Origin of the sequence: Xanthomonas sp. NCPPB 3569 (assembly GCF_041475645.2) — a bacterium.
Lineage (GTDB): Bacteria > Pseudomonadota > Gammaproteobacteria > Xanthomonadales > Xanthomonadaceae > Xanthomonas > Xanthomonas phaseoli.
Map to the genome: position 1 here is coordinate 918,799 of NZ_CM192969.1, position 113,313 is coordinate 1,032,111.

100 protein-coding genes, 1 other RNA gene, 1 pseudogene and 1 riboswitch (2 of these 103 cut by a window edge) are annotated in these 113,313 nt (G+C 65.7%); of the genes and pseudogenes, 75 read left to right on the forward strand and 27 right to left on the reverse strand.

Annotated elements, in window-relative coordinates:
* Positions 1–159: the 3' portion of a D-alanyl-D-alanine carboxypeptidase family protein gene (locus tag ACCQ03_RS03815; protein WP_017155354.1), read on the forward strand. 1,047 nt of this gene lie to the left of the window's left edge; only the last 159 of its 1,206 coding nucleotides appear in the window; the start codon falls outside the window, past its left edge; the stop codon is at positions 157–159.
* Positions 160–303: 144 nt separating this feature from the next.
* Here ACCQ03_RS03815 and ACCQ03_RS03820 read toward each other — a convergent pair whose 3' ends face one another.
* Positions 304–1,365, reverse strand: a complete 1,062-nt coding sequence (locus ACCQ03_RS03820; protein WP_008577896.1) for a lipid A deacylase LpxR family protein — start codon at positions 1,363–1,365, stop codon at positions 304–306.
* Between the two features lie 308 nt (positions 1,366–1,673).
* On the opposite strand from ACCQ03_RS03820, the gene ACCQ03_RS03825 reads away from it, so the two are divergent.
* The 5 genes from ACCQ03_RS03825 (at position 1,674) to ACCQ03_RS03845 (ending at position 7,337) form a co-directional block, all read left to right on the forward strand.
* Positions 1,674–2,657: a CsgG/HfaB family protein gene (locus tag ACCQ03_RS03825; RefSeq protein ID WP_209225750.1), complete on the forward strand. Its 984-nt coding sequence runs from the start codon at positions 1,674–1,676 to the stop codon at positions 2,655–2,657.
* Between the two features lie 127 nt (positions 2,658–2,784).
* Complete coding sequence (locus ACCQ03_RS03830) at positions 2,785–3,063, forward strand: YbeD family protein (protein WP_008577897.1); 279 nt, start codon at positions 2,785–2,787, stop codon at positions 3,061–3,063.
* A complete protein-coding gene (lipB, locus tag ACCQ03_RS03835; RefSeq protein WP_057678336.1) occupies positions 3,051–3,749 on the forward strand; it encodes a lipoyl(octanoyl) transferase LipB in 699 nt (232 codons plus the stop codon). The genes ACCQ03_RS03830 and lipB overlap by 13 nt, the downstream gene beginning before the upstream one ends.
* 15 nt (positions 3,750–3,764) lie before the next feature.
* The gene (lipA, locus tag ACCQ03_RS03840; RefSeq protein ID WP_209225748.1) at positions 3,765–4,778 is read left to right on the forward strand and encodes a lipoyl synthase; all 1,014 of its coding nucleotides are present in this window, start codon (positions 3,765–3,767) and stop codon (positions 4,776–4,778) included.
* Positions 4,779–5,177: 399 nt separating this feature from the next.
* Positions 5,178–7,337 (forward strand): carboxy terminal-processing peptidase, encoded by a 2,160-nt coding sequence (locus ACCQ03_RS03845; RefSeq protein ID WP_170922312.1) that lies wholly within the window; start codon positions 5,178–5,180, stop codon positions 7,335–7,337.
* 84 nt (positions 7,338–7,421) lie between these two features.
* Here the strand turns inward: ACCQ03_RS03845 and ACCQ03_RS03850 are convergent, their stop codons facing one another.
* Positions 7,422–8,165, reverse strand: coding sequence for a sulfite exporter TauE/SafE family protein (locus ACCQ03_RS03850; protein ID WP_057678338.1), 744 nt, complete (start codon positions 8,163–8,165; stop codon positions 7,422–7,424).
* Between the two features lie 87 nt (positions 8,166–8,252).
* Between ACCQ03_RS03850 and ACCQ03_RS03855 the strand changes: the two genes are divergently transcribed.
* On the forward strand, positions 8,253–9,158 hold the full coding sequence (locus ACCQ03_RS03855) for a LysR substrate-binding domain-containing protein (protein WP_150145514.1): 906 nt from the start codon (positions 8,253–8,255) through the stop codon (positions 9,156–9,158).
* Positions 9,159–9,244: 86 nt separating this feature from the next.
* Here the strand turns inward: ACCQ03_RS03855 and ACCQ03_RS03860 are convergent, their stop codons facing one another.
* Positions 9,245–10,108 carry an endonuclease/exonuclease/phosphatase family protein gene (locus ACCQ03_RS03860; protein ID WP_057678340.1) on the reverse strand — a complete coding sequence of 288 codons (864 nt, stop codon included), beginning with the start codon at positions 10,106–10,108 and terminating at the stop codon, positions 9,245–9,247.
* Between the two features lie 183 nt (positions 10,109–10,291).
* Here ACCQ03_RS03860 and ACCQ03_RS03865 point away from each other — a divergent pair, with 183 nt between their 5' ends.
* From ACCQ03_RS03865 to gnd, 8 genes are all read left to right on the forward strand, one after another.
* Positions 10,292–11,347, forward strand: coding sequence for a bifunctional nicotinamide-nucleotide adenylyltransferase/Nudix hydroxylase (locus ACCQ03_RS03865; protein ID WP_057678341.1), 1,056 nt, complete (start codon positions 10,292–10,294; stop codon positions 11,345–11,347).
* Positions 11,348–11,467: 120 nt separating this feature from the next.
* Entirely contained in the window at positions 11,468–12,871 is a 1,404-nt protein-coding gene (locus ACCQ03_RS03870) for a nicotinate phosphoribosyltransferase (protein WP_209225745.1), read from the forward strand.
* A gap of 22 nt (positions 12,872–12,893) precedes the next feature.
* Positions 12,894–13,994, forward strand: a complete 1,101-nt coding sequence (locus tag ACCQ03_RS03875) for a hypothetical protein (protein ID WP_209225743.1) — start codon at positions 12,894–12,896, stop codon at positions 13,992–13,994.
* The gene (locus tag ACCQ03_RS03880; protein WP_057678343.1) at positions 13,987–15,051 is read left to right on the forward strand and encodes a DNA methyltransferase; all 1,065 of its coding nucleotides are present in this window, start codon (positions 13,987–13,989) and stop codon (positions 15,049–15,051) included. Before ACCQ03_RS03875 ends, ACCQ03_RS03880 begins: the two co-directional genes overlap by 8 nt.
* Positions 15,052–15,125: 74 nt before the next feature.
* Positions 15,126–15,896: a DUF2242 domain-containing protein gene (locus tag ACCQ03_RS03885; protein ID WP_209225741.1), complete on the forward strand. Its 771-nt coding sequence runs from the start codon at positions 15,126–15,128 to the stop codon at positions 15,894–15,896.
* Between the two features lie 125 nt (positions 15,897–16,021).
* Positions 16,022–16,402 (forward strand): glycine zipper 2TM domain-containing protein, encoded by a 381-nt coding sequence (locus ACCQ03_RS03890; RefSeq protein ID WP_057678345.1) that lies wholly within the window; start codon positions 16,022–16,024, stop codon positions 16,400–16,402.
* Positions 16,403–16,562: 160 nt separating this feature from the next.
* Complete coding sequence (locus ACCQ03_RS03895; RefSeq protein WP_209225739.1) at positions 16,563–17,915, forward strand: hypothetical protein; 1,353 nt, start codon at positions 16,563–16,565, stop codon at positions 17,913–17,915.
* Positions 17,916–17,935: 20 nt separating this feature from the next.
* Positions 17,936–18,877: a phosphogluconate dehydrogenase (NAD(+)-dependent, decarboxylating) gene (gnd, locus tag ACCQ03_RS03900; RefSeq protein WP_209225737.1), complete on the forward strand. Its 942-nt coding sequence runs from the start codon at positions 17,936–17,938 to the stop codon at positions 18,875–18,877.
* Positions 18,878–18,952: 75 nt separating this feature from the next.
* On the opposite strand, the gene ACCQ03_RS03905 is transcribed toward gnd, so the two are convergent.
* Positions 18,953–20,008, reverse strand: a complete 1,056-nt coding sequence (locus ACCQ03_RS03905) for an oxidoreductase (RefSeq protein WP_209225735.1) — start codon at positions 20,006–20,008, stop codon at positions 18,953–18,955.
* A 152-nt stretch (positions 20,009–20,160) separates the two neighbouring features.
* On the opposite strand from ACCQ03_RS03905, the gene ACCQ03_RS03910 reads away from it, so the two are divergent.
* The 5 genes from ACCQ03_RS03910 (at position 20,161) to folK (ending at position 25,177) form a co-directional block, all read left to right on the forward strand.
* The gene (locus ACCQ03_RS03910) at positions 20,161–20,532 is read left to right on the forward strand and encodes a BON domain-containing protein (protein ID WP_008572114.1); all 372 of its coding nucleotides are present in this window, start codon (positions 20,161–20,163) and stop codon (positions 20,530–20,532) included.
* 283 nt (positions 20,533–20,815) lie between these two features.
* Positions 20,816–22,627 carry a sensor histidine kinase gene (locus ACCQ03_RS03915; protein WP_209225733.1) on the forward strand — a complete coding sequence of 604 codons (1,812 nt, stop codon included), beginning with the start codon at positions 20,816–20,818 and terminating at the stop codon, positions 22,625–22,627.
* Positions 22,624–23,064 carry a response regulator gene (locus tag ACCQ03_RS03920; RefSeq protein ID WP_017158470.1) on the forward strand — a complete coding sequence of 147 codons (441 nt, stop codon included), beginning with the start codon at positions 22,624–22,626 and terminating at the stop codon, positions 23,062–23,064. Before ACCQ03_RS03915 ends, ACCQ03_RS03920 begins: the two co-directional genes overlap by 4 nt.
* Before the next feature lie 3 nt (positions 23,065–23,067).
* Positions 23,068–24,570: an ATP-binding response regulator gene (locus ACCQ03_RS03925; protein ID WP_057678350.1), complete on the forward strand. Its 1,503-nt coding sequence runs from the start codon at positions 23,068–23,070 to the stop codon at positions 24,568–24,570.
* Between the two features lie 91 nt (positions 24,571–24,661).
* Positions 24,662–25,177 carry a 2-amino-4-hydroxy-6-hydroxymethyldihydropteridine diphosphokinase gene (gene folK / locus ACCQ03_RS03930; RefSeq protein WP_057678351.1) on the forward strand — a complete coding sequence of 172 codons (516 nt, stop codon included), beginning with the start codon at positions 24,662–24,664 and terminating at the stop codon, positions 25,175–25,177.
* Between the two features lie 168 nt (positions 25,178–25,345).
* On the opposite strand, the gene ACCQ03_RS03935 is transcribed toward folK, so the two are convergent.
* Positions 25,346–26,083 carry a pteridine reductase gene (locus ACCQ03_RS03935; RefSeq protein WP_209225731.1) on the reverse strand — a complete coding sequence of 246 codons (738 nt, stop codon included), beginning with the start codon at positions 26,081–26,083 and terminating at the stop codon, positions 25,346–25,348.
* On the opposite strand from ACCQ03_RS03935, the gene ACCQ03_RS03940 reads away from it, so the two are divergent.
* Positions 26,082–27,335, forward strand: coding sequence for a class I SAM-dependent methyltransferase (locus tag ACCQ03_RS03940; protein WP_209225729.1), 1,254 nt, complete (start codon positions 26,082–26,084; stop codon positions 27,333–27,335). The two genes, ACCQ03_RS03935 and ACCQ03_RS03940, sit on opposite strands and share 2 nt — an antisense overlap.
* Positions 27,323–27,736, forward strand: coding sequence for a VanZ family protein (locus ACCQ03_RS03945; protein WP_057678353.1), 414 nt, complete (start codon positions 27,323–27,325; stop codon positions 27,734–27,736). Before ACCQ03_RS03940 ends, ACCQ03_RS03945 begins: the two co-directional genes overlap by 13 nt.
* 256 nt (positions 27,737–27,992) lie before the next feature.
* On the opposite strand, the gene ACCQ03_RS03950 is transcribed toward ACCQ03_RS03945, so the two are convergent.
* Positions 27,993–30,038: a TonB-dependent receptor gene (locus ACCQ03_RS03950; protein WP_209225727.1), complete on the reverse strand. Its 2,046-nt coding sequence runs from the start codon at positions 30,036–30,038 to the stop codon at positions 27,993–27,995.
* Positions 30,039–30,310: 272 nt separating this feature from the next.
* The gene (locus tag ACCQ03_RS03955; RefSeq protein ID WP_057678355.1) at positions 30,311–31,171 is read right to left on the reverse strand and encodes a 2OG-Fe(II) oxygenase; all 861 of its coding nucleotides are present in this window, start codon (positions 31,169–31,171) and stop codon (positions 30,311–30,313) included.
* 187 nt (positions 31,172–31,358) lie between these two features.
* Between ACCQ03_RS03955 and ACCQ03_RS03960 the strand changes: the two genes are divergently transcribed.
* The 20 genes from ACCQ03_RS03960 to ACCQ03_RS04055 all read left to right on the forward strand — a co-directional run bounded on the left by ACCQ03_RS03960 (position 31,359) and on the right by ACCQ03_RS04055 (position 55,775).
* Positions 31,359–32,831 carry a beta-helix domain-containing protein gene (locus tag ACCQ03_RS03960; RefSeq protein WP_209225725.1) on the forward strand — a complete coding sequence of 491 codons (1,473 nt, stop codon included), beginning with the start codon at positions 31,359–31,361 and terminating at the stop codon, positions 32,829–32,831.
* A gap of 77 nt (positions 32,832–32,908) precedes the next feature.
* On the forward strand, positions 32,909–35,566 hold the full coding sequence (locus ACCQ03_RS03965) for a TonB-dependent receptor domain-containing protein (RefSeq protein WP_150145521.1): 2,658 nt from the start codon (positions 32,909–32,911) through the stop codon (positions 35,564–35,566).
* Positions 35,567–35,725: 159 nt separating this feature from the next.
* The gene (locus ACCQ03_RS03970) at positions 35,726–36,544 is read left to right on the forward strand and encodes a type II secretion system protein N (RefSeq protein ID WP_150145523.1); all 819 of its coding nucleotides are present in this window, start codon (positions 35,726–35,728) and stop codon (positions 36,542–36,544) included.
* A complete protein-coding gene (gene gspD, locus ACCQ03_RS03975; RefSeq protein ID WP_209225723.1) occupies positions 36,541–38,619 on the forward strand; it encodes a type II secretion system secretin GspD in 2,079 nt (692 codons plus the stop codon). Before ACCQ03_RS03970 ends, gspD begins: the two co-directional genes overlap by 4 nt.
* A 4-nt stretch (positions 38,620–38,623) precedes the next feature.
* A complete protein-coding gene (gspE, locus tag ACCQ03_RS03980; protein ID WP_057679664.1) occupies positions 38,624–40,111 on the forward strand; it encodes a type II secretion system ATPase GspE in 1,488 nt (495 codons plus the stop codon).
* Entirely contained in the window at positions 40,098–41,300 is a 1,203-nt protein-coding gene (gene gspF / locus ACCQ03_RS03985; RefSeq protein WP_057687023.1) for a type II secretion system inner membrane protein GspF, read from the forward strand. Before gspE ends, gspF begins: the two co-directional genes overlap by 14 nt.
* Before the next feature lie 27 nt (positions 41,301–41,327).
* Entirely contained in the window at positions 41,328–41,792 is a 465-nt protein-coding gene (gspG, locus tag ACCQ03_RS03990; protein WP_209225721.1) for a type II secretion system major pseudopilin GspG, read from the forward strand.
* Positions 41,793–41,849: 57 nt separating this feature from the next.
* Entirely contained in the window at positions 41,850–42,314 is a 465-nt protein-coding gene (locus ACCQ03_RS03995; protein WP_209225719.1) for a GspH/FimT family pseudopilin, read from the forward strand.
* Positions 42,298–42,678, forward strand: a complete 381-nt coding sequence (gene gspI, locus ACCQ03_RS04000) for a type II secretion system minor pseudopilin GspI (RefSeq protein ID WP_057677777.1) — start codon at positions 42,298–42,300, stop codon at positions 42,676–42,678. Before ACCQ03_RS03995 ends, gspI begins: the two co-directional genes overlap by 17 nt.
* A complete protein-coding gene (gene gspJ, locus ACCQ03_RS04005; protein WP_057677749.1) occupies positions 42,675–43,277 on the forward strand; it encodes a type II secretion system minor pseudopilin GspJ in 603 nt (200 codons plus the stop codon). Before gspI ends, gspJ begins: the two co-directional genes overlap by 4 nt.
* On the forward strand, positions 43,277–44,266 hold the full coding sequence (gene gspK, locus ACCQ03_RS04010) for a type II secretion system minor pseudopilin GspK (RefSeq protein ID WP_209225792.1): 990 nt from the start codon (positions 43,277–43,279) through the stop codon (positions 44,264–44,266). Before gspJ ends, gspK begins: the two co-directional genes overlap by 1 nt.
* Positions 44,263–45,351 carry a type II secretion system protein GspL gene (gspL, locus tag ACCQ03_RS04015; RefSeq protein ID WP_057677751.1) on the forward strand — a complete coding sequence of 363 codons (1,089 nt, stop codon included), beginning with the start codon at positions 44,263–44,265 and terminating at the stop codon, positions 45,349–45,351. Before gspK ends, gspL begins: the two co-directional genes overlap by 4 nt.
* Entirely contained in the window at positions 45,348–45,824 is a 477-nt protein-coding gene (locus ACCQ03_RS04020) for a type II secretion system protein M (RefSeq protein ID WP_057677752.1), read from the forward strand. The genes gspL and ACCQ03_RS04020 overlap by 4 nt, the downstream gene beginning before the upstream one ends.
* 5 nt (positions 45,825–45,829) lie before the next feature.
* Positions 45,830–46,543: a type II secretion system protein N gene (gene gspN / locus ACCQ03_RS04025; RefSeq protein WP_057677753.1), complete on the forward strand. Its 714-nt coding sequence runs from the start codon at positions 45,830–45,832 to the stop codon at positions 46,541–46,543.
* Between the two features lie 398 nt (positions 46,544–46,941).
* Positions 46,942–47,664: a GntR family transcriptional regulator gene (locus ACCQ03_RS04030; RefSeq protein ID WP_039573304.1), complete on the forward strand. Its 723-nt coding sequence runs from the start codon at positions 46,942–46,944 to the stop codon at positions 47,662–47,664.
* Positions 47,665–47,707: 43 nt separating this feature from the next.
* Positions 47,708–48,985, forward strand: coding sequence for a sugar MFS transporter (locus tag ACCQ03_RS04035; protein WP_017159079.1), 1,278 nt, complete (start codon positions 47,708–47,710; stop codon positions 48,983–48,985).
* 40 nt (positions 48,986–49,025) lie between these two features.
* Entirely contained in the window at positions 49,026–50,093 is a 1,068-nt protein-coding gene (locus tag ACCQ03_RS04040; protein ID WP_003482633.1) for a LacI family DNA-binding transcriptional regulator, read from the forward strand.
* 6 nt (positions 50,094–50,099) lie between these two features.
* Positions 50,100–51,128, forward strand: a complete 1,029-nt coding sequence (locus tag ACCQ03_RS04045; RefSeq protein ID WP_209225717.1) for an SIS domain-containing protein — start codon at positions 50,100–50,102, stop codon at positions 51,126–51,128.
* 2 nt (positions 51,129–51,130) lie between these two features.
* On the forward strand, positions 51,131–52,285 hold the full coding sequence (gene nagA, locus ACCQ03_RS04050) for an N-acetylglucosamine-6-phosphate deacetylase (RefSeq protein WP_057677756.1): 1,155 nt from the start codon (positions 51,131–51,133) through the stop codon (positions 52,283–52,285).
* Positions 52,286–53,105: 820 nt separating this feature from the next.
* On the forward strand, positions 53,106–55,775 hold the full coding sequence (locus tag ACCQ03_RS04055; RefSeq protein ID WP_057677757.1) for a TonB-dependent receptor: 2,670 nt from the start codon (positions 53,106–53,108) through the stop codon (positions 55,773–55,775).
* 178 nt (positions 55,776–55,953) lie between these two features.
* Here ACCQ03_RS04055 and ACCQ03_RS04060 read toward each other — a convergent pair whose 3' ends face one another.
* The 8 genes from ACCQ03_RS04060 to ACCQ03_RS04095 all read right to left on the reverse strand — a co-directional run bounded on the left by ACCQ03_RS04060 (position 55,954) and on the right by ACCQ03_RS04095 (position 66,005).
* The gene (locus tag ACCQ03_RS04060) at positions 55,954–57,186 is read right to left on the reverse strand and encodes a multifunctional CCA addition/repair protein (RefSeq protein ID WP_057677758.1); all 1,233 of its coding nucleotides are present in this window, start codon (positions 57,184–57,186) and stop codon (positions 55,954–55,956) included.
* A gap of 156 nt (positions 57,187–57,342) precedes the next feature.
* Positions 57,343–59,013, reverse strand: a complete 1,671-nt coding sequence (gene betA / locus ACCQ03_RS04065) for a choline dehydrogenase (RefSeq protein WP_057677778.1) — start codon at positions 59,011–59,013, stop codon at positions 57,343–57,345.
* A 126-nt stretch (positions 59,014–59,139) separates the two neighbouring features.
* Entirely contained in the window at positions 59,140–60,612 is a 1,473-nt protein-coding gene (gene betB / locus ACCQ03_RS04070) for a betaine-aldehyde dehydrogenase (RefSeq protein WP_057677759.1), read from the reverse strand.
* 40 nt (positions 60,613–60,652) lie between these two features.
* Positions 60,653–62,632, reverse strand: a complete 1,980-nt coding sequence (gene betT, locus ACCQ03_RS04075; protein ID WP_057677760.1) for a choline BCCT transporter BetT — start codon at positions 62,630–62,632, stop codon at positions 60,653–60,655.
* Between the two features lie 136 nt (positions 62,633–62,768).
* Entirely contained in the window at positions 62,769–63,506 is a 738-nt protein-coding gene (locus ACCQ03_RS04080) for an endonuclease/exonuclease/phosphatase family protein (RefSeq protein WP_010377815.1), read from the reverse strand.
* A 49-nt stretch (positions 63,507–63,555) separates the two neighbouring features.
* Positions 63,556–64,371: a thiol:disulfide interchange protein DsbA/DsbL gene (locus ACCQ03_RS04085; protein ID WP_209225715.1), complete on the reverse strand. Its 816-nt coding sequence runs from the start codon at positions 64,369–64,371 to the stop codon at positions 63,556–63,558.
* 91 nt (positions 64,372–64,462) lie between these two features.
* Entirely contained in the window at positions 64,463–65,113 is a 651-nt protein-coding gene (locus tag ACCQ03_RS04090) for a thiol:disulfide interchange protein DsbA/DsbL (protein ID WP_057677762.1), read from the reverse strand.
* A gap of 94 nt (positions 65,114–65,207) precedes the next feature.
* Positions 65,208–66,005, reverse strand: a complete 798-nt coding sequence (locus ACCQ03_RS04095; protein WP_057677763.1) for a c-type cytochrome — start codon at positions 66,003–66,005, stop codon at positions 65,208–65,210.
* Positions 66,006–66,148: 143 nt separating this feature from the next.
* Here ACCQ03_RS04095 and yihA point away from each other — a divergent pair, with 143 nt between their 5' ends.
* A complete protein-coding gene (gene yihA, locus ACCQ03_RS04100) occupies positions 66,149–66,772 on the forward strand; it encodes a ribosome biogenesis GTP-binding protein YihA/YsxC (protein WP_039573162.1) in 624 nt (207 codons plus the stop codon).
* A gap of 91 nt (positions 66,773–66,863) precedes the next feature.
* Here yihA and ACCQ03_RS04105 read toward each other — a convergent pair whose 3' ends face one another.
* Positions 66,864–67,559 carry a VIT1/CCC1 transporter family protein gene (locus ACCQ03_RS04105; RefSeq protein ID WP_209225713.1) on the reverse strand — a complete coding sequence of 232 codons (696 nt, stop codon included), beginning with the start codon at positions 67,557–67,559 and terminating at the stop codon, positions 66,864–66,866.
* 200 nt (positions 67,560–67,759) lie between these two features.
* On the opposite strand from ACCQ03_RS04105, the gene ACCQ03_RS04110 reads away from it, so the two are divergent.
* Complete coding sequence (locus tag ACCQ03_RS04110) at positions 67,760–69,142, forward strand: glutamate--cysteine ligase (RefSeq protein ID WP_057677765.1); 1,383 nt, start codon at positions 67,760–67,762, stop codon at positions 69,140–69,142.
* 201 nt (positions 69,143–69,343) lie between these two features.
* Here the strand turns inward: ACCQ03_RS04110 and ACCQ03_RS04115 are convergent, their stop codons facing one another.
* Together ACCQ03_RS04115 and ACCQ03_RS04120 are read right to left on the reverse strand one after the other, a co-directional pair.
* Entirely contained in the window at positions 69,344–70,846 is a 1,503-nt protein-coding gene (locus ACCQ03_RS04115; RefSeq protein ID WP_209225711.1) for an ATP-binding protein, read from the reverse strand.
* Positions 70,843–71,562, reverse strand: coding sequence for a response regulator (locus ACCQ03_RS04120; protein ID WP_011050505.1), 720 nt, complete (start codon positions 71,560–71,562; stop codon positions 70,843–70,845). The genes ACCQ03_RS04115 and ACCQ03_RS04120 overlap by 4 nt, the downstream gene beginning before the upstream one ends.
* Positions 71,563–71,699: 137 nt before the next feature.
* Between ACCQ03_RS04120 and ACCQ03_RS04125 the strand changes: the two genes are divergently transcribed.
* From ACCQ03_RS04125 to fghA, 6 genes are all read left to right on the forward strand, one after another.
* Positions 71,700–72,809: a glycosyltransferase gene (locus ACCQ03_RS04125; protein WP_150145537.1), complete on the forward strand. Its 1,110-nt coding sequence runs from the start codon at positions 71,700–71,702 to the stop codon at positions 72,807–72,809.
* Positions 72,810–73,262: 453 nt separating this feature from the next.
* The gene (locus ACCQ03_RS04130) at positions 73,263–73,604 is read left to right on the forward strand and encodes a hypothetical protein (RefSeq protein WP_209225709.1); all 342 of its coding nucleotides are present in this window, start codon (positions 73,263–73,265) and stop codon (positions 73,602–73,604) included.
* A 329-nt stretch (positions 73,605–73,933) separates the two neighbouring features.
* Positions 73,934–74,209: a metal/formaldehyde-sensitive transcriptional repressor gene (locus ACCQ03_RS04135; protein WP_005911021.1), complete on the forward strand. Its 276-nt coding sequence runs from the start codon at positions 73,934–73,936 to the stop codon at positions 74,207–74,209.
* 66 nt (positions 74,210–74,275) lie between these two features.
* Positions 74,276–75,385 (forward strand): S-(hydroxymethyl)glutathione dehydrogenase/class III alcohol dehydrogenase, encoded by a 1,110-nt coding sequence (locus ACCQ03_RS04140; protein WP_057677769.1) that lies wholly within the window; start codon positions 74,276–74,278, stop codon positions 75,383–75,385.
* Positions 75,386–75,453: 68 nt separating this feature from the next.
* Positions 75,454–76,029, forward strand: a complete 576-nt coding sequence (gene gfa / locus ACCQ03_RS04145) for an S-(hydroxymethyl)glutathione synthase (protein ID WP_039573181.1) — start codon at positions 75,454–75,456, stop codon at positions 76,027–76,029.
* A gap of 58 nt (positions 76,030–76,087) precedes the next feature.
* On the forward strand, positions 76,088–76,918 hold the full coding sequence (gene fghA / locus ACCQ03_RS04150; RefSeq protein ID WP_057677770.1) for an S-formylglutathione hydrolase: 831 nt from the start codon (positions 76,088–76,090) through the stop codon (positions 76,916–76,918).
* 168 nt (positions 76,919–77,086) lie between these two features.
* On the opposite strand, the gene ACCQ03_RS04155 is transcribed toward fghA, so the two are convergent.
* Together ACCQ03_RS04155 and ettA are read right to left on the reverse strand one after the other, a co-directional pair.
* Entirely contained in the window at positions 77,087–77,425 is a 339-nt protein-coding gene (locus ACCQ03_RS04155; protein ID WP_008576771.1) for a hypothetical protein, read from the reverse strand.
* Between the two features lie 184 nt (positions 77,426–77,609).
* Complete coding sequence (ettA, locus tag ACCQ03_RS04160; RefSeq protein WP_005910999.1) at positions 77,610–79,271, reverse strand: energy-dependent translational throttle protein EttA; 1,662 nt, start codon at positions 79,269–79,271, stop codon at positions 77,610–77,612.
* Between the two features lie 224 nt (positions 79,272–79,495).
* On the opposite strand from ettA, the gene ACCQ03_RS04165 reads away from it, so the two are divergent.
* The 5 genes from ACCQ03_RS04165 (at position 79,496) to ribD (ending at position 83,661) form a co-directional block, all read left to right on the forward strand.
* Positions 79,496–79,990, forward strand: coding sequence for an RcnB family protein (locus tag ACCQ03_RS04165; RefSeq protein ID WP_057677771.1), 495 nt, complete (start codon positions 79,496–79,498; stop codon positions 79,988–79,990).
* Positions 79,991–80,187: 197 nt separating this feature from the next.
* Entirely contained in the window at positions 80,188–81,441 is a 1,254-nt protein-coding gene (glyA, locus tag ACCQ03_RS04170) for a serine hydroxymethyltransferase (RefSeq protein ID WP_057677772.1), read from the forward strand.
* A 102-nt stretch (positions 81,442–81,543) separates the two neighbouring features.
* On the forward strand, positions 81,544–82,068 hold the full coding sequence (gene nrdR, locus ACCQ03_RS04175) for a transcriptional regulator NrdR (RefSeq protein ID WP_003490311.1): 525 nt from the start codon (positions 81,544–81,546) through the stop codon (positions 82,066–82,068).
* Positions 82,065–82,553, forward strand: coding sequence for a GNAT family N-acetyltransferase (locus tag ACCQ03_RS04180; RefSeq protein ID WP_039574625.1), 489 nt, complete (start codon positions 82,065–82,067; stop codon positions 82,551–82,553). Before nrdR ends, ACCQ03_RS04180 begins: the two co-directional genes overlap by 4 nt.
* A complete protein-coding gene (gene ribD / locus ACCQ03_RS04185) occupies positions 82,546–83,661 on the forward strand; it encodes a bifunctional diaminohydroxyphosphoribosylaminopyrimidine deaminase/5-amino-6-(5-phosphoribosylamino)uracil reductase RibD (RefSeq protein WP_057677773.1) in 1,116 nt (371 codons plus the stop codon). The genes ACCQ03_RS04180 and ribD overlap by 8 nt, the downstream gene beginning before the upstream one ends.
* A gap of 209 nt (positions 83,662–83,870) precedes the next feature.
* On the opposite strand, the gene ACCQ03_RS04190 is transcribed toward ribD, so the two are convergent.
* Positions 83,871–84,509, reverse strand: coding sequence for an outer membrane beta-barrel protein (locus ACCQ03_RS04190; protein ID WP_057677774.1), 639 nt, complete (start codon positions 84,507–84,509; stop codon positions 83,871–83,873).
* A gap of 219 nt (positions 84,510–84,728) precedes the next feature.
* Positions 84,729–84,906: riboswitch (FMN riboswitch) on the forward strand.
* Between the two features lie 168 nt (positions 84,907–85,074).
* Between ACCQ03_RS04190 and ACCQ03_RS04195 the strand changes: the two genes are divergently transcribed.
* From ACCQ03_RS04195 to ACCQ03_RS04250, 12 genes are all read left to right on the forward strand, one after another.
* On the forward strand, positions 85,075–85,677 hold the full coding sequence (locus ACCQ03_RS04195; RefSeq protein WP_005920959.1) for a riboflavin synthase: 603 nt from the start codon (positions 85,075–85,077) through the stop codon (positions 85,675–85,677).
* A complete protein-coding gene (ribB, locus tag ACCQ03_RS04200; protein WP_057677775.1) occupies positions 85,674–86,813 on the forward strand; it encodes a 3,4-dihydroxy-2-butanone-4-phosphate synthase in 1,140 nt (379 codons plus the stop codon). Before ACCQ03_RS04195 ends, ribB begins: the two co-directional genes overlap by 4 nt.
* 334 nt (positions 86,814–87,147) lie before the next feature.
* Complete coding sequence (gene ribH / locus ACCQ03_RS04205) at positions 87,148–87,612, forward strand: 6,7-dimethyl-8-ribityllumazine synthase (protein WP_003490334.1); 465 nt, start codon at positions 87,148–87,150, stop codon at positions 87,610–87,612.
* Entirely contained in the window at positions 87,609–88,079 is a 471-nt protein-coding gene (gene nusB / locus ACCQ03_RS04210; RefSeq protein WP_007968663.1) for a transcription antitermination factor NusB, read from the forward strand. The genes ribH and nusB overlap by 4 nt, the downstream gene beginning before the upstream one ends.
* A gap of 222 nt (positions 88,080–88,301) precedes the next feature.
* Positions 88,302–89,276 (forward strand): thiamine-phosphate kinase, encoded by a 975-nt coding sequence (thiL, locus tag ACCQ03_RS04215; protein WP_057687022.1) that lies wholly within the window; start codon positions 88,302–88,304, stop codon positions 89,274–89,276.
* A gap of 458 nt (positions 89,277–89,734) precedes the next feature.
* Positions 89,735–91,315: a CocE/NonD family hydrolase gene (locus ACCQ03_RS04220; RefSeq protein WP_209225707.1), complete on the forward strand. Its 1,581-nt coding sequence runs from the start codon at positions 89,735–89,737 to the stop codon at positions 91,313–91,315.
* Between the two features lie 788 nt (positions 91,316–92,103).
* Positions 92,104–92,196 carry a potassium-transporting ATPase subunit F gene (locus ACCQ03_RS04225; RefSeq protein WP_005910961.1) on the forward strand — a complete coding sequence of 31 codons (93 nt, stop codon included), beginning with the start codon at positions 92,104–92,106 and terminating at the stop codon, positions 92,194–92,196.
* 15 nt (positions 92,197–92,211) lie between these two features.
* The gene (kdpA, locus tag ACCQ03_RS04230; protein ID WP_057677502.1) at positions 92,212–94,005 is read left to right on the forward strand and encodes a potassium-transporting ATPase subunit KdpA; all 1,794 of its coding nucleotides are present in this window, start codon (positions 92,212–92,214) and stop codon (positions 94,003–94,005) included.
* 12 nt (positions 94,006–94,017) lie between these two features.
* Positions 94,018–96,066, forward strand: a complete 2,049-nt coding sequence (gene kdpB / locus ACCQ03_RS04235; protein WP_150145541.1) for a potassium-transporting ATPase subunit KdpB — start codon at positions 94,018–94,020, stop codon at positions 96,064–96,066.
* A gap of 40 nt (positions 96,067–96,106) precedes the next feature.
* The gene (gene kdpC / locus ACCQ03_RS04240; protein WP_057679708.1) at positions 96,107–96,736 is read left to right on the forward strand and encodes a potassium-transporting ATPase subunit KdpC; all 630 of its coding nucleotides are present in this window, start codon (positions 96,107–96,109) and stop codon (positions 96,734–96,736) included.
* A 48-nt stretch (positions 96,737–96,784) separates the two neighbouring features.
* Positions 96,785–99,445: a DUF4118 domain-containing protein gene (locus ACCQ03_RS04245; RefSeq protein ID WP_057679709.1), complete on the forward strand. Its 2,661-nt coding sequence runs from the start codon at positions 96,785–96,787 to the stop codon at positions 99,443–99,445.
* Positions 99,435–100,151 (forward strand): response regulator, encoded by a 717-nt coding sequence (locus ACCQ03_RS04250; RefSeq protein ID WP_017156726.1) that lies wholly within the window; start codon positions 99,435–99,437, stop codon positions 100,149–100,151. Before ACCQ03_RS04245 ends, ACCQ03_RS04250 begins: the two co-directional genes overlap by 11 nt.
* A gap of 13 nt (positions 100,152–100,164) precedes the next feature.
* Here ACCQ03_RS04250 and ACCQ03_RS04255 read toward each other — a convergent pair whose 3' ends face one another.
* From ACCQ03_RS04255 to ACCQ03_RS04270, 4 genes are read right to left on the reverse strand one after another with little or no spacing between them, the layout of a single operon-like run.
* A complete protein-coding gene (locus tag ACCQ03_RS04255) occupies positions 100,165–101,550 on the reverse strand; it encodes an FAD-binding oxidoreductase (protein WP_209225704.1) in 1,386 nt (461 codons plus the stop codon).
* Complete coding sequence (locus tag ACCQ03_RS04260) at positions 101,547–102,086, reverse strand: metal-dependent hydrolase (protein ID WP_057680142.1); 540 nt, start codon at positions 102,084–102,086, stop codon at positions 101,547–101,549. Before ACCQ03_RS04260 ends, ACCQ03_RS04255 begins: the two co-directional genes overlap by 4 nt.
* 30 nt (positions 102,087–102,116) lie before the next feature.
* Positions 102,117–102,485, reverse strand: a complete 369-nt coding sequence (locus ACCQ03_RS04265; RefSeq protein WP_057680143.1) for a YraN family protein — start codon at positions 102,483–102,485, stop codon at positions 102,117–102,119.
* Positions 102,486–102,488: 3 nt separating this feature from the next.
* Complete coding sequence (locus ACCQ03_RS04270) at positions 102,489–104,180, reverse strand: penicillin-binding protein activator (protein ID WP_209225790.1); 1,692 nt, start codon at positions 104,178–104,180, stop codon at positions 102,489–102,491.
* 120 nt (positions 104,181–104,300) lie between these two features.
* Here ACCQ03_RS04270 and rsmI point away from each other — a divergent pair, with 120 nt between their 5' ends.
* A complete protein-coding gene (rsmI, locus tag ACCQ03_RS04275) occupies positions 104,301–105,122 on the forward strand; it encodes a 16S rRNA (cytidine(1402)-2'-O)-methyltransferase (protein ID WP_007968687.1) in 822 nt (273 codons plus the stop codon).
* Positions 105,123–105,266: 144 nt separating this feature from the next.
* Positions 105,267–105,616: RNase P RNA component class A (rnpB, locus tag ACCQ03_RS04280), an RNA gene on the forward strand.
* 408 nt (positions 105,617–106,024) lie between these two features.
* Here rnpB and ACCQ03_RS04285 read toward each other — a convergent pair.
* Positions 106,025–106,314 (reverse strand): annotated as a pseudogene (locus ACCQ03_RS04285) (type II toxin-antitoxin system CcdA family antitoxin); the annotation flags it as partial.
* Positions 106,301–107,068: an NRDE family protein gene (locus tag ACCQ03_RS04290; protein WP_209225702.1), complete on the reverse strand. Its 768-nt coding sequence runs from the start codon at positions 107,066–107,068 to the stop codon at positions 106,301–106,303. The gene ACCQ03_RS04290 and the pseudogene ACCQ03_RS04285, both read right to left, overlap by 14 nt.
* Before the next feature lie 324 nt (positions 107,069–107,392).
* Between ACCQ03_RS04290 and mraZ the strand changes: the two genes are divergently transcribed.
* The 6 genes from mraZ to ACCQ03_RS04320 all read left to right on the forward strand — a co-directional run.
* Positions 107,393–107,839 (forward strand): division/cell wall cluster transcriptional repressor MraZ, encoded by a 447-nt coding sequence (gene mraZ / locus ACCQ03_RS04295; protein WP_003485296.1) that lies wholly within the window; start codon positions 107,393–107,395, stop codon positions 107,837–107,839.
* Between the two features lie 14 nt (positions 107,840–107,853).
* A complete protein-coding gene (gene rsmH / locus ACCQ03_RS04300) occupies positions 107,854–108,897 on the forward strand; it encodes a 16S rRNA (cytosine(1402)-N(4))-methyltransferase RsmH (RefSeq protein WP_209227985.1) in 1,044 nt (347 codons plus the stop codon).
* Complete coding sequence (gene ftsL / locus ACCQ03_RS04305; RefSeq protein WP_005910928.1) at positions 108,894–109,157, forward strand: cell division protein FtsL; 264 nt, start codon at positions 108,894–108,896, stop codon at positions 109,155–109,157. Before rsmH ends, ftsL begins: the two co-directional genes overlap by 4 nt.
* Positions 109,158–109,512: 355 nt before the next feature.
* A complete protein-coding gene (locus ACCQ03_RS04310; protein ID WP_209225699.1) occupies positions 109,513–111,381 on the forward strand; it encodes a peptidoglycan D,D-transpeptidase FtsI family protein in 1,869 nt (622 codons plus the stop codon).
* 8 nt (positions 111,382–111,389) lie between these two features.
* A complete protein-coding gene (locus ACCQ03_RS04315) occupies positions 111,390–112,865 on the forward strand; it encodes a UDP-N-acetylmuramoyl-L-alanyl-D-glutamate--2,6-diaminopimelate ligase (RefSeq protein ID WP_209225697.1) in 1,476 nt (491 codons plus the stop codon).
* A protein-coding gene (locus ACCQ03_RS04320; protein WP_209225695.1) for a UDP-N-acetylmuramoyl-tripeptide--D-alanyl-D-alanine ligase crosses the window boundary here: on the forward strand, positions 112,862–113,313 show its 5' portion. Its footprint extends 1,060 nt past the window's final position; 452 of the gene's 1,512 nt are visible here — the first part of the coding sequence; it begins with the start codon at positions 112,862–112,864; its stop codon lies beyond the right edge, outside the window. Before ACCQ03_RS04315 ends, ACCQ03_RS04320 begins: the two co-directional genes overlap by 4 nt.

A 113,313-nucleotide genomic window follows, 5' to 3' on the forward strand; every position in this document is an offset into this window, starting at 1 on the left:
GCACCGATCAAGCAGGGCCAACAGGTCGGCACCGTGAAGGTCAGCCTGGACGGCAAAGTCATCGCGCAGGCCCCGCTGGTCGCCATCAACGCCGTCGAAGAGGGCGGATTCTTCAAGCGCCTCTGGGACGCGTTCTGGATGTGGTGGGAATCGGAGTGATCCAACGAAAAAGCCGGCGAAAGCCGGCTTTTTCCTTGCGGGAATTGGGGATTGGGCATTCGGGATTGGTAACGCCAGAGCAGCATTGAATCGCCAGCAGTCCGCTCCCACCAATCCCCAATCCCGACTCCCCAATCCCACCCCTCAAAGCATCCGACTGATCGTAAAACTGCCATACACCGGCGTTTCGCGCTGGGTGTCGAATTCGCGGGTGCGGTGGTAGCGGGCGAGGGCGAATTTCCAGCGGCCGTACATCACCGCCAGGCCGTAGCCCACATCGCCGACGAACGGGCGCTTGTCCACGCTGTGGCTGTTGCGGAAGGTGTTGCCGTCCAGCGTGATGTCGCGGATCACCCAGCGCGCATCGGTGGTGACGAACAGGTGGCCGGACCAACCGCTGGCGCGCCCGAGCCGGCTGGGGGCGGTGTTTTCGCCCGCGGGGCGGGTCGGGGTGCTGCCGAAGTCGTCCGGCAGCTTCCAGCCAAAGCGGGCCTCGCCGCCGGCATTCAAGTGCGTGGCCATGTTGCCGACCGCACCACCCCAATGCGAAATGAAATCCCAGCCAAAGCCACCGGCATTGCCGCTGGCATCGGCCGGCCAGCGATGCATACGCTCATGCACCAGGTTGATCAGCGGCTCGTTGTGCAGCTGGTTGTCCCAGCCCTGGAATTTCTCGTCGCCGAGCGCATCGTGGATCGCATCCTGCGCTTCCTTCGCAAGCGCCCACGGGCCGACGACGCCGACCTGCAGCTGCGTGGTGCGCAGATGTGCATCGTTACGCGCGTTGTAGCCGAAGCTCGCCAGCAGGATGCCGGCATACGGGCGGTCGTCCGGGATGACGTCGCGGCGGGTGTAATCGGTCGGAGTGAAGATCGCCTGGCCGATCGAGAACACCATGTTCTGCTGGTCGAACTCGCCCGGGTGCAGCCGCTCCAGATAGCTGTTGACCCACCGCGCAGTCCGCGGCAGGCATGGGTCGTCGGTGTAATCGACCAGGTTCGGCGACACCAGCGTCAGCACCGCACCGTTGGAATATCCCTGGTCCTGATCTTCACCGCCGAACAAGTCGTTATCGACACGGAAGTTCACCGCAGGCGGCGTGCGCCCAAGACGGCTGGAATCGCACTGATCCGCCGCCAGGGCCGGCAACGACAGCCCGGAAAGAGAAAGCAGCAAGGCAGCAGACAACGCGCGCGGTCGGAGCATGGAAGGCCTGGGGAGGTGAGCTGGAATCGGAAAAATGCCTGCGTCTTCTGTTGCGCCGTGTGAACGCGCACGTCATCTGCCACGAGGAAAGCGAGCTGTAGCAGATGCCGAACACATCCGTGCGCGGTGTCTGTGTGGCAGTGACAGCCCTACGCAGTAGACAAGCGCTGCCGCCATGAAAAGCTGGCGCCGATAGCATATGATCCGCCGCGGGGGAACCAGCCCCAAGGAACGGCGGCCTTCGCAGGCCAATTCATTACCAACGGATCGCGTTTGCCAACGGCAGCGCAGGTGTTTAGGGGACTAACATGAGCAAGACGATTTCTGTGGGCGCAGCGGTGCTGTCCAGCGTGCTGGGCATTGCATTGGCCAGCGTGAGCGCGCCGGCGTCGGCCGGGTTCAAGGACGCCTTCAAGGGCTCCGCGCAAGATCAGCGCAAGGAGGGCGTGGCGCAGATCCCGACCTGCACCAAGTCGTTGGGCAGCCTGTCGGTTATCGAGCCGGAAGATGCGGTCAACTGGTGGTCTGGCCAGCAGCTGCCGGCGCCTTCCAAGTTGATCAAGGTGTTCGTCAACAAGTCGCGCTGCTTCACCCTGGTGGATCGCGGCGCCGGCATGGCGGCCTCGCAGCGCGAGCGCGATATGGCAGCCAATGGCGATCTGCGCGCCCGGTCCAACATGGGCAAGGGACAGATCCGCGCGGCCGATTATGTGATGACGCCGGACCTCATTTCGCAGAACCACAATGCCGGCGGCAGCGCCATTGCCGGCATGCTGGGTGGTCTGGTGGGCGGCAATGCCGGCAACCTGGTCGGTGGCCTGAACCTCAGCAAGAAGACCGCTGACGTGGTGCTGACCATCACCGATGTGCGTTCCTCCGAACAGGTCGCCATGGCGGAAGGCAACGCCAAGAAGACCGATTTGGGCTGGGGCGCGCGTGGCAACGTCTTCAGTGGCGGCGACTACGGCGCGGCCGGTGCGGGCGGTTACGCCAATACCGAGATCGGCCAGGTGATCACGCTGGCATATCTGCAGGCCTACACCGACATCGTCAGCCAGCTCGGCGGGCTGTCCGGCAATGCGGCGGCGTCGAACACGCAGCAGGCGGTTACGGTCACTCGTGCAGGGCGCCTGCTGGCCAATGCCAAGGGCACCGGTGCGGCCGTGCGCACGCTAGAGCCGGGCATGATGCTGTACCCAACCGGGACCAAGGAAGGCGTCATGTGGAAAGTCGAGGACGAGATGGGCAACCGTGGGTGGGTCTCCTCGGCCATGTTGGAACTGTCCAAGTAAGCCGCTGATGCAATTGGCGCCACGCTTGATCGCACTGGCGTAACGCAGCGGGGCCCGCGCGGTCCCGCTGTCGCATTCGGCACAAGGTGGGCTTGGGTTTGCCCATCGCCGGCCCGATAATGGTGCGATGGATATCAGCACCGACAACCCCGACCACGGCTTTCAGTTTCCCGGCACCTTCGAGCTCAGCGCCATGGGCACGGCCGAGCGTGGGCTGGAAACCGAGCTTCCGCGTCTGCTTGCCGCCACCGGCGTGGAACTGCTGCAAGAAAGCGTGAGCTGGAAGCATTCTTCCAGCGGAAAATATGTTTCGGTCAAGATTGGCTTCCGTGCCGAAAGCCGCGAGCAGTTCGAGGCCGCACATCAGGCGCTACGCGATCATCCGGAAGTGAAGTGGACGCTGTAGCGGCCGAGCCTGTGAGCAGCTCCATGGCTGGGCTGCCTGCGCAAATGCGCGACCTCGGCCAGCAAGACTACGCGCCCGTGTGGCGTGCAATGCAGCGTTTCACCGATGCGCGTGATGAGCACACGGCCGATGAGGTCTGGGTGGTCGAGCATGCGCCGGTGTTTACGTTGGGCCAGGCCGGCAAGCCCGAGCATGTGCTGGCCCCGGGCGAGATTCCGGTGCTGCAGGTCGATCGCGGCGGGCAGGTCACGTATCACGGTCCCGGCCAGTTGGTCGTTTACCCGTTGCTGGACCTGCGCCGGCTGAAGATCGGCGTGCGCGATTACGTCTGCAAGATCGAGCAGGCGCTGATCGATACGCTGGATGAGTGGAACATCGTGGCCGAGCGCCGCGACGGTGCCCCCGGGGTGTATGTGGGCGGGGCCAAGATCGCCGCGCTCGGGATCCGCGTGCGGCGTGGCTGCACCTTCCACGGGTTGTCGTTCAACGTGGACATGGACCTGGAACCGTTCCATCGCATCAACCCCTGTGGCTACCAGGGCCTGCAGGTGACCTCGGTGCTAGACTTGGGCGGCCCCTCCGGGATGGACGCCGTCAAGGCGGTGCTGCTCGACCAGCTGGCGCGCCAGTTCGGCCTCGTGCTGCAGCCCGTTTCCGCATTGCCCGACCTTTCGCTTCCGGCCTGAGCGCCCCGTATCGTCATGACCCAGCCTATCGCCCGTTCCATCCCCTTGCAGGTCGTCTCCGGCGACACCGCCGCGCCTGCGCCGCTGCAGACCGGCGTCAAGCAGATCGGTGGCGACAAGATCAACCGCTCGCCGGTGCAGTTCGTCGATGCGCCGGTGCTGCGCAAGCCGTCGTGGATCCGGGTGCGGATTCCCTCCGGCAATGCGGTACAGAACCTCAAGGCCAAGCTGCGCGAAAACCGCCTGGTCACGGTGTGCGAAGAAGCCAGCTGCCCCAACATCCACGAATGCTTCAGCCACGGCACCGCGACCTTCATGATCCTGGGCGAGGTGTGCACGCGGCGCTGCTCGTTCTGCGACGTGGCACACGGCCGGCCCAAGCCGCCCGACGCGAGCGAGCCGGCCAGTCTGGCCGCCACCGTCGCCGACATGGGGCTGAAGTACGTGGTCGTGACCAGCGTGGACCGCGACGATCTACGCGATGGCGGCGCGCAGCATTTGGTCGACTGCATTTCGGCGATCCGGGCCAGTTCGCCCAACACGCGTATCGAAATCCTGACCCCGGATTTCCGCGGCAAGGGCCGCATGGACCGCGCGCTGGAGATCCTGGCGCTGAGCCCGCCGGACGTGTTCAATCACAATATCGAAACCGTGCCGGACCTGTATCCGAACGTGCGCCCCGGTGCGGACTACCAGTGGTCGCTGACGCTGTTGCAGCGCTTCAAGGCGCAGCATCCATCCATCGCCACCAAGTCCGGCATCATGCTGGGCCTGGGCGAGACGATGGAGCAGGTGCAGGCCACGCTACGCGACCTGCGCGCACACGACGTGGACATGATCACCATCGGCCAGTATCTGCAGCCGACGCCACACCATCATCCGGTGATGCGTTACTGGACGCCTGAGGAATACAAGGCGCTGGAAGACTACGGCAACGCGCTGGGCTTCAGTCATGTCGCCTCCGGCCCGATGGTGCGTTCCTCGTATCACGCCGATCGGCAGGCTGCAGGCGCCGGCGTCGCCGCCTGAGTCGGCAACAGGCGATCGGCGGCTGCCGCGCCGGGTGCGCGATCGATGCTGGAACCCGCCCCGCGTCGCGGGTGTGTTCGATGCAGGCCGGTCCCGCATGTTGCCAGTAGACCACTGACCGGTCAGTCGCGACGTGCTACCGCCGACCACATCGCAATGCCCAGCAACGACAGCCCCGTGCATCGCGCGGGGCTGTGTCGTCGCTGGCCCATGCGGCGCGCAGCCGCAAGGTACGGTCTCGTTCACAATCTGCTACGGGCCCGGCGCTAGGCTGATTCAGCCAGCGGATGACAACGCCAGCAACTTTCGGCACTGTCATGCTGTCTGATCCGTTCACCGCCCTTCTTTCGTCGGCCTCGTGCCGAGAGCCATTCGATGACCTACAACGTTTCTTCGTGCATGAAGGCCGGCCTGCTGGCGCTGGTGTTGACCACTCCGATGGCCTTGCTCGCACGCGCCGATACCGCGCTGCCCGCCGCTGCCACGCCCGACCAGGCGACGGCCACCAAACTTGTCTACGGCCTGCTCTCCGACAGCCGCTATGCCTACCGGCCGCGCACGTTGGACGAGGCGATGTCCAAGGACGTGTTCAAGCGCTACCTGGAAACGCTGGATGGCGGCAAACAGTTCTTCACCCAGGCCGATATCGACAGCTTCGCGCCGCTCCAGGCCGGTGTGGGCGACGCGTTGCGCGGCGGCAACCTTGAGCCTGCGTTCCAGGTGTTCTCGGTCTACAAGAAGCGTGTCGATCAACGCGTCAAGTACGCGCGCGACCTGCTCAAGCAGGACTTCGATTTCAGCGGGAACGACAAGTTCGAATACGACCGCAAGGACGTGCCGTGGGCTGCAGACGACAAGCAGTTGGACGTGCTGTGGCGCCAGTCGGTGATGAACGATTGGCTGCGCCTGAAGCTGGCCGGCAAGAAGCCCGACGACATCCGCAAGACGCTGGACAAGCGGTATGTGGCACTGGCCGATTCGGTCAAGCAGCTCAAGGGCGAAGACGTGTTCCAGTTCTTCGTCAATGCCTATACCAATGCCGTCGACCCGCACACCGACTACTTCACCCCGCGCACTGCCGAAACGTTCAACCAGCAGATGTCGCTGTCGCTGGAAGGCATTGGCGCACAGCTGCAGAAGCAGGACGACATGGTGGTGATCCGCGAGGTGATCCCGGGCGGTCCAGCGGCGGTCGATGGCACGCTCAAGCCGGGTGATCGCATCGTCGGCGTTGGGCAGGCCAAGAATGGCGCGATCGAAGATGTGATCGGCTGGCGCATCGATGACGTGGTGGCCAAGATTCGTGGCAGCAAGGACACCCAGGTGCGCCTGGAGTACATCCCGGCCGAGTCGGGCATCGATGGCAAGCACCGCACGGTGACCCTGACCCGTCAGAAGGTGCGTCTGGCCGAACAGGCTGCCAAGGGCGAAACCATCACCTTGCCGGCGACCGGCAGCGAACCGCAGCGCCGCATCGGCATCATCAAGTTGCCGGGCTTCTATCAGGATTTCGAGGGCCGTCGCCGCAATGCAACCGACTATGCCTCGGCCACGCGCGACGTTGCCAAGCTGCTGGCCGGCTTCAAGACCGACAAGGTCGATGGCGTCGTGCTTGATCTACGCAATAACGGCGGTGGTTCGCTCGACGAGGCGATCGAACTGACCGGCTTGTTCATCGAGCAGGGCCCGGTGGTGCAGGTACGCGAATCCGGCGGCCGCGTCACCGTCAATGGCGACAGCGACCCCAAGGTTGCCTGGGACGGCCCGCTGGCCGTCTTGATCAACCGCGGCTCGGCGTCGGCATCGGAAATCTTTGCCGGTGCGATCCAGGATTACGGGCGTGGGCTGGTGATCGGCGAAACCAGCTTCGGCAAGGGCACCGTGCAGAACATCGTCGACCTGGATCGCTGGCCGGCTGCCGAAGGGCAGCGGTATGGGCAGGTCAAGCTGACAATCGCGCAGTTCTTCCGCGTCAGCGGCTCCAGCACCCAGCACAAGGGTGTGGTGCCGGATATCGCCTTCCCGGCCAGCGTGGATGCCACCGAGTTCGGTGAGAGTACCTACGACAATGCATTGCCGTGGACGCGCATCGCCGCTGCGCCGCATACCCAGTACGGCAATTTCGCACCGTTGCTGCCCAAGTTGCAGTCCCTGCACACTGCGCGCATCGCCACCGACAAGGAATTCCAGTGGTGGGAAGAAGACGTCAAGCAGTTCCGCGATGAAAAAGCCAAGAAGTACATTTCGTTGAATGAGGCCGAGCGCGTTGCCGAGCGACAGAAGCAGGATCAGCAGCGCAAGGACCGCCAGCAGATTCGCAAGCAACTCGGCCTGCCGCTGGATCCGCTTGCCGAAGACAGCGACGACGGCCTGACCGGCAACGAGCGCGACATCGTCAAGGACACCGCACGCGAAAAGGCCGCCGAAAAGCGTCCGGATCCGCTGCTGCATGAGTCGGCGGCGATCCTGGCCGATGCGCTGGGCTTGCTCTCGCAGGACAAGCCGTTGTCGGCCCAGGTGCTGCCGAAGTCGACCGCACCGGGACGTTGGGCAGACTGAGCCAGGCTGCCGATTCACTGCATGAGCGCCACCGCTTGCCGGTGGCGTTTTCATTTAGGCAGCACCGTCGCCGCTGGCAGTGTCTCAGGCGATCGCCTGCCAGCAGGCCTGCAGGCCGAGCAGCAGCAAGGTGCCGAAAAATATCCGACGGAATGCTTCGGCAGAGATGCGGCGTCGCAGCTTCGTGCCGGCCCACACCCCCAGTGCGGTGGGCAGTAGCGCCAGCAGCGACGGCAGGCCAGCCGAAAGCGGTACGCCGCCGTGCCAGACCAGCGCCGTCGCCAGCGCAAGCGTTGCCGTACCGAAGCATGCGGCCAGTGCGCGGATCAATACCTCGCGTGGCAAACCCAGTGCAGAAAGGTATGGCACCACCGGGAGAACCAGCACGCCGGTGGCGCCATTGAGCAGGCCACCGACCAGGCCGATCAGCGGGCTGCCCCAGCGCTCGTGACGTGGCGGCAGGGTCCACTGCCGGCGGGCAAGCCCCAGCAGGGCGTAGGCAACCAACAGGACCCCAAGCGCGCCGCGCAGGTAGCGCGGATGACCGCCAATCATCAACCCGGCGCTCAACCACGTGCCCGCCACCACCATGGCCAGCACCGGCCACAGGCGCCGCAACAGCACGGTCGCAGCGGGCCCCCAGGCCTGCTGCAGATTCGTCACCAACGAAGGCAGCACCAACAGCGCGGCGGCCTGGCTGGGCGGCAGCCACAGCCCCAGCAAACCCATCGCCACGGTGGGCAGCCCCATGCCGGCCACGCCTTTGACCGCGCCGGCCAGCAGGAATACCGCGGCAACCATAATCAATTGCGAAACGTCTTCTTTCATGGGGCGCAGGATCGATGCGGTAGCGGTGTCCGGCAAGCTGTCTTTGTTTGAGGCAGACTTCGGCCACGCCGAAGGCTGGAGATGCAGATGCAGGTGGAATTCATCGACTTGCGGATCTTTGTTGCGGTGGCAGACACCGGCAGCATCACCGCCGGCGCCGACCGGGCGGCGCTATCGCTGGCGGCCACCAGTGCGCGTGTTCGCGCGCTGGAGCTGCAGGTCGGCGCGGCCCTGTTCGAGCGCGGCCGCCGAGGCGTGACGCTGACCGCCGCCGGCCAGGTCCTGCTGCGGCATGCGCGGGTGCTGGCACGGCAGGAACAGGCCATGCGCAGCGAGCTTGGCGATTACGGACTTGGTGGACAGGTCACCCTGCGATTGGCCGCGAACACCGCCGCACTGTCCGAATGGCTGCCCGAGTGCGTTGCGGATTTCTTGCTGGCCCACCCACGGGTGGACCTGACCCTGGCCGAATGGGGCAGCGAGGAGGCTGCCGATGCGGTGCGCGATGAACGTGCGGACCTGGCCGTGGTGGCAGGGCATGCCGACTTCACCGGCCTGCAGCGGCGTCCGTTTCGGCAGGATCGCCTGATGGTCGCGGTGGCCGCCAGCCATCGGCTTGCCGGCGCAGGCAGCCTGCGCCTGGCCGATATCGCGCCGATGCAGTTGCTGGCGTTATCGGCCGACAACGCCTTGCAGCGCCACCTGCGGACGCATCTGGCCCGTGCCGGCGTGCAGCTGCGCATCCGCGCGCGCGTGCCGGGTATCGAAACGCTGTGCCGCATGCTGGCACGCGGCGTGGGCGTGGCCATCGTGCCGCACGCGGCGCTGTCCTGCTCCAGTGTCAGGCAGCAGCTGGCGGCGGTGCCGCTGGAGGAAGCCTGGGCGCGGCGCGAGCTCTCCATCATCTGGCGCGACCGCCCTTCGGCCACCCTGCAGGCCTTGCTGGAATGGCTGCAGGCCAGCGCCGCGAACGCCGGCATTCATCCGGCTTGATCACTGCGGTGCTGCATGCATCGGGTGGCTTTGTCACGGCCGGCGTGCGCGCCCGCTGCCGCTACTGCTCTTGCACGCGCTTGTCCTCAGCGTGGCCAGTCGAACTCGGCCATCACCGGATAATGGTCTGACGGCAGGATGCCGCCGGGACGATCGTCCAGGGTCGCGAAGCGGGAAGGACGCAATCCGCGATACAGGATCCAGTCGATGCGCCGGGTCGGGTGCGTGGTGAAATCCTGGAAGGTGTTTTCCGGCCCGCTGCGCTTGCTGGCCTGTGCACGCGCATCGCGAAGCACTGCGGTGAGCGTGGGGTAGGTGATCTTGTCCGGATCGCTGTTGAAGTCGCCGGTCAGCACCACCGGGATAGCGGCAGGCAACTGCGCGATGCGCGACAGGATCAGGCGCGCGCTGCGCTCGCGGGCGGGCTCGTCCTCATCGCGATACGGAAAGTGCGTGTTGAACAGATAAAAGCGGCGTTTGTCGCTGATGCGCTCGAACAGCGCCCAGGTGGCCATGCGTGGCAGTACATTGCCCCAGGTGATGCTGCCGGGGCGTTCGGGCGTGTCCGACAGCCAGAAGTTGCCCGACTCCACCACCTTCAATATACGCGCGTCGTAGAACACGCCCATGTGCTCGTCGCTGTCATCGCCGCGCCGGCCCTGGCCGAACCAGCGGTAGTCGGGCAACTGTTCGGCCAGGAAGGCCGCCTGTTCGCTCACCAGTTCCTGCGTGCCAAACACGTCCGGATGCGTCTGTTTGATCAACGCGACCATGGCCGCGCGACGCACTTGCCAGCGTTTGTCGCCATCGGTATCGGCCGGCACGCGCACGTTGAACGACATGACCCGCAGTGGCGCAGCCGGCGTGACGGCCAGCGCGGGTAAGGCGAGACACAACAGTGCAGCGAGGGCGAGAAGGCGGCGCAGCACCTGCGCGATGGAGCGTGGCATGCAGGGAAATTCCTTGAGGAAGCAAGAGCGCCGAGTCTAGCCAGAGATGATGACCGCTGCGTCACGGCGCCGGCCACTGATGCGTAGACGATCGGCCGCTTGACGCCATCGTGCATCGGCGTAGCATTTGCACCAGGCCGGCGGATAGACCGCCGGCTCACCACTCAACCGTGAGGGATTCTCATGGCAACACCGTACGACTATCTCGTGTTTATCGGGCGTTTCGAGCCCTTTCATAACGGCCACGCTGCCGTCGCCCGCCACGCGCTGGGCAAGGCGAAAAAGCTCATCGTGCTGATCGGCTCGGCCGACACGCCCCGCACCATTCGCAATCCTTGGACCGTCGCCGAACGTGCGGTGATGATCGAATCTGCGTTGCCGGACGAAACGGCGCGGCTGATCGTGCGCCCGCTACGCGATCATCTGTACAACGAAAGCCTGTGGATTGCCGAAGTGCAGCGACAGGTTGCCGAAGCGGTGCACGCCGATGGCGGCACGCTGGATGCGAACATCGGCCTGATCGGCATGGACAAGGATGCCAGCAGCTACTACCTGCGTGAGTTTCCGCAGTGGCCGCTAGAAGACGTGCAACATACCGCAACGCTGTCGGCCACCGAATTGCGCCGCTATCTGTTCGAAGCCGGCGATATCGGCTTCCACGGCGGCCTGTTGATGCTGCGCGGCAATGTGCCGGCGCCCGTCTACGACATGCTGGAAGCATTCCGGCGCAACTCGCCCAGCTACGCGCAGCTGGTGGCCGAATACCGCTTCATCGAGCAATACCGCGCTGCGTGGAAAGACGCGCCATATCCGCCGACATTCGTCACGACCGATGCGGTGGTGGTGCATTCGGGGCACGTGCTGCTGGTGCGCCGTCGCGCCGAACCGGGCAAGGGGTTGTGGGCCCTGCCCGGCGGTTTCGTCGGCCAGGAGGAAGGGCTGCTGGATTGCTGCCTGCGCGAGTTGCGCGAGGAAACCCGGCTCAAGCTGCCGGTGCCGGTGCTCAAGGGCTCGTTGCGTGGCAAGCAGGTGTTCGATCATCCCAAGCGCAGTCAGCGCGGACGCACCATTACCCATGCGTTCCATTTCGAGTTTCCGGCCGGTGAATTGCCTGCGGTGCGCGGTGGCGACGATGCCGACAAGGCGCGCTGGATTCCGATCGCCGAAGTGATGGCGATGGGCCCGCGCCTGTACGAAGACCACCTGCATATTCTTGAATTCTTCCTGGGCCGTGGCTAACGCGCAAACGACGACCTGCTGCCGCGATGCCAACGGGCCGCACATGCCGTGACCGCTTGAACCATGACCTCCCGCCGGCGGACAGACCGCCGGTTCATTCGACGCGAAGGAGCTTCCGTCATGCATTACCTCGATAACCTGCTGCTCAATACCGATAGCTACAAGGCCAGTCACTGGCTGCAATATCCGCCCGGCACCGATGCGTCGTTCTTCTATGTCGAATCGCGCGGTGGGCTTTACGAGCAGACCGTGTTCTTCGGCCTGCAGTCGATCCTGAAGGAAGCGATCAACCGCCCGGTGACGCACGCCGACATCGACGATGCGAAAGACTTGCTGGCGGCGCATGGCGAGCCGTTCAACGAAGCCGGCTGGCGCGATATCGTCGACCGGCTTGGCGGGCAGTTGCCGATCCGCATCCGCGCGGTGCCCGAGGGCGCGGTGGTGCCAACGCACAACGTGCTGATGACCATCGAGTCCACCGACGCCAAGGCGTTCTGGGTACCGTCGTATCTGGAAACCCTGTTGCTGCGCGTGTGGTACCCGGTGACGGTGGCCACGGTGAGCTGGCAGGTCAAGCAGACCGTGCGCGACTTCCTGGAGCGTACCAGCGACGATCCGGAAGGGCAGCTGCCTTTCAAACTGCATGATTTTGGCGCGCGCGGCGTGTCCAGTCTTGGCTCGGCCGCATTGGGCGGTGCCGCGCATCTGGTGAACTTTCTCGGCACCGACACCTTGTCGGCATTGCTGCTGGCGCGTGCGCATTACCACACGCCGGTGGCCGGGTATTCGATTCCCGCCGCCGAACACAGCACCATCACCAGCTGGGGCCGCGAGCGTGAGGTGGATGCGTATCGCAACATGCTGAAGCAGTTCGCGCACCCGGGTTCGATCGTAGCGGTGGTGTCTGACAGCTACGACATCTACCGCGCCATTGCCGAGCATTGGGGCACCACCTTGCGCGAGGAAGTGATCGCCTCCGGCGCAACGGTGGTGATTCGCCCGGACTCGGGCGACCCGGTGGACGTGGTCGAGCAGTGCCTGCGGTTGCTGGACGAAGCGTTCGGGCATCAGGTCAATGGCAAGGGCTGCAAGGTGCTCAACCACGTACGGGTGATCCAGGGCGATGGCATCAACCCCACCTCGCTGCGCGCGATTCTGGAGCGCATCACCGCCGCCGGCTATGCCGCCGACAATGTCGCCTTCGGGATGGGCGGTGCGTTGCTGCAGAAGGTGGACCGCGACACGCAAAAGTTTGCGTTGAAGTGCTCGGCGGTGCGTGTGGACGGGCAGTGGGTCGATGTCTACAAGGACCCGATCACCGACCAGGGCAAGCAGAGCAAGCGTGGCCGCCTGACCTTGCTGCGCAACCGCAACGATGGCAGCTACCGCAGTGCTTTGCTCGATGAGGTGCACACCTACCCCGACAGCGAAGACGCGCTGGTCACGGTGTGGGAAAACGGTGTGCCGCAACAGGAGTGGACGTTGGAGCAGGTTCGCGCGCGTGCCAACGCGGCACGTCGCTGACGCGCGGCGCGCAGGGTTGGCCATGCACGCTTCCATCGACGACATCTCCTTGTTGCCTGCTTCGGCGCTGCTGACGCGTCTGCGCGCCGCAGCACCCAACCTGCAGCGGCGCGTGCCGCTGCAGGACGAGGCCAGTCGCTGGCATGCGCTGCGTATCGGCGCGCGCACCTATCGCGCGGCGTTGCCGATCACCTTCACCCCCTATGCCTCAGTACGGCCCTGTTCGGCGCGCTGCGGGTTCTGTTCGGAAAATCTGCGGCAGCACGGTGGCGGTCGCGCGGCAGCGACGTTGCGACCTGGGCCTGACTATTTCCAGCAGTTGAGCGCTGTCTTGCAGCTGCTGCGCGAGGTGCCGCTGTCGTATTCGTTGTTGGGTCTGGAAATGACCGACGATGCGGCATGGTTGCAGACCTTGCTGCAGACCCTGGCAACCACGCCCAACGGCCCGCGCGTCGAGCAGCGCGTGCTGTACAGCAATGGCGCCGGGCTGGCGCGTGCGCACGGTGCGCGCTTGATCGAAGCGCTGGTTGAGTTCGGGCTGTCGTGGGTCGAGTTGTCGCGTCACCATCCGTTGCAGGAGCGCAACGACGCGATCATGCGTTTCCGCCCCGACGAGCCGATCGCCGATGTGGCGACCTTCGTACAAACGGCACGGCGGCTGGCAGCACGGCTGCCGCTGCGACTGGTCTGCATCGTGCAGCGCGGTGGCGTGGACAATGCAGACGCCATTGCGCAGTACATCGCGTGGGCACGCAGCTGCGGCGCCAGCCAGGTGATCTTTCGGGAATTGTCGCGGTTGGACGATGCCTATCGCAGCAACGGCACGCTGCGCTACATCGGCGAACACCGCATCGGCGTAGACACGTTGCTGGACCAGTGCATGCAGCAGCCCTGGTGGTCGCGCTGGCAACCCGATGGCCTCACCGAAGGCTATTACTTCTGGAATGTGCGGCTGCGCGATCAGGCGGGCTTGCAGGTGGTGTTCGAAAGCGCCGACTACGCCGCGATGCATGCGCGCCACGCGACCGGCGATCTGTACAAGCTGGTGTTCTTCGCCAACGGCCGTCTGTGTGCGGGTTGGGACCCGGATGCCGATGTGTTGTGGGAACCCACTAATGGATGAGTTCGATCGGCGCAGCTGGTGGACGCCGGCCCCGGACGAGGCCGCCTGGGCACTGCCCGACGATCTGCGCGCGGCCGACCCGCTCGGCGCGCGCGATTGTGGCTGGGTCAATCAGATGCGCCCGTTTGTGCGCCATTTCAGCCGGCCGGGCGAGCAGGTATTCGACCCGTTCTGCGGCTTTGGCAGCACCTTGCTGGCGGCCGCGCTGGAAGGCCGCAACGCGCATGGCATGGAAATCGATCCGGCACGCGCGCAGTTGGCACGCACGCGTCTGGCGCGGCATGCGGTGGAAGCTCCGGTGGTGGTCGGCAGCCTGGCCGATATCGCCCCGGCGGCCCCGATCGACCTGTGTCTGACCAACGTGCCGTATTTCGGCTGCCACTGGCATGGCGACGTGCTGCCTGGGCAGCTTTATGCGAGCAGCGATTACGCCAGCTACCTGACCGGCATGCGCGCGGTCTTCCATGCGCTGCGCAAGCAGATGCGGCCAGACGGCGTGGGCGTGGCGATGGTGCAGAACGTGGTGGTCGGCGGCCGCGTGATTCCGCAGGCCTGGGATCTTGGCCGTATCCTGGCCAGTCTGTTCAACCTGCGCGAGGAGCGGGTGCTGTGCTATCGGCGTGCGGGCGCAGCGCTGGGGCATGCCGAGACACAGAGCAATCGCAGCCACGAATACGCGCTGATCTTTCAGCATTGTCGTGCCCGGCTGGATCTGCAGCAGGCCGCGCAGTTGTTGCAGGCGGTGCAGGCACAAGGCCTGCCGGTGGTGGTGCATGGCAGCTACGCGCGCTGGCTGGCGTCGCCGACCCCGGTGCCCCAAGGCCCGGCCGATCTGGACCTGATGCTGCGTGGCGAACAAGCGCTGTGGGACCGCCTCACGCTCTGGCTGCAGCAGCAGGGCTTCGCGTTGAGCCTGTGGGGCGAACCGTGCCGTGCGCCCGTGGCACTGGCGGTGGTGCGCGCCCACCACTACCTGCGCGCCGAGCGCATCGGTGCCGATGGCCGCCGTCTGCAGGTAGACCTGCAATTGCCAGTGGATGAACCGCCGTTGCCCTGATCGGGCAAGCCGACGCCGCGCGCACATGGGTTGCCGCTATGCTCTGTGCCGGTTTTGGATGCCGGAATCTCCCTATGTCTTGTTCTTCCCTGATCGCGCGCGGCGCACTGCTCGGCGCATTGGCAACCCTGGCCGGCTGCGGCGGCAGCAAGGGCGACACGATGCTGATGCGCGAGTCGTTCAATTCCGACGACACCTATTCGCGCAGCGTGGCGGCCAGTTCGCCGCAAGCCTGCGAGGCGGCCCGGCGAGTGCTGTTGAGTCAGGGCTACGCCGTCACGCGCGCCGATGCCGCAGCGGTGGAGGGCAGCAAGAACTTCCAGCTCAAGGAAGCCGACCAGAGCGAACAACTCAACCTGCGCATTTCCTGCGCCAGCCAGGACGGCGGCAAGGCGCAGGTGTTCGTCAGTGCGTTGCAGGACCGTTACGCGCTGAAGAAGAGTTCCACCTCGGCCAGCGTGGGCGTCGGCGTGCTGGGCTCGTTATCGTTGCCGGTCGGCAGCAGCGGCGATTCGCTGGTGCGTGTGTCCAGTACCACTGTGCAGGATGCGGCCTTCTACAAGCGCTTTTTCGAACGCCTGAATTCGTATCTTCCCAAGGTCACCGAAGCGGTACCTGCCGCAGTGAGTGCAGCGCCTGCGCCCGCACCTGCGCCAGCGGCGGCACCAGCGCCGGCCGCTGCGGTTCCAGCCGCGACTACCACGCCTGCCGCGACGCCCGCAGCCCCTGCCGCGGCTCCCACCACGGTTGCACAGCCTCCGGTTGCGCCATTGCCCGTGGAAGCGCAGGACCCCCCACCGGCACCGGCGAAGGTGCCGCAAACCGAGCCCGCCACGCAGCTGTGACGGAGCGGTTCACGCTCCGCTCCAAAGCCTGAATAGCGGGCGGCGCGCTTCACGTTGTGTTCTCGACCCAGCGGCCAGAGTGCGCCCATGCCTCGCCGAGCGGGCGAGAAACGTGGAGAACAACGATGAAAATGCGCACCTCCCTGCTGGGTATGTCCCTGACCGGCCTGATGGCGACGAGCACGTTCGCACAGGCGCAAAACTACGCGCATCAGCAGCGCTATACGGAAGCGGACGAAGGTCGCAGGTTTAACGACGGCACCCGCGTGCGCTGCCGCAACGTCGAAGTGCAGAAGAACTCGACCGATCCGAACCGCATCGGCGGTACGCTGGCCGGCGCTGCAATCGGTGGCCTGCTCGGCAACCAGGTTGGTGGCGGTAACGGCAAGAAGCTGGCGACCGTGGCAGGCGCAGTGGCCGGTGGCGCGGCGGGCCGCACCATCCAGGGCAACCGTCAGCAGGCCAACGGCAATCGCCAGGTCGAGCGCGTCTGCGAACGTCGCTGAGCAGGTGATGCGATGGGCCTGAGTTAATCCTGCAAGCCCCGGCCACGCCGGGGCTTTCTACGTTTGAGAATGGCGTTGTGCCGACGATTCATTGCGTATGTCATCGATGAGTGTTGTCCACGCGCATCGCAGTTGTTCATTGCGCTCACCAACGGCGTCGATGCCGCTACGGTATGCGCGCCTGCGCCGGCTTGCCGCGCTGGCGTGTGCAGGCGGCTTGCTGGCGGCTCAGCTGCTGCAGGTCGCCCATGCTGCGCCAAGCCAGACCGCAGATGCTGCCAGCGCAGATTGCGTGGAAGCATTGCTGCGACGGCTGGGCTGGACCATCCACCGCGCCGCGGTGCGCGAACCGGTACTCACGCGTGGTGAACCGTGTACGCGCGGCACGCTTGCGCAGGCGCAGGCCGCCGGGGATCTGCAGCTGACGCTTCCCGCCGATTGGGGCACTCAACAGCGCCGCGCAGCGCTGACCGCCGTGCTGGACGATGCAGCCACGCACTGCGCCTATGCGTTCGAACTCGGTGCTGCCACCCGCCGTGCGGTCACGCAATTGCAGAACAACCCGCGCTACCGCTTCTCGGCGGTGCAGCTGGGCTGGGTCGGATTCGGCTGGCGTGGCGCAGCCGCGCAGGGCTGGAGCGGTTTTCGCAGTTTCGGTCGCGGGTATCAGCCGCGCGGCAGCAATGCGCAGGCGCTGGATGCGTTCTACCGCGGCCAGGTGCGCTCCGAATGTGGCGTCGGCCGACAGGTGGCTCAGCTGGCCACCCAGCGCGAGTTGTTCGGCGATGCCGGGTTCGATAAGGCGTTCACGCCAGGCGAATTGTCGATCGGCACATTCCTGACCTTGCACGACACCGACAGCATCCTGCTCGGTGCGCATGCCGGGGAATTCTTCGCCGACGGCAAGGCAGTGAAGACCTCACAACTCGGGCGGCAGGCGTTCGTGGGCGCACCAGGCTTCATCGCGCATGTGTTCGACACGTCTTACCTGGATGACATCCACAATCAGGCCGAGAATTTCGTGGTGGTGGATGTCAGCGATGCAGCCGCGCAGGCGCTGGCGCGGCACGGTGGCTTTGCGTACTACGATGCGCGCAACCGGCAGATCTGGGAATTGGCCAAGCATTTGCGTGGGCCTGGCAAGCGCCGCTTCGAGCGCCTGCTTTACGAGCGCGACGCAGCGTTGCGGGCCACGCTCGACCCACAGCAGCAGACCCAGCTGCAGCAGCTGCAGCAGCTGCAGACGCTGCTGGATGACCCGTTCTACCAAGGCTTTTTGGTCTATGTGCACCCCAAGGGCACCAAGCCGATCGGCTACCACGTGGCACGCCTGCTCGACCGTAACCCGCGCACCCCGTATGCCATCGACCTGACGTTGCACAATCTGCGCAGCACCTTGTATTGGCGGTGGATCGACTGGCAGCTGCAGCAGTGCAGCGCCGCCACCGTCGCGGAACAATCCATTGAGAATTCCGCCACGCCAGCGTACGCCGAGCGTGGCACCCTGCACTGATCAGATCATGAGGAGCGATTATGGAACTGGGTATGGTGGGACTGGGCCGCATGGGCGCCAACATGGCCGAGCGTTTGGTCAATGGCGGGCATCGCGTGCATGGCTACGATCCAGGCGCGAACGCGCGCACCAGCGCGCAAGCCAAGGGCATCGTCACCGCCGATGCGCTGGCAGCGCTGGTGTCGGCACTGCCGAGCCCGCGCGTGGTGTGGTTGATGGTCCCGGCCGGCAAGATCGTCGATGACACGCTGGCGCAGCTGCTACCCTTGCTGCAGGCCGGCGACATCGTCATCGATGGCGGCAATTCGTACTACAAGGATTCGCAGCGGCGCGCAGCATTGCTGCACGCCAGTGGCATTGCGTTTGTCGATTGCGGCACCAGCGGTGGCATCTGGGGCCTGCAGGAAGGCTATAGCTTGATGGTGGGTGGCGACGAAGCGGCGGTGACGGCGTTGCACCCGATCCTGGCAACGCTTGCGCCGGCGCCGGACAAGGGCTGGGGACGCGTTGGCCCGAGCGGTGCCGGCCATTTCACCAAGATGGTCCACAACGGCATCGAATACGGAATGATGCAGGCCTACGCGGAGGGCTTCGCGCTGATGCAGCACAAGGCCGATTTTGCGCTGGATCTGCACCAGGTTGCCGAAATCTGGCGCGATGGCAGCGTGGTGCGTTCGTGGTTGCTGGATCTGACGGCCGATGCATTGACGCATAACCCGACCATGGCCGGCATTGCGCCCTTCGTGGCCGATTCGGGCGAAGGCCGCTGGACGGTTGCCGAAGCGATCGATCTGGAAGTCTCTGCACCGGTCATCACGTTGTCGCTGATGGAGCGGCTGCGCTCGCGCGACAAGGATTCGTTTACCGACAAACTGCTAGCGGCGATGCGCAACCAGTTCGGCGGCCACGCGGTGATGACCACGACCTCGGCAGCGCCGACGATCGGTAGCAAGGACGCGTAAGGACTTGGATGCAATGACGGTGCGCGCCTGGAGTGCGGCGCGCACCGTTGGAAGTGGGCAACCGTCTCAGCGTTATTAGCCGCGCGCGGCATCCAACCACTGCACTCGGCCGTCCGCAGCGCTGCGTTGCGCCAGGTCCACCAACTGCATCAGCTGCACCGCATCGCTGCTGTTGACCGGCGCCGCGCCGGTGCCTGCCAGCGCGTCGCGGAAGGCGGCGTAGCACTGCCGATAGTCGCCAGGCAGGTTGTCGGGCTGATGGGTGTGGATGCGGCCTTCGTCATCGACGCGGGTGAGCGTGCCCGGCAACGGGTCCACCCCCCAGCCGACCGTGCCGGGGCGACGGCCGGCGCGCAGCTGGTCTTCCTGCGTATCCAGGCCGTGCTTGAGGTAACTGCCCCGCGTGCCATGCACGGCGAAGCGCAGGCTGCCATCGGCCACCAGCGACCCTGCGTGCAGAATCACGCGCAGCCGAGGGTAGTGCAGGGTGACGTGGAAATAATCCACGCTACGCGCCTGCTCGCGCTGACGTTGCAGATCCGCGCCAATGCCCTGCGGCATACCGAACAACTGCATCGCCTGATCGAGCAGATGCGGGCCCAGGTCGTACCACAGTCCGGCACCGGGGCCATCGCTCTCGCGCCAACGGTCGCGCACCTGCGGGCGATAGCGGTCGAAGTGCGAATGAAATTCCACCACCTCGCCCAGCTGGCCTTCTTCGATCAGCCGGCGCACGGTGAGAAAGTCCGCATCCCAGCGGCGATTCTGGAACACGCTGATGATGCATCCCGCCGCATCGGCGGCAGCGACCATCTGCTGCGCCTGCGTCGCATCCAATGCAAACGGCTTGTCCACCAGCACATGCTTGCCGGCGGCCAGGGCCTTCAGCGCGAAGGGGGCATGGGTGTGGTTCGGGGTGGCCAGCACCACGGCATCCAGTGCGGGATCGGCCAGCGCACTGTCGAGGTCGGCCACCACGGTGACGCCGGGAAAATCGGACTGCGGCTGTTGCGGCTTGGACGACACCACGCTGTGCAACTGCAGGCCGGGGGTGCTTGCGATCAGCGGTGCATGAAAGGTGCGGCCGACATAGCCATAGCCGACGACGGCCAGATTGAACTGTTTAGGCATTGAAAAAACGGTTCATCGCAACGACGGAGGGAGCACGCATGGTATTGCACCTGCCCGTGTGCGCAGGGTTCACAACCTCTGCATGCAACGGTCACGTCTGCTCGACGAGCGCCACCGCAAGCTGCGCCCACATTCAACAGGAGGTGCTTGGTATGAAGAACATGACGCATGCACGCAAGCTGCTGGCTCTGTCGCTGTCGCTCGGTCTGACCCTCGGCGCGTCGCAGGCATTTGCGGCACCGCAGGAACATGCCGACCACAAGGACCACGCTGCCGGCATGAACGAGTCCAAGAAGCCGGTCACCGACACCTGGATCACCACCAAGGTCAAGGCCGATCTGCTGGCCACCGACAATGTCTCGGGTACCGACGTGAAGGTCGAGACCAAGAACGGCATCGTGACCCTGACCGGCGCGGTTGCCACCCAGGCCGAGCATGACAAGGCCGTTGCCGTTGCCAAGGGCATCGAGGGCGTCAAGAGCGTCAAGTCGACCGGCCTGAAGGTCACCGCTGCGAAGAAGTAAGCGCAGCTGCTGCGAATGCCGGGTCGCCGAGGCGAGGCGGCGACCCGAGCACCGGGCGCACTCCACGGAGTGCGCCCTTTTTTTTGTCTTGAAGAGGTGTCAGCTGAGCCGATGGCCGGCGACGCACTCGCGCGGTTTTCACGCATACTGCACGTATGCTATGCCTATTCAGCTATGTCGTAGTTCGGCATGATTTCTCTGAATCATTAATCTGGCAAGCTGCGTGATCGGAGACAATGCCGATCAGTCCTTGGCCCTGCAGTGAGCGGAATTCGGTCCAGCAATGCAAACAACGGTCCAAGCAGACAAATGGGATCGCTGGCGCCTGCCTTTGTTGGCGGTTGCCGTATTCCTGATTGTGGTGGTGCCCTCATTGTTGCTGCAGCAAATGGCCCGCAACGCGAACCAGGCTGCGTCGTGGGTGTCGCATAGCCAGCAAGTGCAGGAGACCGCACAGCGCCTGGAGGCGGCGATGCGCGATACCGAATCGGCGGCGCTGATGCGCTCGCACGGCGTGGAGCGCGAGGCGCTGAACGAGCGCATGCGCCGCGGCCGACGCGAAGCGCTGGCCGCCGTGCAGCGACTGATCGAACTGACCAAGGACAACCCCGCGCAGCTGGTACGCATCGGGCGTATCCAGAGCACCATCGAACGGCGCCTGTTGTTGGCCGAGCGTATTGCGGTGACCACCGCGCCGGAGCAGATACGCGCGCTGATCGACGACATGACGCTGAACAACCCGATCCGTGTGCTGATCGACGACCTGCAAAGCGCCGAAGGCCGGTTGCTGGCGCTGCGCAATGCGCGCGCCGAGACCGAGCGCTTGCATTACGCAGTGCTGAGCTGGGCGGCGCTGGGGGTGCAGTTGCTGCTGCTGGGCACGGTGACCTGGCTGCTGCAGCGGCAGATCCGCCGCCGCCTGGCGGCCGAGCAGGAATACCTGCGCGCCAACGGGCGCGCCAGCTCGGTGCTGCAAACCGTGCGCGAGCCGATCGTGTTGCTGGATGCCAGCCAGCGCATCGTGTTGCATAACCCGGCCTTTGCCGACCTGTATGGCCTGGAAGAGCGCGGCAACGAATTGATGCCACTGGAAGAGGTGGGCGAGGGCGTCTGGCGCGATGCACAGATCCATCAACGGCTGGCGGACGTGTTGTTGCGTGGACGCGAGTTGTGGGACTTCGAACATGAGCAGCGCGCCGCCGACGGCGTGCTACGCACCATGTTGATCAATGCACGCCGCATGCCGTTGCCCGACAGCACCGACGAAGACGTGGTGCTGATGACGGTGAGCGACATCAGCCTGCAGAAGGCCGCGCAGTTGCGTATCCAGGAGCTCAACCGGCAGATGGAAGGCAAGGTGGAGCAGGTCTCGGAAGTCAACCGCGAGCTGGAAGCCTTCAGTTACTCGGTCTCGCACGATCTACGCGCACCGCTGCGGCACGTGGCCGGATTCTCCGACAAGCTGGCGCGCCACCTGGGCGATGCGGCCGACGAGAAGTCGCGCCATTACATGGAAGTGATCAGCAGCTCGGCGCGGCGCATGGCCTCGCTGATCGACGATCTGCTGGTGTATTCGCGCCTGGGCCGCGGTGCGCTGCGCCTGCAGGCGGTGGACATGCAGTCGCTGGTGGCCGAAACGCGTGCGATCCTGGATTCCAACGTGCAGAGCGAGAACACTGGGCACCGGGTGGAATGGCATATCGCACCGCTGCCGGTGTTGGTTGCCGACGAAAACATGACGCGCCAGCTGTGGATGAACCTGCTCGGAAATGCGGTCAAGTACAGCGCCAAGCGCGAGGTGGCCAAAATCGAGGTCAGCTATACGCCGATGTCCGACGGCGGCCACCAGTTCAGCGTGCGCGACAACGGCGCCGGTTTCGACATGGAATACAGCGGAAAATTGTTCGGTGTGTTCCAACGTTTGCACAAGGCCAGCGAATACGCTGGTACCGGCATCGGCCTGGCCAGCGTGCGGCGCGTGTTGACGCGTCACGGCGGCCGGGTGTGGGCTGAAGGCGCCGTCGACGAGGGCGCCACGTTTTATTTCGTGTTACCTCCTGCGCTTGAAGCGCCCAACCAAGAGTTCATTGCATGACCGCCATCCGTACCATTCTTCTGGCAGAAGACAGCCCGGCCGATGCGGAGATGGCGGTCGACGCCTTGCGCGAAGCCCGCCTTGCCAATCCCATCGTGCACGTCGAAGACGGCGTGGAAGCCATGGACTACCTGCTGCGCCGTGGCGTGTTCGCCGACCGCGAGGAAGGCCTGCCGGCCGTGCTGCTGCTGGACATCAAGATGCCGCGCCTGGACGGGCTGGAAGTGCTCAAGCAAGTGCGCAGCGACGAAACGCTCAAGCGCCTGCCGGTGGTGATCCTGTCGTCCTCGCGCGAAGAAAGCGATCTGGCCCGCAGCTGGGACCTGGGCGTGAATGCCTATGTGGTCAAGCCGGTGGACGTTGACCAGTTCTTCAATGCGGTCAAGACGCTCGGCACCTTCTGGGCGGTCATCAACCAGGCACCGGAGCTGGACTGAACCATGCCGCATGAGGGGGGCAACCTGGAGCAGCTGAAGATCCTTCTGGTGGAAGATTCACCGGAAGACGCCGAGCTGTTGTCCGATCAGTTGCTCGAGGCCGGGCTGGATGCGGCATTCGAGCGCGTGGACAGCGAGCCGTCGCTGCGCGCCGCGCTGGATGAATTCCAGCCGGACATCGTGCTGTCGGACCTGAGCATGCCGGGCTTTTCCGGCCACCAGGCGCTGCGCCTGGTGCGCCAGAACGGTGCCACGCCCTTCATCTTCGTCTCCGGCACCATGGGCGAGGAGACCGCGGTCAAGGCGCTGCAGGATGGCGCCAACGACTACATCATCAAGCACAATCCGACGCGCTTGCCGAGCGCGGTGATCCGCGCGATCCGCGAGGCGCGCGCCGATCTGGAGCGCCAGCGCGTGGAAAGCGAGCTGATGCGCGCGCAGCGTCTGGAAAGCCTGGCGATGCTGGCGGCCGGTTTGAGCCACGACCTGCGCAATATCCTGCAACCGTTGTTGATCGTGCCCGACCTGCTGGCCGGGCGCACCGACGACCCGCAGCTGCGTCAGCTGGCCAACGTGGTGGCCGAATGCGGCCGGCGCGGGCATGAGATGGCCGAGTCGATGCTTTCGTTCGTGCGCGGTTCCAACAAGCCGCGCGAGCAGGTATCCCTCTCCAATCTGTTCCAGGCCGTGCAGATGCTGCTCAAGAGCAGCCTGCCCGACGGCGTGCGTCTGCAGATGGACAACATCGCTGCGGACCTGACCATTGAGGCCAACTACACCGAACTGCAGCAATGCCTGCTCAACTTGGGCTTGAACGCGATCCAGGCGATGCCCGAGGGCGGCAGACTGATCCTGGCAGCCGATCGCTACGATGCCTCGCGCGTGCGCATGAGCGTGTCCGACACCGGCGTGGGCATGAGCGACGAAACCCGCGCGCGCCTGTTCAGTCCTTTCTTCACCACCAAGGCCGATGGCACTGGGTTGGGACTGATTTCGTGCAAGCGCATCATCGAAAGCTATGGCGGCAGCATCGTGGTCGATAGCCGGCTGGGCGAAGGCACGCGCTTTGACATGATCGTGCCGATGCGTGCGGTGTCGGCGGCGGTGACCGAAGCCGAACTGCCGCTCCCGCTTGGCCACGGGCAGCGCATTTTGCTGGTGGATGGCGAGGCAACGCGCCTGTCGCTGCTGGGCAATGCGCTCTCCAGCCAGGGCTATCAGCCGCAGCTGGCCAGCGATGGCGCCGCGGCACTGCAACTGGTGCAGCAGCATGCGATGCCGGATCTGGTGATCATCGACAGCGACATCATCCTGCTTTCGGCAGTGAGCGTGCTGCTGAGCATGCAGGAGCTGGGCTACCAGGGGCCGGCGATCGTGCTGGAAGATGTCGGCGCGCCGTTGCAGCGTGCGCATTTTCCGGCGGATCTTCCAGTGCATGTGCTGCGCAAGCCGCTGGAAATGCGCCGGGTGTTCCGCGCCGTTTCGCATGCGCTGGAAGTGGCCTGACACCACGTCGCGCGCACCCATGGCGCGCATCGATGGGTGCGACACGATTGCAACAGTTGACGTCCACGCCGGCCGCGTGCGCGAATAACGTATGACCACCGTGCTTCTCAGCCTCGGCAGCAACGTCCAGCCGACCCACTACCTGCGCTTGGCTGTCGCCGCCCTGCGCGCGCGCTTCGGCCAGATCGTCGTGTCGCCCGCGTACCGCACGCCCGCAGTGGGCTTCGATGGGCCGGACTTCGTCAACAACGCGGTGGTACTGCAGACCGATCTGGATCTGGACGCGCTGGATCGCTGGCTGCATGCACTGGAAGATGCGCATGGACGCGATCGCAGCGGCCCGCGTTTCAGCGACCGCACCCTGGATCTGGATGTGGTGTTCTTCGGCGACCGTATCGTCGAAGGCCCCGGGCATCTGCGCATCCCGCGGCCCGAACTCAAACACGCATTCGTGCTCAAGCCGCTGGCCGACATCGCGCCGGACTTCATCGACCCGCTGAGCGGGCAGACGCTGGCAGCCCTGTGGCAGGCGCATCCGCAGCACGGCAGCGCGTTTGCCACGGTGGAGCTGGATGCGGCTGCGCCGCAGTTGAGCGTCACGCAATAGCGCTGTGCTGGCGGCGCGGTTGAGCGCGGCCGGGCAGGCGCGCAGGTCGCGCGATGATGGGCGTCACTGTCCGGCAGTGACGCACGCTGGCGAGGTCGCAGCCGAGCTCACGTGCATGACACAGAGAGCGTCCCTGCGCAGCGCAAGCGCAGGCCACGGAAGCGGCGTTCAACTGAGCTGGCGGCCGCCATCCACATGCAGGGTATGGCCGGTGACGAAGCTGGCGTCGTCCAGCAGCCAGCGCACCGCTTCGGCAATTTCCTCCGGCGTGCCGATGCGCGCCAGCGGCGTACGCGCGAGCAGCGCCTGCTTGGCGTCGACGGATTTACCTTCTTCCGGCCACAGGATGGCGCCAGGCGCGACCGCGTTGACGCGTACCTGCGGCGCCAGTTCCAGCGCCAGCGACCGGGTCAGCATTTCCAGCGCGCTCTTGGACGCGCCGTAGAGCGGGTGGTTGCGCATCGGTTGCTGCGCGTGCAGATCGGTGAGGTTGACGATGGCCCCGCGCCGCTGGCGCAACTGCGCGGCGGCGGCTTGTGCGATGAAGAACGGCGCGCGTGCATTGACCGCAAACAATTCGTCCCACTGCGCTGCCGTGGCCGCGCCCACGGGGGTGGGGTAGAACGCCGAGGCGTTGTTGACCACGCCATCCAGGCGACCGAAGGCGGCAAGGCAGTCGGCCACCAATTGCGCAGGTGCGTCGGGCAAGCGCAGATCGGCGTGCAAGGCGTGTGCGCTGCCGGCACGCTGGGCGCACAGTTCGGCCACACGTGCGTCCAGCACCTCGGCGGAGCGGTGTGCATGCAGCGCAACGCGGTAGCCGGCAGCATGCAGCGTGGTGGCGATCTGCGCGCCGATGCGGCGGGCTGCGCCGGTGATCAACACCACCTTGGAACTGTCTGTCATGGCGTACTCGCTCGGCGTTGCGGAGGGCTCGGCTATCCTGTGCATTGTCCCCGCAACCGGTGCCCGCATGCACGCCGACCTTCCCACGCCCGATCCGGACGCGCTGGCCCATAGCGACCGGTTGGCTGCGCACGTACGCGCCGAAATCCAGGCCGCCGGTGGTGCGATTCCGTTCTCGCGCTTCATGGAGCTGGCGCTGTATGCGCCGGGCCTGGGCTATTACAGCGCCGGCGCCAGCAAGTTCGGCGAGGCCGGCGATTTCGTCACCGCTCCGGAATTGGGGCCGTTGTTTGCGGCCACCGTCTCCGGCGCGTTGGCGCCGGTATTGCAGCAGCTCGGGCCGCAGGCGCGGGTGCTGGAAGTGGGCGGCGGCAGCGGTGCGTTTGCCGAAGTCACGCTCAAGCGGCTGCTGGAACTGGACGCGTTGCCCGAGCGCTACGCGATCCTGGAGCCCAGCGCCGACCTGCGCGAACGTCAGCGCGAGCGACTGGGACGCAGCCTGATCCCGCCGGTGTTCGATCTGGTGGAATGGCTGGATGCGCCATTCCCGGACGATTGGGATGGCGTGCTGTTTGCCAACGAAGTCATCGACGCCTTGCCCACGCCGCGCTTCGCACTGCGCGATGGGCAGGTGTATGAAGAAACCGTGGTACTGGATGCCCAGCAGCACTTCGCACGTGGCGAGCAACCGGCCGATGCGTTGCTGAGCGCAGCCGTGCGTTACCTGGAGCGCTATCTGGAGCAGCCGTTCGCCGATGGTTATCGCTCCGAGCTGCTGCCGCAATTGCCGTATTGGGTCCAGGCGGTCGCCGGCGGTTTGAAGCGTGGCGCGATGTTGTTCGTCGACTACGGTTATCCGCGCGGCGAGTTCTATCGTGCGCAGCGCGAGGACGGCACCTTGCGTGCGTTTTACCGGCACCGCATGCATGAAGATCTCTACCGCTGGCCGGGCCTGCAGGATCTGACCGCATCGGTGGACTTCACCGCGTTGGCCGAGGCAGGCACCGGCGCAGGTTTCGAGTTGGCCGGGTATTGCACGCAAGCAAGCTTCCTGCTCGGCAATGGGCTGGACACCTTGTTGGCGCAGGCCGATACGCGCACCGATGAAGTGGGGCGCATGCGTCTGCGCGAACAGATCAAGCGGCTGACCCTACCCAGCGAGATGGGCGAGCGCTTCCAGGTGATGGGCTTCTCGCGCGATGTCGATTTCGCCCCGGCATTCCTGTCCGGCGATCTCACATGGCGGTTGTGAGTTCGGCACTCCGGCCGTTTCATCGGCCGCGCTTGTGGGTGGGCTTGTGGGTCGCGGCGATCGTTGTGGTCATTGCTGTATGCCTGGGGCCGCCGCCGGAGTTTCCGGAGTTGCCGTCCAACAGCGACAAGGCCGAGCATTTCCTGACCTTCGCGCTGTTGTGTTGGGGAGCGGTGCAGTTGTTTGCCACCCGGCGCGCACTGGCGTTGGCTGCGTTCGGATTGGTGCTGCTGGGCATCGGCATCGAAATCGCGCAAGGCGCGCTGACCACCAATCGCAGCGCCGACCCGTACGATGCATTGGCCGATACGCTGGGCATTCTCGCAGGGCTATGTCTGGCATGGACGCCGTTGCGGTTTGTGATGGTGCGGATCGATCAGCGCCTGTTTGGACGGCGGTGACGCTGCTTGAACGAAGCCGCAGCCGGCCAGATGCCTGCCCGCTGCGGTAAACGGAGCCAGGCGGCAGCGCGGTCCTGGTTGCTGGCCGCGTGTTGCCGCAGCGATCTAACGCGTCGCGCTGCACGACCGCTTGCTCCCTGGCAGCGTGCCGCGGCCGCGGCGGAGCATCCGCTGCTGGCTGTGCGATGCAGGTTGTGCAGTCGCTACGCTGCGTTGCGGACCAGTGGCTGGCACGTCGCCACAGCGACCGCGGCCGTTACAGCTTCATCCTCAGCCCGAGATACAGCTGCCGTCCGGCGGCGGGCGAGAACATGGGCTGCGCCTGTGCCCAGAAGAAGCTGTCGTACCACACGTAGGCATACGCGCGACCGGTGGCATTGCGGACCTGCATGTCCACGCTCCAGTTCGGGTTGATCGTGTAGCGCGCGGTGAGGTCGAGCGTCGCAAAGCCGCCGTACTTGCCTGCCACGTTGCGTTCCTCGAGGTAGTAGTCGCCCTGGGCGCGCCCCTGCAGGCCCAGTTGCAACGCCTCGGTCGCGCGGTAGTCCACGCCGATGTTGCTGATATAGCGGGGCGTGGCGATGACTTCGTTGCCTTGCAGCGACAATGCGGCGGCACGGTCGTCGCGCGTGATCTTGGCTTCCTGGTAGGCATGCGACGCCCAGAGCGTCCATCGATCGCCCAGCTGTGCGCTGATCTGCGCATCCACGCCGCGGCGACGCGTCTTGCCCAAGGTCACGGTAGTGCCGGTGGCCGGCATGTTCGAGACTTCGTTTTCCGCATCCTGTTGCCAGACGGCGACGCGCGCCTGGCTGCCTGCAAATGGGCTGAATTTCATGCCCAGCTCGACGCCGGTGTTGGTGGAAGGGCGGATGCCGGCTTGCCCTGGGGTGAGATAGGCCGGGGCGGTGGAGCCGGTCAACACCTGGAAGGTACGGCCCCAGTTGGCGTACATGTTGGTGCTGGGCGTCAGGGCGTAGATCACGCTGAGCTTGGGCTGCCCGATGCTGCCGTAACGCTGCAGCGGTGCGCGCACCGCATCCGGCAGCTGGGTGTCGCCGTCGAAGCGGTCCACGCGATAGGCCGGCACCAGCTTCAGGGCCTCGACCGGCTGATAGATGGCCTGTACGTAGGCGCCCCAGTTGTCGAACGTATAGCGGTCCGCGTTCTGGATGCGCGCTGGCGCTGCGGCAAAGTCGGTGGGCTCGGCATAGTTGAAGCGCTCGCGCCGGTACGCATTGTCTTGATGTTCGTAGTTGATGCCGCCTTCCAAGGTCAGCAGGTCGTTGGCGCGCAAGGTCAGGGTGTTGAGCATGCCGACCTGCGTTTCGTTCCAACGCCGACGCTGGCGCGGCGCATTGCCGATGGGCAGGTCGCTGAAGGTCACCCGGCGGTCGTCCTCGTAGCGGTTGTAGTAAAGCTTGCTGCCCAGGAACAGGGCGTCGGTCAGTTTCAGGTCCAGATGCATGCCGAGCTGCTGCATGTCGCGGTCGTCGCCATCGTTGCGGTTGCGGCGGTCCGAGCTGCGCCGATCCGCCTGCAGCTCTGCTGCGGTCATGAAGCCCGGCTCGTCGGCCTGGTTGCGGTACGTGCGTGCCGTCAGACCGATGCGCATGCCGTCGTCGAGAGTGCCGTAGAACCATTTGCCGCCCAGCACATACTTGCTGGAACGATCGTGCGCGCGATAGCCATCCGATGCCTGCGCGCCGATGAAGTAGTTCTGCGCGAATCCGTCGCGTTCGCGCCCGACCGCGATCTGCGCATCGCGGCTGGCGTAACTGCCGTAGGCCACGCGGGCATCGGTGTAGCTGCCGCCCTGGCGGGTGCCGAAGTTGATGTTGCCGCCGATGTTGTGCAGCCCATAGCGCGGATCGTTGGTGCCACGCACCACCTCGATGTAGCTGATTTCAAGCGGAAACAGCATGTCGATGAAGCGCTGGTTGCCGCTGTTGACGTTGCTGGGAATGCCGTCGATCAGGGTCTTGATCGCATTGAGATAGCCCTCGCCGTTGAAGGCGCGGAAGCTGACCTTGCCCGATTCGGCGCCCTGGCGGGTTTCGGTCAACTGCATGCCTGGCATCTGCCCCAGCAATTCCCAGCTGTAGGACACGTTCTTGTCCTCGATCTGGTCGGCGCCCAGCACATCCACCGACGTCAGCACCTGATGCGCACTGAGCTGGCCTTCGTGATGCTGATGGACGTCGACCTTGCCGAGCGTCAGTGCCGAATCGGAGGACTGCGCGCGTGCGTCGGCAGCAAACAGCAGAGCGGCGACAGTCGCCACGAGGGGATGGATCTTCATGAAGCGGGCAACACCTGGGGGCCAATGGAAACATGTGTCAAGAATGACATGTTATAACATTTTATGGCAAATTCAATTCGTGGTGTGCTGCTGCCGTCTTTGGCGACGGTCAGCAAAGAATCGTGTTGCAACGCGTGGTGCGCGGTTTGCGTATTGGCGATGCGCAGCGTGGGGAACCGCCAATAGCCACCGCACTGCAGGCGATGCAGGTGCGGTGCCGTTCCGCGCTGGCGGCCGACGTGACCGATCCCGCCGGCGCGTTGTTGCCGTGCTTATGCGGGCATGCGCACTGCGCGTTCGCGCAGCCACTTGGTGGCCACCCACTTGTCGCCGGCCAATACCGGCGCACCGGCGTGCAGGCTGCGTGTCATCGGGTGCGGGCGGTCGTAGCTGAAAAACACTGCGTTGCCCTTGACTGCAGCGACATCCAGATGCGCATCGGGAAAGCGCGTCGCGCCGCCGCGTTCTGGCGTGTTGAGGTACATCACCAGCGAGGCGACGCGTTGCCCGCCGGCCTGCAGCAATACCGGGGTGCCCGCTGCGTCCGGGTCGAAGTAATCGTAATGCGGCCTGTATTCCGCACCGGTGGCGTAGCGCAGCACTTGCAACCCTTCGCCGTGATCGACTGGCCAGTCGAGCAGGCGCGCGATGCGCGTTTCGATACGTTGGCACAGCGCATCCTGGCCAACGCGCAGACACATGCTGTCGCTGGTGCGTGCTGCATGCACCACGTGCTCTCCGCTTGCATCGTCCACGGTGCGCGAGCGCGCCAGGCGCGGCTGGGCCAAGGCGATCAATGCATCGCATTCCTCGTCGGAAAGAAAACCGCCGAGTACCACCACGCGTGGCAGCAACAGGCTGACCAGCACGCGCACATCGCGGTCGCCCAACGCAAGCAGCGACGCATCGGTGTCCTGTTGCAACGCGGGCACGCGCACCGGCATCGGCAAGCCGTTTGCTTGCGCGTGTTGCTGGATGTGCGCACGGACCAGTGCCTCGACCGCATCGATGGCGTCCTGCTCGTTCCAGCCCTGATCAAGCAGCGGCTGTAGCGCTTGCTCGGGCGAATGCCCGGCCATGGCTTGCGCCACGATCCAGTCGGCCAGCGGATTGGGGATATCTGTGTGTGTCATGGCTCTACAGTGCATGTCGTCGTGTGGCACTCGTATGTCAATTGTGTCGCGGTAAGACAAATGAAACAGATGCCCACTATAAAAGTGACGGGGATCTTGAACGTGCTCGCCACTGCAGTGCGCGGAACGCCACCAATTCTTGACGACTCCTCTTCATACCGGACCCTTTGACCTGGAGATCAGCCGCATGGCCGTTCGCAACAGCAGCAAGACACTTCTCATGACGTTTGGTACCGCACTGGCGCTGTCGGCCTGTGGTGGCGGAGCCGACCGTGTCGCCTCGCCAGGTGAAGGCGCATTCCCGCCGGCACCGGCCCCCGCGCCGACGCCGGCGCCCACGCCTGCACCAACGCCGGCACCTGCGCCGAGCGGCCCGGCCGCCGATTGCCCGAGCGGTTTTTCCAACGTCGGCACCATCGCCAACAACACGCTACGCGCCTGCCAGTTGCCGGAAACCATCAATGGCAACCTGGTGGTGCCGGCGCGCGCGGGCACCGTCTACTCGATCAGCGGCCGCGTCAATGTAGGTACCGACCGCGGTGGCAACGCCACCGCACCGGCAGCCGGTAGCACGCAGGGTGTTTTGACCATCGAGCCGGGCGTGACCCTGTTCGGCTCGGCCGGTAGCGACTACATCGTGGTCAATCGCGGTTCGCAGATCTTTGCCGAAGGCAGCGCGACTGCGCCGATCGTGTTCACCGCGCGTCAGGCGCTGGAGAGCACGGTCAGTGCCAACACCATCGGCCTGTGGGGCGGCATCGTGGTGCTGGGGCGTGCGGCGATCAACAACTGCCCGGGCACCACGGTGTCCGGTACGCCGGAATGTCAGGCGCAGGTCGAGGGGACCAACGCGTTCTATGGCGGCAACAACGCCACCGACAACAGCGGTTCGATGCGCTACCTGCGCGTGATGTATTCGGGCTTCGAAATTTCGCCGAATAACGAATTGCAAGGCATCACGCTGGCGGGCGTGGGCAGCGGCACCAAGCTGGATTATGTGCAGATCCACAACAGCTCCGACGATGGCATCGAATGGTTCGGCGGTACGGTCAACGGTAGCCATCTGGTCATCACCGGTGCCGACGACGATTCGCTGGATACCGATGCTGGTTGGAGCGGTGCACTGCAGTTCGGCATCGTGGTGCAGCGCGCCGGTGGCGGCGACCGCATGAACGAGTGGAGCAGCTTGCGTCGCCAGCCGTATTCGCGCCCCAAGGTGGCCAATTTCACCTACGTGGGCAATGCGCGCGCCGGTGCGGCGATCATGCTCAACCAGGGCACGCAGGCCGCGTTCTACAACTCGGTGGTGACCCGCCCAGCCGGCGGCACCGGTGATGGCCTGGTGTGCTTCAACCTGGCCGATACGGACACGCTCGGTACCTTCAACTCGGTGTTCTTCGCTTGCCCGACCGCCTTCGGCAGCGACGCGCGTGCGGCCAGCCAGTTTGCGGCCGGCACCAACAATGTCGCCAATGGCGTGTCCACATTGCAGAACACCTTCGTCAATGGCGTCAATGAATCCGCAGTACCGGCGTTTCAGGGCTTGAACGGGGTGAGCAGCTTCTTCCAGCAGGTGAACTACATCGGTGGCGTGCGCGATGCCAACGACACGTGGTGGCAGGGCTGGACCTGCGGCCTGACCGCCGATCGTCCCTGCTGAGGCATGGCATCGCGCGGCGGCCATCGGTCGCCGTGCGATGCGTCCAGCTTCATCTTTCTGTTGCCAGGGCTCCCACGATGCGAACCTCCGCTGTCGCCCGTCTTTCGCGGACGGGCCTGTCTCTTTCCATTTCCACCCTGCTGATGTCCGGCGCCGCCATGGCGCAGTCGACCACCAGCGATGCCGACGCCGGCAGCAGTACGTCCAGCGCGGCCAGTACCAGTGTGCCCAAGCAACTCGACCAGGTCGTGGTGCGTGGCGAATACATTCCCGAGCCGATGCTGCAAACCTCCGAAGTGGCCTCGTTCGTGACGCGCGAAGACATGGAGCGCACCGGCGACAGCAGCGCCGCGGTGGCGCTGACGCGTGTCACCGGGCTGAGCTTGTCGCGCGGCAAGTATGTGTATGTGCGCGGCCTGGGCGAGCGCTATTCGTCGGCGTTGTTCAACGGTTCGCCGCTGCCCAGCCCCGAGCCGATGCAGCGCGTGGTGCCGCTGGACCTGTTCCCCAGCGACGTGCTGGCCAGCGTGACCGTGCAAAAGACCTATTCGGCCGATTATCCGGGCGAATTCGGCGGCGGCGTGATCGACCTGCAATCGATGGAAATCCCCGACAAGCCATTCCTGTCGTTGACCGTGGGTGGCGGCGCCAACAGCGTCAGCACCGGCGAAAAAGGCCTGACATATTACGGCTCCGACGATGACGAGTGGGGTTTTGATGATGGTACGCGCAAGCAGCCTGCTGCCTTGCGCGATGCGATCAGGACCGGCCGCCGGGTCGATCTGGGCAGCTTTTCGCGCGAAGACATCCGCCGCATCGGGCGCAGTTTGAACGATGCCAACCTGTATGTGCTGCAGGAAAAGGACAGCATCGCTCCGGACGTCAATGTCGGCGGCAGCGCCGGTTACAGCATGGACGTGGGCGAGGCGAAACTTGGTGTTATCGCGGTGGCGAGCTACGACAACGAGTGGCGCACGCGCACCGGCAAGCAGCAGGACGGTATCTTTGTCGGCGACAGCGTCGAGTTCAATTCCAATTACGACTTCGCCACCACCCGCAATAATGTGCGCAGCAACGGCATGCTGGGGCTGGGGTGGGAATACGGCCGGCATGCCATCGGCTGGACCACGTTGTACGTGCACGACACCTTGAAGGTGGCGCGCAGCCGCGCCGGTCGCGACGAGCTGGCAGGTTTTGACGTGCGCGACGACAACACCGAGTGGTACGCGCGGCAGTTGATCAACAACCAGCTGCGCGGCACGCACGCGTTCGGCCAATACGATGATCTGAAGATCGAATGGCGGGCTGCAGTGGCCAACGCCAGCCGCGATGTGCCTTACGAAACCGGCATTCGCTACGAGCGGCTGGATGGTTACTGGGCGCACGATGCCTCACGGGTGCAGAACTACACCCGCTTCAGCAAGGTCGACGACAAGGTGGCCAGCGGCGGCGTGGATGTCACCTGGCGCTTGCCGATGGAGCACGACCTCACCGTCAAGGGCGGCCTGGCCTATCTGGACAACGACCGCAGCGCGTGGAGCCGCGAATTCCGCTTCCTGGCGCTGGACGGCCCGCTGCCGTTCCTGAACCAATATCAGCGCGTGGATTATCTGTTCTCCGATTACAACCTCAGCAACGATCTGCTGCGCCTGCGCGAAACCACCGGCAGTTTCGGTGCGGCCGCCTACGAGGCGACCTTGAAGGTCAAGGCGGCGTATCTGCAGGCGGAGGGCGAGATCGTGCCGACACTGCGCGCCACGGCGGGCGTGCGTTATGAAGACGCCACCCAGGCGGTGCATCCGTACGACATCTTCAGCGGCACGCGCCAGGACGGCGTGGCACCGTTGCAGAACAGCTATGCGCTGCCGTCGGCCACGCTCACCTGGAATTTTGCCGAGAACCAGCAGCTGCGCTTTGGCGCTTCCAAGACCATCGCACGCCCGCAATTTCGCGAAATGGCGCCACAGCAGTATCTGGACCCGGACATCGACCGCCAGTTCTTCGGCAACCCGTTCTTGGTCGATAGCGAGCTGGTCAACCTGGATGCGCGCTACGAATGGTTCTTCGAACCGGGCCAGTACGTCACCGTCGGCGCGTTCTATAAGAACATCGACAAGCCGATCGAAGCCATCGTCAACGACGCCCCTGGCGGTGGCATCGTGCAGAGCTTCATCAATGCGCCCAAGGCCACCCTGTACGGCGTGGAGCTGGAGGCCAAGAAGTATCTGCAGTTGCCGATCACTGCCGACTGGTGGGGCGACAAGCGCATGTTCGTGTCCGGCAACTACACGCGCACCAAGTCCAAGGTCAGTGCCAGCGATGGCGATACGGTGCAGCCGTTCGGCTTCAGTGCACCGGTGCAGGCAACCTTGTTCATTCGCGATGGCTCGGCATTGCAAGGCCAGTCCGATGACATCGCCAACCTGCAGATCGGCGTGGAAAGCGAGAGCACGCACAGCCAGGCGACATTGATCGCCAACTACGTGGGCGAGCGGGTATCCGCGCGTGGTCGCCCCGGGCAGCCGGACTACATCGACAAACCGGGCACCTCGCTGGATCTGGTGATCAAGAAGGGGCTGGCGTGGTCGGGCGATACGGTGTCGGTGAATTTTGCCGCGCGCAACCTGCTCAAGACCAAGTACCAGGAGTACCAGGAGGTGGGGAGCAACCGGGTGGACCTTTACACCTACCAGCCTGGCATCAGCTATGACATCAGTGTGACAGCGCGCTTCTGATTTGAGGTGCGGTTGCCCGTGTCGCAAACGCCCGCTGTGCATCGCATGGCGGGCGTTTTGCATTTTTCATGTGGCGCCGTGTGTCGGTTTGTGTCATCGGTTTCTTCGAACTGACACATTGTCGCCGCATTCTGTCATCCAATCGAAATCCTGAGACGGATGTCCGCTTTGCAGCGCGCCTGGCCCTCGTTGAATTCCTTGTTGCTGGCGCCGGGCGCTCGCACGGCGGTGGCGTGCGGCGTGGTTGCATTGCTGGTGCTGCAAGGTGTGCGCCTGTTGTGGCTGGTGCTCACGCCGATCGGGCCGTTGGGCACTGCGCAGCGCGCTTCGGTCACGCGTCCTGACGTGTCGGCATTGCATCGCGATGTGTTCTATCGCAGCGCATCCGACGCCCACAGCGATGGCATCGTGCTGCACGGCGTGCGTGCTGGCGGCGCCCAGGCGGCCGCCTATCTCAGCGGTAGCGATGGCCGGCAAGGCGTCTATCGCGTAGGCGACACGGTTGCGACCGGCGTGGTGGTGCAGGCGATCGCGGCCGATCATGTGCTGCTGCGCGCGGGCGGCAGTGTCCGTCGCATTGCATTGGGTGAATCCGGTGCTGCGGCAGCAGCGCTCCCTCCTGCAGCAACGGGGGCCACCGCATCGGCCGCCGTCGCTGCAACAGTGCAATCGAATGTCAGCGCGGCAGCAGGCACGAGCGCAGCCACCGCCGTCGACCCGCAGCAGTTGCTCGCCAGTGCCGGCCTGCGCGCCAGCGCCGATGGCGGCGGTTTCACCATCATGCCGCGCGGCGATGGCGCGCTGCTGCGTCAGGCCGGCTTGGCGCCGGGCGATGTGCTCACCCAGATCAATGGCCGCACGCTCGATGCAGAACATCTGCGCGAGTTGCAGGACGAATTGCGCGATGGCCAGAGCGCCACGCTGACCTACCGCCGCGACGGCCAGACCCACACCATGACCTTGAAGCGCCCGCAATGACTGCTGTTCGCCCGCTCTGGCTGCTCTCGGCCGCGTTGTTGTTCGCGCTACCCGCGGTGCCGATGACCGCACTGCATGCTGCCGATGCGCCGGCAGTGCGACTGCAGGACGTGGACCTGCGCGCTTTCATCCAGGACGTCTCGCGCGCCACTGGCATTACCTTCATCGTGGACACGCGTGTGCAGGGCTCGGTCAACGTGGCGCGCGCGCAGGCGATGTCCGAAGCCGATCTGCTGGGCATGCTGCTGGCCGTGTTGCGTGCCAATGGATTGATTGCGGTATCCAGCGGGCCATCGACCTACCGCATCATTCCCGACGACACCGCCGCGCAGCAGCCGGGTAGCGCGGCCAACGGCAACCTGGGATTTGCCACGCAGGTCTTCACCCTGCAGCGCGTGGACGCACGCAGCGCGGCAGAAATCCTCAAGCCGCTGATCGGGCGCGGTGGCGTGATCATGGCGATGCCGCAAGGTAACAGCCTGTTGATTGCCGACTACGCCGATAATCTGCGACGCATCCGCACGCTGGTGGCGCAGATCGACACCGACCGTGCGGCCATCGATACGGTGACGCTGCGCAATAGCTCGGCGCAGGAACTGGCGCGCACCTTGACCTCGCTGTTTGGGCAAGGCGGCGAGCGCAGCAATGTGTTGTCGGTGTTGCCGGTGGAAAGCAGCAATTCCTTGATCGTGCGTGGCGACCCCGCACTGGTGCAGCGCGTGGTGCGCACCGCAGTCGATCTGGACGGGCGCGCCGAGCGCCGCGGCGACGTCAGCGTGGTGCGCCTGCAGCACGCCAGCGCGGAGCAATTGTTGCCGGTGCTGCAGCAGCTGGTCGGGCAGGCGCCAGGCAACGAGGCGCAGGCCGGGCAAGACACACGTACCAATGCAGTGGATGTGGCAGCCGCGAGCGGCGCGGCGCAGACGCAGGTGATCGCGCCGGCGGCAGGCAAGCGCCCGGTGATCGTGCGCTACCCAGGCTCCAATGCGTTGATCATCAATGCCGATCCGGAAACCCAGCGCGCCTTGATGGATGTGATCCGGCAGCTGGATGTGCATCGCGAGCAGGTATTGGTCGAAGCGATCGTGGTGGAGATTTCAGACACCGCCGCCAAGCGCCTGGGCGTGCAGCTGCTGCTGGCTGGCCGCAATGGCACGGTGCCCTTGCTCGCCACGCAATACAGCGGCGCGGCGCCAGGCATCGTGCCGCTGGCAGCGGCGGCAGCTGGCACGCACAGCGGCAATGCCGACGACGATTCGGTGCTGGAACAGGCGCGCAACGTGGCTGCGCAATCGTTGCTGGGCTTGAGTGGCGGCTTGATCGGCCTGGCCGGGCAAAGCGACGATGCGGTGTTCGGCATGATCATCGATGCGGTCAAGAGCGACACAGGCTCCAACCTGTTGTCCACGCCCTCGATCATGACGCTGGACAACGAGCAGGCGCGCATCCTGGTAGGCCAGGAGGTGCCGATCACCACCGGCGAAGTGCTCGGCGCGGCCAACGACAACCCATTCCGCACCATCCAGCGCCAAGATGTGGGCGTGGAGCTGGAAGTGCGCCCGCAGATCAACACCGCCGGCGGCATCACGCTGGCGATCAAGCAGGAAGTCTCGGCGATTGCCGGGCCGGTCAGCGCGCAGTCGTCGGAGCTGGTGTTCAACAAGCGCCAGATCGAAACACGCGTGGTGGTGGAAAACGGCGCCATCGTCGCGCTTGGCGGCCTGCTCGACCAGAACGACCGCCAGACCGTGGAAAAGGTGCCGTTACTTGGCGATGTGCCCGGCCTGGGCGCGTTGTTCCGGCACAGGTCGCGCAACCGCGACAAAACCAATTTAATGGTGTTCATTCGCCCCACCATCATTCGCGATGCAGCCGATGCCCAGCGCATGACCGCGCCGCGCTACAACTACCTGCGCGAGCGTCAGCTGGCCGATGGCGATCCGGAAGCGGCGCTGGATGCCCTGGTACGCGACTACCTGCGTGCGCAGCCGCCGCAGCTGCCGGCCGGTCCGTCGTCAGGTGTCCCGGCAACTGCAACGCCACCTGCGCCCGGCGCGCGTCCCGTGCAGCGTTGATGCCATGAGTGCCGCCCGTGCCAGCATTTCCTATGCCTTCGCCAAGCGTCACGGCGTAGTGTTGCTTGGCAGCGACACCACCGCGCAAATCGGTTTGCGCGAAGGTGGCGATGTGCAGGCCCTGATCGAGTTGCGCCGCGCGTTGGGCATGCCGTTGCAGGTGCGCACGCTGGCGCCGTCGGTGTTCGACCGGCATGTGTCGGAGATCTACGCCGATGCCGGGCTGGAGCAAGGCGTGCAGGTGGAAGCGCTGGATCTGCATGGCAGCCTGGATTCGTTGATCGACGACATCCCCACCGCCGATCTGCTCGACAGCCAGGACGATGCGCCGATCATCCGCCTGATCAACGGCATCATCGCCGAGGCCGCACGGCTGGGTGCATCCGACGTGCATCTGGAATCCTACGAATCGCGCTTGCGCGTGCGCCTGCGCGTGGATGGCGTGATGCGCGAGGCGGCCACGCTGCCCGGACGCATCGCACCGCTGCTGGTGTCGCGCGTCAAGGTGATGGCGCGGCTGGATATTGCCGAAAAGCGCATCCCGCAGGATGGGCGCGTGTCGCTGGTGATGGGGGCCAAGGCACTGGACGTGCGGGTGTCCACGTTGCCCACGCGCGGCAGCGAACGGGTGGTGCTGCGTATCCTGGATAAGGAGCAGGGCACGCTGTCGCTGGCGCAGCTGGGCATGCCAGCTGCGGCGATGCACACCGTGCAGCGTGCATTGCAGGTGCCCAATGGCATCGTGCTGGTCACCGGCCCCACCGGCTCTGGCAAGACCACGACCTTGTACGCGGCGCTGAGCCTACTCAACGATGGCTCGCGCAATATCCTCACCGTGGAAGACCCGGTGGAATACGCCATCGACGGTGTCGGCCAGACCCAGGTCAACGCACGTGTCGGCATGACCTTCGCCGCCGGCCTGCGCGCGATCCTGCGCCAGGACCCGGACGTGGTGATGATCGGCGAGATCCGCGACACCGAGACCGCGCAGATTGCGGTACAGGCCAGCCTCACCGGCCATCTGGTGCTTTCCACCGTGCACACCAACGATGCGGTGGGCGCAGTCACGCGGTTGCGCGATATGGGAATCGAGCCGTTCTTGCTGGCTTCCAGTCTGCGACTGATTCTGGCGCAGCGGCTGGTGCGGCGCTTGTGCACGCAATGTCGCAGTGCACGGCCGATCGACGCCGGAACGGCCCACCTGTTGGAAGCGCCGGCCGATGCGGCGATCTACACAGCGGTGGGCTGCAACGCCTGCCACCACAGCGGATATGTCGGGCGCGTGGGCATCTACGAAGCCATTGCCGTGGACGATGCGATGCGCCGCCTGATCGGCGGCAACGCCGACGAAGATGCATTGGCTGCGGTGGCCTTCGCGCGCGCACCGCGGCTGGCCGATGCGGCACGCGCGGCGGTGCTGCAGGGCCTGACCACGCTGGAAGAAGCGCTGCGCGTCACCCGCCAACAGGAAGACGCGTATGCCGCAGTTTGATTACACCGTGCTCGATCTGCACGGGCGCAACCGGCACGGCGTCATCAGTGCCGACAGCGTGCACGGCGCACGTGCGCAGCTGGAACAACGGCAATGGGTGCCGGTGCGTGTGGAGGCTGCGGCCGCGACCGCCAGCACGTCTGGGCGCGCAGCGCGCTTCAGCGGCAAGGATCTGGTGCTGTTCACCCGCCAGCTCGCCACGCTGGTGGAGACCGCACCGCTGGAAGAGGCCTTGCGCACCATCGGCACCCAATCCGAACGCCGCGGCGTGCGTCGGGTCACCAGCCGGACGCATGCATTGGTGGTCGAAGGATTTCGACTATCCGATGCGATGGCACGCCAGGGCAAGGCGTTCCCCGCGTTGTATCGCGCGATGGTGGCTGCCGGCGAAAGCGCGGGTGCGTTGCCGCAGGTGCTGGAACGACTGGCCGATCTGCTCGAACGTCAGGCGCAAGTGCGCAGCAAATTACAGTCTGCATTGGTGTATCCGGCGGCGCTGGCAGTGACGGCCGGTGCGGTGGTGATCGTACTGATGACCTTCGTGGTGCCCAAGGTGGTGGACCAGTTCGATTCGATGGGCCGCGCGTTGCCGTGGCTGACGCGCGCGGTCATCGGCGTGTCGCAGTTTCTGCTGCACGCAGGCATCCCGTTGCTGGTTGCACTGGTGGTGGCGCTGGTTGCAACGGCACGGCTGCTCCAGCGCCCTGCGCTGCGCCTGGCCGCGGACCGGGCGCTCTTGCGTGCGCCGCTGCTGGGCCGGCTGATTCGCGATCTGCACGCCGCGCGCATGGCGCGCACCCTGGCGATCATGGTCAACAGCGGCTTGCCGTTGATGGAGGGGCTGATGATTGCCGCACGCACCGTGGACAACCGCGCACTACGCCTGGCCACCGATAGCATGGTCACCGCGATCCGCGAAGGCGGCAGCCTGGCCGCGGCCATGAAGCGTGCGGGGGTGTTTCCGCCAACGCTGCTGTACATGGCCTCCAGCGGCGAGAATAGCGGACGCCTGGCGCCGATGCTGGAGCGTGCCGCTGATTACCTGGAACGCGAATTCGAGGCCTTTACCGCCGCCGCGATGAGCCTGTTGGAGCCGGCCATCATCGTGCTGCTCGGCGGCGTGGTGGCGGTGATCGTGTTGTCGATCCTTCTTCCCATCCTGCAATTCAATACCCTCGCGCTTGGCTGAGCGCGGCCTCTCATCTTGGAGATCGTCATGCAGTACATCCACCCTCGTGCACGCGTTCGCTCGCTGACGGCACGTCGTCGCACGCGTGGCTTCACCCTGGTCGAACTGATGGTGGTCATCGTGATCATCGGCCTGCTCGCCACCGTGGTGATGATCAATGTGATGCCCAGCCAGGATCGCGCGATGGTGGAAAAAGCCCGCGCCGACGTCGCGGTACTGGAGCAGGCGCTGGAAACCTATCGCCTGGACAACCTCAGCTACCCAAGCACCGAACAAGGGCTGCAAGCCTTGCTCAACCCGCCGAGCGGATTGACGCGGCCGGAACGCTACCGGCAGGGCGGCTATATCCGCCGGCTGCCGGAAGACCCATGGGGGCATGCATACCAGTACCGGCGCCCGGGCCGCCAGGGCGGCTTCGACGTTTACTCGTTTGGCGCAGGCGGTGCCGAAGGTGGCGACGCCGACAATGCCGATATCGGCAACTGGCGCTGAGTGCCGGCCGTGTCCGCAATGCTGGGCCCTCCAGGGCAGTGTTCCCCGCGCCTGCAGATGCGCGTGGCAAACCGCTGCGCGCGTGGCTTCACCTTGCTGGAGATGCTTGCCGTGCTGGTCATTGCCGCGCTGGCCAGCACCTTGGTGGTGATGACCTTGCCGGATACGCGGCACGATCTGCACGATCATGCCGACACGCTGGCCAGCGCACTGATACATGCACGCGACGAAGCGATCCTGAGTTTGCGCATGGTGGAGGTCGGCATCGATGCCGGCGGTTATGGTTTCCGTCGCCAGGCGCAGCAGCAGTGGATTGCCTTGGATCAAGCGCCATTTGCCGCGATGCGTTGGCCGCAGGGCATCCAGGCGCAGCTGCCCGCCGACAGCAGACGCGTGAGTGTGCGCTTCGACCCCACCGGTGCGGCCACACCGCAGCGCATCGCGTTGGGCGACGGCCGCCAACAGGTACAGGTCGTGGTCGATGCCGCAGGCGTGGTGCAGGTTGATGCGCCATCTCGCTGACGCACGCGCATCAGGTGGATTCTCGCTGCTCGAACTGATCGTCGCGCTGGCGATCTTCGCCATGGCGGCGGTTGGCCTGTTGAACCTTTCCGGCGAGAGTACCCGCACCGCCGTGGTGCTGGAGGAGCGTGCGTTGGCCGCGGTGGTGGCCGAGAATCAGGCGATCGAGGCGACGCTGGCGCCGGCTGCCGCGATTGGCGCGCCTGCGCACGGGCAGGTGGTGCTCGGCGGGCGCAGCTGGGAATGGCAACGCCAGTCGACGCCGGCTGGCGCTGCGGGCTTGTTGCAAATCCAGGTGCGCGTGCGCGCCGCAGGCCAGGCGCAGGAAGTTGCGAGTCTGACTATCCTGCGGAGCGCCGAATGATCCGCAAACAGCGCACGCGCGGCTTCACTTTGATCGAATTGCTGGTGGCGCTGGCGGTGTTCGCACTGGTGGCCGCAGCCGCGGTGATGGTGATGCGGCAGAGCATCGACCAGCGCGATGCCGTGCGTGCGCGGCTGCAGCAGATTCGCGACTTGCAATTGGCCCATGGCCTGCTGCGCAGCGACCTGCAGCAGGCTGCCGTGCGCCGCACGCGCAACAGCGAGGGCAGCGCCGCACGCAGTGCATTTGTCGCCAGTGCGCCTGGAACGTACGGGCCGTTGTTCGGGTTTGTGCGACGTGGCTGGAGCAATCCGGACCAGGCGCCGCGTGCGTCGCTGCAATACGTGGAATACCGGGTCGTGGAGGGGCGGCTGGAGCGCAGCGCACGCCCTGCGCTCGACGGCGCGGCAACTGGCACGCCGCAGGTGCTGTTGCGCGGCGTGCGTTCGGCGGCGGTGGCATTCCATTACCGGGCGCAATGGAGCGATGGCTGGAGCGGCGGGCTTGAAGCGTTGCCGGATGCAATCGCGCTGGAGCTGGACCTGGAGCACTGGGGGCGCGTGCGCCAACTGTTCCTGTTGCCGGAAGGGCGCACGTGATGGCACTGCACGCACCTGCCAGGCAACGCGGCGTGGCCTTGCTCACAGTATTGCTGCTGGTCGCCGTGATGACCTTGCTGATGGCGACCGTGCTGGAAGACCTGCGCTTTGGTCTGCGCCGCAGCGGCAATGGCCAGGCGATGACGCAAGCGCAGTGGTACGCGCTGGGCAGCGAGGCCGTTGCGCGGCAACGCTTGCAGGCACTGTCCAAACGGGATCCGCTGCGCACGACGCTGGACGGCGGCTGGAACGACCAGCCGATCCGCTTTCCGTTGGACGACGGCGCGGTGAGCGTGCGCCTGCGCGATCGCGGCGGTTGCTTCAATCTCAACAGCGTGGTGGTTGGTGCACCCGAACAATGGCAGCGTAGCGACGAGGGTGTACGCCAATATCGTGCATTGCTCGAGGTGTTGGGCATCGCCCCGCAACAGGCGCTTGCGCTGACCGACGCATTGGTTGACTGGATCGACTCCGACACACAGCCGGGCGCGCACGGCGCCGAAGACGACCGTTACCTGCAGGCCGCCGCGCCACGGCGTACCGGTGCCACCTTGCTCGCGGGCGTCAGCGAACTGCGCGCCATCGACGGCTATACGCCGCAACTGATCGCACAACTGCAGCCGTATGTCTGCGCATTGCCGGAGGGCCGCTTGTCGCCGATCAATATCAACACGCTGCGCCTGGACGATGCGCCGGTGCTGGTGGCGTTGACCGAAGGAGCGCTGGAGCTGCCGGCCGCGCGGCGCATCATTGCTGCGCGGCCGGCCGGAGGATGGCGCGACATCAGGATGTTTCTCAGCCAGCCGGCACTGATGCAGGCCGGGCTGTCCAATGCGGTGCTGGAACAGCTCGAACTGCGCACCCGCTACTTCTCCCTCTACAGCCAGGTCGACCATGCCGGCGCGCAGGTCATGCTGGAAGCATTGCTGCAACAGGAAACGGCCGGCCGGGTCCGGCTGGTCGCGCGCCAATGGAGTTCTGATCAATGACCACCACCTTGTTGTTGCTGCCAACCGATGCTGGTGCTCAATCCACTGCGGTACGTGTGGATGCGCAGGGGCAGGTGCAATCGGTGAAGCGGGCCACGACGCCGCCTGAGCCATCCGCGCGTACCCTCCTGGTGGTACCGGGTGTGGATGTGCACCTGCGCTGGTTGAGTTTGCCTGGCCGTAGCATGGCGCAATCACGGGCTGCTGCGCGCCTGCATTTGGCCGAGCATCTGGCTGTCGACGCGCAGGCCTTGCATGTGGTGATTGCCGCTGGCGCGGAGGCTGATGGCACGCGCCTGGTTGCCGCAGTGGACAGCGTGGTGATGCAACACTGGCTGGCGCGCGCAACGCAATTGGGCTGTGTTCCCGATGCGGTGGTGCCGGATTGCCTGCTGCTGGAGCCCGGTGCCGATGCAACGGTCGCGCTGATGCACTGGGATGGCCGTTGGCTGATCCGCGGCGTACAGCTGGCCTGCAGCCTGGAGCCAGAGGCGGCGCGTCTGCTGCTGGGCGATGGTGTGCCGGCCGTGCTGCCGGTGCCCGATCCGACGCAGTCCATTGCCTGCTTTGCGCGCAACGCTGCCCACGTGCCGATCAATCTTCTGCAGCACCGGTTCGCGAACAAGGCCGCTGCTGAGCAAAAGCGCGCTCCGCGCCGTCTGGCGGTGTTGGCCGCACTGGTGCTGCTCTCGCCGGCACTGCTTTTGCTGGCGCAGACATTGCGCTACGAGATCGGTGCGCGTGTACTGCAAACGCGCGCCGCCACGCAGTTGGGTGTGCGCGATGCAGCGGCGGTGCCCGCCGCATTGCAGGCGCGTCGGCAGGCCCGCACGGCGACCGATCGCCTGGCGGTGCAACTGAGCACCTTGTTCGCCGCAGTCGATGCCCTTCCAGCGGCAGAACTGGATCAGCTGGACTACAACGCCGCACAGCCGTTGCGTGCCACCTTGCTGCACACCGATGACGCCAGCCTGCAACAGCTCTCGGCGCGGCTTGCGGATGCCGGCTGGCAGTTGGATCCGGGCAGCAGCCAGGTCGAAGACGGTCGCATGCGGACACCGTTTGCGTTGGAGCCGTTGCGATGAAGGCAGCTGTGCAACGCGGCACGCACTGGTGGCAGGCGCGGGCGCCGCGAGAGCGGCGCATGCTGGGCGTGATGTGCGCGGCATTGGCGGCCTTCGTGGGTTGGTACGCGCTCTACATGCCATTGCGCCACTGGCATGACCGGGCTTGGGCGCGCTATGCCGACGCTGCGCAGCTGGTGCTCGATGCATCTGCGCAGGCAGCATCGACCGGACGCGCTGCCGCACCGGGCCCAGCGGCCTTGGCCGAGATCATCGCAAGCAGCGCACGCGATGCCGGCGTCGACATCACCTCCCAACAGCGCAGTGCCGCGGGCGGGGTGGAGGTGCAGATCGATGCCGTCAGCGCCGCCACGCTGTTCGGCTGGCTTGAGCGATTGCGACAGGCGCACGGCCTGGCGCCGACCCACCTGCGCGTGGCACGCGAGCAGGGCCAACTCCGCGTACGCTGCGGGTTTGCGGAATCGGGACCGTGACTCGCATGCGTTGGGCCTTGCTCTTGCTGTCGATGGCGGGTGTCGCGCTGCTGGCGTTTGTCCCGTTGCGCCTGGTGCTGCCACGCGAGGGGCTGCCGTTTTCGGTGCTGGACGTGGAGGGCCCGATCTGGGCCGGCACGTTGCGGCAGGTGCAATGGCAAGGCGTCGCGTTCGGCGATGTGGCGGTGCGGCCGCGGGTCTGGCCGCTGGTGCGTGGCGAACGTCAGGTGCAATTGCAGTCCACACAGTTGCAACTGCTGTTGGTGGATGGCGCGCAACGCGGCATGCGCAATGCACAGGGCCAACTGCTGGTGCGTCAGCCGGGTGGCGTGGCGCTGATCGATCTGGCGTTGCAGTTGCAGCAGATGGATCTGCTATTCGATGCCACCGGCTGTGTGCGGGCGCACGGGCGGGTCAGTCTGCAAGTGCTGGCTAGCGGCGCGGGCGAGCTGCCCGGTCTGTCGCCGCTGCGCTTGTCCGGGCAGCCGGCGTGTGTGGACCACATCGCCGTGCTGACTTTGGTGCCCGATACCGCACTGCCCGCCGGCGTGCAGGCCGAAGCACAGCTGCAACTCTGGCCCGACGGACGCTGGCAGCTGCAGTCGCGCGTCGATCCGGCGCAGGACGCGGTGTTGGGCGTCGGCCTGCAGTTGCTGGGCTTCGCTGCCACACCGGAGCGCGGGTTGGTGCGCAACGACCACGGTCAATTGCGCAATTAGCGCCATCGCTGGCTGCGCGCCGTAGCGCCGGTTTCCCTGCACCATGCGCGTGCATGCGGCGCCGCTGGCGCATCCATCGCGGCCGATCCAAGCAGCACGCCGGGGCATCCGCCGGAAAACGTTTCGCCATGGCGCGGTGTCGAGTGATCGCGGCATTCGTCAGCGCCCACGCAACCTGCGCATCAGCTCTGGCGGGCCTGCACGGCGCCGGCCAGGGGAGTGCAGCCGATCCGCCGCAGCCCTATGCCTCGCCCGATCGGGTGCATTCGGGGGGCGCCCGGGGCCTGATGCACGCGGGACGAATTGGTACTATATTGGACCTAACAAATCCAAGTCGGTCCGGAGGACAGGCAGTGGCCAGACCCAGAACCAATGCCAGGACGGACGACGACCCCAGGATGGACGCGCTGGCGCTGGAGGCTTCCGCGCCGACGCCGCTGTACCTGCAACTGGCCGCCAAGCTCAGCGATGCCATTCGCGGCGGGCAGTGGAAGGCCGGCGAGGCGCTGCCGGCCGAGCGCCAGCTGTGCGAACGGCTGCAGATCTCGCGGGTGACCCTGCGCCAGGCGGTGGATGTGCTGGTCGAACAAGGCTTGGTCTCGCGCCGGCAGGGCGCCGGCACCTTCGTCACCACCCAGATCCAGCATCAGCTCAGCGGCCTGACCAGTTTCAGCGAGACGCTGCGCATCAAGGGCTATGAACCCGGCACGCGCTGGCTGGAGCGGCGGCTGCGCCCGGCGCATGGTGAAGAGATCTTGCGGCTGGGCTTGTCGCCGGATGCGGCGGTGGCCTCGCTGACGCGTCTGCGCAGCGCCGACGACCGCGTCATGGCCTACGAGCACGCGGTGCTGCCGAAACGCATCGTCGCCGACCCGCAGCAGATCGGCGATTCGCTCTACAGCTATCTCGATGCGCAGGGCACGCCGGTGGTGCGCGCACTGCAGTACTTCCGCGCCATCAATCTGCCCGCACGGTTGGCCGAACACCTGCGCATGAAGACCGGCGAGGCGATTTTGCATGTGGTGCGCGTGGGCTATGCCCGCGATGGCAGTGCGATCGAATTGACCGACACCTATTGCCACAACGATTTCTACGATTTCGTCGCCGAACTGCGCCGCTGATGCCAACGGCATTCCTTACGACAACCTCAGAGCCAGCCGATCCATGACTACCGCCAGGCCCGCAAATCCCGTTGTCTCGATCGCCATCGTCGGCGTGCTGTTCTTCATCATCGGCTTTTTCACCTGGATTAACGGGCCGCTGATCACCTTCGTGCGCCTGGCGTTCGATCTCAACGAGGTCAACGCGTTCCTGGTGCTGATGGTGTTCTACCTGTCGTACTTCTTTCTGGCCTTGCCCTCGTCGTGGATTCTCAAACGCACCGGCATGAAGAAAGGCCTGGCGCTGAGCCTGGTGGTGATGGCTGTGGGCGCAGCAGGCTTCGGCCAGTTCGCCACGCAGCGCTGGTATCCGGGCGCGCTGGGCGGCCTGTTTGTCATCGGCAGCGGCCTGGCCCTGCTGCAGACGGCGATCAACCCGTACATCAGCATTCTCGGGCCGATCGAAAGCGCCGCGCGCCGTATTGCCTTGATGGGCATCTGCAACAAGATTGCCGGCATCCTGGCGCCGATCCTGATCGGCTCGCTGGTGTTGCACGGCATTGGTGACCTGTCCGCGCAGGTGGCCAGCGCCGATGCGGCAACCAAGGAAAGCTTGCTCACCGCCTTCGCCGCCAAGATTCACGCGCCGTATCTGGTGATGTCCGGTGTGCTGTTGCTGCTGGCCATCGGCGTGCTGTTCTCGCCGCTGCCCGAGCTCAAGCCCTCCGAAGCCAATGCCACGCCGGGCGCGAGCGGTGGCGTGGAGAAATCCAGCATCTTCCAGTTCCCGCACCTGTGGCTGGGCGTGCTTTGCCTGTTCGTCTACGTGGGCGTGGAAGTGATGGCCGGCGATGCCATCGGTACCTACGGGCACGGTTTCAGTCTCCCGTTGGACAGCACCAAGATCTTCACCTCCTACACATTGGGCGCGATGTTGCTGGGCTATATCGCCGGCCTGGTACTGATTCCGCGCGTGATCTCGCAGGCCCGTTATCTGAGCGTCTCGGCGGTGCTGGGTGTGCTGTTCTCGCTGGGTGCCTTGTTCACCGAAAATTATGTGTCGGTGGGCTTCGTGGCCGCGCTCGGCTTTGCCAACGCGATGATGTGGCCGGCGATCTTTCCGCTGGCCATTCGCGGACTGGGGCGCTTCACCGAAATCGGCTCGGCCCTGTTGGTGATGGGCATTGCCGGCGGCGCGATCATTCCGCAGCTGTTCGCCATCCTCAAGCAGCATTACGACTTCCAGGTCGTGTTCGCTGCGCTGATGGTGCCGTGCTATCTGTACATCCTGTTCTATTCGCTGCGCGGTCATCGCGTGGGCCTGCCGGCCCAGGCCAAGTGATCGCGGCGGCATGATGCGTTCCGACGGACAAGGTACATCCATGCGCAGGCCCACCATCAAAGATGTCGCCGAACGCGCCAAGGTCTCGTTGAAGACCGTGTCGCGGGTGATCAACAACGAGCCGTCGGTGATGCAGGCCACGCGCGCACGCGTGCTGCGCGCCATCGCCGATCTCGACTACGAACCCGACCCGTCCGCGCGCAACCTGCGTAGCGGCACGCCGTTCGTGATCGGCCTGGTATACGACAATCCCAACCCGTACCACATTATCGGCATCCAGAACGGCGTGCTGGCGGCGTGCCGGGAAACCGGCTTCGGCCTGCAGATCCATCCCTGCGATTCCACCTCGCCGTTGCTGGCCGAAGAACTGGCCGAATGGGTGCAGCGCTCGCGCCTGGCCGGCGTGGTATTGACCGCGCCGATGTCCGAACGGCCGGAGTTGCTGGCCGGCCTGGCCGCGCGCGGCATCAAGAGCGTGCGCATCATCGCCTCCACCGACGACCCCGGCGACGGCCCGTGCGTGTATATCGACGACCGCGACGCCGCCTATGAAATCACCGAGCACCTGATCCAGCTCGGCCATCAACGCATCGGCTTCCTGTGGGGCGGCCCGCAACATCGCTCCAGCGGCGAGCGTTACGCCGGCTATGAAGCGGCGTTGAAGGATTACGGCATCAGCCTGGACAAGCACCTGGTGATTCCCGGCGACTACACCTTCGACGATGGCTTCCGTGGCGCACGCCGGCTGTTGTCGTTGCGCGAGCCGCCCACCGCCATCTTCGGCAGCAATGACGAAATCGCGGCAGGCGTGCTGGCCGCAGCCAAGTCCACCGGCATGAACGTGCCATATCAATTGTCGATCGCCGGGTTCGAAGACAGCCCGTTCTCGCGCCAGTCGTGGCCGGCATTGACCACCGCCAAGCAGGCCACCGACGACATCGCGCGGCATGCCGCACGCTTGTTGATCAGCCAGCTGCGCAGCGACGCCTACGACGACCAACCGGCGCAATTGCAGAGCCGCGGCTTCGTGCCGCAATTGGTGGTGCGCGGCTCCACCGCGCCGGCGCCTGCGTCCACCGGCAAACCCCTTCCTCCTGAATCTGCCTGAGCCACGATGAGCCTTCCCTCCGAAACCGAGACCTTGATGTTCCGCGAAGCGGCGCAGACCGCCGATGTGGTGGCTGCACAGTTCGCGCGTGATGCCGACACCATCGCCGCGCTTGCGCAGTCGCTGCGCCAGACCCCGCCGCCGTTCGTGGTGACCTGCGCGCGCGGTAGCTCCGATCATGCGGCCACCTATGCCAAGTACCTGTTCGAAACCCAGCTCGGCATCGTCACCGCATCTGCGTCGCCATCGGTGGGCTCGGTCTACGCGGTGCCGCTGCAGCTGCGTGGCGCGCTGTATATCGTGATTTCGCAATCGGGCAAGAGCCCGGATCTGCTGCGCAATGCCGAAGCCGCCAAGGCTGCCGGCGCGCGCGTGGTCGCCCTGGTCAACGTGGAAGATTCGCCGCTGGCGCAACTGGCCGAGGTGGTGATTCCGCTGGGCGCAGGCCCGGAAACAAGCGTGGCCGCCACCAAGAGTTATCTCGCCTCGCTGGCCGCGGTGCTGCATCTGGGCGCTGTGTGGAAAAACGACCCGGCCTTGCTGGCCGCGCTCGATGCCTTGCCGCAGCAGTTGCGCAGCGCGTGGCAGGCCGATTGGTCGGCGCTCACTGCTGGCCTGGTGCCTGCGCACAACCTGTTCGTGCTCGGCCGCGGGCTGGGCCTGGGCGCAGCGCAGGAAGCAGCTTTGAAGTTCAAGGAAACCTGCGGCCTGCACGCCGAAGCCTACAGCTCGGCCGAGGTCAAGCACGGGCCGATGGCCCTGGTGGGGCCGGGCTTCCCGGTGCTGGTGTTCGCACAGCCCGACGAAACCGGCGCCGGTACCCGCGCACTGGCCGAAGAATTCCGTGCGCGTGGCGCGCAGGTGTGGCTGGCTGCGCCCGGTGGCGATTTACCGCTGGCAGACGCCGCGCACCCGGCCTGCGCGCCGCTGCTGACCGTGCAGAGCTTCTATCGCGCGATCAATGCACTGGCGCTGCAGCGCGGCAACAATCCCGATCTTCCGCCGCATCTGAACAAGGTCACGGAAACCGTCTGATCATGCATGCTCTCGCGACTCAGGCACTGTGCAATGCACGCGTGCTCACCGACAACGGATTGCAGGATGGCCTGGTCGTGGTACTGGCTGGCACGCAGATCCAGGCGATCGTGCCGGCCGACGATGCGCGTGTTGCGCAGGCGCACACGCGCGTGGATCTGGGCGGCGCCACCTTGCTGCCGGGTTTCATCGATATCCAGGTCAACGGCGGTGGCGGCGTGTTGTTCAACAACGCACGCGACCCGCAGGCGCTGGCCACCATTGCGGCCGCGCATCGTCGTTTCGGCACCACCGGCATGCTGCCGACCTTGATCAGCGACACCGCGCAGGTGATGGCCGAAGCGATCGATGCCACGCGCCAGGCCATCGCACAAGGCGTGCCCGGCGTGCTTGGCATCCATCTGGAGGGCCCGTACCTGAGTCCTGCGCGCAAGGGCACGCACGACGCAGACAAGTTCCGGGTGCCGGACGCGCACGAGATTGCTGTCGATACCTCATTGGACAACGGCGTCACCCTGATCACGCTCGCCCCCGAGCGCGTGCCGGTGGAGGACATCCGCGCGTTCGTGTCTGGCGGCGCAATCGTGTTTGCCGGCCACACTGCGGCCACCTACGAGCAGGCCCGCGATGGCATTGCCGCCGGCGTCAGCGGCTTCACGCACGTGTACAACGCGATGTCGCAACTGGCCGGGCGCGAACCCAATGCCGTGGGCGCTGCGCTGGAAGACCCCAATGTGTGGTGCGGCGTCATCGTCGACGGCGTGCACGTGCATCCGGCCAGCCTGCGTGTGGCGTTGGCGGCCAAACCGCGTGGCAAGCTGCTGCTGGTGACCGACGCCATGCCGATGGTCGGCAGCGACAGCGCCAGTTTCGACCTCTATGGCGAAACCATCACCGCCGTGGATGGCGTGGTGCGCAATGCCGACGGTGCACTGGCCGGCTCTGCATTGGACATGGCCACTGCCGTGCGCAACAGCGTGCGCTGGCTGGGCGTGGACCTGGCCGAAGCCGCGCGCATGGCCTCCACCTATCCTGCGCAATGCATTGGCCTGGGCGAACGCCTGGGACGCATCGCACCCGGCTACCAGGCCGATCTGGTACTGGTGGATGACGATGTGCAGGTGTTGGGCACGTGGGTGGCCGGGCAGCGCGATTAAGCGCCACGGACAACACGATTTGGCCGATCTATGCATCGTGCGCACCGCATTGTGTGATGCGGTGCGTGGGTTGTGTTTGAACTTTGAAATGCAGGGCGTGCAGCGGGCCCTGCATTGAATCTGCGCATGTCGCATGCTTGGCCTTGCGTACCCGACCAACGCGCTCGTTGCCGCCAGCACCTGATGTGCAGGTGTTGTTGCAGGCAGCCGGAACTATGCCGGACGCTGGCGCCGTGCACGCCCTGAGGCAACGATGAAACCAGTCCTGCGGTGGAGAGGCTGTTGTCTGGCCCGACACGCCTGCAGCTGGCGATCGTCTATCGGACGACAGCGCAGCGCTTAAACCTCCGCGAGTTCCATGCGCATCATCGATGCTCGCATGCGCAAGACACGCCGCGTGCGCAGATACTTTGCGCCGCAAAATTCGGGTGCGCCGCCTTGTGCGAGCAGGGCCTAGGGCGCAGTGGTCTGCATCGACGCCAACGACAGTGAGACAGCGATCACGCCATCATCCCGACATCTGCAGGGAAGGCGGCGTTTAGTGCATAAAAATAGAGGTATGCAGCAGCGGGTTGACACTGCCACCCACGGAAGGCACCTTCGCTGGTAACGTTCTCAGCAAAGACATACCTACTCCACGTCTGAGAAGACGACAACCGGCCGTTGTTCCAGCGGTCCGGCGTTTACCCGCATGTCGTCATGCAATGCGGGCGGCTGCTCGTATCCGGCACAGGGGACGGATCACGGGCTAGGCACGCGCGTCGCGCGCCGTTGTGCAACCAAGCGGTTGCCATCCGACATCAGTGATGAGGTCCACGCAATGCTGTTTTCCCGTATGTTCGTGTTGTCCCCTTGCGTTCCGTTATCTGCGTCCAACAACCTATTGCGCCGCTCACCATTGAGCGCTGCTGTCGGGCGCCTGCTCATTGGTGGCGCCAGCCTGGCCTGCGTCGCAAGCCTTCCCGCAGTTGCGCAGGAGCAGCCCGCACCCGCGCAACAACAGACACCATCACAAACCAGTCCCTCGGTCTCCACCCTGGACGAAATCAAGGTGGTGGGTTATCAGGCCAGCCTGGGCAAGGCGCTCAACGTCAAGCGCAACGCCGACGCGATCGTCGATGCGATCAGCGCCGAAGACATCGGCAAGTTTCCAGATACCAATGTTGCCGAATCGCTGTCGCGGTTGTCCGGTATCACGGTGGACAGGCAGTTCGGCGAGGGTGAGAAAGTCAGCATCCTGGGAACCGACCCGGCGCTCAATCGCGTGCTGCTCAATGGCCAGACCATCGCATCGACCAGTTGGGGCGGCGATCCCAACGATCCGGACAGTCGCTCGTTCAACTACAGCACGCTGGCGCCGGAGGTGGTCGGCTTGATGGAGGTCTATAAGACGCCCGAAGCGCGCATCGACGAGGGCTCCATCGGTGGAACCGTAATCGTGCATACGCGCAAGCCGCTCGACCTGGATCGCAATACGCTCACCGGGACCGTCAGTTACGGCTACAACGATCGTTCCGACGAAGGCAAGCCGAACGCCTCGGCGCTGTACAGCTGGAAGAACCAGGACGAAACGCTGGGCGTGCTCACCTCGGTGATGCATTCGCAGCGTGTCCTGCGCCGCGACGGCGTCGAAATTTTCGGCTATGACAATGTGCAGGGCGCCGGGTTTCCACCAGGTGTGGTCGGCAGCAACACCGGCGTGTTTCCGACCTCGATCAACACGGCGTTGTTCCAGCAGACGCGCAAGCGCGACGGTGTCAGCGCAGCGCTGCAGTGGAAGCCAGATAGCGATTTCGAGCTCAATCTGACCGGTTTGTATGTCAAGGAAAGCTTCGACAACTACAACCAGAGCCGCTACGGCTATTGGGGTTCGACGCCGGGCGATGCGCAGGCACTGGGCTTCGAAAACGGTATCGCCACTTCGGGTACGTTCGGCGATCAGTCCAACACCTATCTCGACGGCTATCTGCGCAATAGCCAGGTCAGCACCGGCAGCATCCACTTGCGCACCGACTGGCATGGCGATGGCTGGAACGCCTCCAGCCAGGTGGGCTACACCAGTTCGCAAGGCGGCGCCGAGCGTATCTACGGCATCCAGTTCCGCAATCTGGCTGGCTACAGCTACGCCATCGATGGGCGCCGTACCGCGATGGACTACGGCACCGATCCCACCAATGCGGCAGCGATGCAGCTCAACAACGCATCGGCCAGTCACAGCCCGCAGTACGACAAGGAGCGCTATCTGCAGCTGGATTTCGATCATGCGGTGGAGTGGGGGCCGTTTACGCAGATCCTCACCGGCATCAAGCTCACCAATCACGCCACCGGGCAATCGTCCTATAGCCGTACCTGGACCCCGAACGATGGCAGCACGCTGGCGGCATTCTCGCCGGGCACCACGCCGTCGGGCTATCTGGACGGGCTGTCGACCAGCGCCGACATGCAACGCTGGTCGACCATCAACAGTGGTGCGATCAGCCGGTATATCAGCGGACTGGAAGGCGACGATGGGCTGCCGATCAGCTATGCCGGCAACTACAGCATCCAAGAGCAGAACCGTGCATGGTTTTTGCAAGGCAATTTTTCCGGCGAGCGGTACCGCGGCAACATCGGCGTGCGTTACGTGCATTCGCGCGATTCGACAGATGGCTACAGCTATGCACCGGGCGGCGGCTACACGCCGGTCAACTTTCTCAGCAGCTACGGCAAATGGCTGCCTTCGTTCAACATTGCCTACGACCTGCGCGACGACCTGATGCTGCGGTTTGCCGCCTCCAAGGTCATCGCGCGGCCGCGCTACACCAACATGACGCCGTACGTGGCCACCGACGACACCACGCTGACGGCGTCGACCGGCAATCCGGGACTGAGCCCATACGAGTCGACCAACCTGGGCGCCTCGCTGGAGTGGTATTTCTCCGACAGCAGCTTGCTCAGTGGCGAATTCTTCTCGCGCGATATCTCCAACTACATCCTGACCACCGTGCAGGACCGTGTGTTTTTCAATAACGCCACCGGTGGATCGAGTACCTACCAGACCTCGGTGCCGACCAATGCCGGCGATGCCAAGGTGCGCGGTGTGGCGCTCAATCTGCAGCACAATTTCGGCAATGGCTTCGGCGTGGTGGCCAACTACACCTATTCCGATTCCAACACCGACGGCGACTACAGCCTGCCTTACAACTCCCGCAACGCCTACAACATCAGCCCGTACTACGAGCAGGGCAAGTGGAGCGCACGGGTGAATCTGGGGTGGCGCTCGGAATACTTCACCCAGATTGGCCGGCTCAACGGGCAGCAGATGACCGACGCGTTTACGCAGGTAGATGCGTCATTGGGCTACCAGGCCACCGAGCGGCTGCGCGTGGCGCTGGAGGCCACCAACCTGCTGGATGAAACCTACTTCAGCTACATCGGCAACAAGAACCAGCCGTACTACATCTACAAGAACGGTCGCTCTTTCATGCTGAGCCTGAACTTCAAGCTGTGATGCCCGGCCGCGGCGGCTGCTCGTGGGCAGCCGCCTTTATCCAACGGCGGAAATCGGATTTCCGGTGAATTACTGACGTCGAATGGGCAGGCTTTTCGGTGCACCGGGTTGCTGCAATTCCGTCCTTGCTCGCGTCCCCACATCGCGTTGCACGTGAAAACAGGTGCGCGACATGCAATCATGCACCGATTTTTCGTGCCGCCGCAATCGCCGCAATGCGTGCCTTTGCCAATGCTTCACCGATCTGCGGGCCTTGCAGGCCCTCGGCTGCCAGGTCGCGCGCGTTGATTGCCAAGGCCGCGGCGTGCAGTCGCTTGAGTTCTTCGCCTTGTGGGTACGCGGCCTCTTCGCTACCCAGACGGCCACGCTTGTCGGCTTCGCAGACCAGTGCCAGCTGCGCGATACGTTCCGGCCGGCGAAACGCATCGCAGCGCAGCAGCAGTTCGTGCAGGGTACGGTCGCGCAGCTCGGCCAGGCGATGCACGTTCAAGTGCTCGCGGCAGGCGGTGACGGCGAGCTGGCGATACTCCTGCGGCACCTTGAGGCGTTCGCACAGCGCTTGCAATGGCGCCACGCCGCGTTGTTCGTGCATGACGTGGCGCGGCCATTCCTGGCGTGGTGTGAGTGCCTTGCCCAGATCGTGGGTCAGTGCAGCAAAGCCCACCAGCGCGTCGCCGGGCGCGAGACGCGCGGCCATGTCGCTGACCATTTCCTGGTGAATGCCGGTGTCGACCTCTGGATGGAATTCGGCGCGCTGCGGCACGCCGTACAGCGCATCGACTTCCGGCAGGATGACCCGCAGCGCATCGGTGTCGTGCAGCGTGCGCAGGAACGCCGAGGGCTGCGCGCAGCCCAAGGCGCGCCGCAGCTCCTGCCACACGCGCTCCGGTACCAGGCTATCGAGTTCGCCGCTGGCGGCCATGTCCCGCATCAATGCCGCAGTTTCAGCAGCGACAGTGAAGCCCAGCGGTGCCAGCCGCGCCATGAAGCGCGCGGCACGCAATACGCGCACAGGATCTTCGATGAACGCCGGACCGACATGCCGCAAGACGCGCGCCTGCAGATCACGCGCACCGTTGTACGGATCGAACAATTCACCCGTTTCCTCATCGCGCGCGATCGCGTTGATGGTGAAGTCGCGGCGTAGCAGGTCTTCTTCCAATGTCACCGATGGGTCGGCGTCCACCACGAAGCCGCGATATCCGCGGCCGGACTTGCGCTCGGTGCGCGCCAATGCGTATTCCTCGCCACTGCGCGGGTGCAGAAACACCGGGAAATCCTTGCCGACCGGCTTGAACCCCTGCGCTTCCATCTGCGCCTGATCGGCACCGACCACCACCCAGTCGCGGTCGCCAGCCGGCTGGTCAAGCAATGCATCGCGGACTGCGCCGCCAACAAGATAGATCTTCATCGGCGCATGATGCCCGAGCAATCATGCGCCTGTCTGTGCGGTGTCCCGGCTGCTTGCCGGCCCTTTGGCGGCGTGGACGCGGCCAATGGGCCTACGGACGGGTTCGCGATGGAGGCCAAAGGCGGGAGGACACCGCACGCGCGACCGAGGCAAGAGTCACCCGCGCACAGGGGTATCGCCGGCAATGTAGTAATCGGCGGTACTGCGCGCCAATGGGGTGCGGCCGCGCATGCGGTCGGCGATTTTCTCGGCAATCATGATGGTGGTGGCGTTGAGGTTGCCGGTGATGATGCGCGGCATGATCGAGGCGTCGATCACGCGCAGGCCCTCCATGCCGTGCACGCGGCCCTGGCCGTCGACAACCGCCATGTCGTCGGTGCCCATCGCGCACGAGCAGGAGGGGTGATAGGCGGTTTCTGCGCGGGAGCGGACGAATGCGTCCAGCTCCGCATCGGTCTTGCAGTCCGCGCTGGGGCTGATCTCGCGGCCGCGGTAGGGGTCTAGCGCCGGCTGCGCGATGATCTCGCGGGTGATGCGGATCGCATCGCGGAATTCCTGCCAGTCCTGGTCGGTGGATTGGTAGTTGAACAGGATCGAAGGATGCTGGCGCGGGTCGCGCGATTTGGCGTGCACACGCCCGCGGCTGGGGGTGCGCATCGAGCCGACGTGCGCTTGGAAGCCGTGCTCCTTGACGGCATTGCTGCCGTTGTAATTGATGGCCACCGGCAGGAAGTGGTACTGGATGTTGGGCCAGTCGAATTCCTCGCGCGTGCGGATGAAGCCGCCGGCTTCGAACTGATTGCTGGCGCCGGTGCCGGTGCCAGCGAACAACCATTCCGCGCCGATCGCCGGCTGGTTCCACCATTGCAGTGCCGGATACAGCGAGACCGGTTTGGTGCACGCATACTGGATATACACCTCCAGATGATCCTGCAGGTTCTGGCCGACACCGGGCAGGTCGTGCACCAGCTGCACATCGAGCGCGCGCAGCAGATCGGGCGCGCCCACGCCGGAGCGTTGCAGCAGCTGCGGCGAGGCGATCGCACCGGCGCACACCAGCACTTCGCGGCGTGCATGCGCATCGATTCCCTCGCTGCTGTTGCCCACCAGGTAATGCACGCCGATGGCACGCTTGCCTGCGAACAAAATGCGGTCGGTGGTGGCGTGGGTGACGATATGCAGGCCATCGCGCGGCTTGGCCATGTCCAGGTAGCCGCGCGCGGTGCTGGCACGGCGCCCGCGTGGTGTCACCGTGCGGTCCATCGGTCCGAAGCCTTCCTGCTGGTAACCATTGAGATCGTCGGTCCGCGGGTAGCCTGCCTGTACCCCTGCCTCGACCATGGCATGGAACAACACGTTGTTGTCGTTCTTCGGCGTTGCCACGCTCACCGGGCCGTCGCCGCCGTGATAGTCGTTGGCGCCGATGTCGCGCGTCTCTGCCTTGCGGAAGTACGGCAGGACGTCGCGGTAGCTCCAGTCCTCCAGGCCGGGACGCTTGGCCCAATGATCGAAGTCCAGCGCATTGCCGCGGATGTAGCACATGCCATTGATCAGCGACGAACCGCCCAGGCCCTTGCCGCGGCCGCATTCCATGCGCCGGTTGTCCATGTAGGGTTCCGGCTCGGTTTCGTAGGCCCAGTTGTAGCGACGCCCCTGCAACGGAAACGCCAATGCGGCCGGCATCTGCGTCCGGAAATCCAGGCGGTAATCCGGCCCGCCGGCTTCGAGCAGCAGCACGGTCACACCGGGATCTTCGGTCAGGCGTGCCGCCAGCACGTTGCCTGCCGAGCCGGCACCGATGATGATGTAGTCGTATTCGCGTTGCATGGTGTTCTCCTGATGCGGTAGCGGTGCGGTGGCGATCAAGGCGTATGGGACTGACGCAGGTAGGCTCCCGGGGAGCGATCGCGGCGCGTTGGTGCGACCGCGCTTGCCTGCGCTGGCTCCCCGCCGTCAGAACACCGACGCGTAGCGTTCCAGTTCGATCTGGACCGATTTGGTGCGCGTGTAGGCCTGCAGGGTCGCCAGGCCGTTTTCGCGACCCACGCCCGACTGCTTGTAGCCACCCACCGGCATCGGTGCCGGCGACTCGCCCCAGGTGTTGACCCAGCAGATGCCCGCTTCCAGGCGATGGATCAGACGATGTGCACGCGCCAGGTCCGGCGTGACCACGCCTGCCGCCAGGCCATACGTGGTGGCGTTGGCGCGCGTCACCGCTTCGTCTTCATCGTCGTAGGTGAGCAGGCTTAAAACCGGCCCGAAGATTTCCTCGCGCACGATGGTCATCACATCGGTGCAGTCGCTGAAGATGGTCGGCGCCACGTAATAGCCCTGCGCCAAGGCGCCGTCTTGCAGGCGCTCGCCGCCGCACAGCAGACGCGCGCCTTCGGCCTTGCCCTGTTCGATATGCTCCAGCACGCGCTGCATATGCGCGGCGCTGACCAGCGGACCGAAGGTGGTGCGCTCATCGAGCGGGTCGCCGATATGGATCCGTTGCACGCGGGCCAGCAGGCGCGCTTCGAATGCGTGACGCAAGGCGCGCGGCACGAACACGCGCGTGCCGTTGGTGCACACCTGCCCGGAGCTGTAGAAGTTGGCCATCATGGCGATGTCGGCCGCCAGGTCCAGGTCGGCATCGGCGCAGACGATCAGCGGCGACTTGCCGCCCAGCTCCATGGTCACCTCCTTCAGCGACGAACTCGATGCGCTGGCCATCACCTTGCGGCCGGTGGCGGTGCCGCCGGTGAAGCTGATCTTTTCGATCTGCGGATGCTCGGTGAGCGCCGTGCCCACGCTGGCACCATAGCCGGGCAACACGTTGAACACGCCATCGGGCAGGCCGGCCTCGGTGAAGATTTCGGCCAGTTTAAGCGCGGTGAGCGGGGTGACTTCGCTGGGTTTGAAGATCATCGCGTTACCGGCGGCCAGGGCGGGGGCGGCTTTCCACAACGCGATCTGGATGGGGTAATTCCATGCGCCGATCGCACCCACAACGCCCAGCGGTTCGTGGCGCGTGTAGAAGAAGCTGCCCTCGCGCAAGGGCACCTGCGCGCCCTGCAGCGCCTGCGCAACGCCGGCGTAATACTCCAGCACGTCGGCGCCGGTGACCACGTCCACGCTACGCGTTTCGCTCAGCGGCTTGCCGGTGTTGAGCGTTTCCAGCTCGGCCAACGCGTCGTTGCGCTCGCGCAGCAACGCCACCGCACGCAGCAAAATACGTGATCGCTCCACCATCGTCAGGGCGGCCCAGTGTTGCTGGCCTGCCTGCGCGCTATCGACGGCCGCATCCAGGTCGTCGGCACCGGCGTTGTGCACGTTGGCCAGCACCTCGCCGGTGGCGGGGTTGACCACTTCGAACGTGTGGCCGCCGCGGGCGGGAACATAACGGCCGCCGATATACAGCAACTGGTCGGGGAAACGTGGCATGACAAACCTCCTGTGGGACGGTCGCCGCAGCGAGGCACCTTCAGCGGGTGAGGTGCAGAAACTGCAGGTGACGTTCGTATTGATCGATGATGTCGTTGATGATCTGTTCGCGGCTGTAGCCCACCAGGTCGTAGTCCTGGCTGCCTTCGTACAGGTAGACCTCGGCGCGGTAGTAGCGCTGGTTGCGGAAGCGCTGCGCGGCAAACGACGGAGTGAGATAGCCGCGCATCACGATTTGATAGCGGAAACCCTGCTGTTCGCCGTGATCGACGCTGATTTCCATGTCGCCGTCGTCGATGCGGCTGCTGACCTTCCAGCCTTCCTCCTGCAGCTGTGCGGTGACCGCTTCGATGGCCGGGCGCACCTGGTCATGCATGAAGCGATACACCTCATCGCGCGCCGGGAAGTGCATCGCCTGGCCCAGCCGCTGACGCCAGCCGCCGTGGTGACGCGATTGCCCGATCAACGGGCTGGGGCTGTAAAGCTGCGCGCGTTTGCGCTGCGATTCTTCGCCAAGTGCGCGCGACAGGCCCCAGGCCATCAGCAGCAGCACTGCGGAAAATGGCAGCGACGCCAGCACCACCGCCGATTTCAGTGCGTCCATGCTGCCGGCCAGCAGCAAGCCTGCCGTGACCACGGCAGTGAGCACGCCCCAGAACACGCGCAGCCAGCGCGGGCCATCGTCGTGCGGTTCGCCGCCGTGAGAGGAGAGCGTGGACAACACCACCGTGCCGGAATCGGCGGAGGTCACGAAGAACACGAAGCTGATCGTCACCGTCACCGTGATCACCGTGCGGCTCCAGGGGTAACTCTGCAGCAACGCATACAACACTGTCTGCGGCGCATCGATGGCCTGCTGCGCCCAGGCAGCCTGGCCGTGATGCAGCAGCTGATCCAGCGCGCTGTTGCCGAAGATCGACAGCCACGCCAGCGTGAACCCGAGCGGGATCAGCAACACTCCCAGCACGAATTCGCGAATGGTGCGGCCGCGCGAGATGCGCGCGATGAACAGGCCGACGAAGGGTGCCCAGCCGATCCACCAGGCCCAATAGAACACTGTCCAGTTGCCCAGCCAATCGGCACGGCCACCATAGGCGTACACGTCGAAACTCTTGTTGACCACGCTGCCCAGGTAGTCGCCCAGGTTTTGCATCAGCGCATTGAGCAGGTACTGCGTCGGGCCGGCGAACAGCATGAACAACAACAGCGCAATGGCCAGCAGCATGTTGATGTCCGACATCCAGCGCACGCCTTTTTCGACGCCGGAGACCGCCACCACGATGGCCGCGCCCATCATCGCCACGATCAACGCGACCTGCACCCAGTGCGTATGCGGCATATCGAACAAGGTGCTCAGCCCGGCGTTGAGATGCAGCACGCCAAAACCCATGTCCGCACCGATGCCGAACACCGTGGCCACGATGCCCAGCGCATCCACGGTGTAACCGATCGGCCCGTTGATGCGCTTGCCGATCAGCGGATACAACGCCGAGCGCAATGCCAGCGGCAGGTTGTGGCGGAAGGCGAAATACGCCAGGGCCATGGCGGCCAGTGCGAACACCCCCCAACCATGCAGGCCCCAATGCAGGAACAGCACCTGCATCGCCTGGCGTGCGGACGCCTCGCCGCTGCCGGTACCACCCTGGGGTGGTTGCAGATAATGCGTGAGCGGCTCGGAGACGCAGAAGAAGAACAGCGTGATGCTGATGCCAGCGGCGAACAGCATGCCGGCCCAGGAGAGATAACTGAATTCCGGCTCGTCGTGATCGGCGCCCAGCTTGATGTTGCCGTAGCTAGACAGGGCCGTGGCTAAAACGAAAACCAGATACAGCGTCATCGCCAGCAGGTAGTACCAGCCGACATTGCGCGACGCCCAGGTCTGCGCATCCAGCAGCACACGCCCGGATTCCAGCGGAAACAACGACACCAGCAAGGCAAACGTGCATACGACAGTGGCAGCCAGCACGAACACCGGGCGCAGGGTACGTACCGGCAAGGTCTGCGGCGCTGTCGCACTCATGGCGACGCACTCATACGCTGCGTATCACGTGCTGTGCTCCCAACGAAAAACCGCCTGCGTTATCGCACAGGCGGTGTCGAGGGGGGGGCAGCGGTCGAGTTCGCCAATGCGAACCCGTTGTCACTTTTCCGGTTGCTTAACGCAGCAATTGCCTTGGCACGCGGATATCCATGCCCACCGCCAAGTGATCTGAAAACGCGGCCGGAATCGCTTCGGTATGTTCGATCACCAGGCTGTCGCTGACCAGGATGTGGTCGATCGCCCGGTCCGGACGCCAGCTGGGAAAGGTATGCACCTCGCAACTGGGCGGTTGCAGACGGGTATGGCGATAGAGCGATTGCATCTCCGGTCGATCGGCCATGCAATTGAAATCGCCCATCAACATCGCGTTGGGATGGTCGGACAATAGTTCGGCGATGAAGGCCAACTGCGCCATGCGCGAATTGGCGCCCAGCGACAGGTGCGCCACCGCCACGGCCAGGCCATCGCGGCCTTCGCCGAACTTCGCCAGCAGGATGCCGCGCCCGCCGATGCGGCCGGGCAGGGCATGGTCCTGCACTTCCACCGGTTCGAGCTTGCTCAACAAACCGTTGGCGCTGGAGGCCACCCCACCCATGCGGCGGTTGGGTTGGTGGCTCCAGTAATCGAAACCGGCGCGCTCGGCCAGATAGTGGGTCTGGTTGGTGAAACCCGAGCGCAGGCTACCCGGATCGGCCTCCTGCAGGCCGACGATGTCGCGTTCGCCCACCAGCTTGGCGATGCTGTCCAGGCTGGTGCGCTTGCTGCCCAGCGGCAACGCGTGCGACCAGCTGCGCGTCACATAGTCGCTGTAACGGCGAGTGCTGGAGCCGGCCTGGATATTGGCGGTCAGCACCCGCAGGATGCGCGAGTCCGAAGCGTTCACGACGTTGCGTTCGCGCGCCTCACTTGGCCAGCGTGGCGCGTTCGCGCGCGATCAGGTGATCGGCAATGCGCAGCATGTCCGGGAAGCTCTGGCCCTTGACCAGGTGCTTGCCGTTGATGATCAGCGACGGGGTGCCGGTGATCTTGCTGCGGGTGGCGAACTGCTTGGCGCGGTTGGTCTTGGCCGAGACGCCGAAGCTGCTCATGGTGTCGATGAAGGTCTTCTGGTCCACGCCGTACTTGGCATAGAACGCGGCGATGTCCTGTACCGAATCCTTGCCGCGCTCGCCCTTGAGGGTCTGGTCGACGTGGATGGCCTTGTACAGCGCTTCGTGGGTCTTTTCCTGCACGCCCAGGGTTTCGGCGGCATAGAAGGCGCGGCCGTAGTCGTCCCACGGGCCACCGAACATGGCCGGCACATAGACGAAATGCACGTCCGACGGCAGGCCGGCCTTCCACGGCCCGATCAGCGGCTGGAACGCGTTGCAGGCAGGGCAGACGTAGCCGAAGACTTCGGCCACTTCGATCTTGCCGGCGGCCTGCTGATAGGGCTGGCCACCGTCGATGTCCAGATAATCGGTGCCGGCGACCGGCTCGGGGCCATTCGGTGCGCGCGGGGCAGCGCTGGGCGCGGCAGGCGGCGGCGTGGTGGCGCTTTCGCCCACTGCAGGCGGAGCGGCCGGATCGGTGGCCGGGGTAGCGGCAGCAGGCGCGGACGCCGGTTCGGCAGCTGGGGTGGTGGCGGCAGGTGCGGTGTCGGACGAACCGTCCTGCGCCTTGCAGGCGACCAGGATCGGCAACAGCGCCATCAGCGTCAGGGCGAAGCGGGTCTTCATCGGATTGGATCTCCAGCGTGGGGCGAGAAAAGGGCCGGACGGCCGCGGGGCGCATGATGCCACGCGTGGCCGTCGCTGGCGGTTATGCGGTTCAGCGCTTGGCTGGCGCGGCGTGTTCGCGGGCGATCAAATAGTCGGCAATCCGCAGCATGTCCGGGTAATTGCGTGCGCCGATCAGGTAACGGCCATTGACGATGATTGCCGGGGTGCCGGGGATCTTGCTGCGCAGCGCGAACTCGCGCGCGGCCTTGAGCTTGGCATCCACCGCCTCGCTCTTGTAGGTCTCGATGAAGCGCTGCTGCGGGATTCCATAAGTGGCGTAGAACGCGGCCAGTTCTTCGGGCGCCACGTTCTGGGTGGGCACGGTCTGCTTTTCATGGATCGCCTCGAACATGGCGCGGTGGCTGCGCTTGGCCACGCCCAGGATATCGGCGGCGAAGTAGGCGCGCGCGAACGCGTCCCAGAAGCCACCAAAGGCCGCCGGTACCGGGGTGAAGCGTACGTACGCCGGCTGCTTGGCCACCCAGGCTTCCAGCACCGGTTCGAAATGCGCGCAGTGCGGGCAGGTATAGCCGAAGACTTCGGTTACTTCGACCTTGCCGGCCAGCGGGGCGTACGGCTGGCCGCCGTCGATCAGGGTGTAGTCCTCGCCTTCGACCGGCACGGCCTTCTTGTCGGCGGCGCAGGCCACCAGCGGCAACAGGAACATCAACAGCAAGGTCAGACGGGAAAGCAATTTCATGCGGGCTCCGTGGGGGCGAGGGGGAGAGCGGTAAACGACGACGCCGGTCGCGGGACCGGCGTCGTGAAGCGGTGTGGCGACGGCAGGGATCAGCTCACGAACGTGCAGGCGCTCCTGCAGGCGGCTGCGTCGCTGCCGCGTCGTCGGCACGATCATGCAGGCCTTGCAGATAGCTGGCCAACGCCTGGATCTCCTGCTCGGTCAGCGGATGCGCCACCTGCGCCATGATATTGAACAGCGCCGGATTGCGCTCCTGGGTGGCGCCGGCCTGGTATTCCTTCAGGCGCCGCGCCACGTACTCGGCGTGCTGTCCGCCCAGGCGCGGATAGGCCGGGCCCGGATTGCCGCCGCCCGATGGCCCATGGCAGGCCATGCAGGCCGGCACGCCGCGCGCGATGTCGCCACCGCGGTAGAGCTTTTCGCCGACCTCGTAGAACTTCATGCCCTGGTACGGGCCCTCGGCGATCGCCGCGTCGTCGGCGACACCGGCGGAGGCCTTCTGGGTGGCGAAATAGGCGCCCAGATCGCGCATATCCTGCGCGGTGAGGTCCTTGACGAAGGGCACCATCACCGCCGACATCCCGGTATTACGCTCGCCGCTGGCAATCAGCGCCACCTGATGCGCCACGTAGCGCTCGGTTTGCCCGGCAATGCGTGGGTACATCGCCACTGCCGGATTGCCGTCCGGTCCATGGCAGGCTGCGCAGGCAGCGGCCTTGGTCTGGCCGGCCTTGGCATCTCCCCAGGTGGTCTTGGCCAGATCCACCTCCAGCGGCGCAACGCGCACCGGCGGCGGATCGGGGATCGGCGTGACTGCCGATTGCGCAAACGCCACGGCCGCAATGACCGGTACGGCGAGGGCGGCGAGGACTAGCACACGAGCATGGCGCATCAGCTAAAGCTCCGTATGGACCCGGCCCGCGCGCGTTGGGTACTGGCAGTGGCAGGCGTGCTTCGATTATCGACACGCCTTTGCGCCAGGGTCAACGAACAGTGCAGCAAAACTGCCAGGCTCGAACGTGCGATCCTAAGGGGATGTCGCTCCTTATCGAACAAGCCCGCTACCACCTGTCCGCCCACAACGCCCGGCAATTGCCCGACGACGGCGGCTACGAGGTGGCCTTTGCCGGCCGCTCCAATGCCGGAAAATCCAGCGCGCTCAATGCGCTGACCCGCCAGAACGCGCTGGCGCGCGTGTCCAAGACCCCCGGCCGCACCCAGCAGCTGGTGTTCTTCCAGATCCAGCCCGAGCGGTATCTGGTGGACCTGCCCGGGTACGGCTACGCCAAGGTGCCGCAGGACCTGCAGGCGCACTGGCAGGCCTTCATCGACCGCTATTTCCGCACCCGCCAAGCCTTGCGCGGGCTGGTGGTGGTGATGGATATCCGCCACCCGCTGAAAGACTACGACCTGCAGATGCTCGGTTACGCCGCCGAACGCGGCCTGCCCGCGCATGGTTTGCTGACCAAGGCCGACAAGCTGGGCCGTGGCCAGCAGATGCAGGCCCTGCAGAAGGTCAAGAAGGAAGTGACCTCGCGCTTTGGCGACAGCGTGACCGTGCAGACCTACTCGGGCGAGTCGCGCCAGGGTGTGGACGAATTGCGCGGGATTGTCGGTGCTTGGCTGGGTTTGACAGTCGAGCCGCCGGCCGAGCACTGAGCGGGCACGGCAAGATTGCGCTGATCGCCCAGAGGCAGTGCGTCGCCGCATAGGCAGCAACACAACCGATTCGTGAGACGGTCGCGGCTGCTTAGACGTGGACGTTGAACAGGTGTCCGATCACGGCGGTGGTGGCCATTGCCGCTGCGCCCCAGAACAGCACCCGGATGGCGCCGCGCAGGCCAGAGGCGCCGCCAGTCCGCGCCGCTACCGCGCCGGTCAAGGCCAAACCGAGCAACGCGGTCAGGCTGGTCACCGGTGCCGTGCGAGCGGTCGGCGCCAGCAGCGCGGCCAGCAGCGGAAGTGCCGCGCCGCAGCAGAATGCCGCGGCCGACGCCAGCGCGGCCTGCAGCGGTCGCGCGCGCAGGCTCTCGGTGATGCCGAGTTCGTCGCGTGCATGTGCTCTCAGTGCATCCCTGGCGGTCAATTGTTCGGCGACCTGGCGTGCCAGCGCAGCATCCAGCCCGCGCTGGCAGTAGATCGCAGCGAGCTCTTCCAATTCGCTCTGCGGGTGATCGCGGAGTTCGCGCCGTTCCAGCGCCAGGTCGGCACGCTCGGTGTCCGCCTGCGATTGCACCGACACATATTCGCCGGCAGCCATCGACATCGCGCCGGCGACCAAGCCGGCGATGCCGGTGGCAAGCACGTCCGCTGCGGCCGCACCGCTGCTGGCCACGCCGACCAGCAAGCCGGCCACCGAGAGGATGCCGTCATTGGCGCCAAGCACGGCGGCACGCAGCCAGCCAGCGTTGTCGCTGCGATGGCGTTCGTGATGGATAGGTCGCATTGTGCGTGCTCCAGGTGGACACGGCGCCAACTTAACCGGGCAAGGCGGAGCAAGCGTGGTTGCGTCTTGTTCTCGCCGGCGTCCGCGTGGTGAGGTGTGGAATGCTGCACCACCACCGATGGCGATATGGGCGGTACGCCGCTCAGGCTATAGTGCCGGCCTTGCGACGGCGCCACGCCATCCCCAGATCATTCCCCCTTTTGCGCGAGCATCACACCTTGTCGAGTCCTAGCCACGTTGCCGAAACGCCGATCACCGAACGCGCGGAGCTGGTCCAGGTGCTGGCCTCCGGCGAGAAGCCGAGTGCGGACTGGCGGATCGGCACCGAGCACGAAAAGTTCGGCTTCCAGTTGGATGACCTGCGTGCGCCCAGCTTCGAAGGCGCACGCGGCATCGAGGCCTTGCTGACCGGGCTGACCCGTTTCGGCTGGGAGCCGGTGCAGGAAAACGGCCGCACCATCGCACTGCTGCGCGACGGCGCATCGGTGACGCTGGAGCCGGCCGGGCAACTGGAGCTCTCCGGCGCGGCAGTGGAAACCCTGCATCACACCTGCGTGGAAACCGGCACCCATCTAGACGAGGTGGCGCAGGTGGCCGGCGAGTTGCAGCTCGGCTTCCTGGGCATGGGCTTCCAGCCCAAGTGGCGTCGCGACCAGATGCCGTGGATGCCCAAGGGCCGCTACCAGATCATGAAGAACTACATGCCCAAGGTCGGCGCGCTCGGCCTGGACATGATGACGCGCACCTGCACGGTGCAGGTCAACCTGGATTACGCCACCGAAGCGGACATGGTGAAGAAGTTCCGCGTCTCGCTGGCGCTGCAGCCGATCGCCACCGCGTTGTTTGCCGATTCGCCGTTCACCGAAGGCAAGCCGAACGGCTACCTGAGCTACCGCTCGCATATCTGGACCGACACCGACGCCGATCGCACCGGCATGCTGGATTTCGTGTTCGAAGACGGGTTCGGCTACGAGCGCTACGTCGACTACCTGCTCGATGTGCCGATGTATTTTTCCTACCGCGATGGCGTGTATCACGACGCCAGCGGGCAGAGCTTCCGCGCTTTCATGCAGGGCAAGCTGCCCGCGCTGCCGGGCGCGTTGCCGACATTGCGCGATTGGTCCGACCACATGACAACCGCGTTTCCGGAAGTGCGATTGAAGAAGTATCTGGAAATGCGCGGCGCCGATGCCGGCCCGTGGGATCGGTTGTGCGCGTTGTCGGCGTTCTGGGTCGGTCTGCTGTACGACCAGACCGCGCTGGATGCGGCTTGGGACCTGGTCAAGGATTTCAGCCCGACCGAGCGGCACGCGCTGCGCGACGGCGTGCCCAAGGACGCGTTGGGCCTGCCATTCCGCAATGGCACCGCGCGCGATCTGGCCGTGGAGGCGGTCAACATCGCGCGCGAAGGCCTGCGTCGCCGCGCACGCCTGAATCGCGACGGGCAGGACGAAACCGGTTTTCTGGATGTCATCGCCGAGATCGCCGAAAGCGGCGTCACCGCTGCCGAGCGCAAGCTGGCGCTGTATCACGGCGCATGGAACGGCGATATCGACCGGGTGTTCCGCGAGTTCGCTTACTGAGGGCACGTTGGCCGATCGCCAGCGCGCGTTGGCGCTGGCAGTCGTTGGCCGTCAGCAGGTGCGTGCCAGTGCCAGTGCAGGAGTCGTCGCGTCGGCCGATGTAGCCAGACGCGCAAGGCCATTGGCGCCGGAACGGCGTTCGTGGGCTCGGTTAAGCGCAACTGCCGCTCGCGCCGCCGACTGGCCGCACTCGATCTCGCGTCAGCGCCGTTCGGGCATGCAGGGCAGTCGTACGGTCACCCGCAATCCGCCACGCGGTCGATTGTCCAGGCGCAGGTCGCCGCCGTGCGCCAGCACGATGCTGTGCGCCACCGACAAGCCCAGCCCGATGCCGCCGGTATCGCGATTGCGCGAAGACTCGCCACGCACGAACGGCAGCAACAATTGTTCGCGCTGGGTAGGGTCGATGCCGGGGCCGTCGTCGTCGATCCACAGCACGCCGTCCTCGCCATCGCGCTGCAACTGCAGACGGGCGCGCTTGCCGTATTTCAATGCGTTTTCGAGCAAATTCATCACGGCACGGCGCAACGCCAGCGGGTCGCCGTCCAGGGTGATTTCCGGGCCCGGCAGCAGCTCGGCGTCGGCACCGATATCGGTGGCATTGTCCACCAGGCTCTCCACCAGCAAGCGCAGATCCAGCGGCGCGCGCTCGCCGCGATGGCGATCGTTCTGGATGAAGTCCAGCGCTGCGGAAATCATCGCCTTCATTTCGTTGATATCGGCCAGCGCCTTGTCGCGCAGCGGTGGCTGCAGGCCATCCAGACGAAACGACAGCCGCGCCAGCGGCGTGCGCAGGTCGTGCGCGATCGCTGCGACCATGTGCGTGCGTTCGTTGATCAGGCGGTTCAGGCGTGCCTGCATCGCGTTGAACGAATCGGCTGCGCGCACGATTTCCGGCGGGCCGCTGCGTTGCAGGGCGGCGGCATCGGGATTACGGCCCAGGCGGTCGGCAGCTTCGGCAAAGCGCTTGATCGGTGCCGACAGTGCGCGCGAAAACCACCATGCCAGCGGTACGTTGGCCAGCAGGCCGGCCAGGAACAGCAGCACGACATGGGTCTTGAACTCGCCCGAGAGGCGTCGACGCGGCGATTCCACCGTGCGCCATCGGCCATCGGGTTGTTGCAGGGCGGCGGTGAAGCCGTCCAGCAGCGGTACGCCGGGGGTCAGGCGCTCGCTTTCCCAGGCGCCGGGCAGCTCGTCCGGGCGCAGCCCGTTGCCGGGCAGCGCAGCGGGGTGGCCGTCGCGCGGCCAGTCGTCCGGAAACGGCGGTAGAGGTTGCGCGCCAGGGCGTTCGTGCGCCCCGTCAGCGCCGTCGCCCGCGTGGTCCCGGTTGGACCACCGCTGCGGCGGCAGCATGCCGGGCTGCGGGCCTTCACGATCGTTGGCGTTGCGGTAGAACCGCACCTGGCGTTCGGGCACGTCCAGCCAGTGCGCAAGCAGCATTTCGGCGAAGGGGTCGCGCACCTGGCCTGTCGGCGGCACCGGGGCTTGTGCCGATTCGTGCACTTTCAGGGTCTGGGTCCCGGCCGGCATGCGGGTGGAGAGCAGCGCCACCACCTCCGGCGGATGGACCGGAGGCTCGTAGACGGGGGTCCGCATCACCAGCAGGGCGATGCCCACCGCCTGGGCGGTGAGCAAGGCCACCGCCAGCAACACAAAGGTCCGCGCAAAGATCGACAGCCCGCGCCGTGCCGGTTTGCTCACAGGCGCGAGACGCTCGGCAGCAGCATGTAGCCCTCGTTGCGTACGGTGCGAATCAACTCGGTATGGACGCGCTCATTGATTTTGCGGCGCAGGCGGCTGATCTGGCTGTCGATGGCGCGGTCGTAGACGTCGGTGTCGCGGCCGCGGGCGTAGTCCAGCAGCTGGTCGCGGCTGAGCACGCGCTGCGGGTGTTCGACGAAGGTGCGCAGCAGCGCGAACTCGCCGTCGGACAGATTGATGAAGATGCCGGTGGGGTCGCGCAGGTCGCGGCGCACCACGTCCAGCCGCCAGCCGGCGAATTCGTAGACGTTTCCGCGCTGGTCGGCCTGTTCGTTGCTGGCCTGGCTGCGCCGCAGCAGGGCCCGCACCCGGGCCAGCAGTTCGCGCGGATTGCAGGGTTTGGCCAGGTAATCGTCGGCACCCACTTCCAGGCCGATGATGCGGTCGGTGTCGTTACCCAGCGCACTGAGCATGATGACCGCAGGTGAACCGCGCTCGCTGGCCAGGGCGCGCGCTGCACTCAGCCCATCTTCTCCCGGCATCATCACGTCGAGTACGATGAGGTCCGGGCGGCGCTGCGCCATGACAGAGCGCATCTCCGCTACGTTTTCGGCCATATCCACCTGGTAGCCGTGAGCGCTCAGAAATTCGCCGATCAGCTTGCGCAGGTCCGGGTCGTCGTCGACCACGAGAACGCAGGGTTGTTGCAGGTCCATAGGGATCATCGTCTGTGGCGCGGAGCTTGGCCCGCGCGAGGTGGTGGCTGCCGGATACATGGTGCTCGCAATTGCAGGGCTGGAGCACGCATCATAATGATCGAATTTGTCAACCATTGGCACACGTGTAACGCACCATGACAGACCAGGACATCGCGCAGGAAGCCACGGCATCGACACTATGCCGTTGTACTGGCGCGTGCGGGCATGACAAGGCATTTCCAATGATGCGGGTGATCAGCCGCGACAACGGCGTGGGGCTGACCCGCGACATGGTGCTGATGGCCGACACGCTGCGCGCCGGCGGCGTGCCGGTGCAGGAAGTGGGATTCACCAGTCAGCGCCTGCATGACACCGGGCGCGAGGCACGCCTGTGGGCCAGCCGTACGCTGTTCGGGCGGGTGCCGCTGCAGATCTTTTCCGAGCGCGTGTACAAGCGCTGCCTGCCGCTGGGGCAGATCAACCTGCTGGTGCCCAACCCGGAATGGCTGCTGCCCAAATGGCTGCCATTGCTGCCGCGCTTCGATGCGGTGCTGTGCAAGACCCACCATGCCGAGCGAATCTTCCGCAGCCTTGGGTGCGCCACACGCTTCATCGGCTTTACCAGCCCGGATCGGTACGACCCACGCGTGTTTCGTCGGCGCGCTTTCTTCCACCTGGCCGGGCGCAGTACTGCCAAGGGCACGCGCGTCTTGCTGGATACCTGGCAGCAGCATCCGGAGTGGCCGCTGCTGACGGTGGTGCAGAACCCGCGCACTGCCGGCAAGCCGGTCGTGGCCCCGAATATCGACCACCGTGTGGGGTATCTGGACGATGCCGAACTGCGCCGCATGCAGAACGCGCATCTGTTCCATATATGCCCCTCCGAGGCCGAAGGGTTCGGGCATTACCTGATGGAAGCGCTAAGCGTGGGCGCGGTGACGTTGGCGACCGACGGCGAGCCGATGAACGAATTGATCAGGCCCGAACACGGGGTGCTGATTCCGGTGGCCGAGGTGCGTCAGCGTCGTCTGGCATCGTATTACTACGTGGACGCGGCAGGCATCGCGCAGGCAGTGCAAACCGCCCTGGCATTGCCGCAGGCGCAACTGGACCAGTTGTCGGCCAATGCGCGCGCGTTCTACCAGGCCAACGATGCGGCATTTGCCGCGCGCTTTCGCGCTGCGGTACTGGCCTCGCTACCGGAGCATGCAGTGGACGCTGCGGTCGCTGCGGTCGCTGCGGCGCCGGCCGCCGTCGAAAACTGACAGCGGCAGCACCTGCGTCGCCACTGTCGCACCAGCGGCATCTTGCAGCGCGTAAGCCGAAGCAGGTGTTGCACGCGCCTTGCGTCGACGCCGCACATGCCGGCAAGCGCCAATCCACGCCGGCGCGCGGCGCGCGGTGGCAAATGCGCAGCACAGTCAGCTGCAACTCTTCCCGGACGAGCGCGGCCCAGCCCCCGCCCGCCGTCTGCATGCCATACGCAGATGTGCCATCCAGCCAGGGAGATCACGATGGTCCACGCAGCACCACGCGTTGTCGTTACCACTGCAATACTCGCCGCGCTCAACCTGGCAGGTTGTGCGAGCCTGTGCGGTGCCCCGCCTCATGCGCCTTCGCCCTACGCGCATCGCGCGCCGCCACCGCCACCGCCACCGCCGGGTGCAGGAACCATCGAGGCGTCACCGCCTTGTGCGCCGGAACACGATGTGGTCCCAATGCCGCCGCTTGCCGGCGTGGCGCGCCGCGCTGCGCCGGAGCGGCAAGATCGGGGCAGTGGCGACGGCTGCCTGGTGCATAGGGGAATAGCACCGCCACCGCCGCCACCCTTCGATAGCGACGCATTCGACGCGCCGGATGCCGCAGATGAACCGCCTGGCCTGCCGCCAGACGATGCCGAATTCGACGCAGCGCTGCAGGCATGCGCTACCGCCGAAGGCATTGCAACGCCATTTCCGCAGGGGCCTTCGCCGGACCTGCCGCCTGACCTGCTGGCCGAATGCCTGGATGCCGCAGGATTTGCGCCGCCGCCGCCGCCGCCGTTCCAGCCCTGGCGCTGATGCGGGGACGCCACCCCAGCGGTCGGCACCGGTCGGGATGATCGAAGGGGCCGGCGCTGCGGCCATGGCCCGCAACCATCCTTGCGCTGGGTGCCTCGCGCGTCAGCGGCGTGCGAGGTGTGTCGCCACGTCTGCGCAATGTGCATGCTGCATTGCGGCCAACAGGTGGGCTCTTGATTCCCGTGACGCCAGCGGCATTCGGGGCATCGCGCCATATGCCAACGCGTGGCGGTGATCGCGCTCGACAAGACGACGATCGGCATGCCGCCGGCCATAGCTTTTTTCGAAACAATCCATATACTGCCCCCCAGTATTTTGCTGGAGCTGCCATGCCGCATTCGCCGCACGAGAAAAAGCGAGCGCTAGCACGTGTGCGCCGTTTGCGCGGGCAGTGCGACGCGTTGGAGCGGGCGCTGCAGGCCGGCGCAGACTGCGCTCCGGTGTTGCAGCAGATCGCCGCCATCCGGGGCGCCGTGAACGGGCTGATGTCGCAGGTGCTTGAAGCGCATATCCGTGAAGATTTCGGGCACGCCGCCGCATCCGATGCGCAACGCGCCGAGCGGGTGCAGGACCTGCTCGGCCTGGTCCGGTCCTACCTGAAATAAAACTCCCACCGGGTCGGCGCGTGTCGCGCCCCCGTCCTCGAACCTCATCGTCAGGAGCCTCATCCCATGAAATCCCGTGCAGCAGTCGCATTCGGACCCGGCAAGCCGCTGGAAATCGTCGAAATCGACGTCGCGCCGCCGAAAGCGGGTGAAGTGCTGGTCCGCATCACCCACACCGGCGTGTGCCACACCGATGCATTCACGCTGTCCGGCGACGACCCGGAAGGCATCTTCCCGTCGGTACTCGGGCATGAAGGCGGCGGCATCGTCGAGGCGGTCGGCGAGGGCGTGACCAGCGTCAAGGTCGGCGATCACGTGATCCCGCTGTACACGGCCGAGTGCCGCAAGTGCAAATTCTGCCTGTCCGGCAAGACCAACCTGTGCCAGGCCGTGCGCGCCACCCAGGGCAAGGGCCTGATGCCGGACGGCACCACGCGCTTCTCCTACAACGGCGAGCCGATTTATCACTACATGGGCTGCAGCACCTTCAGCGAATACACCGTGGTGCCGGAAATTTCGCTGGCGGTGGTCAATCCGGAGGCGCCGCTGGAGAAGGTCTGCCTGCTCGGCTGCGGCGTTACCACCGGTATCGGCGCGGTGCACAACACCGCCAAGGTCAAGCCAGGCGAGAGTGTTGCCGTCTTCGGTCTGGGCGGTATCGGTCTTGCGGTGATCCAGGGCGCGGTACAGGCCAAGGCCGGGCGCATCCTGGCCATCGACACCAATCCGGGCAAGTTCGATCTGGCGCGCAGCATGGGCGCAACCGATTGCATCAACCCGAAGGACTACGACAGGCCGATTCAGGAGGTCATCGTCGAGTTGACCGATGGCGGCGTGGATTTCAGCTTCGAATGCATCGGCAACGTCAACGTGATGCGTTCGGCGCTGGAGTGCTGCCACAAGGGCTGGGGCGAGAGCGTCATCATCGGCGTGGCGGGCGCCGGCCAGGAAATCAGCACGCGTCCTTTCCAACTGGTGACTGGCCGCGTGTGGCGTGGCAGCGCCTTCGGTGGCGTCAAGGGACGTACGCAATTGCCGGGCATGGTGGAGCAGTCGATGAAGGGCGAGATCGACCTGGACCCATTCATCACCCACACCATGCCGTTGGAAGAGATCAACGAGGCCTTCCACCTGATGCACGAGGGCAAGTCGATCCGCACCGTGATCCATTTCTGACCAGACGGCCAGGAGCGGCGCGCGGCCGCTTCCGCGCACGTGGTACCCGACACTCCGGGAGGAGCGTAATGACTAACGTGTCGATTCATCCTTCGGTAGATAATGGTGTTGCGCGAAGTGGTGCAGAAAATTTTCGAGGCGGCACGCTTGAATGCCACTGCGCCAGCGACAAGGTGACCGTCGAGGTGTCTGCGCAGACCGCGCACAACCATGCGTGCGGTTGCAGTAAATGCTGGAAACCCGAGGGCGCGAAGTTCTCGGTGGTGGCGGTGGTTCCGCGCGACAACGTCAAGGTCACCGCGCACCAGGAAAAGCTGAAGATCGTCGACGAAAGCGCCACGATCCAGCGCCATGCGTGCACCGGTTGCGGCGTGCATCTGTATGGGCGGATCGAAAACAAGGATCACGCGTTTTACGGTCTGGATTTTGTGCACACCGAGTTGTCGAAACAACAGGGGTGGTCGGCACCGGGCTTTGCCGCGTTCGTTTCGTCGATCATCGAAACCGGTACGCCGCCGGAGCAGATGGATGGCGTACGCACGCGCCTGACCGAACTGGGGTTGCCGCCCTACGACTGCCTCTCTCCGGCGTTGATGGATGCCCTGTCGGCGCATGTGGCACGCCAAAAGGGTCTGTTGCACTGATGGTCCAACCCTGCAGCCGGCGATCCGGCTGCAGGGTTTTCTCTTCGTAAGGAATCTCATGGAACGTATCGAACACTGCGCCTGCTTCGGCGGCTGGCAGGATGTCTATCGGCATCAGTCGCACACCTTGAACTGCGGCATGCAGGTGGGCGTCTACCTGCCGCCGCAAGCCGCCGACGGCCCGTTGCCGGTGCTGTACTGGCTGAGCGGTTTGACCTGTACCGAACAGAATTTCATCAGCAAGGCCGGCGCGCAGCTCTATGCGGCCGAGCATGGCGTGATCCTGGTCGTGCCCGACACCAGCCCACGGGGCGAGGATGTGGCGGATGCGGACGGTTACGACATCGGCAAGGGCGCCGGCTTCTACGTCGATGCCACGCAAGCGCCATGGGCGGCGCACTACCGCATGTACGACTACGTGGTGAACGAATTACCGGCGTTGATTGAAGCGACCTTCGCCACCACCGGTGCGCGTGCGATCAGTGGCCATTCGATGGGTGGGCATGGCGCGTTGACTATCGCACTGAAGAATCCGGGCCGTTATCGCAGCGTGTCGGCGTTTTCGCCAATCGTGGCACCCAGCCAGGTGCCGTGGGGCGAGAAGGCGTTTGGCCAGTATCTGGGCAACGACCGTGCGACCTGGAAAGCCTACGATGCCACCGCATTGATCGCTGGCGCCCAGGAGCGTCTGCCCCTGCTCATCGACCAGGGCGACGCCGACGAATTTCTGCAAAACCAGCTGAAAACCGCATTGTTCGAAGATGCGGCAAGATCCGCCGGCTACCCGGTGACGGTGCGGCTGCAACCCGGCTACGACCACAGCTACTACTTCATCGCAAGCTTTATTGGCGAGCACATTGCGCATCATGCTGCAGCCTTGCGTGGTTGAGTGCCGCTGTTGGTGTACGCCGTTGGAGATGCCATCCGGTGGATGAGGGGCGGGCGCTGCGCCGATGCAGTGCATGGCTTTGGTTGCGGCGGAGTGGCCTGCCGCACCCGCTCTGCTATCGGCGGCGTCGTGCAATGCCCGCGCCGCCGACACATTGCGCATGGCCGTTCAACGAACGTCGCGCAGTTCCCAGTGCGAGCCAGCCAGGGCCTGCATGCGCTGTTTGAACAGGTCGCCGGGAATACTTGTCGTTGCGACCAGATCGATGCGCAGGTCGTGCTGCTTGCCGGTGACCGTGGCGGCCGGGTCGGTGATGCCCAGGCTGGGATCCACCTCGTCAGGATCGGTCTGTAGCTGGCGCCAACGGTCGAACCACGCCGGATCGCGTAGCGCCGCCTGCAATTGCTCGGCAAAGGCCTCGGCGCCATTGGCAGTGAAGCTCACCGAGGGCGCGCTGCCACGGGCGAGCTTGGGATCGGGCAAGCTAATCGAATAGCTGACAGGCATATGCAAGGCTCAGATGGAGGACGCCGGCACGGTAGTGCAGCTTAAGTGAGCATGCCGTCGACGGGCGGGCGAGTGCACAGGCGCGGGCGGACGGCGGTAGCAGCCGACAGCCAGGCATCTGTCCGTTTACTTCGCCCCAAAAAAAGGCGCCTTTCGGCGCCCTTTCTTCTACTCCGACGGCGACTTACTTCAACGCCTTGAAGCGCAAACGCTTCGGGCCGGCGTCGTCGCCCATTCGGCGGCGCTTGTCTTCCTCGTACTCGCGATAGTTGCCCTGGAAGAACTCCACGTGCGAGTCGCCTTCGAAGGCCAGGATGTGCGTGGCGATACGGTCCAGGAACCAGCGGTCATGCGAAATCACGAAGGTGTTGCCGGGGAACTCCAGCAACGCATCTTCCAGCGCACGCAGGGTTTCGATGTCCAGGTCGTTGGACGGTTCGTCCAGCAGCAGCACGTTGCCGCCCTGCAGCAGGGTCTTGGCCATGTGCAGGCGACCGCGCTCGCCACCGGACAGCGAACCGACCATCTTCTGCTGGTCCTGGCCCTTGAAGTTGAAGCGGCCGATATAGGCGCGCGACTGGATTTCGATGCCGTTGATGTTGAGGATGTCCAGGCCGCCAGCGATTTCCTGGAACACGTTGTGGTTGCCTTCCAGCGCGTCGCGGCTCTGGTCCACGTAGGACAGCTGCACGGTCGGTCCGACCACGATCTCGCCGGAGTCCGGCTTCTCCTGGCCGGTAATCATCTTGAACAGGGTCGACTTACCGGCACCGTTGGGGCCGATGATGCCGACGATGGCGCCCGGCGGCACGATCATCGACAGGTTGTCGATCAACAGGCGGTCGCCGAACTTCTTGGACACGTTCTTGAACTCCATCACCGCATTGCCCAGGCGCTCGCCCGGCGGGATGAAGATCTCGTTGGTTTCGTTGCGCTTCTGGTAATCGACCGACTGCAGCTCTTCCAGGCGGGCCAGACGCGCCTTGCCCTTGGTGCGGCCGCCCTTGGCGTTCTGCCGCGACCATTCCAGTTCCTTCTGGATCGCTTTCTGGCGAGACTTTTCCTGGTTGTCTTCCTGCTTGAGGCGCTCGTCCTTCTGGGTCAGCCAGTCGGTGTAGTTGCCCTTCCACGGAATGCCGCGGCCGCGGTCCAGTTCCAGGATCCACTCGGCGGCGTTGTCCAGGAAGTAGCGATCGTGGGTCACCGCCACCACGGTGCCGGTGTAGCGCGCCAGGAACTGCTCCAGCCATTCCACCGACTCGGCGTCCAGGTGGTTGGTGGGTTCGTCGAGCAGCAGCATGTCCGGCTTCTGCAGCAGCAGGCGGCACAGCGCCACGCGGCGCTTTTCACCACCGGAGAGCTTGCCCACGATGGCGTCCCACGGCGGCAGGCGCAGCGCATCGGCGGCTACGTCCAGTTGGTTTTCCAGCGTATGCGCATCGCCGGCGGCCAGGATCGCTTCCAGGCGTTCCTGTTCCTTGGCCAGCGCATCGAAGTCAGCGCCTTCTTCGGCATAGGCCAGATACACCGCATCCAGCGCGGCCTGGGCCTGCAGCACATCGCCCACGCCTTCTTCCACCGCCTCACGCACGGTGTGCTCGGGGTTGAGCTGCGGTTCCTGCGCCAGGTAGCCGACCTTGATGCCCGGTTGTGGGCGCGCCTCGCCTTCGAAATCGGTGTCCACCCCGGCCATGATCTTCAGTACCGTGGACTTGCCCGCGCCGTTCAGGCCCAGCAGGCCGATCTTGGCGCCCGGGAAAAAGCTCAGCGAGATGTCCTTGATGATCTGCCGCTTGGGCGGGACCACCTTGCTGACGCGGTTCATGGTGTAGATGTATTGCGACATGGGGGCTCCGTGGACGCAGGCAGCCCGCCGGCCGAGGCCGGAGGCAGCGGAAAAGGGGTTGCGCCAATTATACGGGCAAGTGGCTTGGGTCGCGGCAGCACCCCTGCAGCTAAACGGCACCTTGCTTGCGACCTGAATAGGCTTTTTCGTAATCGATTCCAGCAAGAATGCGTTAAGGCGGTCCGCCTCTTAATGAAATTACGACACCGCGAACAGGAACTGTCATGAACCGCAAACGCATCGTTACCGTTGTGCTTTCCTCCATCCTGGCGCTGGGTGCCTTCGCACCTGCTGCGTTCGCCGGAGATTGGGACCGCGACCACGATCGCCGCGGCCCTGACCGTCACCATGTCCATGATCGACGAGACTGGCGCGATGACCGCCGTGACGACCGTCGCGAGTGGCGCCAGGACCGTCGCTACTACAGCAATGGCTATCGCGAGGGCTACCGCGATGCCCGCTACCAGGACCGCCGCTACGACCGCAATCGCGTCTACGTCTACGATCGTCCGGCGTACTACCGCGCCGGCCCGCCGCCGCGTCCGTATTGGGCCCGTGGCCAGCGCTACCACGGCCCGGTCTATGTGGTGAACGATTACGACCGCTATGACCTGCGCCGCCCGCCGTACGGCTACCGCTGGCAGCGCGACGACCGCGGCAATCTGCTGCTGGTGGCCATCGCTACCGGCATCATTGCCGACCTGGTGCTCAACAACTAACCCGGCGCGGCCGCCGGGTCCTTCCCGGCCGCGGCCGGCAATCGGTTCAGTCATCACACAAGGGCGCACCTTCGGGTGCGCCTTTGTCATGAACTCAGGGCGGGCGCACAGGCGGCGCTGGCTGCGCGATTGGTCACCCGTGCGGCAGGGGCTTACAATCGGCAACCCTATTGGCAATAGCTGCCCCGGAGCTTGGAATGTTCTCGCGCGATGTCCGACTGGAAACCTACGACCCCGAACTGGCCAAGGCCATCGCTGCTGAAGCCGGCCGCCAGGAGGATCATGTCGAGCTGATCGCCAGCGAAAACTATTGCAGCCCGCTGGTGATGGAAGCGCAGGGCAGCCAGCTGACCAACAAGTACGCCGAAGGCTATCCGGGCAAGCGCTACTACGGTGGCTGCGAGTTCGTCGACATTGCCGAACAACTGGCGATCGACCGCATCAAGCAGGTGTTCGGCGCCGATTATGCGAACGTCCAGCCGCACAGCGGGTCCCAGGCCAACCAGGCAGTGTATCTGGCACTGCTGCAGCCGGGCGACACCATCCTGGGCATGAGCCTGGCGCATGGCGGTCACCTGACCCACGGCGCCAAGGTCAACGTCTCCGGCAAGCTGTTCAACGCGGTGCAGTACGGCGTCAACGAGCAGGGCCTGATCGACTACGACGAGGTCCAGCGCCTGGCGACGGAACACAAGCCCAAGATGGTGGTGGCCGGTTTCTCTGCGTATTCGCAGAAGATCGACTGGGCCCGCTTCCGCGCCATCGCCGACAGCGTCGGTGCCTATTTGTTCGTGGACATGGCCCACATTGCCGGGCTGGTCGCCGCCGGGGTGTACCCCAGCCCGATGGAACATGCGCACGTGGTCACCTCGACCACGCACAAGACACTGCGTGGCCCGCGTGGCGGCATCATCGTCGCCGAGGGCGCCAGCGAAGAGCTGCAGAAAAAGCTGCAGTCGATCGTGTTCCCCGGCATCCAGGGCGGCCCGCTGATGCACGTCATCGCGGCCAAGGCGGTGGCGTTCAAGGAGGCGCTGGAGCCGGCGTTCAAGACCTATCAGCAACAAGTGGTCAAGAACGCCCAGGCGATGGCCAATACGCTCATTGCGCGCGGCTACAAGATCGTCTCCGGCGGCACCGAGAACCACCTGATGCTGGTGGACATGATCGGTCGCGATGTCTCCGGCAAGGACGCCGAAGCTGCGCTCGGCAAGGCGCACATCACCGTCAACAAGAATTCGGTCCCCAACGACCCGCGCTCGCCGTTCGTCACTTCCGGTCTGCGCCTGGGCACTCCGGCGATCACCACGCGCGGTTATCAGGAACAGGACAGTATCGACCTGGCTAACTGGATCGCCGACGTGCTCGACGCGCCAACCGACGAAGCCGTGCTGGCGAAGGTGCGCGATGCCGTGACCGCGCAGTGCAAGCGCTATCCGGTGTATGGCTGAAATGCCGGGATTGGTGATTCGGGATTCTGAATGCGCTAACCGCGCGTTATTGCTTGTGCTGTTGCCAATCCCCAATCCCCAATCCCAAATCCCGGCCACCTAATGCATTGCCCCTTCTGCCAGCACAACGATACCCGCGTGATCGATTCGCGGGTGTCCGAAGACGGTACGACGATCCGTCGGCGCCGCGAGTGCGAGGCGTGCGGCGAGCGGTTCAGTACGCTGGAAACGATCGAACTGAAGCTGCCCACCGTGGTCAAGAGCGATGGTGGACGCGAGGCGTTCGATGCACGCAAGCTGCGCACCAGCTTCGACCGCGCGCTGCAAAAGCGGCCGGTGGCCGAAGAGCAGATCGAGGCGGCGGTGCGTGCGGTGGTGCACCAGCTGCGCATGTCCGGCGAGCGCGAAGTGGGTTCGCTGCGGGTAGGCGAATACGTGATGGTGGAGCTGCGCAAGCTCGATCATGTCGGCTATGTGCGCTTTGCTTCGGTGTATCGCAGTTTTCAGGACGTGGCCGATTTCCGCGAGGAAATCGAAAAGCTCGAACGCGAGCTGCCGGTCGGCAGCGAGCAACTGCCGCTGCTGGAAGCGGCATTGGAACGTGCCGGCAAACCCGGCAAGCGATGAGCGCGATGCGCATTGCCTGCGTTGCGCAAACGCCGCAGTACCTGCCTGCGATTGCGCAAGCGCATCTACAGGCCTTCGGCGCGCTGTTGCCGGAATGGAATATCGATGAGGCGCTGCGCGAATTGCGCAGCCATGCGCGCGATGGCGTCATTCCGACCACCTGGGTGGCGCTGGATCAAACACAGTGGCTGGGTTCGGTGAGCCTGCTCGAAAATGACGACGCACGCATTCGGCAATGGTCGCCGTGGTTGGCGTCGTTGTATGTGCAGCCGCAGGCGCGCGGGCAGGGCATTGGCGAGGCGTTGGTGGCGCACTGTGTGCAGGCCGCCGCGCAGTTGGGCGTGCCGCTGCTCTACCTGTATTGCCAGCCGGGATTGGTGCCGTTCTACCAGCGCCTGGGATGGCAGACACATACCGAGTTCCTGCTGGGCCCGATGCAGATCGTGGTGATGCGCATCGTGCCGGGAGTGCCATGCAATGCGTGAGGCCACAACGACGGCCAGTGCCGATGATCATCGCTGGATGGCGCATGCCTTGCGCCTGGCCGAACGCGGCGCCTACACCACCCGGCCCAATCCGATGGTGGGCTGCGTGATCGTGCGCGATGGCGTCTGCGTGGGCGAGGGCTTTCATCAACGTGCTGGCGGCCCGCATGCCGAAGTCTTCGCGCTGCGTGCAGCCGGTGAGTTGGCGCGCGGTGCCACCGCGTATGTGACGCTGGAGCCATGCGCGCACTATGGGCGTACCCCGCCATGCGCGCTGGCATTGATCGAGGCCGGCGTTGCGCGGGTGGTTGCGGCAATGGCCGACCCGTTTCCGCAGGTCAATGGCGGTGGGTTTGCGCTGCTGCGCGAGGCCGGGATCGACGTGCTGAGCGGCGTGATGGAAGCGCAGGCGCGCACGCTCAATCAGGGCTTCCTGTCGCGGGTGGAGCGTGGGCGGCCGTGGTTGCGGGTCAAACTCGGCGCCAGCCTGGATGGACGTACGGCGCTGGCCAGCGGCCAATCCAAATGGATTACCGGTGCCGACGCACGTGCAGACGTACAGCGCTGGCGTGCGCGTGCCGGGGCAATCCTCACCGGTGCTGGCACGGTGTTGGCCGACGATCCGTCGATGACGGTGCGGCTGGGCGACGACACCCCCGTGCAGCCGCCGCTGCGGGTGGTGCTCGATGCTGGGCTGCGGACGTTGGCGTGCGGCAATATCCGTACGGGGGACGCAGCGACGCTGTACCTGCATGACGAGTCGCTGACGCCGCCACCGCACGACGATGCGGAGTTTCTCGGCCTGCCGCTGCAGGACGGACGCTTTGCGCTGCCGACAGTGTTGCAGCTGCTGGCCGAGCGCGGCATCAACGAGCTGCACGTGGAAGCCGGGGCGACCCTGAGTGGTGCGCTAGTGCAAACAGGATTGATCGACGAGCTGCTGGTGTACCTTGCGCCGGTCCTGCTGGGCGACACCGCCAGGCCCTTGTTGGCCGGGCTCGGCATCGAGACGATGGCGCAGCGCTATCCGCTGCAGTTGGTGGAGGCGCGGCAGCTGCAGCAGGACCTGCGGTTGCGCTATGTGCCGCTCTCCTCTGCCGCCTTGTAAGAGGGCGGGCATCTGCGCGCGGTCTGCTGGGAGGCGACGCCGCAGTCTGGCAAGCGTATCGCGCGAGTGGTCTGCCGCGTCCCAAGCGCGCGTTGCACGTTAAAGTCAGTGGGCGGGGGGAGCGTCTGGGTCTGGCCTGACAGCCATCCATGCCCATAACGCAGAAGGCCCCGCATGCGGGGCCTTCTGGATACCGCACGATGCCGCGATCAGAAGCTGGCGCGGACGCCGATGGTGCCTTGACGGTTGCTATCGTAGAACTGCATCTCGCCGACGATGCCCCACATCGGCGTCAGGTTGACCTGCAGCCCCGCGATACCAGCGGCTTTGCCCTCGTTCTGGCCACCGCCGTTAAAATGAAAATAGCCGGCCTTCAGCCAGGCTTCGGTGCGCGGCGAAGGTTTCCCACGGACACCTGCAGTGATGCGGGCCACATCCACGTTGGCCTTGTCGGAGTCGCTCGACGTGCTGCTGGAGACTTTCGCTTTCACTTCCAACTGCTGGTAAGCAGCGTCAGCCACGAAATCTAGCTTTTCGGTGAACTCCATGTGGTAACCGATGCCGATTTCCGGCTGAGTGATCGTGTACTTGAGCCGTAATTCGTCTTCATCACCAGGAAAGCCAAAATCGAAGCGCTGGGTGTCAGAGACGCGGCTGTAGCTGCCGAAGACGAAGACCTGCGGAGCAATCGCGAACGAGCCCCGCGCATAGGCGCCGGACATTGCGTCCACGCCATCGCTCTTCAGATTGGCATAGCCGGCTTCCACATAGGTGTAGCTCATTCCTTCCGCAGATGCGGCAAACGGTGCGGCAGCCAGCAGGGCAGCCAGAATCAGGGTGTTACGCATTGGATGTCTCTCTCCGAATTGATGTCCGTGTCTCCACCCCGTTGCGAGGTGGAAAAGAACGACGTCTCCCGTCGCGGCGCGTAAATTAACAGATCCTTCACAATCCTGGCTATGGGGGATTTCCCGACATGACGCAGTGTCCTGCCAGCCTTGGCTCCCACTCGGCAATCGCGCCGATGTGCCCTGTTAAACTCTGCGCGCCGGTTCGCCGGTACTCACGAACGTCTTCAGGGCGGGGTGCGATTCCCCACCGGCGGTAGGCGTGCGCAAGCACGCGAGCCCGCGAGCGCTTGCACTCCAGGGTTGAGCGAACCAACGCGAGACCCTGATGTGCAAGGTCAGCAGATCCGGTCCGATGCCGGAGCCGACGGTATAGTCCGGATGAAAGAAGACGGCCAACGCTCAGCCTTGCGGCTGTGCGCGCGCCTGTTTGCTTTGCCTTGCGGCGTTTTTCGCTCAACTCCTGCGAGAAACGACTAATGTCCATGCACCACCTGCCGCGCTGCGCCGCGGCCTTCCAGCGCTCCATCACGGCAGCCTTGCTGCTGCAAGCGGGGGCACGCTGATGTTCACCGGCATCATCGAAGGCGTCGGCCAACTGGCCGCGCGACAGCCGCAGGGCGGCGATGTGCGTTTCACCTTCGCCACCGGCACGCTGCCGTTCGAAGCGGTCCAGTTGGGCGAAAGCATCGCCGTCAATGGCGTGTGCCTGACCGTGATTGCGTTTGACGCGGCCAGTTTTCAGGCCGATGCCTCGACCGAGACGCTGTCGCTGACCACCCTGGGCGCGTTGCCAGAGGGCGCACTGCTCAATCTGGAGCGCGCGATGCGGCCCACCGACCGGCTTGGCGGACACCTGGTCAGCGGACATGTGGATGGCCTGGGCCAGGTGCAGTCGGTCCATGACGATGCGCGTGCGCAGCGCTGGCGGTTTGCCGCGCCGGCGTCGGTGTTGCGCTATGTGGCCAAGAAGGGCTCGATCTGCGTGGACGGCGTGAGCCTCACCGTCAATGACGTAGACGAAGACGGCTTCGAGGTCGCGCTGATTCCGCATACCGTGGCCCACACCGCGTTTGCGCAGACTGCGGTCGGTGCGGCGGTGAACCTGGAAATCGATCTGGTGGCGCGCTATGTGGAGCGCCTGCTCGGCACGCGGGGGGCGGCATGAATTTCGCACCCGTTCCGGAACTGATCGAAGAACTGCGCGCCGGACGCATGGTGGTCATCGTCGATGACGAAGACCGCGAAAACGAAGGCGATCTGATCATGGCCGCCGAGTTGGTGAAGCCGTCGGACATCAACTTCATGGTCACCCACGCGCGCGGGCTGGTGTGCCTGTCGCTGACCCGCGAGCGCTGCGCGCAGCTGGGTCTGGCGCCGATGGTGCGCAACAACACCGCGCAGTTCCAGACCAACTTCACCGTCAGCATCGAAGCGGCCGAAGGCGTCACCACCGGCATTTCCGCCTACGACCGCGCGCACACCGTGCGTACCGCCGTACGCCCGGATGCCCGGCCGCAGGATCTGAGCCAGCCCGGGCATATCTTCCCGTTGATCTCCCAGCCCGGTGGCGTGCTGACCCGTGCCGGCCACACCGAAGCGGCCAGCGACTTGCCGATGCTGGCCGGGCTGGAACCGGCCGGTGTGCTGGTGGAAGTGCTCAACCCGGACGGCAGCATGGCGCGTCGCCCGCAGCTGGAAGTGTTCGCGCGCGAGCATGGGCTGAAAATGGGCTCGATCGCCGACCTGATCGCCTACCGGCTTGCCAATGAGCACACCGTCGAGCGCGTGGACGAGCGGCAGATCACCACCGAGTTCGGCCCGTTCAAGCTGGTGACCTACCGCGACCGCATCGCGCATGACCTGCACTTTGCGCTGGTGCGCGGTCGCGCCGATCCACACACGCCGACGCTGGTACGCGTGCAGGTGGAAAACCCGTTGGCCGACCTGCTGCATTGGCAGCGCGATGACTTTGGCGTGGCAGCCACCGACGCCTTGCGCGCGATCGCCGCCGAAGGGCAGGGCGTGATGGTGGTGCTGTCGGCGCCACGCGACAGCGAATCGCTGCTGGCACGGCTGCGCCAGCAGCCCGAAGCCGCCGCCAATGCCAAGGACGTGAGTCAGTGGCGGCGCAACGGCGCCGGTGCGCAGATCCTGGCCGACCTCGGCCTGGGCAAGTTGCGCGTGCTGGGCACCCCTCGGCGCCAGGTGGGGCTGGCCGGGTTCGGGCTGGAGGTGGTCGAGTATCTGGAATGCCATGCCGGTGAAGGCGTGCGCTCGGTGCCGCCGTCCGCCGTTCCCTGACATGGCTGCGAGCCGTTGCCGCAGTTAAAGGCCGGTCCCGGTGGTCTCGACCATCGGGTAGCCGGCGGTGCGCGGCTGTCAGCAAGCGCCGCGCGTGCCGGCGCTGAAGTGGCCTGGTGTCGGCTGCCGATTCCAGCCGTAGGCTGCCCGGCCGGTTGCAGGCGCAAACGCCTGGGGGCGCTGGGCGATGCCATCGATACCTTCGTCGATCGCCGTGCCCTGTATTGTCGAAGCGCATGGCCGGGTCTGCTTTGTCCGGCCCGGCCCACACGCGTCGGCCAGGCCTGGGCCCGGCAGCTGTTAAACTTCCCGCCCCCTCGAGTTGCCGACCCGCATGACCCACTACGAAGGCGATCTTCGCCCCACCACCGCGCGCTTTGCGATCATCGCCAGCCGCTGGAATGCCCGTATCACCGACGTGCTGGTTGCCGGCGCGCGCCAGAGCCTGGCCGGCAACGGCATCGGCGAAGATGCCATCGACGTGATCCGCGTGCCGGGTGCCTGGGAGATCCCTATCGCGGCCAATCGCGTGGCGCAGTCCGGCCAGCACGGCGCGATCATCGCGCTGGGCTGCGTGATTCGTGGCGATACCCGCCATTACGAGCACGTGGCCGACCTGTGCGCCGAAGGCCTGATGAGCGTGCAGCTGCAGACCGGCGTGCCGGTGCTCAACGGCGTGCTGGCGGTCGAACGCGTGGAAGATGCCGAAGCCCGTGCCGGCGGCAGCCACGGCAATAAAGGCGAGGAGTGCGCGCTTGCAGCGCTGGAACTGGTGAATTTGATGGAGTTGTTGCCATGAGCAAGCCCGGTGGACATTCGCGCCACGGCCGTCGCGACGGCATCGACCCGGTGCTGCGGTCGCGCGCACGTCGGCGCGCCTTGCAGGCGGTCTATGCCTGGCAGATCTCCGGCGGTTTCGCCAAGCAGGTGATCGCCCAGTTCGCGCACGAGCAGGCGCACGAAGTGGCCGATCTGGCGTACTTCGAGAACCTGGTGGAAGGCGTGCTGAGCAACCGCGCCGAGCTGGATACCGCGCTGACGCCGTATCTGGATCGCAGCGTGGAAGAGGTCGATGCGATCGAACGCGCCGTGCTGCGTCTGGCCGCCTACGAGTTGCTGTACCGCCAGGATGTGCCGTACCGCGTGGTGATCAACGAAGCGATCGAAACCGCCAAGCGCTTCGGCTCCGAGCACGGCCACACCTACGTCAACGGGGTACTGGACCGCGCGGCGGTGGAGTGGCGCAAGGTGGAGTCGGGCGCCTGAAGCGCCGAGATTGGGCATTCGTGATTCGGGATTTGCAGAGATTGACGGTCCTGCCGATGCGCGGTGCAACCGTGCGCATTTGAGCGGTTCGACCGTTGGGGTGAGCGGCCATGCCCGCGCTGCATATCGTTCGATGGTGCAGCTAATCCGCCATCTTGCCGCATCTTGCAAAGCCCGCTGCTACGAATCCCGAATGCCCAATTCCCAATCCCAGCCCTTCAAATGCCCGAATTCGATCTAATTGCCCGTCTGCGTGCGCGCATTGCGGCGCGTGCCGATGTGCCGTTGGGCATTGGCGACGATGCGGCGTTGCTGCAGCCGCCAGCCGGCGAGCAGTTGGCGATCACCGCCGATACGCTCAATGCAGGCGTGCATTTTCCGCACGAGACGCGTGCTGACGACCTGGGCTGGAAGACGCTGGCTGTCAATCTCTCCGATCTGGCGGCGATGGGCGCGCAACCGCGTTGGTGCACCTTGTCGCTGTCGTTGCCGCACGACGATGCGGCATGGGTGGATGGGTTTGCCGATGGCTTCTTCGCGCTGGCCGATGCGCACGACATTGTGCTGGTCGGTGGCGACACCACGCGTGGGCCGCTCTCGTGCGCGGTGACGGCGATCGGCAGCTTGCCGCCGGGCGCAGCATTGCGGCGCGACGGCGCGCGCGTTGGCGATGATGTGTGGGTGACCGGCGCGCCGGGTGAAGCCGCCGCCGCGTTGGCGTTGTGGCAGGCCGGCCAGCTGGATGTGACCTGCGCGGCTACCGACCCGTTGCACGAGCGCTGGCGTGGCCGCCTGCTGCGTCCGCAGCCCCGTGTACAGGCGGGGCTGCGCCTGCGCGGGCTTGCGCATGCGTGCGTGGACATTTCCGACGGGCTGCTGGCCGATCTAGGGCACCTGTGCGAGCGCAGCGGCGTGGGTGCGCGTCTGTTGCTTGCGGCCTTGCCGGCAATGCCGCGCAGGGCCGGAATTGACGTGGAGCAGTGCCTGGGCTGGCAACTCGGCGGTGGCGACGATTACGAGCTGTGTTTCACCGCCGCGCCGCAGCATCGCGATGCGGTGGCGCAGGCAATGGAATTTGCAAAGGTGGCTGCAACGCGCATCGGCCAGATTGTCGCCGCGCCCGGTGTGGTGGTGCACGACGCCGAGGGCAGCCCCTGGCACCCACCGCAGCGCGGCTATCAGCATTTCGTTGGCTGATGCGTGGGGTTGGAGCGTGTGCAGTGGAGACGGGCGGTGTCGGTGCGCTGCGCTGAGACGATGGCGCTGCGTTGATCGCTGGGTGCCGTATTGGATTGCTGCGGTGGCGCCTTCTGCGAAGTTGGGTGGAGCGCATCGGGAACAACGGGTGCTGCCAGCGCCCTCATCCGCCCTCCGGGCACCTTCTCCCGCAGGCGGGAGAAGGCAGCGAGCCCGCGTGATCCTGCCAGTCCTGCACGATGAGTCCATGTCGGCCGAGCTAGGCGCGATGCCGCCTCTCGCTTCCCGAATCCCGAATCCCGAATCCCGAATCCCGAATCCCGAATCCCGAATCCCGAATCCCGGCCCTTGAGCCATACCGTACCGTCTGGTACGTTCGCCACGTTCTCCCCCGAACCACGGATGCATCGCAGTTGCCGCTGGGCCATCCCGGCTCGGCTTTGCCTGGGAGAAGCAGCATGAGCAAGCGTTGGATCGGGAGCATCGTCGCACTGGCGTTGCTGTTGGCATCGGCGTCGGCCGTGGCGGGCGCCTTCAGCAAGACCTATGAACGCATCCCCGGCTGGAACGGGGCCCAAATGGGGGCCTTGGTGCTGGTGCCGCAAGGGCAGGGCGCCGGGCCGTTTCCGCTGATCGTGATGCCCGCCAGCTGGTCGTTGCCCAATCTGGAATATCTGGGCCGCGCCACCCAACTGGCCAGCGATGGCTATGTGGTGGTCAGCTATACCTCGCGCGGGTTCTGGGATTCGGCTGGGCAGATCGATATCGCCGGGCCGGACACGGTGGAAGACGTCAGCGCGGTGATCGACTGGGCGTTGGCGCATACGCCGGCCAACCCGAATGCGATCGGCGCGTCGGGCATTTCGTACGGGGCAGGCATCAGCCTGCTGGCGGCCGAGCGCGACCCGCGGATCAAGGCCGTGGCTGCGCTCAGCGGCTGGGCCGATCTGGAAGCGTCGCTGTATTCCAATCGTACGGTCAGCCAGCAGGGCGTCGGGCTGCTGGTGGGTGCAGGCGCACTGACCGGCCGGCCCGGCCCGGATCTGGCGCAGATCGGCGCACGCGTGGCGCAAGGCGATTACGACGGCGCGGTGCAGGGCTTCCTGCCGCAGGCCGCCTCGCGCAGCCCTGCGACCGATGTGGCAGCGCTCAACGCGCGCGGTACCGCGGTTTTGCTGGGAAATGCCTTCAACGACGGATTGTTTCCGCCGAACCAGACCATCGCCTTCTTCAACCAGTTGCGTGGCCCCAAACAACTGCTGCTCAGCCAGGGCGATCACGCCACCGCAGAGCTGCCCGGCGTATTGGGATTGCCAAATGAGATCTATACAGCGACCACGCGCTGGTTCGATCGCCACCTCAAGCAGCTTCGCAACGGCGTGGACGCAGAAGCACCGGTGCGGCTGTCGCCACGTGCCGGGCAATGGCTGGACTATCCGGACTGGGCATCGGTGCAACAGGCCACGACACAGCTGGGTCTGTCCGCACCAACCGGCTTGCTGAGCCCCACCGGTGGATTGACCGGCGGGACGTCCAGCGGCTGGCAATCGCGCATCGCCACCGACGTGCCGACCGTGGCCGATTCCGGGGTGGTGCTGGTCAGCGGTTTGCTGCAAGGCATCGGCCTGCCGGTGAGCACCTCCATTCCGCGGGTCAACCGCGCCGGTGCCGCGGTGTGGGTGGGCTCGCCATCGAACAGCACCCGGCGCCTGGCCGGTAGCCCGTCGCTACGTGTGACCGTGGTGCCCAGTCAATCGAAGGTAAGTCTGTTCGCGTATCTGTACCGCATGGATGGCTTGGGCGTTGCGCAACTGATCACGCATGCACCGTACTCGTTGCGCAATGCCACGCCGGGCCGCGCAGTCACCCTGGACTGGCCATTGCAGGCGGCGGCAACCGAGATTCCGGCAGGGCAGCGGCTGGTCTTGGTGATCGACACACGCGATGCGCGCTATACCGATGCCAGCGACGGCGGCGGTACGCTGACATTCACCTCGCCAGCTGCAGCGCCATCGGTATTGAACCTGCCGCTGCGGTAACGCGCGCCGGGACCTGACAGCTGCAGCGCTGCGCTTTTGCCGCAGGTCCTTGCCAGCATCCACGCAGACGCTGCAGCTAGATCCTGGCAGCTTTAGGGCGCGGCATCCATGCCGCGCAAGCCCCGGCAACGGTGCGCTTGCAGTGGTCCGTCCAGTTGATCGCTCTCTACGTGAGAGCGATGCACGAGGGCATTGCGGGCCTGCAATGCATTTCTTCACCACGATTGCCCGGCACTCGCGTGCATCGATGAGCTGGGAGGCGATTCGGAACAGCGAGGCAACGGTCATGTACACGACCTGCGTTCGGTTGGCTGCTGCAGGCTCGATCTTCTGAGGTTCAGTCAATTCACGCGAAGCCCGTCGCCAAAGACCCATCGCCCGCGACAGAGAGACGCTGATGGCCAGCCAAAGTGGTTCAGCCCTAACGCAGAAGGTACAGGGGGGGGCGCACCGCTCGTGACGCTTCTCGTTTACCGCTACCTGATCTTCGCGGGCCTTGGCCTGCGGCCAAGACCCCCGAGATCAGCCGCTACGGGTGATTTATGCGGAATTTACGCGATGGCCAATTCAGGTCCATAGCGACTTTACGCGGCCCAGGCAGAGACTGCGCAGGTTGGCGGAGCGGTTCCGCCGTGGACGATTCCGATGCATCCCTTGACCTGTCTGCTCCATCGGCGCTGCGCGCACGGTGCGGCAGCGCTTTGCCATGTTGGCACGCACACGCGGCCGACGCCGTTGCACATCGCACTTATCGCGCCGCCGTGCGCGCAGATAGGGGAGTGACCGACATGCCTGGCTGGTTGTCCCTGTTGTGCGGCGTGGCCGTACTCGTTGCTGCTGCGTACCTGCTGTACGTGGTGCTGCGGCCCGAAGACTTCTGATCCGAGTGCGCTCCAATGACTGAAACTTTTCTTGTGTACGCGCTGGCCATCGTGCTGGCGTGGCCTCTGGGCCGTTATCTGGCTGCCGTGATGCGCGGTGCACCGATGCGCGGCGACATGCTGTTCGGCTGGATCGAACGGCCGTTGTACGCCTTGCTTGGCACGCGCCCGCAGCAGGGCATGTCGTGGCGCGGGTACAGCATGGCATTTCTGCTCAGCAACCTGGTCGTCGGTCTGCTGACCTGGGTGGTGTTCATGACCCAGGCGTGGCTGCCGTTCAACCCGGACGCCATCCCCAACATGCGCTGGGACACCGCGCTGCACACCATGGTGTCGTTTCTCACCAATACCAACCAGCAGCACTATTCTGGCCAGGCGCAGTTGTCGTATCTGGCGCAGATGACCGGCATCGTCGGCCTGCAGGTGGTGACGCCGATGATGGGCTTGGCGTTGGCGGTGGCGACGCTGCGGGCGTTGTTCGGTGGACGTGCAGCCAAACAGGCGTCGGTTGTTGCACCGAATTCGGACACGGCGGCCGTGGCGGAGATTGCGGAGCCGGAACCGTCGCGTCCGGGGCGCCAGCACGGCGGGTCGGGATTGGAAGCCCTGCCTGAAGCAGACGTCGGCAATTACTGGGCCGACGTGATTCGCTCCAGCGTGCGCGTGTTGTTGCCGCTGTGCCTGCTGTGGACCGTGCTGCTTGGCTGGCAGGGCGTGCCGTCGACATTGCAGGGCGCGGCGACCGCGACGCCGTTGGATAGCAGCGCGGGCATGCCCAAGCAGACCATTGCGGTGGGTCCGGTTGCAGCGATGGTGGCGGTGAAACAGCTCGGCACCAATGGCGGTGGCTGGTATGGCCCCAATAGTTCGGTGGCGCTGGAAAACCCCACGCCGTTGAGCAATCTGCTCGAAACGCTCGCGTTGGTCCTGCTGCCGATGAGCGTGGTGTTCATGGTCGGCTATCTGACCGGGCGCAAGCGGCTGACGGCGTTGGTGTTCGGCACGATGTTGACGATGTCGGCCGCGTCCACCGCATTGTTGCTGTGGTCCGAAGCGCATTCGGCCAGCGCGAACTCGCCGGCGCTGATGGAAGGCAAGGAAGTGCGCATCGGTGCCGATGCCTCTGCATTGTGGGCGGCGTTGACCACGCAGACCTCCAATGGTTCGGTCAATGCGATGCATGATTCGTTGGCGCCGTTGAGTGGCCTGGTCACGCTGGTCGACATGCTGATCAACGCCATCTGGGGCGGCATCGGCTGTGGTCTGCAGCAGTTCGTGGTGTATCTGTTGCTGAGCGTGTTCCTGGCCGGTTTGATGACCGGACGCACGCCGGAGTTGTTCGGCCGCAAGATCGAATCGCGCGAAGTGCAGTTGCTGGCGCTGTTGATCCTGCTGCAGCCGCTGGTGGTGTTGGGCTTTACCGCAGTGGCGCTGGCAATGCCGGCATTGACTGCCAATTCCAACCCCGGCTTCCATGGCATCAGCCAGGTGTTCTACGAGTACACCTCTGCATTCGCCAACAACGGCTCGGGTTTCGAAGGTCTGGGCGATGCCACGTACTGGTGGAATCTGAGCTGTTCGGTGGTGCTGGCGCTGGGCCGGTATCCGGCATTGATCCTGCCGTTGATGGTGGCCGCACGCATGGCAGTCAAGCGGCGTGCGCCGGAGTCGGCCGGCAGCCTGCAGGTCGAAACACCCACCTTTGCGCTGACCCTGATGGCAATCGTGATCGTGCTGACCGTGCTGCAGTTCATGCCGGCACTGGTGCTGGGTCCTATCGCTGAACACCTCGCCCTGGCGGCGTCCTGAGAGTTTTGAGCAATGTCTACGATCGATACGACTGAAAAACGCGCGCGCGGTGACGCAGCGTTGTTCGATGCCGCCGTGCTGGTTGCGGCGATGCGTGCGGCTTTTGCCAAGTTGGCGCCGCGGCATCTGCTGCGCAGCCCGGTGATGGCGGTGGTGATGGGTGGCACGGTGCTGGCGGCGGTGATCACCGCCAGCGGGCATTCGCATGCCGGCTTCGGCTGGGCGGTGACGACGATTCTGTTCGTCACCGTGCTGTTCGGTAATTTTGCCGAAGCCATCGCCGAAGCGCGTGGCCGCGGCCAGGCCGCGTCGCTACGGCGTGCGCGCAAGGACCTGGTGGCACGCAGGGTGGAAACCGCTCTTGGTGGCCGCGAAACGCGCGTGCCGGCAGCGGAGTTGCGTCCGGGCGATTACGTCATGGTGTCCGAAGGCGAATTCGTGCCGGCCGATGGCGAGATCGTGCGCGGTGTTGCCACCATCAACGAAGCGGCGGTGACCGGCGAATCGGCGCCGGTATTGCGCGAGGCCGGCACCGATCGCAGCGGCGTGATCGGTGGTACCCGCGTGCTCTCCGACGAGATCGTGTTCAAGGTCACCGCCGAGCCCGGGCACAGCTTTCTCGATCGCATGATTGCCTTGGTGGAAGGCGCCAACCGGCAAAAGACGCCGAACGAAATCGCGCTGACCTTGTTGCTGGCCGCGATGACGCTGACGTTCTTGATCGTGGTGGCATCGTTGCCGGCGATTGCGGGCTTTGTCGGCGTCACGCTGGATCCGCTGCTGCTGATCGCGCTGCTGGTGTGCCTGATCCCGACCACCATCGGCGGGCTGTTGCCGGCGATCGGTATCGCCGGTATGAACCGCGCGCTGTCGGCCAATGTATTGGCCAAATCCGGCAAGGCGGTGGAAGTGGCCGGCGACGTGGATGTGCTGCTGCTCGACAAGACCGGCACCATTACCTACGGCGACCGCCAGGCCACCGCGTTCCATCCGCTGGCCGGCGTGGACCGCACGCAACTGCGCGATGCGGCCATGCTCGCCTCGCTGGCCGATCCGACGCCGGAAGGCAAGTCCATCGTCAAGCTGGCGCGTCAGCAAGGTGCGGTCGCAGTGGAAGCCGAGGGTGGGCATTTCATCGCGTTCACCGCGCAGACGCGCATGTCCGGTGTCGATATCGGCGGGCGCAGCATCCGCAAGGGCGCCGGCGATGCGATCGTGGCGTATGTGCAGGCGCAGGGCGCGACGGTCTCGCCGGAACTGCAGGGCCGTATCGAGGAAGTCGCACGTGGCGGTGCCACACCGTTGCTGGTGGCCGAGGGCCGGCATGTGCTCGGTGTGGTCGAGTTGAGCGACGTGGTCAAGCAGGGCATCAAGGAAAAGTTCGCGCAGTTGCGTGCGATGGGCATCAAGACGGTGATGATCACCGGCGACAACCCGCTCACTGCTGCCGCAATCGCCGCCGAAGCCGGCGTGGACGACTACATCGCCCAGGCCCGCCCGGAAGACAAGCTGGCACGCATCCGTGCCGAACAGACAGGCGGACGGTTGGTGGCGATGGTCGGCGACGGCACCAACGACGCCCCGGCGCTCGCGCAGGCCGACGTGGGCCTGGCGATGAACTCCGGCACGCAGGCTGCCAAGGAAGCCGGCAACATGGTGGATCTGGATTCGGATCCGGCCAAGCTGCTGGCGGTGGTGGAAGTGGGCAAGCAGCAGCTGATCACGCGTGGCGCGTTGACCACCTTCTCGCTGGCCAACGACGTTTCCAAGTACTTCGCGATCCTGCCGGCGCTATTTGCCGCCGCCATCCCGTCGATGGCCGCGCTCAACGTGATGCAGCTCTCCAGCCCGCGCCATGCGGTGCTGGCGGCGCTGATCTTCAATGCGTTGATCATTCCGGCATTGATTCCGCTGGCATTGCGCGGCGTGCGTTTTCGTCCTTCCAGCGCTACCGCGCTGCTGCGCCGGAACATGCTGATCTACGGCGTGGGTGGCGTGTTGCTGCCGTTCGCTGCGATCAAAGTGATCGATCTGGCGCTGGTCGCCGTCTTCGGCGTCTGAGTTGCGTGTGAAGCACCTTTCTACTTCCGGGAACATGTCCATGTCTTCTTCCTTGCCGTTACGCGACGACGGTGTCCTGCGCGGTTCGCTGATGCTCGCGGTGTTCACCTTGTTCGGGTTGGGTCTGGCCTATTCGCTGATCGCCACCGGCATCACCGGGGCGCTGTTCTCCGAGCAGGCCACCGGCTCGCTGGTGCGCATCGATGCGCGCGTGGTTGGTTCGGCGCTGGTGGCCCAGCCGTTTACCGATGCGCGCTATTTCCAGCCGCGGCCGTCGGCGGCCAAGTACGACCTCACCGCCGCGGCCGGCAGCAACCAGGCCCGCTCCAATCCTGATTTGCTGGCCCGTATCGCGACCACGCGTGCGCAAGTGGCCGCACGCGACGGTATCGCGCCAGAGGCCGTACCGGGCGAGCTGCTGACGCAATCCGGCAGCGGCCTGGACCCGCACCTGAGCCCGGCCGGCGCACAGGTGCAGATCCGCCGCGTGGCCGCCACACGCGGCTGGCCGGAGCAACGCGTTGCTGCGCTCGTGCAAGCGGCGACCGAAGCGCCACAGTTCGGACTGCTTGGGCAGCAGCGGGTGAATGTGTTGGCGTTGAATCTGGCGCTTGATCGAGCTGGGAATGGGGAGCCGGGAATGGCGAATGGTGTGAAGCAAGCGCACTAGGAACATCACGCAGCTGTACGCTCTGCGATTCCCGATTCCCGATTCTCGATGAACGACGCCCGCACCCAGCAAGCCGACGCCCTGATCGGCGAATTACAGCGCGAACACGGCGGGCGGCTGACGGTGTTCCTGGGCGCCGCGCCCGGGGTCGGCAAGACCTACGCCATGTTGTCGCGGGCGCGCGAGCGCCTGCGCCAGGGCATGGATGTGGTCGCCGGCGTGGTGGAAACGCACGGGCGCAGCGAAACCGCGGCGCTGCTGGAAGGCTTGCCGCTGCTGCCGCGGGCCCGGGTCAGCTACCAGGGCCGCATGCTGGAGGAACTGGATCTGGATGCCTTGCTGGCGCGCAAGCCGCGGCTGGCCCTGATCGACGAGCTGGCGCACCGCAACGTGCCGGGCAGCCGCCACGAACGGCGCTGGCAAGACATCGTGGAGCTGCTCGATGCCGGCATTGACGTCTACACCACGGTCAACATCCAGCACCTGGAAAGCCTCAACGACATCGTGCTGCGCATCACCGGCGTGCGCGTGTCCGAGACCGTGCCCGATGCCGTGTTCGACCGCCTGCGCGACATCGTGCTGGTGGACCTGCCGCCACGTGAGCTGATCGAACGCCTGCAGCAGGGCAAGGTGTATCTGCCCGAGCAGGCCACGCAGGCATTGCAGGCATTTTTCTCGCCTTCCAACCTCACCGCGTTGCGCGAGCTGGCGATGCAGACCGCCGCCGACCGCGTCGACAGCGATCTGCGCGATACCCAGGCCGCGCGCGGCCTGCCTGGCACCGCCGCGTTGCGACGCCGCGTGGTGGTGGCCATCGATGGCCGTGGCAGCTCGGATTATCTGGTGCGCGTAGCGCGGCGCCTGTCGGAGCGGCGCGATGCACCGTGGACGGTGGTCACCGTACAGACCCGCACCGTGGCCGATGCGGCCTGGCAGCTGGAAATCGATCGCGCATTCGCGCTCGCCCATCGTCTCGGTGGCGACACCGCGCTGCTGCACGGCGCCAACGTGGCCGACGCCTTGCTGGATTTCGCTTCGCAAAACGGCATCTCCACCCTGGTGCTGGGGCGCACCCGCGAGCGCCCGCTGGCGCGCATGTTCAACCGCACGCTGACCCAGCAATTGCTGCAACGTGGCGCGCATTACGAATTGGTCATCGTCAGCTCCGCCGATGCGCGCGCACGTGCGCGCAAACGCTGGCGCAATCCGCGCCAATGGCTGCAGCGTTACGACATGGCGTTCGCTGCGATCGCCGCAGCGGGCGCGGTGGGGGTGGCGTGGTTGCTGCAACGCTGGACCGACATCGACGACCTGTCGATGGTGTTCATCGTCGCGGTGGTGCTGGTGGCCTCGCGCACCCGCATGGCCGCTGCGGTGGTTGCCGCATTGCTGAGTTTTGTCGCCTACAACTTCTTCTTCATCGAACCGCGTTTCACCTTGCAGATCAGCGCGCGCCAGGGCGTGGTGACGGTCTGCCTGTTCCTGATCGCCGCGCTGGTCGCCGGCCGGCTGGCCTCGCGCCTGCGCAGCCAGGTACTGGCCTTGCGCGCGGCCAATGCGCACGCCAACGCGTTGCAGGCGCTGGGCCGCCAGCTCAGCACCGCCGCCGATCTGGGGCAGGTGCTGGAAGCCGGCCGTCGCGCGCTGACCACTGCGCTGGATGCCGACGTCTGGCTGCGCCTGGAGCAGCGCGAAAGCGACGCGCCCACCAGCCTCGGTGCGCTCGATCGCAGCGCCGCCGACTGGGCCCAGCGCCACGGCCAGCCCGCCGGACGCTTCACCGACACCCTGGCCGGGGCACAGTGGTGGTGCCTGCCGGTGCGCCACGAGCGCGGCACCCTGGGGGTGGCCGCGCTGCGCTTTCGGCAGGCCCTGCAACGGCCCGGCCTGGAACAACGCCGCCTGGCCGAGGCGATGGTGGAAGACATCGGCCAGGCCGCGTTGCGCACGCGCCTGGTCGCCGATCTGGAGGGTGCGCGCGTCAGTGGCGAAACCGAGCGCCTGCGTTCGGCCCTGCTCTCGTCGGTTTCGCACGATCTACGTTCGCCGCTGGCCTCGATGATCGGCTCGGCCAGCAGCCTGGCTAGCTACGGCGATGCGATGGACGCGCACGACCGCCACAGCCTGCTCGACACCATCCAGCTCGAAGGCGAGCGGCTGGATCGCTACATCCAGAACCTGCTGGACATGACCCGGCTCGGCCACACCGGCCTGACCTTGAATCGCGACTGGATCGGCGTCGACGAATTGATCGGCTCGGCCACCCGCCGCCTGCAGCGCTACCAGCCGGAGGTGCGCCTGCAACTGCACCTGGCCGCCGACCTGCCGGCAATCTGGGTGCACCCGGCTCTGGTGGAACAGGCCATCTTCAACGTGCTGGAAAATGCGGCGAAATTCTCGCCAGCCGGCGTGCCGGTGACCGTGCACGCACAGCTGCGCGCCGGCGCATTGCAGATCGACATCGGCGACCAGGGGCCGGGCATACCCGAAGACGAGCGTGCGCGGATCTTCGACATGTTCTACAGCGTGGAGCGCGGCGACCGCGGGCGCAACGGCACCGGCTTGGGTCTTGCCATCTGCCAGGGCATGATCGGCGCACACGGGGGCAGCGTGGAGGCATTGGCAGGCGCGCATGGTCACGGCACCACGATCCGCATTACGCTGCCGTTGCTCGTTCCCGCCGCGCCACCTCGCCCCGATGCCGACTGACCTCACCGCCATCCCGCCCGCCCGCGTGCTGATCGTCGACGACGAGCCGCAGATCCGTCGTTTCCTCGATATCAGCCTGCGTGCGCAGGGCTACCGCGTGCTGCAGGCCGGTACCGGCGAAGAAGGCCTGGCCTTGCTGGCCGGGCAGGGCGCCGAACTGGTGGTGCTGGACATCGGCCTGCCCGATCGCGATGGGCATGAAGTGCTGCGCGAGATCCGCCAGTGGTCCAACGTGCCGGTGATCATGCTGACCGTGCGCGCCGGCGAAACCGAAAAGGTCGCCGCGCTCGATGCCGGTGCCAACGACTACGTCACCAAACCCTTCGGCGTGCAGGAACTGATGGCCCGCATCCGCGCGCTGCTGCGCCAGGCCGGCGCCGGCAGCACGGTGGAAGAAAGCGTGTTCGACGATGGCCGGCTGCATATCCATCTGGGCCTGCGCGAGGTCACCCTCGACGGCGAGCCCGTGCCGCTGAGCCGCAAGGAATACGCCTTGCTCGCACTGCTGCTGAAACACGCCGGCCGCGTGGTCACCCAACCGCAGTTGTTGCGCGAAGTGTGGGGCCCCACCCACGAAGAAGACACCCACTACCTGCGCATCCTGGTCGGCAAATTGCGCCAGAAACTGCAGGACGATGCGGCCGACCCTCACTACATTGTCACCGAACCGGGCGTGGGGTTGCGGTTTATCGGGGGGATGCGGTGAATCCTGCGCATCGCTAAACGGGCGGCAACACCTTGCCCGGATTCAAGATCCCATCCGGGTCCAGCGCGGTCTTGATCGCGCGCATGGCGGCCAGTGTCGCTGCGCTGAAGGCCTGGCTCATGAAATCGCGCTTGGCCACGCCGATGCCGTGTTCGCCGGAAAGCGTGCCTTCCAGCGATAGCACTAATGCGAACAGCCGTGGCAATGCAGCATGCGCGCGGGCGTCTTCGCTGGCATCGGCCGGGTCGTACATGATGTTGACATGCAGGTTGCCGTTGCCGGCATGGCCGAAGGCGACGATAGGCAGTGCGACTTCGGCGGCAAGCGCTTCCACGCCGGCGACCAGTTCGGGGATGCGCGACACCGGCACCACCACGTCTTCGTTGATCTTGCCTGGCTTAATGGTGCGCAGGGCAGGCGACAAGGCGCGGCGCGCGGCCCACAGCTTGTCGCGCGCACTGCCATCGGCGGCCACGTCCAGGCTCAACACACCCTCGCCATCGGCTGCGTCATGCAGGGCTTGCAGCGCGTAGGGCAGGGTGTCGTGATCGCCGTCGGCTTCGATCAACAGCATGGCGCCGGCGTCGGGCACATCGCTGCCATTGCGGCGTAGCAGCGCAATCGCGCTGGCATCCATGAATTCCAGCATGGTGGGCGTGGTCGGTTGCGCCATGAGCCGCGACACTGCGGCTGCGGCGCTGGACGCATCGCGATACAGCGCGCGCAAGCCGGCTTGCGCAACTGCGCGCGGGGTCAGCTTCAAGGTCGCCTCGACGATGATCGCCAGGGTGCCCTCGCTGCCGACCAATAGATGCGTGAGGTCGTAACCGGTGGAATTCTTGGTGTACGCGCCGCCGCAGCGGATCACCTCGCCGGTTCCGGTCACTGCCACCAGGCCGAGCACGTTGTCGCGGGTGGCGCCGTATTTCACCGCGCGCGGGCCGCCGGCGTTGGTGGATAGATTGCCGCCGACGCTGCAGATCTCCGCGCTGGACGGGTCCGGCGGCCAGAACAATCCGTGCGGCTGCAGCGCCTGTTGCAGGTCGCCATTGAGCAAGCCCGGTTGCACCACCGCGCAGCGGTCTTGCGGATGCAGGGCCACAATCTGGTTCATGCGCGCCATCGACACCACCACGCCGCCGGAACACGGCACTGCCGCGCCGGTGGTGCCGGTGCCGGCGCCGCGCGCCACGATCGGCACGCCGTGCGCACGACAGGCCTGCACGATCGCCACCACCTCATCGGTGTCGTGCGGCAAGGCGACGGCAGCAGGCAATGCCCAGCGGCGCGAATCGTCTTCGCCGTAGCGGCGGCGCGCATCCTCGCCGGTCAACCAGCCATCGGGCCCCAGGCGCGCGGCCAACGACTCGGCAAGTGCGGTAGGAAGTACATCGGTCATGACATGCGATCCTGTGGAGCCGCGCGCTGGATGCATTTCCACCCCAGCACGGCGACGGTGAGCGGCAACCAGACCCAGCGCAGCTCGGAGAGCAGCGTGTCCATGCCGCGCGCATTGAAGAAGCCGCCCGCAAATGGCGACACCCGAATCGGCCGCCATGGTGCGAACCAGCGCGTCTGGCTCCACGGCCAACCCAGCGCCACGCCCAGGCCGCCGGAGGTCATCGCATCCAGCAGCGGGTGCGATGCGGTGCAGACGAACAAAAACACGGATGCCTGCACGGCGTCCGCTCGCAACAGGCGATGTAATGCAACGCCGAGCAACGCCATCACGGCGGCAAACAGCAGCGAGTGGCTGGCGCCGCGATGGCCGAATGCATCGGCGTAGGGAATGTGCAGCGCGAACGCCAGCACATCGGCATCGGGCAGCATCGCCGCCGCCACGCCGGCCGCGATCAGGTGCGGCGAGATGCGGCCGCGTTCGCTGGCGCACCACAGCGCCAATGGCACGGCAGCATGGGTCATGATGGTTGGCATAAGAAACGTTGGCGTGAGCGTCGGTGGCGGTCAGCAATCGTCGGCGCGGAACGCGTCGCGGATCCAGTGCAATACCGGCGGTTCGCCGCTGGCATCGACCACATCGAAGCGGCACGGCAGCGCCGCCAGGGCCGGGTGAGCGCCAAGAAACAACTGCGCGGCCAACACCAGCTTGCGACGCTTGCGCCAGTCCACCGATGCCGCACCGCCGCCGAAGCGGTCGTCGCGCCGGTAGCGCACTTCCACAAACACCAGCGATGGCCCATCGTGCATCACCAGATCCAGTTCGCCGCCGCGGTAGTTGGCGTTGCCGACCACCAGCCGTAGCCCGGCCTGCTCCAGCAACGCGCGTGCGGCCGCCTCAACCGCCGCACCACGCTGCTGACGCCCCACCGGCATGGCTCAGCGGCCGTCGGCGATCGGCGTTGGGCGGCCACCGCTGAAGGTGGACCAGGCCGGCGTACGCAGCACGTTGCCGAAGCCATCCAGGTGCAGGGTGCCGGTGGCGCCGCGCAGGCCGCCATCGGTGCCGGTGGCGAGTTTCTCCAGGTACGCCGTGATCTTCCAGGCGTCGTAGCCGAACGCGAACAGGCGGGCGGCCGGGCCGCGTGCGCTGGGCAGGGTGCTGGCCACCTGGCTGACCGCCGGCAGGCCGGACACGCCCAGGGCGGTCCAGGTTTCGCTCGGATAGACGATGCCATCCAGCGCCAGATCGTCTTCGACCTTGCCGGTGCCGGCCACCAATTGCGAGGTGCCCACGCGCGACTTGCCGGCGAATCCGGCCAGCGCCAGCTGCGGCGCCAAATCACGCGCGGTGTTGCCGCGCACCGCCAGGAACACCGCGTCGGCGGTGCCGTAATTGCGCAGCTGCGCGCCGATGTCGCCCGGCGCGTCGGCCACGCTGATGCTGCCGGCCACCGTGCCGCCGCGTTCGCTGAAACGGTCGCGGAAGGCCTTGATGGTGCGCTTGCCGTTGTCGTCGCTGGTGCCGACGATCAGCACGTTGCGGCGTTCGCGCGAGAGCAGGTATTCGGCGGCCATGATGCCGTCGTCTTCCGGCGCCAGCGAGAAGCCTGCGCTGCCGGTGGGCGGGGCCTTGTTGTCGCTGGGACGGTTCAGTGCCAGCACCGGCACCGCCAGCTGGCCGCGCGCGAACAACGCGCTGACTTCGTCGCGCCCCAGCGGGCCGACCACGTAATCCACCCCGGCGCTCACCGCCTTGTCGTAGGCGGCATTGGCACCGGCGGCGGTGCCGGCGGTGTCGAAGAACTGCACCTCCGGGCGGCGGCGGGTTTCCGCGTAGTAGCCGGCCAGCAGGCCATCGCGTACCGGCGCGGCGGCGGTGGCCAGGTTGCCGGTGATCGGCAGCAGCACGCCCAGCTTGACCGGTGGGCGGTAGCCATCGCGCTCGGCGGGTGGGCGCTTGCTGGTGTCGAAGCCCCACTGCGCATCGCGCTCGAAGGCGCGCGGCAATGCCAGGCCGCGGCTGATCAACGCGCGCCCGGCAAAGTTGTACAACGGGTCGCCGGCCGGCAACGCAGCGGTGCGGCCCTTGAGGGTGGCGTCGTCGAGCGCGGCAAGCAGGCGCACGATGGCGCGCTGGTTGTCGCTGCGCGCGGTGCCGGTCAGGCTGGCATCGGCGCGCGCGCGGTCGGCGGCGGCACCGAACAGGTCGCCGGTGGCTTCCAGCGCCGCAGCGCGGGCCACCAGCCAGCGCGTCTGCAGCGGCTGGGTCAGCCCCTGCGGGCTGTCGCCCAGGGCCTGCAATGCCTGTGCGCCCTGCTTGTCGAGCACCGCCAGCTCGCCGGTGAGCAGCCCGAAGCGGGCCCGCTCCTCGCCGCTCAGGTGGCGCGCGTTGACCTGCGCCAGCAGCGTGCGGGCGCGCGCATCGTCGCCAGCGTCGTGCCAGCCGAACGCCGCGGCAGCCAGCAGCCGGCTGCGTTGCGCGCCGCTGGCACTGGCAGCTTCGGCTTCCAGCTGCTGCGCGGCGTCGCGCGGTTTGCCCTGATCCAGCAGTGCCAGCGCTGCGCTCTGCGTCGGCGAGGCGGTCGGCGTGACGCTGCTGGTGGCGCAACCGGCGGCCAGCATCACCATCAGCGAAAGGGCAGAGATCCTTGCAACACGCTTGTTCATTTCAGATCCATTGGACAGGGGCCGCCGGGGCGGACCGTTAAAAACGCTACGATTCTACCCTTTGCCCCCGGAAAACCGCTGATGACGTCCCCTGGAACCCTGCACGTGGTCGCCACGCCGATCGGCAACCTGGCCGACCTGTCGCCGCGCGCGCAGGAGGTGTTGCGTGGCGTGGCCGCGATCTGCGCCGAAGACACCCGCCATACCCGCCAGTTGCTCGGCCATTTCGGCATCGACCGCCCGCTGCTGGCGCTGCACGACCACAACGAAGAGGCCATGTCCGAACGCATCGTGGCGCGCCTGCGCGAAGGCGAGTCGCTGGCCATCGTCAGCGACGCCGGCACCCCGCTGGTCAGCGACCCGGGGTTCAAACTGGTGCGCGCCGCGCGCGCCGCCGGCATCAAGGTCAGCCCGGTCCCGGGCGCCTGCGCGGCAATCGCTGCGCTCAGCGTGGCTGGCCTGCCCAGCGACCGCTTCGGCTTCGAAGGCTTTCTGCCGGCCAAGAGTGCCGCCCGTCGCGAGCGCCTGGCGCGGTTGGCAGGGGAGACCCGCACCCTGGTGTTCTACGAATCGGCGCACCGCATCGTCGAATCGTTGGCCGACCTGCGCTTTGCCTTCGGCGACGAGCGCCCGGCAGTGATCGCCCGCGAATTGACCAAACTCTTCGAAACCGTGCTCGACGGCAGCCTGGCGCAGCTGCAGGCCCAGGTCCAAGCCGACGACAACCAGCGCAAGGGCGAATTCGTGGTGATGGTGCAGGGCGCCGCCGACGCCGCCGAAGGCCAGCTCGCCGAAGGCCGCCGCGTCTACGCCAAGCTCGCCGAGCACCTGCCCCCATCCACCGCCGCCAAGCTGGCCGCCGAGCTGACCGGCGCGCCCCGGAAGGCGTTGTATGGCGGCTAATGCGGTCGTCGCAGGGCATGCCTGGAGACGACGGTGGTTGGTCGGCACTGCTCTCGCGCCCGGGTGCGCTCCTACAAGGCAATGGCCAGCTTGAAGTCGCCGTGCCGTTTCGCACCGCAGCGATAGCGTAGAATGCGCCCCGGCGGAGTCGGCCAGACAGTCGCGTCACTCGCAAGAGTGCCGAGGAAAGTCCGGGCTCCATAGGGCAAGGTGCCAGGTAACGCCTGGGCGGCGCAAGCCGACGGACAGTGCAACAGAAAGATACCGCCTACGTTCCCTTCGGGGAGCCGGTAAGGGTGAAATGGTGCGGTAAGAGCGCACCGCGAGTCCGGTAACGGACCGGCACGGCAAACCCCACCTGGAGCAAGACCAAATAGGGATCCATTGGCGTGGCCCGCGCTGGATCCGGGTAGGTTGCTTGAGCGCTGCGGTGACGTAGCGCCTAGACGAATGACTGTCCACGACAGAACCCGGCTTACCGGCCGGCTCCGCCGCCTTGCTTTGGGCATCGCCCAAAGCTAAGGCGCCCACGTTTCGTACCGCCGCAGGCGATACAAAACGCGAGTCCCGCTCCGGGCATTCCACATCCCCGCGGCTGTCGCCGCGCCCCTTTGACGCAAGGGGACTTGCAGGTAGGCAGTTGGTCGAGGCTTAGGCCGTTGGTCGAGGCTCTCGCGACGCGACCGACTCCCTTCCACCGCGTGCGGGGGAAGGTGCCCGAAGGGCGGATGGGGGCATGCAAGCGAATGGGGGCATGCAATTGGCAACGCCTGCAGCCGCATACGGCACTAGCCGAACGAGCGGTGAGCAGCGCGTCGAGGGCGTCGATGTTGATCTGGCCCTGGTCTTTCGATGGTCGGCGGGCATTGGCGTGAACATCGAACTGGACGGTCACCGCGTGGAAACCCGTCGGCGAAGGAGTTGTGCACCTCGGTGAAGGCCTTCCATTCGCTTGCCGCGCGTTGCAGCGCACGCGCGCTCGCGCTGAGGCTGTCGCGTTCCTTGGTGACTTACTCGGTCAAGGATCTTCCACACTTGCCGAGAGCTTGCCGGTCATTGCGCGGGCATGCGCCGCCAGGTCGGTCTTGCTGGTCGGATGCAACGGCTTCTTCTGCGCAGAAGCCTCGTGATAACGGTGCGTGCGTCCACTTCTCGGCCATGCGCATGCTTGTGGCTTGTCAACGCGGGCCAGGGATCTCCAGGCGTGTCTCGCCCTGCAAACTCCCATTCGGCCCGAAGCGTCGTTCGTGGATGAAGCCGTGGCCGTCATGGTCCACCGCAACGATGCTGCTGGCGCGGGTCCCGTAGCTGGGGCCGCCGATGAAGGCGGCCGAGAGCAGGCGTTCGGTGGGCAGGTCCACGCCGGTCTGCGGTAGCGCAGCGTCGGCGGCGATGGCCGAATTGCCCAGGGCGGTCCACAACGGCTGCAGGTCTTCATCGCCGTCGGCGCACCAGCGGTGCAGCACCTTGGTCAGCGCAGCGGTCTTGGGCCACGGCGCATCCAGCGGCCCGTTGGACATGCCATGGATGCCCGCAGCCAGCTGCCGCGCCAGTGGCGGGTGGTTGCTCAGGTGCTCGCAACGGTCGGCGTCGCACAGCAACAGGTTGAAAGGTGGGAACTGGTGGGCGGCGCCGGCCAGTGCGTCGGCGTAGGCAGTGGCGCTCAGGCTGCCGGACAGATAGTCGCCGATCAGATGCCCGCGCGAGCGCCCCGAGGCCGTGGCGAGCGGGTCACGCACGTTGGTGACCACCGCCGCGCGTCCATCCCGACCCAGGCCAACCCAACTGCCACCGGAGCGCAGGTCGCGACCGGCCAGCACGTTGTCGGCCGGCGCCGCCCAGCGCGCCAGTGCCGCAGTGGGACGTGCGTGGAATTCGTCGCGGTTGCCCGCCAGCAGTAAACGCCAGCGCGGGTGGACTTTCCAGGCAAGGGCGACCAGGCACATGCCACCGATTGTCACCTTGTTTGCGCAGTTGAGATACGCCGCTGGCGCAATGTGAAGTGAGACGGCAGTCGGGTTTACATGGCCTTCACCGCCCTGAATTTCCGTTCAATCTCAAAATATGAGACGAAACAGCAACTTGTGGATAACCTTTGAACAAGTCTCTAAAGAGTGCCGCAACTCATTGATGCAACTGGCGATTTGCGGCCTTGAAAACTGTTGACAACCTTTGACGCACTGCTAAGGTGGGCAACGGAGGGAAAACCAGGTGTTTTGTGGTTTTTCGTGGTTCAATGATCCCCCAGCGGGTATTCGAGGTTGCATTCGGTGTTTCAGGGCGAGACTGCCATCACGGTGGACGACAAGGGGCGTATGGCGGTGCCAACCGCATACCGCGACCTCGTTGCGCGTGTCAGCGGCAATCGTCTTGTCCTCACCTACAACCCGTTCGAAGCCGGATGCCTGTGGCTCTACGCGGAAAAGGAGTGGGAGCGGGTGCGCGACGACGTGATGTCCAAGCCCAACACCCAGCGCGTGGTCCGCACGCTGCAGCAGAAACTGGTGGGTTCTTCGGCGGTGCTCGAGTTGGACGCCAACGGCCGTCTGAGCATCCCGGCCAGCCATCGCAATGCGGTGGGCATCGAGAAAAAGGCCGTGCTGCTGGGCATGGGCGACAAGTTCGAACTCTGGAGCGAGCAGGCACATCGCGCACTGATTCAGCAGACATTGTCTGACGGGGATCTGGGCGATGAATTGCTCGATCTCAGGTTGTGAGCCGGGGTGCCCGGATGCGCGGTGAAGCGCAGCCCGGTCACCCGGTGTCGCAGCCGCCGGCGGCCCATGTGCCGGTGCTGTACACGCAGGTTCTGGATGGCCTGCAGGTGACCGAAAACGGAACGTATCTGGATGGCACGTTCGGGCGTGGCGGGCACGCACGCGGCGTGCTGGAACACCTTGGACCGGGAGGTCGACTGGTGGTGATGGACAAGGACCCCGAAGCGATCGCAGTGGCCGAACACAGCTTCGGCGGCGATGCGCGCGTGTCCATCCATCGCGGCAGTTTCGCCACGCTCGGCCAGGTGGTCGCCGCGGCCACCGTCGACGGCATCCTGCTGGACCTGGGCGTGTCTTCGCCGCAGCTGGACGTGGCCGGGCGTGGTTTCAGTTTCGGCAAGGACGGCCCGCTGGACATGCGCATGGACCCGGACGGCGGCCAGAGCGCGGCGCAGTGGCTGGCGCAGGCCGGCGAGCGCGAGATCGCCGATGTGCTGTGGACCTATGGCGAAGAACGCCAGAGCCGCCGCATCGCGCGCGCCATCGTGGCGCGTCGCGCCGAACAGCCGCTGCTGCGCACCGCACAACTGGCCGAGCTGATCGCATCGGTGATGCCGCGCGGCGACAGCAAGACGCATCCGGCCACGCGCAGCTTCCAGGCCATCCGCATCCACATCAATCGCGAGCTGGCCGATCTGGAAGCCGGGCTGGACGCTGCGTTGGACGCGCTCAAGCCGGGCGGCCGGCTGGCGGTGATCAGCTTCCATTCGCTGGAAGATCGCATCGTCAAGCAATTCATGGCCCGCTACGCCAAGGCCCCGCCGAGCAACCGCCGCCTGCCCGAAGCGCAGCCGTTCGTCCCCACGTTGCAGCTGATCAGCGGCGCGATCAAGGCCGACGATGCCGAGTTGAACGTCAACCCCCGCGCCCGCAGCGCGGTGTTGCGGGTGGCCGAGAAGCTGGGATTCGGCAGTCGGGATTCGGGATTGGAGGAGCGCCCTGAGCGAATCCCCAATCCCCAATCCCCAATCCCGGCGTCTCGAGGAGACGCCGCATGAGCCGCTTGCTGCTCGTCGTGCTGCTTGCTTGCAGCATCGCCTCGGCGATCGGGGTGGTGTACATGCGCCACATGCATCGCAAGCTGTTCGTGCAGTTGTCCAAGCTCGAACACACGCGCGACGAACTGAATATCGAATTCGGCCGGCTGCAGCTGGAGCAGGCCACGTGGGCGGAAAGCAACCGGGTCGATCAGGTCGCGCGCGCGCGCATCGGGATGAAGTTCCCGGAGACCAACGACATCGTGGTGGTGCGCCCATGACCGGTCGGCAGAGCAGCCGTTTCGCACGGCGCAGTCGCCGCCAGGACGGCGCACATGCAGGTGCCTCTGTGACAAAACGGCAGGACAGCCGCTTTGCACGGCGAAGCCGCCCGCAGCGTGGCGCACATGCAGGTGCGTCTGTGACAAAACGGCAGGACAGCCGCTTTGCACGGCGAAGCCGCCCGCAGCGTGGCGCACATGCAGGTGCGTCTGTGACAAAACGGCAGGACAGCCGTTTTGCACGGCGAAGCCGCCCGCAGGGTGGCGCACACGGAGGTGCGTCTGTGACAAAACGGCAGGACAGCCGTTTTGCACGGCGAAGCCGCCCGCAGGGTGGCGCACACGGAGGTGCGCCATGAAGGCCGGTCGCAACCGCCCCCGTAGCAATTTCAATCTCCGTGGTCGCCTGACCCTGGTCGGCATCGCGCTGGGCCTGTGCTCGGTGACGCTGATCGGGCGCGCGGCCTACGTGCAGCTGGTCAATCGCGATTTTTACCAGCGTCAGGGCGAAGCGCGTTACCTGCGCGAACTGCCCATCGCCACCTCGCGCGGCATGATCACCGACCGCAACGGCGAGCCGCTGGCGGTGTCCACGCCGGTGGAATCGATCTGGGTCAATCCGCAGGAACTGCTGCGCAACCCCGACCGCATTCCCGAGCTGGCAAAAGCGCTCGGGCAGCCGCTGGACGAGTTGAACGCCAAGCTGGCACAGAAAGCCGGCAAGGAATTCATGTACCTGCAGCGCCGGATCAATCCGGACAAGGCGCATGCGATCGTCGATCTGAAGATTCCTGGCGTGTTCTCGCAGCGCGAGTTCCGCCGCTTCTATCCGCAAGGCGAGGCGATGGCCCACGTGCTGGGCTTCACCAATATCGACGACCGCGGCCAGGAAGGTCTGGAGCTGGCGTTCGACGAATGGCTGCGCGGCAAGCCCGGCTCCAAGAAGGTGGTGCGCGATGCGCGCGGCGCCATCGTGGAAAGCGTGGACCTGGTGCGTCCGGCGCAGCCAGGCAAGGACCTGACGCTGAGCATCGACCGCCGCATCCAGTTCCTGGCCTACAAGGAACTGCGTAACGCCTTGGTCGAAAACAACGCGGCCGGCGGTTCGATGGTGGTGATGGACGTGGCCACCGGCGAAGTGCTGGCGATGGTCAACCTGCCGACCTACAACCCCAATTCGGTGACCGGCATCAATCCGTCGGCGCGCCGCAACCGGGCGGTCACCGACCTGGTCGAGCCGGGTTCGACGATGAAGCCGCTGACCGTGGCCACCGCGCTGACCGCCGGCGTGGTGACCAAGGACACCGTCATCGACACCAACCCCGGCTACATGTCGGTGGGGCGCTTCACCATCCGCGACGTGCCGCGCAACAACGGCGTGCTCAACGTCACCGGCGTGATCACCCGCAGCTCGAACATCGGCGCGGCCAAGATCGCGGCCAAGGTGCCGGACCAGACCTTCTATCAGTCGATCCGCAACTTCGGTTACGGCAGTGCGCCGCATAGCGGGTTTCCCGGCGAATCGGCCGGCGTGGTACTGCAGCCGTCGCGCTGGAGCGGCCCGTCCAAGACCACGATGTCCTACGGTTACGGCCTGTCGGTGACGCCGCTGCAGATTGCGCAGGCGTACGCCACGCTGGGCAACGGTGGCAAACTCACTCCGCCGACCTTCGTGCGTGGCCAGCACAACGAAACCCGTCAGGTGATCACGCCGGAAGTGGCGCGCCAGGTCATCGACATGATGGAGACCGTAGTCACCCAGGGCGGCGCCAAGGGTGCGGCAATTCTGGGATACCACGTGGCCGGCAAGACCGGCACGGCGCGCAAGAATGGCGCCAACGGCTACGAGCGTGGGCACTACAACGCCCTGTTCGCGGGCCTGGTGCCGGCCACGCGCCCGCGCTTTGCCACCGTCATCGTGATCAACGATCCGCAAGGCAAGGTGTATTACGGCGGTCTGGTGTCGGCGCCGGTGTTCCATCGCGTGATGGAAGGCGCGCTGCGCCTGATGGACGTGCCGCCGGACGATATCCAGTCGTGGCTGGCTGCACAGGCTGCCGGCAAGACCGGCCAGCCGGTGGCCAAGCCGCAAGCGGCCGAACCGGATCCGGCGCTGGTGCCGGACCCGGTGGATGAAGTCTCTGCCGGCATTCCGACCGCACTGGCGCCTGCGCCGGCTGCCGCGCCAGCGCAGCCCGCGCCATTGCAGGAGAGCCGCCAGTGAGCCGCTGCATGGCGCTTTCGCAGTTATTGCCGGACGTGGCGTTGACGCACGACGTGCAGGTGTCCGGGTTGGTGATGGATAGCCGTGCCGTGCGTCCGGGCGACGCGTTCGTGGCGATCGCCGGCTTCGGTGCGCATGGTCTGGGCTTTGTCGAACAGGCGCGCGCCAATGGCGCGGCGGCAGTGTTGTTCGAGCCGCCGGCGCCCGACGGTCTGCCGGTGCCGGCCGATGCGATTGCCGTGCCCGGTTTGCGCGCGCGCCTTGGCGTGATGGCCGATCAATTTCATGGTCGGCCGTCGCAGGCGATGCGCATGGTTGGCGTCACCGGTACCAACGGCAAGACCTCCACCGTGCAGCTGCTGGCGCAGGCATTGACGCTACTCGGTACGCCCACCGGCACGCTCGGTACGCTGGGCGTCGGTCTGTATGGCGCGGCCGTGCCGACCGGCTTCACCACGCCGCTGGTGCTGCCCACGCATGCCTTGCTGGCGCAATTGCGCGATGAAGGTGCGCAGGCGGTGGCAATGGAAGTCAGCTCGCACGCGCTTGATCAGGGCCGTGTGGATGCGGTGCACTTCGACGTGGCAGTGTTCACCAACCTCACCCGCGACCATCTCGATTACCACGGCGACATGGCGCAGTACGGCGCGGCGAAGGCCAAGCTGTTCACCCGCGCTGGCTTGAAAGCCGCCGTGGTGAACCTGGACGATACGTTCGGCCACACGCTGTTCGCTGCGCTCGATCCCGCGCTGCGCGCGATCGGTGTGAGCTCGCACGCGCATTCTGATGCCAGCGTGAGCGCGCAAGCACTGCAGCTGGACCACAACGGCATCAACTTTGCGTTGAATGTCCAGGGCCAGGTGCATCCGGTGCATTCGCCGCTGCTGGGCCGTTTCAACGTGGACAACCTGCTCGCCGTGGCCGGCGCGTTGTGGGCGATGGAGTTTGCGCCTGCGCAGATCGCCAGCGTGCTCGGCCAGTTGCAGCCTATCCATGGCCGCATGAACCGCCTTGGCGGCGCATATGGCGCACCGTTGGTGGTGGTCGATTACGCACACACGCCCGATGCGCTGGAACAGGCATTGAGCAGCCTGCGTTCGCATGCGCAGGACCGCCTGATCTGCGTGTTCGGCTGCGGTGGCGAACGCGACACCGGCAAGCGCCCGCAGATGGCGGCGATTGCCGAGCTCAAGGCCGACGTGGCGATCGTGACCGACGACAACCCGCGTGGCGAAGACGGCGATGCGATCGTGGCCGATATCCTGCGTGGCTTCGCGCGACCGGATGCGGCCATCGTGCAGCGCGACCGCGCCGCTGCGATCCATCAGGCCATCGGCATGGCCAGCCCATCGGACATCGTATTGATCGCCGGCAAGGGCCATGAGCCATATCAGGAAGTTGCCGGTGTGCGGCATGCCTTCGACGACGCCATCGTGGCAGCCCAGGCGCTGCTGCCGCGGACCGTCTTGGGGGTGCGCCCATGAAGCTCACGCCCCTGTCGTTGATTGCCCACTGGGCCGGCGGCGAGTTGCACGGCGACGACGCCATGATCGATGCGGTCGGCAACGACACCCGCGCGCTCGCCGACGGCAGCCTGTATGTAGCGCTGCGCGGCGAACGCTTCGATGGGCACGAGTTCGCCGCCGAGGCGGTGGCGCGCGGTGCAAGCGGTTTGCTGGTCGATCGCCTGCTGCCGGCGTTGAGCGTGCCGCAGGTGGTGGTGGACAACACCGAGCTGGCATTGGCGCGCATCGCCGCCGGCATGCAGCGCGACCGCGCCACGCGCGTGCTTGCGCTGACTGGCTCCAACGGCAAGACCAGCGTCAAGGCGCTGCTGTTGTCGATCCTGACCGAAGCCGGGCGCGTGGATGGCATCACCGTGTACGCCACGCCGGGCAACCGCAACAACGAGATCGGTTTGCCGCTGGCGGT

What these genes read in the sequence shown, in the direction of transcription:
- ACCQ03_RS04310 (WP_209225699.1), top strand. Translation starts at nt 109,513, where the DNA reads ATGAAGGCCGGTCGCAACCGCCCCCGTAGCAATTTCAATCTCCGTGGT.
- ACCQ03_RS03845 (WP_170922312.1), top strand. Translation starts at nt 5,178, where the DNA reads ATGAAGGCCGGCCTGCTGGCGCTGGTGTTGACCACTCCGATGGCCTTG.
- ACCQ03_RS03970 (WP_150145523.1), top strand. Translation starts at nt 35,726, where the DNA reads ATGTCCGCTTTGCAGCGCGCCTGGCCCTCGTTGAATTCCTTGTTGCTG.
- ftsL (WP_005910928.1), top strand. Translation starts at nt 108,894, where the DNA reads ATGAGCCGCTTGCTGCTCGTCGTGCTGCTTGCTTGCAGCATCGCCTCG.
- ACCQ03_RS03955 (WP_057678355.1), bottom strand. Translation starts at nt 31,171, where the DNA reads ATGACACACACAGATATCCCCAATCCGCTGGCCGACTGGATCGTGGCG.
- ACCQ03_RS03880 (WP_057678343.1), top strand. Translation starts at nt 13,987, where the DNA reads ATGGATGAGTTCGATCGGCGCAGCTGGTGGACGCCGGCCCCGGACGAG.
- gspL (WP_057677751.1), top strand. Translation starts at nt 44,263, where the DNA reads ATGACCACCACCTTGTTGTTGCTGCCAACCGATGCTGGTGCTCAATCC.
- fghA (WP_057677770.1), top strand. Translation starts at nt 76,088, where the DNA reads ATGGAACGTATCGAACACTGCGCCTGCTTCGGCGGCTGGCAGGATGTC.
- ACCQ03_RS04195 (WP_005920959.1), top strand. Translation starts at nt 85,075, where the DNA reads ATGTTCACCGGCATCATCGAAGGCGTCGGCCAACTGGCCGCGCGACAG.
- gspI (WP_057677777.1), top strand. Translation starts at nt 42,298, where the DNA reads ATGCGCCATCTCGCTGACGCACGCGCATCAGGTGGATTCTCGCTGCTC.
- gnd (WP_209225737.1), top strand. Translation starts at nt 17,936, where the DNA reads ATGGAACTGGGTATGGTGGGACTGGGCCGCATGGGCGCCAACATGGCC.
- ribB (WP_057677775.1), top strand. Translation starts at nt 85,674, where the DNA reads ATGAATTTCGCACCCGTTCCGGAACTGATCGAAGAACTGCGCGCCGGA.
- ACCQ03_RS03890 (WP_057678345.1), top strand. Translation starts at nt 16,022, where the DNA reads ATGAAAATGCGCACCTCCCTGCTGGGTATGTCCCTGACCGGCCTGATG.
- ACCQ03_RS04255 (WP_209225704.1), bottom strand. Translation starts at nt 101,550, where the DNA reads ATGACCGATGTACTTCCTACCGCACTTGCCGAGTCGTTGGCCGCGCGC.
- kdpC (WP_057679708.1), top strand. Translation starts at nt 96,107, where the DNA reads ATGTCTTCTTCCTTGCCGTTACGCGACGACGGTGTCCTGCGCGGTTCG.
- ACCQ03_RS04270 (WP_209225790.1), bottom strand. Translation starts at nt 104,180, where the DNA reads ATGGTGATGCTGGCCGCCGGTTGCGCCACCAGCAGCGTCACGCCGACC.
- ACCQ03_RS03950 (WP_209225727.1), bottom strand. Translation starts at nt 30,038, where the DNA reads ATGAAGATCCATCCCCTCGTGGCGACTGTCGCCGCTCTGCTGTTTGCT.
- glyA (WP_057677772.1), top strand. Translation starts at nt 80,188, where the DNA reads ATGTTCTCGCGCGATGTCCGACTGGAAACCTACGACCCCGAACTGGCC.
- ACCQ03_RS04035 (WP_017159079.1), top strand. Translation starts at nt 47,708, where the DNA reads ATGACTACCGCCAGGCCCGCAAATCCCGTTGTCTCGATCGCCATCGTC.
- ACCQ03_RS03825 (WP_209225750.1), top strand. Translation starts at nt 1,674, where the DNA reads ATGAGCAAGACGATTTCTGTGGGCGCAGCGGTGCTGTCCAGCGTGCTG.
- ACCQ03_RS03870 (WP_209225745.1), top strand. Translation starts at nt 11,468, where the DNA reads ATGCATTACCTCGATAACCTGCTGCTCAATACCGATAGCTACAAGGCC.
- ACCQ03_RS03965 (WP_150145521.1), top strand. Translation starts at nt 32,909, where the DNA reads ATGCGAACCTCCGCTGTCGCCCGTCTTTCGCGGACGGGCCTGTCTCTT.
- ACCQ03_RS03885 (WP_209225741.1), top strand. Translation starts at nt 15,126, where the DNA reads ATGTCTTGTTCTTCCCTGATCGCGCGCGGCGCACTGCTCGGCGCATTG.
- gspJ (WP_057677749.1), top strand. Translation starts at nt 42,675, where the DNA reads ATGATCCGCAAACAGCGCACGCGCGGCTTCACTTTGATCGAATTGCTG.
- ACCQ03_RS04095 (WP_057677763.1), bottom strand. Translation starts at nt 66,005, where the DNA reads ATGCGCCATGCTCGTGTGCTAGTCCTCGCCGCCCTCGCCGTACCGGTC.
- ettA (WP_005910999.1), bottom strand. Translation starts at nt 79,271, where the DNA reads ATGTCGCAATACATCTACACCATGAACCGCGTCAGCAAGGTGGTCCCG.
- betT (WP_057677760.1), bottom strand. Translation starts at nt 62,632, where the DNA reads ATGAGTGCGACAGCGCCGCAGACCTTGCCGGTACGTACCCTGCGCCCG.
- ACCQ03_RS03960 (WP_209225725.1), top strand. Translation starts at nt 31,359, where the DNA reads ATGGCCGTTCGCAACAGCAGCAAGACACTTCTCATGACGTTTGGTACC.
- yihA (WP_039573162.1), top strand. Translation starts at nt 66,149, where the DNA reads ATGTCGCTCCTTATCGAACAAGCCCGCTACCACCTGTCCGCCCACAAC.
- ACCQ03_RS03905 (WP_209225735.1), bottom strand. Translation starts at nt 20,008, where the DNA reads ATGCCTAAACAGTTCAATCTGGCCGTCGTCGGCTATGGCTATGTCGGC.
- ACCQ03_RS04045 (WP_209225717.1), top strand. Translation starts at nt 50,100, where the DNA reads ATGAGCCTTCCCTCCGAAACCGAGACCTTGATGTTCCGCGAAGCGGCG.
- kdpA (WP_057677502.1), top strand. Translation starts at nt 92,212, where the DNA reads ATGACTGAAACTTTTCTTGTGTACGCGCTGGCCATCGTGCTGGCGTGG.
- gspD (WP_209225723.1), top strand. Translation starts at nt 36,541, where the DNA reads ATGACTGCTGTTCGCCCGCTCTGGCTGCTCTCGGCCGCGTTGTTGTTC.
- ACCQ03_RS03830 (WP_008577897.1), top strand. Translation starts at nt 2,785, where the DNA reads ATGGATATCAGCACCGACAACCCCGACCACGGCTTTCAGTTTCCCGGC.
- rsmI (WP_007968687.1), top strand. Translation starts at nt 104,301, where the DNA reads ATGACGTCCCCTGGAACCCTGCACGTGGTCGCCACGCCGATCGGCAAC.
- ACCQ03_RS03855 (WP_150145514.1), top strand. Translation starts at nt 8,253, where the DNA reads ATGCAGGTGGAATTCATCGACTTGCGGATCTTTGTTGCGGTGGCAGAC.
- nrdR (WP_003490311.1), top strand. Translation starts at nt 81,544, where the DNA reads ATGCATTGCCCCTTCTGCCAGCACAACGATACCCGCGTGATCGATTCG.
- ACCQ03_RS04265 (WP_057680143.1), bottom strand. Translation starts at nt 102,485, where the DNA reads ATGCCGGTGGGGCGTCAGCAGCGTGGTGCGGCGGTTGAGGCGGCCGCA.
- ACCQ03_RS04040 (WP_003482633.1), top strand. Translation starts at nt 49,026, where the DNA reads ATGCGCAGGCCCACCATCAAAGATGTCGCCGAACGCGCCAAGGTCTCG.
- ACCQ03_RS03910 (WP_008572114.1), top strand. Translation starts at nt 20,161, where the DNA reads ATGAAGAACATGACGCATGCACGCAAGCTGCTGGCTCTGTCGCTGTCG.
- ACCQ03_RS03895 (WP_209225739.1), top strand. Translation starts at nt 16,563, where the DNA reads ATGCCGCTACGGTATGCGCGCCTGCGCCGGCTTGCCGCGCTGGCGTGT.
- nusB (WP_007968663.1), top strand. Translation starts at nt 87,609, where the DNA reads ATGAGCAAGCCCGGTGGACATTCGCGCCACGGCCGTCGCGACGGCATC.
- ACCQ03_RS04020 (WP_057677752.1), top strand. Translation starts at nt 45,348, where the DNA reads ATGAAGGCAGCTGTGCAACGCGGCACGCACTGGTGGCAGGCGCGGGCG.
- ACCQ03_RS03865 (WP_057678341.1), top strand. Translation starts at nt 10,292, where the DNA reads ATGGCAACACCGTACGACTATCTCGTGTTTATCGGGCGTTTCGAGCCC.
- ACCQ03_RS04190 (WP_057677774.1), bottom strand. Translation starts at nt 84,509, where the DNA reads ATGCGTAACACCCTGATTCTGGCTGCCCTGCTGGCTGCCGCACCGTTT.
- ribH (WP_003490334.1), top strand. Translation starts at nt 87,148, where the DNA reads ATGACCCACTACGAAGGCGATCTTCGCCCCACCACCGCGCGCTTTGCG.
- ACCQ03_RS04245 (WP_057679709.1), top strand. Translation starts at nt 96,785, where the DNA reads ATGAACGACGCCCGCACCCAGCAAGCCGACGCCCTGATCGGCGAATTA.
- gspG (WP_209225721.1), top strand. Translation starts at nt 41,328, where the DNA reads ATGCAGTACATCCACCCTCGTGCACGCGTTCGCTCGCTGACGGCACGT.
- ACCQ03_RS04085 (WP_209225715.1), bottom strand. Translation starts at nt 64,371, where the DNA reads ATGAAGACCCGCTTCGCCCTGACGCTGATGGCGCTGTTGCCGATCCTG.
- ACCQ03_RS04180 (WP_039574625.1), top strand. Translation starts at nt 82,065, where the DNA reads ATGAGCGCGATGCGCATTGCCTGCGTTGCGCAAACGCCGCAGTACCTG.
- folK (WP_057678351.1), top strand. Translation starts at nt 24,662, where the DNA reads ATGACCACCGTGCTTCTCAGCCTCGGCAGCAACGTCCAGCCGACCCAC.
- ACCQ03_RS04155 (WP_008576771.1), bottom strand. Translation starts at nt 77,425, where the DNA reads ATGCCTGTCAGCTATTCGATTAGCTTGCCCGATCCCAAGCTCGCCCGT.
- betB (WP_057677759.1), bottom strand. Translation starts at nt 60,612, where the DNA reads ATGCCACGTTTCCCCGACCAGTTGCTGTATATCGGCGGCCGTTATGTT.
- ACCQ03_RS04120 (WP_011050505.1), bottom strand. Translation starts at nt 71,562, where the DNA reads ATGGACCTGCAACAACCCTGCGTTCTCGTGGTCGACGACGACCCGGAC.
- ACCQ03_RS03860 (WP_057678340.1), bottom strand. Translation starts at nt 10,108, where the DNA reads ATGCCACGCTCCATCGCGCAGGTGCTGCGCCGCCTTCTCGCCCTCGCT.
- ACCQ03_RS03915 (WP_209225733.1), top strand. Translation starts at nt 20,816, where the DNA reads ATGCAAACAACGGTCCAAGCAGACAAATGGGATCGCTGGCGCCTGCCT.
- ACCQ03_RS04250 (WP_017156726.1), top strand. Translation starts at nt 99,435, where the DNA reads ATGCCGACTGACCTCACCGCCATCCCGCCCGCCCGCGTGCTGATCGTC.
- ACCQ03_RS04135 (WP_005911021.1), top strand. Translation starts at nt 73,934, where the DNA reads ATGCCGCATTCGCCGCACGAGAAAAAGCGAGCGCTAGCACGTGTGCGC.
- betA (WP_057677778.1), bottom strand. Translation starts at nt 59,013, where the DNA reads ATGCAACGCGAATACGACTACATCATCATCGGTGCCGGCTCGGCAGGC.
- rsmH (WP_209227985.1), top strand. Translation starts at nt 107,854, where the DNA reads ATGCGCGGTGAAGCGCAGCCCGGTCACCCGGTGTCGCAGCCGCCGGCG.
- ACCQ03_RS03940 (WP_209225729.1), top strand. Translation starts at nt 26,082, where the DNA reads ATGGCGTACTCGCTCGGCGTTGCGGAGGGCTCGGCTATCCTGTGCATT.
- kdpB (WP_150145541.1), top strand. Translation starts at nt 94,018, where the DNA reads ATGTCTACGATCGATACGACTGAAAAACGCGCGCGCGGTGACGCAGCG.
- gspN (WP_057677753.1), top strand. Translation starts at nt 45,830, where the DNA reads ATGCGTTGGGCCTTGCTCTTGCTGTCGATGGCGGGTGTCGCGCTGCTG.
- ACCQ03_RS04130 (WP_209225709.1), top strand. Translation starts at nt 73,263, where the DNA reads ATGCCGCCGCTTGCCGGCGTGGCGCGCCGCGCTGCGCCGGAGCGGCAA.
- ribD (WP_057677773.1), top strand. Translation starts at nt 82,546, where the DNA reads ATGCGTGAGGCCACAACGACGGCCAGTGCCGATGATCATCGCTGGATG.
- ACCQ03_RS03935 (WP_209225731.1), bottom strand. Translation starts at nt 26,083, where the DNA reads ATGACAGACAGTTCCAAGGTGGTGTTGATCACCGGCGCAGCCCGCCGC.
- ACCQ03_RS04105 (WP_209225713.1), bottom strand. Translation starts at nt 67,559, where the DNA reads ATGCGACCTATCCATCACGAACGCCATCGCAGCGACAACGCTGGCTGG.
- nagA (WP_057677756.1), top strand. Translation starts at nt 51,131, where the DNA reads ATGCATGCTCTCGCGACTCAGGCACTGTGCAATGCACGCGTGCTCACC.
- ACCQ03_RS03925 (WP_057678350.1), top strand. Translation starts at nt 23,068, where the DNA reads ATGCCGCATGAGGGGGGCAACCTGGAGCAGCTGAAGATCCTTCTGGTG.
- ACCQ03_RS04290 (WP_209225702.1), bottom strand. Translation starts at nt 107,068, where the DNA reads ATGTGCCTGGTCGCCCTTGCCTGGAAAGTCCACCCGCGCTGGCGTTTA.
- ACCQ03_RS03875 (WP_209225743.1), top strand. Translation starts at nt 12,894, where the DNA reads ATGCACGCTTCCATCGACGACATCTCCTTGTTGCCTGCTTCGGCGCTG.
- ACCQ03_RS04125 (WP_150145537.1), top strand. Translation starts at nt 71,700, where the DNA reads ATGACAGACCAGGACATCGCGCAGGAAGCCACGGCATCGACACTATGC.
- ACCQ03_RS03820 (WP_008577896.1), bottom strand. Translation starts at nt 1,365, where the DNA reads ATGCTCCGACCGCGCGCGTTGTCTGCTGCCTTGCTGCTTTCTCTTTCC.
- ACCQ03_RS03920 (WP_017158470.1), top strand. Translation starts at nt 22,624, where the DNA reads ATGACCGCCATCCGTACCATTCTTCTGGCAGAAGACAGCCCGGCCGAT.
- ACCQ03_RS04055 (WP_057677757.1), top strand. Translation starts at nt 53,106, where the DNA reads ATGCTGTTTTCCCGTATGTTCGTGTTGTCCCCTTGCGTTCCGTTATCT.
- ACCQ03_RS04140 (WP_057677769.1), top strand. Translation starts at nt 74,276, where the DNA reads ATGAAATCCCGTGCAGCAGTCGCATTCGGACCCGGCAAGCCGCTGGAA.
- ACCQ03_RS04220 (WP_209225707.1), top strand. Translation starts at nt 89,735, where the DNA reads ATGAGCAAGCGTTGGATCGGGAGCATCGTCGCACTGGCGTTGCTGTTG.
- ACCQ03_RS03945 (WP_057678353.1), top strand. Translation starts at nt 27,323, where the DNA reads ATGGCGGTTGTGAGTTCGGCACTCCGGCCGTTTCATCGGCCGCGCTTG.
- ACCQ03_RS03850 (WP_057678338.1), bottom strand. Translation starts at nt 8,165, where the DNA reads ATGAAAGAAGACGTTTCGCAATTGATTATGGTTGCCGCGGTATTCCTG.
- gspE (WP_057679664.1), top strand. Translation starts at nt 38,624, where the DNA reads ATGAGTGCCGCCCGTGCCAGCATTTCCTATGCCTTCGCCAAGCGTCAC.
- gfa (WP_039573181.1), top strand. Translation starts at nt 75,454, where the DNA reads ATGACTAACGTGTCGATTCATCCTTCGGTAGATAATGGTGTTGCGCGA.
- ACCQ03_RS04225 (WP_005910961.1), top strand. Translation starts at nt 92,104, where the DNA reads ATGCCTGGCTGGTTGTCCCTGTTGTGCGGCGTGGCCGTACTCGTTGCT.
- ACCQ03_RS04260 (WP_057680142.1), bottom strand. Translation starts at nt 102,086, where the DNA reads ATGCCAACCATCATGACCCATGCTGCCGTGCCATTGGCGCTGTGGTGC.
- ACCQ03_RS03995 (WP_209225719.1), top strand. Translation starts at nt 41,850, where the DNA reads ATGCGCGTGGCAAACCGCTGCGCGCGTGGCTTCACCTTGCTGGAGATG.
- gspK (WP_209225792.1), top strand. Translation starts at nt 43,277, where the DNA reads ATGGCACTGCACGCACCTGCCAGGCAACGCGGCGTGGCCTTGCTCACA.
- ACCQ03_RS04030 (WP_039573304.1), top strand. Translation starts at nt 46,942, where the DNA reads ATGGACGCGCTGGCGCTGGAGGCTTCCGCGCCGACGCCGCTGTACCTG.
- ACCQ03_RS04060 (WP_057677758.1), bottom strand. Translation starts at nt 57,186, where the DNA reads ATGAAGATCTATCTTGTTGGCGGCGCAGTCCGCGATGCATTGCTTGAC.
- ACCQ03_RS04315 (WP_209225697.1), top strand. Translation starts at nt 111,390, where the DNA reads ATGGCGCTTTCGCAGTTATTGCCGGACGTGGCGTTGACGCACGACGTG.
- ACCQ03_RS04165 (WP_057677771.1), top strand. Translation starts at nt 79,496, where the DNA reads ATGAACCGCAAACGCATCGTTACCGTTGTGCTTTCCTCCATCCTGGCG.
- ACCQ03_RS04090 (WP_057677762.1), bottom strand. Translation starts at nt 65,113, where the DNA reads ATGAAATTGCTTTCCCGTCTGACCTTGCTGTTGATGTTCCTGTTGCCG.
- thiL (WP_057687022.1), top strand. Translation starts at nt 88,302, where the DNA reads ATGCCCGAATTCGATCTAATTGCCCGTCTGCGTGCGCGCATTGCGGCG.
- lipA (WP_209225748.1), top strand. Translation starts at nt 3,765, where the DNA reads ATGACCCAGCCTATCGCCCGTTCCATCCCCTTGCAGGTCGTCTCCGGC.
- gspF (WP_057687023.1), top strand. Translation starts at nt 40,098, where the DNA reads ATGCCGCAGTTTGATTACACCGTGCTCGATCTGCACGGGCGCAACCGG.